This window comes from Cellulosimicrobium cellulans (assembly GCF_007679345.1).
GTDB lineage: Bacteria > Actinomycetota > Actinomycetes > Actinomycetales > Cellulomonadaceae > Cellulomonas > Cellulomonas cellulans_A.
On the sequence record NZ_VEGH01000007.1, the window covers coordinates 57,672 to 172,309 of the forward strand.

Annotated in this window: 102 protein-coding genes and 1 pseudogene (2 of these 103 cut by a window edge); 78 read left to right on the plus strand and 25 right to left on the minus strand. The window is 76.1% G+C overall.

Features of this window, described 5'->3' with window-relative positions; genetic code table 11:
• From ftsY to FS882_RS10880, 6 genes are all read left to right on the plus strand, one after another.
• Window positions 1-538, plus strand: partial view of a signal recognition particle-docking protein FtsY gene (gene ftsY, locus FS882_RS10855; protein ID WP_158373088.1) — the end only. It extends 668 nt beyond the left edge of the window; 538 of the gene's 1,206 nt are visible here — the last part of the coding sequence; the start codon falls outside the window, past its left edge; its stop codon occupies window positions 536-538.
• A gap of 200 nt (window positions 539-738) precedes the next feature.
• Window positions 739-2,046, plus strand: a complete 1,308-nt coding sequence (locus FS882_RS10860) for an ammonium transporter (protein WP_158373089.1) — start codon at window positions 739-741, stop codon at window positions 2,044-2,046.
• Window positions 2,043-2,384, plus strand: coding sequence for a P-II family nitrogen regulator (locus FS882_RS10865; RefSeq protein ID WP_158373090.1), 342 nt, complete (start codon window positions 2,043-2,045; stop codon window positions 2,382-2,384). The genes FS882_RS10860 and FS882_RS10865 overlap by 4 nt, the downstream gene beginning before the upstream one ends.
• Complete coding sequence (locus tag FS882_RS10870; RefSeq protein ID WP_158373091.1) at window positions 2,385-4,151, plus strand: [protein-PII] uridylyltransferase; 1,767 nt, start codon at window positions 2,385-2,387, stop codon at window positions 4,149-4,151.
• A 27-nt stretch (window positions 4,152-4,178) separates the two neighbouring features.
• The gene (gene ffh / locus FS882_RS10875) at window positions 4,179-5,786 is read left to right on the plus strand and encodes a signal recognition particle protein (RefSeq protein WP_158373092.1); all 1,608 of its coding nucleotides are present in this window, start codon (window positions 4,179-4,181) and stop codon (window positions 5,784-5,786) included.
• Window positions 5,787-5,820: 34 nt separating this feature from the next.
• Window positions 5,821-6,909: an amidohydrolase family protein gene (locus FS882_RS10880; protein ID WP_222848193.1), complete on the plus strand. Its 1,089-nt coding sequence runs from the start codon at window positions 5,821-5,823 to the stop codon at window positions 6,907-6,909.
• 42 nt (window positions 6,910-6,951) lie between these two features.
• Here the strand turns inward: FS882_RS10880 and FS882_RS10885 are convergent, their stop codons facing one another.
• Window positions 6,952-7,785, minus strand: coding sequence for an alpha/beta fold hydrolase (locus FS882_RS10885; RefSeq protein ID WP_158373093.1), 834 nt, complete (start codon window positions 7,783-7,785; stop codon window positions 6,952-6,954).
• 244 nt (window positions 7,786-8,029) lie between these two features.
• Between FS882_RS10885 and rpsP the strand changes: the two genes are divergently transcribed.
• The 13 genes from rpsP to whiG all read left to right on the plus strand — a co-directional run bounded on the left by rpsP (window position 8,030) and on the right by whiG (window position 18,886).
• The gene (rpsP, locus tag FS882_RS10890) at window positions 8,030-8,461 is read left to right on the plus strand and encodes a 30S ribosomal protein S16 (RefSeq protein ID WP_158373094.1); all 432 of its coding nucleotides are present in this window, start codon (window positions 8,030-8,032) and stop codon (window positions 8,459-8,461) included.
• Window positions 8,461-8,700: an RNA-binding protein gene (locus tag FS882_RS10895; protein WP_147793876.1), complete on the plus strand. Its 240-nt coding sequence runs from the start codon at window positions 8,461-8,463 to the stop codon at window positions 8,698-8,700. The genes rpsP and FS882_RS10895 overlap by 1 nt, the downstream gene beginning before the upstream one ends.
• A 134-nt stretch (window positions 8,701-8,834) precedes the next feature.
• Window positions 8,835-9,410, plus strand: coding sequence for a ribosome maturation factor RimM (rimM, locus tag FS882_RS10900; RefSeq protein WP_158373095.1), 576 nt, complete (start codon window positions 8,835-8,837; stop codon window positions 9,408-9,410).
• 1 nt (window position 9,411) lies between these two features.
• The gene (trmD, locus tag FS882_RS10905; RefSeq protein WP_158373096.1) at window positions 9,412-10,215 is read left to right on the plus strand and encodes a tRNA (guanosine(37)-N1)-methyltransferase TrmD; all 804 of its coding nucleotides are present in this window, start codon (window positions 9,412-9,414) and stop codon (window positions 10,213-10,215) included.
• Window positions 10,216-10,408: 193 nt separating this feature from the next.
• Window positions 10,409-10,777, plus strand: coding sequence for a 50S ribosomal protein L19 (rplS, locus tag FS882_RS10910; RefSeq protein ID WP_158373097.1), 369 nt, complete (start codon window positions 10,409-10,411; stop codon window positions 10,775-10,777).
• A gap of 131 nt (window positions 10,778-10,908) precedes the next feature.
• Complete coding sequence (gene lepB, locus FS882_RS10915; RefSeq protein ID WP_262348220.1) at window positions 10,909-11,640, plus strand: signal peptidase I; 732 nt, start codon at window positions 10,909-10,911, stop codon at window positions 11,638-11,640.
• On the plus strand, window positions 11,637-12,419 hold the full coding sequence (locus FS882_RS10920) for a ribonuclease HII (RefSeq protein WP_222848194.1): 783 nt from the start codon (window positions 11,637-11,639) through the stop codon (window positions 12,417-12,419). The genes lepB and FS882_RS10920 overlap by 4 nt, the downstream gene beginning before the upstream one ends.
• 91 nt (window positions 12,420-12,510) lie before the next feature.
• Window positions 12,511-12,834, plus strand: a complete 324-nt coding sequence (locus FS882_RS10925) for a DUF2469 domain-containing protein (protein ID WP_147793871.1) — start codon at window positions 12,511-12,513, stop codon at window positions 12,832-12,834.
• A gap of 180 nt (window positions 12,835-13,014) precedes the next feature.
• Window positions 13,015-13,377, plus strand: a complete 363-nt coding sequence (locus FS882_RS10930; RefSeq protein ID WP_158373098.1) for a YraN family protein — start codon at window positions 13,015-13,017, stop codon at window positions 13,375-13,377.
• On the plus strand, window positions 13,377-14,906 hold the full coding sequence (locus tag FS882_RS10935; protein WP_158373099.1) for a YifB family Mg chelatase-like AAA ATPase: 1,530 nt from the start codon (window positions 13,377-13,379) through the stop codon (window positions 14,904-14,906). The genes FS882_RS10930 and FS882_RS10935 overlap by 1 nt, the downstream gene beginning before the upstream one ends.
• Window positions 14,903-16,462: a DNA-processing protein DprA gene (gene dprA, locus FS882_RS10940; RefSeq protein WP_262348221.1), complete on the plus strand. Its 1,560-nt coding sequence runs from the start codon at window positions 14,903-14,905 to the stop codon at window positions 16,460-16,462. The genes FS882_RS10935 and dprA overlap by 4 nt, the downstream gene beginning before the upstream one ends.
• 487 nt (window positions 16,463-16,949) lie before the next feature.
• The gene (locus tag FS882_RS10945; RefSeq protein WP_158373100.1) at window positions 16,950-17,837 is read left to right on the plus strand and encodes a tyrosine recombinase XerC; all 888 of its coding nucleotides are present in this window, start codon (window positions 16,950-16,952) and stop codon (window positions 17,835-17,837) included.
• A gap of 20 nt (window positions 17,838-17,857) precedes the next feature.
• Window positions 17,858-18,886, plus strand: coding sequence for an RNA polymerase sigma factor WhiG (gene whiG / locus FS882_RS10950; protein ID WP_158373101.1), 1,029 nt, complete (start codon window positions 17,858-17,860; stop codon window positions 18,884-18,886).
• 78 nt (window positions 18,887-18,964) lie between these two features.
• On the opposite strand, the pseudogene FS882_RS10955 reads toward whiG, so the two are convergent.
• Window positions 18,965-19,477, minus strand: a pseudogene (locus FS882_RS10955) (M23 family metallopeptidase); the annotation flags it as partial.
• A gap of 446 nt (window positions 19,478-19,923) precedes the next feature.
• Between FS882_RS10955 and rpsB the strand changes: the two are divergent.
• From rpsB to dxr, 8 genes are all read left to right on the plus strand, one after another.
• Window positions 19,924-20,877: a 30S ribosomal protein S2 gene (rpsB, locus tag FS882_RS10960; protein ID WP_158373102.1), complete on the plus strand. Its 954-nt coding sequence runs from the start codon at window positions 19,924-19,926 to the stop codon at window positions 20,875-20,877.
• Between the two features lie 44 nt (window positions 20,878-20,921).
• Window positions 20,922-21,767, plus strand: a complete 846-nt coding sequence (gene tsf, locus FS882_RS10965; RefSeq protein ID WP_158373103.1) for a translation elongation factor Ts — start codon at window positions 20,922-20,924, stop codon at window positions 21,765-21,767.
• Window positions 21,768-21,858: 91 nt separating this feature from the next.
• On the plus strand, window positions 21,859-22,578 hold the full coding sequence (gene pyrH / locus FS882_RS10970; RefSeq protein WP_158373104.1) for a UMP kinase: 720 nt from the start codon (window positions 21,859-21,861) through the stop codon (window positions 22,576-22,578).
• Between the two features lie 61 nt (window positions 22,579-22,639).
• Window positions 22,640-23,197 (plus strand): ribosome recycling factor, encoded by a 558-nt coding sequence (gene frr / locus FS882_RS10975; protein WP_158373105.1) that lies wholly within the window; start codon window positions 22,640-22,642, stop codon window positions 23,195-23,197.
• Window positions 23,197-24,054 (plus strand): phosphatidate cytidylyltransferase, encoded by an 858-nt coding sequence (locus FS882_RS10980; protein WP_158373106.1) that lies wholly within the window; start codon window positions 23,197-23,199, stop codon window positions 24,052-24,054. Before frr ends, FS882_RS10980 begins: the two co-directional genes overlap by 1 nt.
• 76 nt (window positions 24,055-24,130) lie before the next feature.
• A complete protein-coding gene (rlmN, locus tag FS882_RS10985; RefSeq protein ID WP_158373107.1) occupies window positions 24,131-25,255 on the plus strand; it encodes a 23S rRNA (adenine(2503)-C(2))-methyltransferase RlmN in 1,125 nt (374 codons plus the stop codon).
• Entirely contained in the window at window positions 25,255-25,812 is a 558-nt protein-coding gene (locus FS882_RS10990; RefSeq protein ID WP_158373108.1) for a DivIVA domain-containing protein, read from the plus strand. Before rlmN ends, FS882_RS10990 begins: the two co-directional genes overlap by 1 nt.
• Window positions 25,813-25,837: 25 nt before the next feature.
• Entirely contained in the window at window positions 25,838-27,022 is a 1,185-nt protein-coding gene (gene dxr, locus FS882_RS10995) for a 1-deoxy-D-xylulose-5-phosphate reductoisomerase (protein ID WP_158373109.1), read from the plus strand.
• Between the two features lie 29 nt (window positions 27,023-27,051).
• Here dxr and FS882_RS11000 read toward each other — a convergent pair whose 3' ends face one another.
• Window positions 27,052-28,458, minus strand: a complete 1,407-nt coding sequence (locus tag FS882_RS11000) for an NAD(P)/FAD-dependent oxidoreductase (RefSeq protein ID WP_187365260.1) — start codon at window positions 28,456-28,458, stop codon at window positions 27,052-27,054.
• A 200-nt stretch (window positions 28,459-28,658) separates the two neighbouring features.
• Between FS882_RS11000 and FS882_RS11005 the strand changes: the two genes are divergently transcribed.
• From FS882_RS11005 to FS882_RS11020, 4 genes are all read left to right on the plus strand, one after another.
• On the plus strand, window positions 28,659-29,909 hold the full coding sequence (locus FS882_RS11005) for a sensor domain-containing diguanylate cyclase (RefSeq protein ID WP_158373111.1): 1,251 nt from the start codon (window positions 28,659-28,661) through the stop codon (window positions 29,907-29,909).
• 16 nt (window positions 29,910-29,925) lie between these two features.
• Window positions 29,926-31,242, plus strand: a complete 1,317-nt coding sequence (locus tag FS882_RS11010) for a M50 family metallopeptidase (RefSeq protein WP_158373112.1) — start codon at window positions 29,926-29,928, stop codon at window positions 31,240-31,242.
• A 73-nt stretch (window positions 31,243-31,315) separates the two neighbouring features.
• Window positions 31,316-32,452, plus strand: coding sequence for a flavodoxin-dependent (E)-4-hydroxy-3-methylbut-2-enyl-diphosphate synthase (gene ispG / locus FS882_RS11015; RefSeq protein WP_222848198.1), 1,137 nt, complete (start codon window positions 31,316-31,318; stop codon window positions 32,450-32,452).
• 5 nt (window positions 32,453-32,457) lie between these two features.
• Window positions 32,458-33,366, plus strand: coding sequence for a DUF4081 domain-containing GNAT family N-acetyltransferase (locus tag FS882_RS11020; protein ID WP_262348222.1), 909 nt, complete (start codon window positions 32,458-32,460; stop codon window positions 33,364-33,366).
• On the opposite strand, the gene FS882_RS11025 is transcribed toward FS882_RS11020, so the two are convergent.
• Together FS882_RS11025 and FS882_RS11030 are read right to left on the minus strand one after the other, a co-directional pair.
• On the minus strand, window positions 33,363-34,532 hold the full coding sequence (locus FS882_RS11025) for an LCP family protein (RefSeq protein WP_158373114.1): 1,170 nt from the start codon (window positions 34,530-34,532) through the stop codon (window positions 33,363-33,365). The genes FS882_RS11020 and FS882_RS11025 overlap by 4 nt on opposite strands.
• Before the next feature lie 108 nt (window positions 34,533-34,640).
• Window positions 34,641-35,546 (minus strand): Fpg/Nei family DNA glycosylase, encoded by a 906-nt coding sequence (locus FS882_RS11030; RefSeq protein ID WP_158373115.1) that lies wholly within the window; start codon window positions 35,544-35,546, stop codon window positions 34,641-34,643.
• 55 nt (window positions 35,547-35,601) lie between these two features.
• Here FS882_RS11030 and FS882_RS11035 point away from each other — a divergent pair, with 55 nt between their 5' ends.
• Window positions 35,602-37,413: a proline--tRNA ligase gene (locus FS882_RS11035; RefSeq protein ID WP_158373116.1), complete on the plus strand. Its 1,812-nt coding sequence runs from the start codon at window positions 35,602-35,604 to the stop codon at window positions 37,411-37,413.
• A gap of 185 nt (window positions 37,414-37,598) precedes the next feature.
• Here the strand turns inward: FS882_RS11035 and FS882_RS11040 are convergent, their stop codons facing one another.
• On the minus strand, window positions 37,599-38,795 hold the full coding sequence (locus FS882_RS11040) for a DUF4439 domain-containing protein (protein WP_158373117.1): 1,197 nt from the start codon (window positions 38,793-38,795) through the stop codon (window positions 37,599-37,601).
• 260 nt (window positions 38,796-39,055) lie between these two features.
• Here FS882_RS11040 and rimP point away from each other — a divergent pair, with 260 nt between their 5' ends.
• The 5 genes from rimP to rbfA all read left to right on the plus strand — a co-directional run bounded on the left by rimP (window position 39,056) and on the right by rbfA (window position 44,776).
• Window positions 39,056-39,634, plus strand: coding sequence for a ribosome maturation factor RimP (rimP, locus tag FS882_RS11045; protein ID WP_158373118.1), 579 nt, complete (start codon window positions 39,056-39,058; stop codon window positions 39,632-39,634).
• Between the two features lie 2 nt (window positions 39,635-39,636).
• Entirely contained in the window at window positions 39,637-40,767 is a 1,131-nt protein-coding gene (nusA, locus tag FS882_RS11050) for a transcription termination factor NusA (protein ID WP_158373119.1), read from the plus strand.
• 125 nt (window positions 40,768-40,892) lie between these two features.
• Window positions 40,893-41,132, plus strand: coding sequence for a YlxR family protein (locus FS882_RS11055; protein WP_410053276.1), 240 nt, complete (start codon window positions 40,893-40,895; stop codon window positions 41,130-41,132).
• A 177-nt stretch (window positions 41,133-41,309) separates the two neighbouring features.
• Window positions 41,310-44,219, plus strand: coding sequence for a translation initiation factor IF-2 (gene infB, locus FS882_RS11060; protein ID WP_158373121.1), 2,910 nt, complete (start codon window positions 41,310-41,312; stop codon window positions 44,217-44,219).
• A gap of 98 nt (window positions 44,220-44,317) precedes the next feature.
• Entirely contained in the window at window positions 44,318-44,776 is a 459-nt protein-coding gene (gene rbfA, locus FS882_RS11065) for a 30S ribosome-binding factor RbfA (protein ID WP_147793846.1), read from the plus strand.
• Between the two features lie 119 nt (window positions 44,777-44,895).
• Here rbfA and FS882_RS11070 read toward each other — a convergent pair whose 3' ends face one another.
• Complete coding sequence (locus FS882_RS11070; protein ID WP_158373122.1) at window positions 44,896-46,410, minus strand: DHA2 family efflux MFS transporter permease subunit; 1,515 nt, start codon at window positions 46,408-46,410, stop codon at window positions 44,896-44,898.
• A gap of 75 nt (window positions 46,411-46,485) precedes the next feature.
• On the opposite strand from FS882_RS11070, the gene FS882_RS11075 reads away from it, so the two are divergent.
• Together FS882_RS11075 and truB are read left to right on the plus strand one after the other, a co-directional pair.
• On the plus strand, window positions 46,486-47,118 hold the full coding sequence (locus FS882_RS11075; protein ID WP_262348224.1) for a TetR/AcrR family transcriptional regulator: 633 nt from the start codon (window positions 46,486-46,488) through the stop codon (window positions 47,116-47,118).
• Entirely contained in the window at window positions 47,115-48,080 is a 966-nt protein-coding gene (truB, locus tag FS882_RS11080) for a tRNA pseudouridine(55) synthase TruB (protein ID WP_158373123.1), read from the plus strand. Before FS882_RS11075 ends, truB begins: the two co-directional genes overlap by 4 nt.
• Before the next feature lie 96 nt (window positions 48,081-48,176).
• On the opposite strand, the gene FS882_RS11085 is transcribed toward truB, so the two are convergent.
• Window positions 48,177-48,617, minus strand: a complete 441-nt coding sequence (locus tag FS882_RS11085) for a YdeI/OmpD-associated family protein (protein WP_158373124.1) — start codon at window positions 48,615-48,617, stop codon at window positions 48,177-48,179.
• A gap of 155 nt (window positions 48,618-48,772) precedes the next feature.
• Here FS882_RS11085 and FS882_RS11090 point away from each other — a divergent pair, with 155 nt between their 5' ends.
• The 7 genes from FS882_RS11090 (at window position 48,773) to FS882_RS11120 (ending at window position 56,245) form a co-directional block, all read left to right on the plus strand.
• Window positions 48,773-49,774: a bifunctional riboflavin kinase/FAD synthetase gene (locus FS882_RS11090; RefSeq protein WP_158373125.1), complete on the plus strand. Its 1,002-nt coding sequence runs from the start codon at window positions 48,773-48,775 to the stop codon at window positions 49,772-49,774.
• 130 nt (window positions 49,775-49,904) lie between these two features.
• A complete protein-coding gene (rpsO, locus tag FS882_RS11095) occupies window positions 49,905-50,174 on the plus strand; it encodes a 30S ribosomal protein S15 (RefSeq protein ID WP_154730160.1) in 270 nt (89 codons plus the stop codon).
• A gap of 210 nt (window positions 50,175-50,384) precedes the next feature.
• Window positions 50,385-52,619 (plus strand): polyribonucleotide nucleotidyltransferase, encoded by a 2,235-nt coding sequence (locus tag FS882_RS11100; protein ID WP_158373126.1) that lies wholly within the window; start codon window positions 50,385-50,387, stop codon window positions 52,617-52,619.
• Between the two features lies 1 nt (window position 52,620).
• The gene (locus tag FS882_RS11105; RefSeq protein ID WP_158373127.1) at window positions 52,621-53,949 is read left to right on the plus strand and encodes a M16 family metallopeptidase; all 1,329 of its coding nucleotides are present in this window, start codon (window positions 52,621-52,623) and stop codon (window positions 53,947-53,949) included.
• Between the two features lie 140 nt (window positions 53,950-54,089).
• A complete protein-coding gene (locus tag FS882_RS20990; protein WP_187365261.1) occupies window positions 54,090-54,950 on the plus strand; it encodes a hypothetical protein in 861 nt (286 codons plus the stop codon).
• 9 nt (window positions 54,951-54,959) lie between these two features.
• Window positions 54,960-55,715, plus strand: a complete 756-nt coding sequence (gene dapB, locus FS882_RS11115; RefSeq protein WP_158373128.1) for a 4-hydroxy-tetrahydrodipicolinate reductase — start codon at window positions 54,960-54,962, stop codon at window positions 55,713-55,715.
• A gap of 5 nt (window positions 55,716-55,720) precedes the next feature.
• Window positions 55,721-56,245: a hypothetical protein gene (locus FS882_RS11120; RefSeq protein WP_262348225.1), complete on the plus strand. Its 525-nt coding sequence runs from the start codon at window positions 55,721-55,723 to the stop codon at window positions 56,243-56,245.
• A 31-nt stretch (window positions 56,246-56,276) separates the two neighbouring features.
• Here the strand turns inward: FS882_RS11120 and FS882_RS11125 are convergent, their stop codons facing one another.
• From FS882_RS11125 to FS882_RS11135, 3 genes are all read right to left on the minus strand, one after another.
• On the minus strand, window positions 56,277-58,049 hold the full coding sequence (locus FS882_RS11125; protein ID WP_158373129.1) for a putative bifunctional diguanylate cyclase/phosphodiesterase: 1,773 nt from the start codon (window positions 58,047-58,049) through the stop codon (window positions 56,277-56,279).
• 166 nt (window positions 58,050-58,215) lie between these two features.
• Window positions 58,216-58,776, minus strand: coding sequence for a GNAT family N-acetyltransferase (locus FS882_RS11130; protein WP_158373130.1), 561 nt, complete (start codon window positions 58,774-58,776; stop codon window positions 58,216-58,218).
• 5 nt (window positions 58,777-58,781) lie between these two features.
• Complete coding sequence (locus FS882_RS11135) at window positions 58,782-60,251, minus strand: NAD-dependent succinate-semialdehyde dehydrogenase (RefSeq protein ID WP_158373131.1); 1,470 nt, start codon at window positions 60,249-60,251, stop codon at window positions 58,782-58,784.
• A 73-nt stretch (window positions 60,252-60,324) separates the two neighbouring features.
• Here FS882_RS11135 and FS882_RS11140 point away from each other — a divergent pair, with 73 nt between their 5' ends.
• Complete coding sequence (locus tag FS882_RS11140; protein WP_158373132.1) at window positions 60,325-61,140, plus strand: thymidylate synthase; 816 nt, start codon at window positions 60,325-60,327, stop codon at window positions 61,138-61,140.
• Between the two features lie 21 nt (window positions 61,141-61,161).
• Here FS882_RS11140 and FS882_RS11145 read toward each other — a convergent pair whose 3' ends face one another.
• Window positions 61,162-61,482: an AzlD domain-containing protein gene (locus FS882_RS11145; RefSeq protein ID WP_158373133.1), complete on the minus strand. Its 321-nt coding sequence runs from the start codon at window positions 61,480-61,482 to the stop codon at window positions 61,162-61,164.
• Window positions 61,479-62,246, minus strand: coding sequence for an AzlC family ABC transporter permease (locus FS882_RS11150; protein ID WP_158373134.1), 768 nt, complete (start codon window positions 62,244-62,246; stop codon window positions 61,479-61,481). Before FS882_RS11150 ends, FS882_RS11145 begins: the two co-directional genes overlap by 4 nt.
• A gap of 214 nt (window positions 62,247-62,460) precedes the next feature.
• Here FS882_RS11150 and FS882_RS11155 point away from each other — a divergent pair, with 214 nt between their 5' ends.
• The 6 genes from FS882_RS11155 to FS882_RS11180 all read left to right on the plus strand — a co-directional run bounded on the left by FS882_RS11155 (window position 62,461) and on the right by FS882_RS11180 (window position 69,316).
• Window positions 62,461-63,417 carry a carbohydrate ABC transporter permease gene (locus tag FS882_RS11155; protein WP_158373135.1) on the plus strand — a complete coding sequence of 319 codons (957 nt, stop codon included), beginning with the start codon at window positions 62,461-62,463 and terminating at the stop codon, window positions 63,415-63,417.
• The gene (locus FS882_RS11160) at window positions 63,414-64,340 is read left to right on the plus strand and encodes a carbohydrate ABC transporter permease (protein ID WP_158373136.1); all 927 of its coding nucleotides are present in this window, start codon (window positions 63,414-63,416) and stop codon (window positions 64,338-64,340) included. Before FS882_RS11155 ends, FS882_RS11160 begins: the two co-directional genes overlap by 4 nt.
• Before the next feature lie 112 nt (window positions 64,341-64,452).
• Complete coding sequence (locus FS882_RS11165) at window positions 64,453-65,814, plus strand: ABC transporter substrate-binding protein (protein ID WP_262348226.1); 1,362 nt, start codon at window positions 64,453-64,455, stop codon at window positions 65,812-65,814.
• Window positions 65,811-66,623, plus strand: coding sequence for a glycerophosphodiester phosphodiesterase (locus FS882_RS11170; RefSeq protein ID WP_262348227.1), 813 nt, complete (start codon window positions 65,811-65,813; stop codon window positions 66,621-66,623). Before FS882_RS11165 ends, FS882_RS11170 begins: the two co-directional genes overlap by 4 nt.
• Before the next feature lie 80 nt (window positions 66,624-66,703).
• Entirely contained in the window at window positions 66,704-67,618 is a 915-nt protein-coding gene (gene dapA, locus FS882_RS11175; RefSeq protein WP_158373137.1) for a 4-hydroxy-tetrahydrodipicolinate synthase, read from the plus strand.
• Window positions 67,619-67,630: 12 nt separating this feature from the next.
• The gene (locus tag FS882_RS11180; RefSeq protein WP_158373138.1) at window positions 67,631-69,316 is read left to right on the plus strand and encodes a ribonuclease J; all 1,686 of its coding nucleotides are present in this window, start codon (window positions 67,631-67,633) and stop codon (window positions 69,314-69,316) included.
• An 89-nt stretch (window positions 69,317-69,405) separates the two neighbouring features.
• Here FS882_RS11180 and FS882_RS11185 read toward each other — a convergent pair whose 3' ends face one another.
• On the minus strand, window positions 69,406-70,593 hold the full coding sequence (locus FS882_RS11185) for a DNA glycosylase AlkZ-like family protein (RefSeq protein WP_158373139.1): 1,188 nt from the start codon (window positions 70,591-70,593) through the stop codon (window positions 69,406-69,408).
• 288 nt (window positions 70,594-70,881) lie between these two features.
• Between FS882_RS11185 and FS882_RS11190 the strand changes: the two genes are divergently transcribed.
• From FS882_RS11190 to FS882_RS11205, 4 genes are all read left to right on the plus strand, one after another.
• Window positions 70,882-73,620, plus strand: coding sequence for an FtsK/SpoIIIE family DNA translocase (locus FS882_RS11190; RefSeq protein ID WP_158373140.1), 2,739 nt, complete (start codon window positions 70,882-70,884; stop codon window positions 73,618-73,620).
• Between the two features lie 100 nt (window positions 73,621-73,720).
• On the plus strand, window positions 73,721-74,341 hold the full coding sequence (gene pgsA, locus FS882_RS11195) for a CDP-diacylglycerol--glycerol-3-phosphate 3-phosphatidyltransferase (RefSeq protein WP_158373247.1): 621 nt from the start codon (window positions 73,721-73,723) through the stop codon (window positions 74,339-74,341).
• 74 nt (window positions 74,342-74,415) lie between these two features.
• Entirely contained in the window at window positions 74,416-74,877 is a 462-nt protein-coding gene (locus FS882_RS11200; RefSeq protein ID WP_262348247.1) for a CinA family protein, read from the plus strand.
• Between the two features lie 215 nt (window positions 74,878-75,092).
• A complete protein-coding gene (locus FS882_RS11205; protein ID WP_158373248.1) occupies window positions 75,093-75,428 on the plus strand; it encodes a helix-turn-helix domain-containing protein in 336 nt (111 codons plus the stop codon).
• Between the two features lie 432 nt (window positions 75,429-75,860).
• Here the strand turns inward: FS882_RS11205 and FS882_RS11210 are convergent, their stop codons facing one another.
• Window positions 75,861-76,670 carry an Fpg/Nei family DNA glycosylase gene (locus FS882_RS11210; protein WP_158373142.1) on the minus strand — a complete coding sequence of 270 codons (810 nt, stop codon included), beginning with the start codon at window positions 76,668-76,670 and terminating at the stop codon, window positions 75,861-75,863.
• 89 nt (window positions 76,671-76,759) lie between these two features.
• Window positions 76,760-81,841 (minus strand): DEAD/DEAH box helicase, encoded by a 5,082-nt coding sequence (locus tag FS882_RS11215; RefSeq protein ID WP_158373143.1) that lies wholly within the window; start codon window positions 81,839-81,841, stop codon window positions 76,760-76,762.
• Window positions 81,842-81,952: 111 nt separating this feature from the next.
• On the opposite strand from FS882_RS11215, the gene FS882_RS11220 reads away from it, so the two are divergent.
• The 7 genes from FS882_RS11220 (at window position 81,953) to rny (ending at window position 90,371) form a co-directional block, all read left to right on the plus strand.
• Window positions 81,953-82,432, plus strand: a complete 480-nt coding sequence (locus FS882_RS11220) for a hypothetical protein (RefSeq protein WP_158373144.1) — start codon at window positions 81,953-81,955, stop codon at window positions 82,430-82,432.
• A 62-nt stretch (window positions 82,433-82,494) separates the two neighbouring features.
• Window positions 82,495-82,731, plus strand: coding sequence for a DUF3046 domain-containing protein (locus FS882_RS11225; protein WP_158373145.1), 237 nt, complete (start codon window positions 82,495-82,497; stop codon window positions 82,729-82,731).
• A 60-nt stretch (window positions 82,732-82,791) separates the two neighbouring features.
• On the plus strand, window positions 82,792-84,933 hold the full coding sequence (locus tag FS882_RS11230; RefSeq protein WP_158373146.1) for an alkaline phosphatase family protein: 2,142 nt from the start codon (window positions 82,792-82,794) through the stop codon (window positions 84,931-84,933).
• A 43-nt stretch (window positions 84,934-84,976) separates the two neighbouring features.
• On the plus strand, window positions 84,977-85,801 hold the full coding sequence (locus tag FS882_RS11235; RefSeq protein WP_262348228.1) for an MBL fold metallo-hydrolase: 825 nt from the start codon (window positions 84,977-84,979) through the stop codon (window positions 85,799-85,801).
• 298 nt (window positions 85,802-86,099) lie between these two features.
• Window positions 86,100-87,140, plus strand: coding sequence for a recombinase RecA (gene recA, locus FS882_RS11240; protein ID WP_158373147.1), 1,041 nt, complete (start codon window positions 86,100-86,102; stop codon window positions 87,138-87,140).
• The gene (locus FS882_RS21740; RefSeq protein WP_222848195.1) at window positions 87,140-88,429 is read left to right on the plus strand and encodes a regulatory protein RecX; all 1,290 of its coding nucleotides are present in this window, start codon (window positions 87,140-87,142) and stop codon (window positions 88,427-88,429) included. Before recA ends, FS882_RS21740 begins: the two co-directional genes overlap by 1 nt.
• Before the next feature lie 349 nt (window positions 88,430-88,778).
• Window positions 88,779-90,371: a ribonuclease Y gene (gene rny / locus FS882_RS11250; RefSeq protein WP_158373148.1), complete on the plus strand. Its 1,593-nt coding sequence runs from the start codon at window positions 88,779-88,781 to the stop codon at window positions 90,369-90,371.
• A gap of 118 nt (window positions 90,372-90,489) precedes the next feature.
• On the opposite strand, the gene FS882_RS11255 is transcribed toward rny, so the two are convergent.
• The 4 genes from FS882_RS11255 to FS882_RS11270 all read right to left on the minus strand — a co-directional run bounded on the left by FS882_RS11255 (window position 90,490) and on the right by FS882_RS11270 (window position 93,843).
• Window positions 90,490-91,398, minus strand: a complete 909-nt coding sequence (locus FS882_RS11255) for an amino acid ABC transporter permease (protein WP_158373149.1) — start codon at window positions 91,396-91,398, stop codon at window positions 90,490-90,492.
• The gene (locus FS882_RS11260; RefSeq protein ID WP_158373150.1) at window positions 91,395-92,045 is read right to left on the minus strand and encodes an amino acid ABC transporter permease; all 651 of its coding nucleotides are present in this window, start codon (window positions 92,043-92,045) and stop codon (window positions 91,395-91,397) included. The genes FS882_RS11255 and FS882_RS11260 overlap by 4 nt, the downstream gene beginning before the upstream one ends.
• 83 nt (window positions 92,046-92,128) lie before the next feature.
• Window positions 92,129-93,007 (minus strand): glutamate ABC transporter substrate-binding protein, encoded by an 879-nt coding sequence (locus tag FS882_RS11265; protein WP_158373151.1) that lies wholly within the window; start codon window positions 93,005-93,007, stop codon window positions 92,129-92,131.
• Window positions 93,008-93,102: 95 nt separating this feature from the next.
• Entirely contained in the window at window positions 93,103-93,843 is a 741-nt protein-coding gene (locus FS882_RS11270; RefSeq protein ID WP_158373152.1) for an amino acid ABC transporter ATP-binding protein, read from the minus strand.
• A 135-nt stretch (window positions 93,844-93,978) separates the two neighbouring features.
• Between FS882_RS11270 and miaB the strand changes: the two genes are divergently transcribed.
• The gene (gene miaB / locus FS882_RS11275) at window positions 93,979-95,571 is read left to right on the plus strand and encodes a tRNA (N6-isopentenyl adenosine(37)-C2)-methylthiotransferase MiaB (protein ID WP_158373153.1); all 1,593 of its coding nucleotides are present in this window, start codon (window positions 93,979-93,981) and stop codon (window positions 95,569-95,571) included.
• A gap of 37 nt (window positions 95,572-95,608) precedes the next feature.
• Here miaB and FS882_RS11280 read toward each other — a convergent pair whose 3' ends face one another.
• Together FS882_RS11280 and FS882_RS11285 are read right to left on the minus strand one after the other, a co-directional pair.
• Entirely contained in the window at window positions 95,609-96,118 is a 510-nt protein-coding gene (locus tag FS882_RS11280; RefSeq protein ID WP_262348229.1) for a YbjN domain-containing protein, read from the minus strand.
• Window positions 96,115-96,687, minus strand: a complete 573-nt coding sequence (locus tag FS882_RS11285; protein WP_158373154.1) for a YbjN domain-containing protein — start codon at window positions 96,685-96,687, stop codon at window positions 96,115-96,117. The genes FS882_RS11280 and FS882_RS11285 overlap by 4 nt, the downstream gene beginning before the upstream one ends.
• 124 nt (window positions 96,688-96,811) lie before the next feature.
• Between FS882_RS11285 and FS882_RS11290 the strand changes: the two genes are divergently transcribed.
• From FS882_RS11290 to FS882_RS11320, 7 genes are all read left to right on the plus strand, one after another.
• Window positions 96,812-97,378, plus strand: coding sequence for a YbjN domain-containing protein (locus tag FS882_RS11290; RefSeq protein WP_262348230.1), 567 nt, complete (start codon window positions 96,812-96,814; stop codon window positions 97,376-97,378).
• Window positions 97,379-97,388: 10 nt separating this feature from the next.
• Complete coding sequence (locus tag FS882_RS11295) at window positions 97,389-99,380, plus strand: HSP90 family protein (protein WP_158373155.1); 1,992 nt, start codon at window positions 97,389-97,391, stop codon at window positions 99,378-99,380.
• The gene (locus FS882_RS11300) at window positions 99,377-101,377 is read left to right on the plus strand and encodes a hypothetical protein (protein WP_158373156.1); all 2,001 of its coding nucleotides are present in this window, start codon (window positions 99,377-99,379) and stop codon (window positions 101,375-101,377) included. Before FS882_RS11295 ends, FS882_RS11300 begins: the two co-directional genes overlap by 4 nt.
• A gap of 199 nt (window positions 101,378-101,576) precedes the next feature.
• A complete protein-coding gene (locus FS882_RS11305; RefSeq protein ID WP_158373157.1) occupies window positions 101,577-102,365 on the plus strand; it encodes a hypothetical protein in 789 nt (262 codons plus the stop codon).
• Window positions 102,362-103,318: a tRNA (adenosine(37)-N6)-dimethylallyltransferase MiaA gene (gene miaA, locus FS882_RS11310; protein WP_158373158.1), complete on the plus strand. Its 957-nt coding sequence runs from the start codon at window positions 102,362-102,364 to the stop codon at window positions 103,316-103,318. Before FS882_RS11305 ends, miaA begins: the two co-directional genes overlap by 4 nt.
• Window positions 103,315-104,286: a diaminopimelate epimerase gene (gene dapF, locus FS882_RS11315; RefSeq protein WP_158373159.1), complete on the plus strand. Its 972-nt coding sequence runs from the start codon at window positions 103,315-103,317 to the stop codon at window positions 104,284-104,286. The genes miaA and dapF overlap by 4 nt, the downstream gene beginning before the upstream one ends.
• 65 nt (window positions 104,287-104,351) lie before the next feature.
• Window positions 104,352-104,687 carry a thioredoxin family protein gene (locus tag FS882_RS11320; protein WP_158373160.1) on the plus strand — a complete coding sequence of 112 codons (336 nt, stop codon included), beginning with the start codon at window positions 104,352-104,354 and terminating at the stop codon, window positions 104,685-104,687.
• Window positions 104,688-104,753: 66 nt separating this feature from the next.
• Here FS882_RS11320 and FS882_RS11325 read toward each other — a convergent pair whose 3' ends face one another.
• Window positions 104,754-105,368 carry a class I SAM-dependent methyltransferase gene (locus tag FS882_RS11325; RefSeq protein ID WP_158373161.1) on the minus strand — a complete coding sequence of 205 codons (615 nt, stop codon included), beginning with the start codon at window positions 105,366-105,368 and terminating at the stop codon, window positions 104,754-104,756.
• Window positions 105,369-105,522: 154 nt separating this feature from the next.
• Between FS882_RS11325 and hflX the strand changes: the two genes are divergently transcribed.
• From hflX to FS882_RS11340, 3 genes are all read left to right on the plus strand, one after another.
• Window positions 105,523-107,076, plus strand: a complete 1,554-nt coding sequence (hflX, locus tag FS882_RS11330; RefSeq protein ID WP_154730661.1) for a GTPase HflX — start codon at window positions 105,523-105,525, stop codon at window positions 107,074-107,076.
• A 64-nt stretch (window positions 107,077-107,140) separates the two neighbouring features.
• Window positions 107,141-109,285, plus strand: a complete 2,145-nt coding sequence (locus FS882_RS11335) for an ATP-dependent DNA helicase (protein ID WP_262348231.1) — start codon at window positions 107,141-107,143, stop codon at window positions 109,283-109,285.
• A 145-nt stretch (window positions 109,286-109,430) separates the two neighbouring features.
• A complete protein-coding gene (locus tag FS882_RS11340) occupies window positions 109,431-110,432 on the plus strand; it encodes an L-lactate dehydrogenase (RefSeq protein WP_410053277.1) in 1,002 nt (333 codons plus the stop codon).
• On the opposite strand, the gene FS882_RS11345 is transcribed toward FS882_RS11340, so the two are convergent.
• Window positions 110,429-111,382 carry a LysR family transcriptional regulator gene (locus tag FS882_RS11345; protein WP_158373162.1) on the minus strand — a complete coding sequence of 318 codons (954 nt, stop codon included), beginning with the start codon at window positions 111,380-111,382 and terminating at the stop codon, window positions 110,429-110,431. The genes FS882_RS11340 and FS882_RS11345 overlap by 4 nt on opposite strands.
• An 81-nt stretch (window positions 111,383-111,463) precedes the next feature.
• Here FS882_RS11345 and FS882_RS11350 point away from each other — a divergent pair, with 81 nt between their 5' ends.
• Window positions 111,464-112,513 carry an aminotransferase class V-fold PLP-dependent enzyme gene (locus tag FS882_RS11350; RefSeq protein WP_158373163.1) on the plus strand — a complete coding sequence of 350 codons (1,050 nt, stop codon included), beginning with the start codon at window positions 111,464-111,466 and terminating at the stop codon, window positions 112,511-112,513.
• 85 nt (window positions 112,514-112,598) lie between these two features.
• On the opposite strand, the gene lexA is transcribed toward FS882_RS11350, so the two are convergent.
• Window positions 112,599-113,342 (minus strand): transcriptional repressor LexA, encoded by a 744-nt coding sequence (gene lexA, locus FS882_RS11355; protein ID WP_158373164.1) that lies wholly within the window; start codon window positions 113,340-113,342, stop codon window positions 112,599-112,601.
• Window positions 113,343-113,597: 255 nt separating this feature from the next.
• On the opposite strand from lexA, the gene FS882_RS11360 reads away from it, so the two are divergent.
• Window positions 113,598-113,993: a LysM peptidoglycan-binding domain-containing protein gene (locus FS882_RS11360; RefSeq protein WP_158373165.1), complete on the plus strand. Its 396-nt coding sequence runs from the start codon at window positions 113,598-113,600 to the stop codon at window positions 113,991-113,993.
• A 478-nt stretch (window positions 113,994-114,471) separates the two neighbouring features.
• On the plus strand, window positions 114,472-114,638 hold the start of the coding sequence (gene nrdR, locus FS882_RS11365; protein WP_158373166.1) for a transcriptional regulator NrdR. The gene runs 328 nt beyond the window's last position; 167 of the gene's 495 nt are visible here — the first part of the coding sequence; its start codon is at window positions 114,472-114,474; the stop codon falls past the right edge of the window.

Genomic DNA, 114,638 nt, shown 5'->3' on the forward strand with positions numbered 1-114,638 from the left:
CGTCCTGGTCGCCGACGGCCGCACCGTCCTGCTGGGCGCCGCGGACACGTTCCGCGCCGCCGCGGCGGACCAGCTGGAGACCTGGGGCTCGCGCGTCGGCGTGCGGACCGTCCGCTCCGACCGCGACGGCGCCGACCCGGCGTCGGTCGCGTTCGAGGCCGTCCGCGAGGGCGCCGCCGAGGGCGTCGACGTCGTCCTGGTCGACACCGCCGGCCGCCTGCAGAACAAGGCCGGCCTGATGGACGAGCTCGGCAAGATCACCCGGGTCATCACGCGCACCGCGCCGCTGTCCGAGGTGCTGCTGGTCCTCGACGCGACCACCGGCCAGAACGGGATGAACCAGGCCCGCGTGTTCGCGGAGGTCGCCGGGGTCACCGGCATCGTGCTCACCAAGCTCGACGGCACGGCCAAGGGCGGGATCGTCGTGGCCGTGCAGCGCGAGCTCGGCGTGCCGGTGAAGCTCGTCGGCCTCGGCGAGGGCCCGGACGACCTCGCGCCGTTCGACCCGGAGGAGTTCGTGGACGGCATCCTGGGCTGACCGCCCGGCGGCACCCCCGCCGCCCTGCCGACCGGCCCGCGTCCCGCCCCCTGAGACGCGGGCCGTCCCGTAACACGATGTTGACGCGGGCGGACCGCTCGTCACACCGGTGTAACACCGGTGGCGCCGTCGCGAAACCGCCGCGCACGACTCTGGTCCCCGATCCGGCAGACCGGCCGGCGAGGGGAGAGGCGTTCCACATGGATCTGGACACCGGAGCGACAGCCTGGATGCTGATGTCAGCGTCCCTGGTGCTGCTCATGACGCCGGGACTGGCGTTCTTCTACGGCGGCATGGTGCGCGGCAAGTCCGTGCTCAACATGATGATGATGTCGTTCATCAGCATCGCGGTCGTGGTCGTCGTGTACGTGTTCTGGGGCTGGTCGATGTCCTACGGCTCGGACGTCGCGGGGCTCTTCGGCAACCCGTTCGACCAGTTCGGCCTCTCGGGCGCGATCTGGGACGAGAACGGCGAGTACCTGATCGACGGGTTCGGCGTGCCGGTCATCGTCGGCGTGGCGTTCCAGGTGACCTTCGCGATCATCACGGTCGCCCTCGTCTCCGGCGCCATCGCGGACCGCGTCAAGTTCGGCACCTGGGTGGCCTTCACCGCCCTGTTCGCCACCCTCAGCTACTTCCCGCTGGCGCACATGGTCTGGGGCGGCGGCGCGCTGTCGGGCTCGGAGAACGGCATCGCCGCGATGCTCTTCGGCACCACCGACGGGGCGGCCACGGTCGCGCCGATCGACTTCGCCGGCGGCACCGTCGTGCACATCAACGCCGGTATCGCGGGCCTGGTGCTCGCGCTGATCGTCGGGCGGCGCCGGGGCTTCGGCAAGGAGCCGATGCGCCCGCACAACCTGCCGTTCGTGATGCTCGGCGCCGCGCTGCTGTGGTTCGGCTGGTTCGGCTTCAACGCGGGCTCGGCGTTCACCGCCGACGGCACCGCGGGCCTCGCGTGGGTCAACACCACGGCCGCCACCGCGGCCGCCATGATCGGCTGGCTCATCACGGAGAAGATCCGCGACGGCCACGCCACCTCGCTCGGCGCCGCGTCCGGCGTCGTGGCGGGCCTGGTCGCGATCACCCCGGCCGCGGGCGCGCTGCGGCCGGTGACCTCGATCGTCCTGGGTCTCGTCGCGGGCGCGCTCTGCGCCCTCGCGGTCGGCCTGAAGTACCGGTTCGGCTTCGACGACTCGCTGGACGTGGTCGGTGTCCACCTGGTCGGCGGCCTCGTCGGCACCATCGGCATCGGCTTCCTGGCCGCCGAGGGCGGGCTGTTCTTCGGCGACGGCGTGAAGCTGCTGGTGGTGCAGGTGGTCATCGCCCTGCTGGCGCTGATCTTCTCCGGCTCGGTGACCACGGTCATCGGCCTGATCCTCAAGGCCACGATGGGCTGGCGGGTCAGCGAGGAGGCCGAGGTCGGCGGGATCGACCTGGCCGTGCACGGTGAGACGGGTTACGAGACGCTGGGCGGGGCCCGCGTGGTGACGGAGGTGAAGGCATGACGAAGCTCGTGACGGCGGTCATCCAGCCGCATCGGCTCGACGACGTGAAGTCCGCCCTCGAGGCGGCGGGGGTCCGCGGCCTGACGGTGAGCGAGGCCAGCGGCTACGGCCGGCAGCGCGGTCACACCGAGGTCTACCGGGGCGCCGAGTACACGGTCGACCTGGTCCCGAAGGTGAGGATCGACGTCCTGGTCACCGACGAGGACACCCCCGGTGTCGTCGAGGTGGTCGTGAAGGCGGCGCAGACCGGCAAGATCGGCGACGGCAAGGTCTGGGTCGTCCCGGTCGAGGACGTCGCCCGGGTGCGCACGGGCGAGCACGGCCCCGACGCGCTCTGAATGACCGACCTGCCCGAGGTCCCGCACCCCTGCGATCCCGTGGGGGTGCGGGACCTCCGACGTGAGCGGCTCGACCTGGCCGAGCGCCTGTCCGGGCCGGACGCCGACGGCGCCGAGCGGCGCACCGCGGTGTCCGACCTGGTGCTGAGGCGCCTGACCGAGCTGTGGGAGACCGCGACCGAGGGCCGCGAGACCCCGGGCATCGGCCTGGGCGCGGTCGGCAGCGTGGGCCGCGGCGACGCCAGCCCGGCCAGCGACCTCGACCTGCTGCTGGTGCACGACGGGCGGGGCCACTCCGCCGAGGAGCTCGCCCGCCTCGCGGACCGGCTCTGGTACCCGGTGTGGGACGCGGGGCTCGACCTCGACCACTCGGTGCGGTCCCTGGCGCAGTGCCGGCAGGTCGCGTCGAAGGACCTGCCCGCCGCGGTCGGCCTGCTCGACCTGCGCCCCGTCGCCGGCGACCCCGGGATCGTGCACCGCGCCCGCTCCGCGCTCCTCGCCGACTGGCGGTCCGCCGCGCGGCGGCGGCTGCCCGAGCTCCTGGCGTCGACCCGGCAGCGCGCCGAGCGGCACGGCGAGCTCGCCTACCTGATCGAGCCGGACCTCAAGGAGGCCCGCGGCGGCATCCGGGACGCGGTCGTGCTGTCCGCGCTCGCCGCCACCTGGCTCACCGACCGCCCGCACGGCGCGGTCGACCGCGCCCACGCGCACCTGCTCGACGTCCGCGACGCCGTGCAGACCGTCAGCCGCCGGCACACGAACCGGCTGATCCTGGCCGACCAGGACGAGGTCGCCGAGCTGCTGGGCGTGGGGGACCGGGACGACCTGCTGGCGAGCCTGGCCGAGGCCGGTCGCGTCGTCTCCTACGCGCTGGACAGCACCGCCCGCAACGCCCGCCAGGCGCTCGCCCGACCGGCGCGCCGCCCGGTGCTCGTGCGCGGGCGGCGCACCCCGCCGCGGCTGCGCACCGTCGCCGAGGGCCTCGTCGAGCACGACGGCGAGCTGGTGCTCGCGGCCGACGCCCAGCCCGGCAGCGACCCGCTGCTGTCCCTGCGCGCGGCCGCGACCGCCGCGCGCACCGGGCTGACGCTGTCGCCCATCACCGTGACCAGCCTGGAGCGCACCCCCGCGCTGCCCGCGCCGTGGCCGAAGGCCGCGCGGACGCTGCTCGTCCAGCTGCTCGCGAGCGGCCCGGCGCAGGTGCCGGTGTGGGAGGCGCTCGACCTCGCCGGGGTGGTCACCACCTGGATCCCGGAGTGGGCGGGGGTGCGGAACCGGCCGCAGCGGTCGCCGATCCACCGGCACACCGTCGACCGGCACCTCGTCGAGGCCGCGGCCCGTGCCGCAGGGCTGCGCCGGACCGTCGACCGGCCGGAGGTGCTGCTCGTCGCGGCGCTGCTGCACGACATCGGCAAGCGGGCCGGCGCCGGGGACCACTCGGTCGAGGGTGCGCGCCTGGCGGGGCCGATCGTCGCGCGGATGGGGTTCGCGGCCGAGGACGCCGCCGACGTCGCGCGGCTGGTCGCCGAGCACCTGACGCTGTCCGAGCTCGCCACCGGGTCCGACCCCGACGACCCCGCGACCGTGGACGCCCTGCTCGCGGCCGTCGACCACCGGCCGGACCTGCTGGCGCTGCTGCGGGCGCTCACCGAGGCCGACGCGTCGTCCGCCGGGCCGACCGCGTGGACCGCGTGGCGGGCCCAGCTCGTCGACGACCTCGTGGCGCGGGCGTCGGCCCGGCTGGCGGGTACCCTGGGACGTCCCTGACCGCCGAGAGAGCGTGAGGATCGCGCGGTGTTCGCCACCCTGTCCGACCGACTGACGTCGACCTTCAAGAACCTGCGCTCCAAGGGGCGGCTGTCCGAGGCGGACATCGACGCCACCGTGCGCGAGATCCGCCGCGCCCTGCTGGACGCGGACGTCGCCGTGCCCGTCGTGCGCCAGTTCACCGGCGCCGTGCGCGAGCGGGCGCTGTCCGCCGAGGTCTCCGGCGCGCTGAACCCGGCGCAGCAGGTCGTCAAGATCGTCAACGACGAGCTGGTCGCGATCCTCGGCGGCCAGAACCGGCCGCTGCACCTGGCGAAGAACCCGCCGAGCGTCATCCTGCTCGCGGGCCTCCAGGGCGCCGGCAAGACCACGCTCGCCGGCAAGCTCGCGCTGCACCTGAAGTCGCAGGGCCACACGCCGCTGCTGGTCGCCGCCGACCTGCAGCGCCCCAACGCCGTGACCCAGCTGCAGGTCGTCGGCGAGCGCGCCGGCGTCCCGGTGTTCGCGCCGCACCCGGGCAACCAGGGCTCCGAGCTCGACGTCGTCGCCGGCGCCGACCCGGTCGCCGTCGCCCGCGAGGGCCTGGCCACCGCGCGGGCCCGCCAGCACGACGTCCTGATCGTCGACACCGCCGGCCGCCTCGGCGTGGACGCCGAGCTCATGCGGCAGGCCGCCGACATCCGCGACGCCGTGGACCCGGACGAGATCCTGTTCGTCATCGACGCGATGATCGGCCAGGACGCGGTCGCCACCGCGACCGCCTTCCAGGAGGGCGTCGGCTTCACCGGCGTCGTGCTGTCGAAGCTCGACGGCGACGCCCGCGGTGGCGCCGCGCTGTCGGTCGCCTCGGTCACGGGCCGCCCGATCCTGTTCGCCTCCACCGGTGAGAAGCTCACCGACTTCGAGGTGTTCCACCCCGACCGGATGGCCTCGCGCATCCTCGACATGGGTGACGTGCTCACCCTCATCGAGCAGGCGGAGAAGGCGTTCGACGCCGAGCAGGCCGAGGAGATGGCGGGCAAGCTCGCCTCCGGCCAGGGCTTCACGCTCGCGGACTTCCTGCAGCAGATGCAGCAGCTGAAGAACATGGGCTCGATGAAGAAGATGCTCGGCATGCTCCCCGGCATGGGGCAGATGCGCGAGGCCATCGAGAACTTCGACGAGCGCGAGGTCGACCGGGTCGAGGCGATCATCCGCTCCATGACCCCCGCCGAGCGGGACAACCCGAAGATCATCAACGGGTCCCGCCGCTCCCGCATCGCCCGGGGGTCCGGCGTCGAGGTCTCCGACGTCAACGGCCTGCTCGAGCGGTTCGCCGCGGCGCAGAAGATGATGCAGCAGATGGCGAAGGGCGGCGGCATGCCCGTCCCCGGCATGGGCAACCTCCCGGGCATGGGCAAGAAGGGCCGCGGCCGCGTGGCGCCGTCCAAGAAGGCCAAGGGCAAGTCCGGCAACCCGGCCAAGCGCGCGCAGCAGGAGAAGGCCGCCGCCGACCGCGCCGCGGGCATCGCGCCGGCTGCCGCGCCCGCCGCGAAGGGCTCGGCGTTCGGCATCGGCGGGGGCGCCGCGCCGCAGCAGCAGGACCCGTTCGACCCGTCGAGCATCGAGGACCTGCAGAAGTTCCTCGGCCGCTGACGGCCGTGGGCCCGGACCGCGCGAGGGGGCGTGAGTGGGGGACGTGCTGCACCTGACCGGCCCGGTCGTCCTGGACGACGACCGGGTCGTCGGCGAGGCGTGGGTCGTGGGCGGGCGCCTGACGTTCGACCGGCCCGGCGGCGACGCCACCCGGGTCGACGGCTGGGTCGTGCCCGGGCTGGTCGACGTGCACTGCCACATCGGGCTCGCGGCCGAGGGGGCCGTCGACCGGGCCGCCGCCGAGCGGCAGGCGCTCGCCGACCGGGACTCCGGGGTGCTGCTGGTCCGGGACGCGGGCTCACCGGCCGACACCGGGTGGGTGCACCAGCGCGAGGACCTGCCCCGGCTGATCCGCGCAGGGCGGCACCTCGCGCTGCCCAAGCGGTACCTGCGGCACTACGGGCGGGAGCTGGGGGCGCCCGCGGAGCTGCCGGCGGCCGTGGCCGAGGAGGCCGCGCGCGGCGACGGCTGGGTCAAGCTCGTCGCCGACTGGATCGACCGGGACCTCGGGGCCGACGGCGACCTGCGGCCGCTGTGGCCGGACGACGTGCTGGCGGCCGCTGTGCGCGTCGCGCACGAGGCGGGGGCGCGGGTCACGGCGCACACGTTCTCCGGCGAGGCGCTGGACGGGCTGCTCGACGCGGGCGTCGACTGCCTCGAGCACGCGACCGGCGCGGAGGACCGGCACATCGCGCGGATCGCCGCGGCGGGGATCCCGGTGACGGCCACGCTGCTGCAGGTGGCGCAGTTCGGGGAGATCGCCGGGCGTGCCGAGAGGTACCCGGTGTACGCGGCGCGGATGCGCCGCATGCACGCGCGGCGGTACGCGCACGTGCGGGACCTGCACGACGCCGGGGTGCCGATCCTGGTCGGGACCGACGCCGGGGGCACGATCGGGCACGGGCGGATCGCGGACGAGGCGGCCGAGCTGGTCGCCGCGGGGCTGCCGGCGCGCGAGGTCGTCGCCGCGGCGTCGTGGCGGACCCGGGCGTGGCTCGGGGTGCCGGGGCTGGGCGAGGGGGAGAGCGCGGACCTCGTGGTGTACGGCGCGGACCCGCGGGCGGACGTGCGGGTGCTCGCGGCGCCGCGGGCCGTGGTGCTCCGCGGGGCGCGGGTGGTGTGAGGCGCGCGGTGGCCTGAGGCGCGCGCCGGCGTGCGGCTGCGGTCAGACGGGAGCCGCGCCCTGCGCGACCTGCAGCACCCGGGTCCGCGCGTGCGCGGCCGGGTCGTCGGTGATCGCCTCCCCGTCGAGCCAGCACCGCACCGCGTGCGCCAGCTCCTCCGGGTGGCTGTAGTTCATCGCGTGCGCCGCACCGAGGATCACGGCCACCGTCAGGTGCCCCGGTCCGAGGTGCGCCAGCTCGCGGACCCGGTGGGGCGGCGGCATGAGCGGGTCGCGCGACCCGATCACCGCGAGCGTCGGCACCGGCGTGCGCAGCAGCCGCTCCAGCGACGGGAACTGCACCATCTGCCGGAAGGCCGCCAGCGCCGACACCGGGCCGTAGTGCGCGTAGTCCGGCAGGGAGTACCGGCCCATCCGCGGGTCCTCCCGCACCGCGTCCCGGAGCAGCTGGACCACCGCGCGGGCCAGCGGCTGGTTGTGCGCGCCGCCGGCGGGGGAGGCGAGCACGATCCCCGCGACCCGGTCCGGCGCCCGGTGCGCCGCCTCCAGGCTGACCGGCCCGCCCATCGAGTTGCCCACCAGCACCACCCGGTCCAGCCCCAGCGCGTCGAGCGTGCCGAGCAGCGCGTCCGCGAGGTGCGGGATCGACAGCGGCGGACGCGGGCCCGGGCTGGCGCCGTGGCCCGGGAGGTCGGGGACGTAGGTCGAGCCGCGGTCGGCGAGGGCGGCGGCGGTCGGGAGCAGGTACCGGCCGGACACCGCGAAGCCGTGCACGTGCACCAGCGGCGTCGCCCCGGGGACGTCCGGGCCGACCCGCACCGTCACCGGGCGGCCCGCCACGTCCGCCGCGCGCAGCTCCCAGTCGACCCCGACCATGCCGCCGATCGTGGCAGCGTCCGCCCCCGGGCGACGCACCCGGCGCGGGTGACCCTGCGCGTGATCGGTGGCACCCGCGGGCGGGTCGCCCGCACCGGTCCCGGTCTGGCACAATGGCCTGCTGTACTCGGCGCGCGCGGCCCCTCTACCCGCTCGATGCCGTGTCCTCAGGCCCGACCGGACCGCATGCCCCACGTGCGGACCCGACGGCCGCCCCGCAGACATCTCAGGAGAAGACCACACCGTGGCCACCAAGATCCGCCTCAAGCGTCTCGGCAAGATCCGGGCGCCGTACTACCGCGTCGTCGTCGCGGACTCCCGCACCAAGCGTGACGGTCGCGTCATCGAGGAGATCGGCAAGTACCACCCGACCGAGGAGCCGTCGCTCATCGACATCTCCTCGGAGCGCGCGCAGTACTGGCTGTCCGTCGGCGCCCAGCCGACCGAGCAGGTCCTCGCCCTCCTCAAGGTCACCGGCGACTGGCAGAAGTTCAAGGGCCTGCCGGGTGCCGAGGGCACCCTGCGCACGAAGGCCGTCCCGGCCGACGTGAAGGCCGCGGTCGACGCCGTCGCCGCGGACGCCGAGAAGGCCAAGGCCAAGGCGTCGGAGAAGAAGGCCGCCGCCGCCGAGGCCCCGGCCGCCGACGAGGCGCCGGCCGAGGACGAGCAGGCCTGATGCTCGCCGACGCGCTGGAGCACCTGGTCCGGGGCATCGTCGACCACCCGGACGACGTGCGGGTCGACGCCCGCACGCTCCGCCGCGGCGACCTGCTCGAGGTCCGGGTGCACCCGGACGACCTCGGGCGGGTCATCGGCCGCGGCGGCCGGACCGCCCGCGCGCTGCGCACCGTCGTCGGCGCGCTGTCGTCCGAGGGTCCGGTCCGCGTGGACGTCGTGGACGTCGCCCGGCGGTGAGCCGCGCACCCGGTCGGCCTCGCGCCGGCCGGTGAGACACCGGCACAGGCCCGGTCCCGAGCAGGGGCCGGGCCTGCGTCGTCGTCCGCCGTACGCTGGTCCGGCCCGGAGCCGGACACCCCGAGAGGAACCCCATGCTGCTGACGGTCGCCCGGATCGGCCGCGCGCACGGCCTGCGCGGCGAGGTCGCGCTCGACGTGCGCACCGATGACCCCGCGGCGCGCCTCGCGGCCGGCGCGGTGCTCGCGACCGAGCCCGCGGGCCGCGGCCCCCTGACGGTCGCGCGCACCCGCGAGCAGCAGGGACGCTGGTACGTCACGTTCGCGGAGGCGCCCGACCGCACCGCGGCCGAGGCGCTGCGGGGCGTCGACCTGGTCGTGGAGGTCGCGGACGACGCGAGCACCGCCGACGACGACGAGGACGCCTGGTACCCGCACGAGCTCGCCGGGCTGCGCGCCGAGCACGTCGACGGCCGGCTGCTCGGCGAGGTCGTCGGTCTGGAGCACCTGCCGGCGCAGGACGCCCTGGTGCTGCGGGAGCCCGACGGCGCGCGGACGCTGGTGCCGTTCGTGCGCGCGATCGTGCCCGTCGTGGACGTTCCCGGCGGCCGGGTCGTGCTGGACCCGCCCGGCGGGCTGCTGGCGTCGGACGCGGCGAACCTCGTGGTCAGCGACGAGACGCGCGGCGACGCGGCGGGGGACGACGACTGACGTGCGCATCGACATCGTCTCGATCTTCCCGGACTACCTGAGCCCGCTCGGCCTGTCGCTGGTGGGCAAGGCCCGCACGAGCGGCCTGGTCGACCTGCGCGTGCACGACCTGCGCGACTGGACCACCGACCGGCACCGCACCGTCGACGACACCCCGTTCGGCGGCGGCGCCGGCATGGTGATGAAGCCCGACGTCTGGGGCGCGGCCCTGGACGACCTGGTGACCGAGGGCAGCCACCTGCTGCTGCCGACCCCGTCCGGCGCCCCGCTGACCCAGCGGCACGCCGAGGAGTGGGCCGCCGACGACCACCTCGTCGTCGCCTGCGGTCGGTACGAGGGCATCGACGCGCGCGTCGCGGCGCACTACGCCTCCCGGCCCGGCGTCCGCGTGAGCGAGTACTCCATCGGCGACTACGTGCTGAACGGCGGCGAGGTCGCGGCGATGGTGCTGGTCGAGGCCGTCGTGCGCCTGCTGCCCGGGGTCGTCGGCAACCCGCACTCGCTGGTCGAGGAGTCGCACGGCGCCGCCGGGCTCCTGGAGTACCCGGTGTACACCAAGCCGCCGGCCTGGCGGGATCTCGAGGTCCCGGAGGTGCTGCTGTCCGGGCACCACGGGCGCGTCGAGCGCTGGCGCCGCGACCAGGCGCTGGCGCGCACCGCCGAGCGCCGGCCCGACCTCCTCGCGCGCCTGGCGCCCACCGACCTCGACAAGGCCGACCGCGCGGTGCTGGCCGACCTGGGCTGGGTCGTCGACGCGGACGGGCCGGCGCGCGCGGGCGCGGACCCGTCCGGCGCGGGGGAGTAGCCAACGAGTTTCGACCGCGGGGCCCCGGCTGTGGCACACTTGACGGTCGGTGCCCGACGCCCCGTCTCTGCCACAGGGGAGGCGACCACGGCCCGCCGAGCGATCGGCCGCGCACCGCACCTCATGCCATCCGGCGCCCCCGGCGCCGACGACGACGCGCGTGACCTGTGGCACGGCGGGAAAGCGACACACGATGTCCCACATCCTCGACTCGATCGACGCGGCTTCGCTCCGCACCGACGTCCCGGACTTCCGCCCCGGCGACACGCTGAAGGTGAACGTCAAGGTCGTCGAGGGCAACCGCTCCCGCGTCCAGGTCTTCCAGGGCGTCGTGATCGCCCGCCAGGGCGACGGCATCCGCGAGACCTTCACCGTCCGCAAGGTGTCGTTCGGCGTCGGCGTCGAGCGCACCTTCCCGGTGCACTCCCCGACCCTGGAGTCCATCGAGGTCGCCACCCGCGGTGACGTCCGTCGCGCGAAGCTGTACTACCTGCGCAACCTCCGCGGCAAGAAGGCCAAGATCAAGGAGAAGCGCGACGCGGTCCCGGCCAAGCAGGCCTGAGCCACCGCAGCACGCCCGACGGGCGGCCACCCCACGCCGGGGTAGCCGCCCGTCGGCCGTCTCGCGCAGGTCCTGTGCCCACCGGCGCGTGGGTGTGGGCGAGGGCTCGGACGACGTGGGAGAGTGATCCGGTGACGGACCAGGACGCAGCACCCGCCAGCCACGAGGCGCACGCCGGCGGGGTCGCGGGGCGACGGCGCGGGCCGGTCACCTCGTTCCTGCGGGAGACGGCGATCATCCTCGTCAGCGCGATCGTGCTGTCCTGGCTGGTCAAGACCTTCCTCGCGCAGGCCTTCTTCATCCCGAGCGCGTCGATGCACGACACCCTGATCGAGGGCGACCGGGTGCTCGTCAGCAAGCTCGCGCCGGGCCCGCTCGACATCCACCGCGGCGACATCGTCGTGTTCTCCGACCCCGGCGGCTGGCTCGACCAGCAGGTCGTCCCGGAGACCAACGCCTTCCAGGACGCGCTGATCGCGATCGGGCTCATGCCGCAGCAGTCCGAGGACCACCTCATCAAGCGCGTCATCGGCCTGCCCGGCGACCGGGTGGCCGCCACCGGCGACGGCTCGCCGGTCACCGTCAACGGCGTCCCCGTGGACGAGTCCGAGTACCTGGCACCGGGCGCCAGCCCGAGCCACCTCGCGTTCGACGTCGTCGTGCCGTCCGGCTCCATCTGGGTCATGGGCGACAACCGGCAGCAGTCCGCGGACTCGCGCTACCACCTCGGCGACCCGGGCGGTGGCTCCGTGCCGGTCGACGACGTCGTCGGCACCGCGTTCGTCAAGCTCTGGCCCCTCGACCGGATCGGCCTCCTGCGCAACCCCGGGGACGTGTTCGAGGACGTCCCCGACCCGTCGTGACCACCGCCGGCCGCGCGCGCTCCGCGTGGAACCGGGCCGCGCCGACGCTCCGGGTCGAGCGCCAGATCATCCGGGACGGCGTCCCGGCGCTCGCCTGCGCCGACGAGGTCGGGCGAGGCAGCCTCAGCGGTCCCGTGACCGTCGGCGTCGTCGTCGTGACCGCCGAGAGCCGGGCCGTGCCGCAGGGCGTCCGGGACAGCAAGCTGCTCAGCGCACCCGAGCGCGAGCGGCTGGCCCCGCTCATCCGGCGCTGGGCCGCGTGCTGGTCCGTCGGGCACGCCGAGCCCGCGGAGATCGACGCCTACGGCATCATCGCCGCCCTGCGGCTCGCCGCGCACCGGGCCCTCGCGGGCCTCGAGCTCGCGCCGGGCGCGCTGCTGCTCGACGGCAACCACGACTACGTCACCACCCCGGCGCAGGACACGCTGCTCGGGCCGCCGCCCGTGCTCGACGTCGTGCCGCCCGTGCGGACGATCGTCAAGGCGGACCTGCGGTGCGCGGCCGTCGCCGCCGCGAGCATCCTCGCCAAGACCGAGCGCGACGCCATCATGACCCGGCTGCACGACGACCACCCGGAGTACGGCTGGGCGGAGAACAAGGGGTACTCCGCACCCGAGCACCTCGCCGCCCTGCGCCGGCTCGGGCCGACGCCGCACCACCGGACGTCGTGGCGGCTGCCGGGGGTGGGCGGGGCGGGCGCCCCGGATCCCGGCGCGCCCGGGCCCCTCGGGGACGCCGTGCTGCCCGGTGAGCCGCTGACGCTCGACGTCGCGGGCTGACCGCGGGGTCGGTGCGCCCGCACCGGTCGGTCGCGAGGCGCGGGGCGTGCGTCGGTGCGGGTCTCGCGCCCGGATGGGGGATGATGGCCCGGTGAGTGCCGAGGACCTGGAGAACTACGAGACCGAGATGGAGCTCGCGCTCTACCGCGAGTACCGCGACGCCGTGGGCCTGTTCTCGTACGTCGTCGAGACCGAGCGCCGGTTCTACCTGGCGAACCACGTGGACCTGCAGGTCCGCTCCGCCGCGGGCGAGGTCTACTTCGAGCTGACGCTCGCCGACGCGTGGGTGTGGGACGTGTACCGGTCCGCGCGGTTCGTGAAGTCCGTGCGCGTCGTGACGTTCAAGGACGTCAACGTCGAGGAGCTGGTCAAGGCCGACCTGGACCTGGGCTCGGGCGGCGGCTTCGGGCGGTAGGAGCCCGGGAGCGCGGGCGACGTCCCGAGCGGGCCGTCTCCTGCCCGGGTGGCGTGCCGCTCACCGGGCGGGCGCCGAGTCCTCCACAGGGCGTGCGGCGTGCGTCGTCCCCAGGTGCGCCCCGGGCCGGGCGTGCGGCGGCGGCGTGTCCCGGCAGCCTCGGTGCCGGAGGTGGTGCCGATGCGCACGCGGAACGAGACCGGCCGGCTGGGCGAGGACCTGGCGGCGCGGCTCCTGGAGAACGAGGGCTGCACCGTCCTCGACCGGAACTGGTACGGCCCGGGCGGTGAGCTCGACCTCGTGGTGTACGACCCGGTCGAGGACGCCGTCGTCGGCGTCGAGGTCAAGACCCGCCGCACCACGACCTACGGCACCCCGCACGAGGCGGTGACGCCGCGCAAGGTGCGGCGCCTGCGGGCGCTGCTGGCCGCCTGGCTCGCCGCGCACGACGTCCACGCCCGGTCGGTCCGCCTGGACCTCGTGGCGGTCGAGCTGCGCGCGGGGCGGCCCCCGCACGCCGAGCACCTCGCGGAGATCGGCTGATGGCGCTCGGACGGACGCGCGCCGTGGGGCTCGTCGGGCTGTCGGGGCACCTCGTCGAGGTCGAGGCGCACCTCGCGTCCGCCCTGCCCGCCTTCGTGCTCGTCGGGCTGCCCGACGCCTCGCTCGCCGAGGCGCGCGACCGGGTGCGCGCGGCCGTCGGCTCGACCGGCCTCACCTGGCCCAACCGGCGGATCACGGTCAACCTCTCGCCCGCCGCGCTCCCGAAGTCGGGGCCGGGGTTCGACCTCGCCGTCGCCGTCGCCGTGCTGGCCGCGGCGGAGCTCCTGGAGGGCCGGCGGGCCGCGGGGGTGGTCCACCTGGGGGAGCTCGGGCTCGACGGGCGGCTGCGGCCCGTGCGTGGCGTCCTGCCCGCTGTCGCCGCGGCCGTGGCCGCGGGTCACCCGGACGTCGTCGTGCCCGAGGCCGACGCCCCCGAGGCCGCCCTCGTGCCCGGCGCGCGGGTCGTCGGCTGCCGCAGCCTCGCGCAGGTGGTGCACCGCTACGGCGGGTCCGTCGTCGTCACCGACGAGCCCGCCGTCCCGCCCGTGCGCGCCCTCGGCGCCCACCGCACCCCGCCCGGTGACCTCGCCGACGTCCTCGGGCAGGGCGAGGCGCGGGGAGCCGTCGAGGTCGCCGCGGCGGGCGGGCACCACCTGCTGCTCGTGGGGCCGCCCGGCGCGGGCAAGACCATGCTGGCGTCCCGGCTCCCTGGCCTGCTGCCCGACCTCGACGAGGCCGAGGCCGTCGAGGTCACCGCCGTGCACTCCGTCGCCGGCACCTTCGACCCGGCCGGCGGCCTGCTGCGCCGGCCGCCCTACGAGGACCCGCACCACACCGCCACGCCCGCCAGCATCGTCGGCGGGGGCTCGGGGCAGCCCCGGCCCGGCGCGGCATCCCGGGCGCACCGGGGCGTGCTCTTCCTCGACGAGGCGCCCGAGTTCCCGACCGCCGTCCTGCAGACGCTGCGTCAGCCGCTCGAGCACGGCGAGGTCGTGGTGCACCGGTCAGCCGGTGCCGCCCGGTACCCCGCGCGGTTCCAGCTCGTCCTCGCGGCCAACCCGTGCCCGTGCGGGCGCGCCATCGGGGCGGGGCTCGCCTGCACCTGCGGGTCGCTCGCGCGCCGGCGGTACTTCGGCAAGATCTCCGGGCCGCTGCTCGACCGGGTCGACGTCCAGGTCGAGGTGCCCCCCGTCCGCCGAGCCGAGCTGGGCGACCCCGCCGAGAGCACGGCCACCGTCGCCGCACGGGTCGCCGTCGCGCGCGCGGCCCAGGCCGAGCGGTGGGCGGGCACGCCGTGGCGGGTCAACGGCGAGGTCCCGGGACGCGTGCTCCGCGACCGGCTCGGCGCCGACCGGCGGCTGCTGGGCCTGGTCGACGAGGGCGTCGACCGCGGCACGCTCACCCTGCGCGGGGCCGACCGGGTGCTGCGGCTGGCCTGGACCGTCGCCGACCTCGCGGGACGGGGCGGGCCCGTGCCGGACGACGTCGGGCGGGCCGTGGCGCTGCGGACCCGGGGACAGGCGTCGTGAGCGGCACCGGGGACCGGCCGGGCGCCAGGGCCGGCGCCGACGCGTCCGGGGTGTCCCGTGGTGGGGCGTCGGCGGGTGCCGAGCGACGCGGCGGGCCGTGGGCGGCCGGGCGGGGCGGTCGGGCGCGGGCGGCCGAGCGGGGTGGCGAGGCGTGGGCGCGTGCCGCGTGGAGCATCGTCGCCGAGCCGGGCGACACCACGGCTGGTGCCGTCGTGGCGGCGCTGGGTGCGCCCGCCGCCCTCGCCTGGGCCCTGTGGGCGGTGACGGTGACCCCGGCGGACGCGGTGCGTCGGCTACGGGACCTCGCGCGCTCCGACGACCGCGCGGGTGGTCCGGTCGCGGACCCCGCCGCCGTGACCGGGGGACCCGAGGACGGCACCCGCCACCGTGACCCCGACGGCTCTCCGGTCGGCGGCGTCGACCCCTGGCCGGCGAACGTCCTGCGCGTGCTCGCCCGGGCGCTGCCGCGCTGGGCGCCCCGGCTCGCCGACCTGGACCCGCGTCCCGCGCTCGACGCCCTCGGCGAGCACGCCGGCGTCCTGCTGGTCCCGGGGTCCCCGGCGTGGCCTCGCGGGCTCGACGACCTCGGACCCGCTGCGCCGCTCTGCCTCTGGGTCCGGGGCCGGCCGGGCCTGGCGGCGCTGGCGGCCCGGTCGGTCGCCGTGGTCGGCGCGCGGGCGGCCACGGCGTACGGCGAGCGCGTCGCCGGCGATCTCGGCGTCGGCCTCGCGGAGCGGGGTGTCACCGTCGTGTCGGGCGGCGCCTTCGGCGTGGACGTCGCGGCGCACCGCGGCGCCCTGGCGGCGGGCGGACGGACCGTCGCGCTGCTCGCCGGTGGGATCGACCGCCCGACGCCCGCCGGCAACCTCGCGGTGCTCGAGCGGATCGTCGACGACGGGGGAGCGCTGGTCGCCGAGAGCCCGCCCGGCACCCCGCCGAGCCGGGCGCGGTTCCTGCAGCGCAACCGGGTGATCGCCGCCCTCACCGGCGCGACCGTGGTCGTGGAGGCGGCCTGGCGCAGCGGTGCACTCAGCACGGCGGCCCGGGCGGCCGAGCTCTTCCGGCCCGTCGGTGCCGTGCCCGGCCCGATCACCTCGACGGCCTCGGTCGGGTGCCACCGGTTGCTGCGCGACGGTGCCGCCGTCTGCGTGACCGACGCGACGCAGGTGGTGGAGCTCCTCGACCCGCCGGGGGCCCGAGGACCGGGTGACGCGGGACATGCCGCGGCGGGGCCGCTCACCGGGCGTACCGCGGTCGGGCCACCCGCGGCGTCACCGGGGCCCTCGGGGTCACCGCCGCCCGCCGTGGCCGACCGCGCGGACAGCCCGGCCTCGCGCACCCTCGACGCGCTCCACCGCCGGCGCGCCCTGGCCGTTCCGGAGGTCGCCCGGCGCGCGGGGCTGGCCGAGCACGAGGTCGTCGTCGCCCTCGGGCTGCTCGAGCTCGCCGGAGCCGTACGCCTCGTCGACGGGCGTTGGCGACGGGCGGACGACCGCTCCGGGAGAGGCGGACCCGTGGAGCGGGACCCGGAGGGCCAGCGAGCACCACCTCGATGAGGTGGGCGCCGGCGGCGGGAGGGACTCCGGGGCCGGGCGCCCCGCCTGCGATGTGCCGAGTTCCCGGGGAGCGCCGCGAGACGAGGCGGGCGCCGGTGATGCAGGACATTCCCGGACCCGCTGGGACGCAAAGCCGTATCGGCGGTCGGGAATTCGCAGACGAGGGCGCAGCGCCGGCGTTCACCCGTGCGGCCCCTGGTCAAACCGCGCGCAGCCCTGCCTCTGGCAGGATCGCGCCCAGGAAAACGCATTCACCCGCTCGGACGACCCACGACACGACGGGGACGTGTCCGACAGGTGGACGCGGTCACGCCGGAACCGCTGCCGAACGGTAGGAAATCCCGACATGGAATCGGACATATGACCGTGATTCGTACAGGGGTGGGTGAAACGCGCCACAGACCGCTTGTCGCCCGGAGGTGTGACAGGTGACCGTAGTGCCGTGCACACGGGGGCAGCAGTGGACTCGGCTCGGGGGACCTCCCCGATGACCGACGCCTTCGCGCTCCACCTGCGCGCCCAGCGGGGGCTCTCCGAGAACACCGTGCGGGCCTACCTGGGCGACCTGGACGACCTCGCGGCCTACGCGCGCCGGCACGGGGTGCCCGAGCTGACGGGCGTCGACATCGCGGTCCTGCGCGGCTGGCTCGCCTCGATGGCGTCCGCCGAGCGCAGCCGGGCGACGCTCGCCCGGCGTGGTGCGGCGGCGCGCACCTTCTTCGCGTGGGCGGCCCGCACCGGGCGCGTCGCGCAGGACCCGGCGCTGCGTCTGGCGAGCGCCCGGCCCGCGTCGCACCTGCCGACCGTGCTGGACCAGGGCTCGGCCGCCGCGCTCCTGGACACGGCCCGGGTGCGCGCGGACGACGGCGACCCGGTCCACCTCCGGGACTGGGCGGCGCTGGAGCTGCTGTACGCCACCGGCGCGCGCGTCGGCGAGCTGTGCGGCGCCGACGTCGACGACCTGGACCTGGCCACGCGCACGATCCGGCTCACGGGCAAGGGCGACAAGCAGCGCGTCGTCCCGGTCGGGGAGCTCGCGGTCGAGGCCGTCGAGGCCTGGCTGACGCGGGGTCGCCCGGTGCTCGCGACGGAGACCTCGGGGCCGGCGCTGCTGCTCGGCCGGCGCGGCGGACGTGCGGACCAGCGCCAGCTGCGCCAGGCTGTGCACGACGTGTCCGCCGCCGCCGGCGTGAGCGACGTGGCCCCCCACGCGCTCCGGCACTCGGTCGCCACCCACCTCCTCGAGGGCGGGTCCGACCTCCGCAGCGTGCAGGAGGTGCTGGGCCACGCGAGCCTCGCCACCACGCAGCGCTACACCCACGTGACCGCGGACCGCCTCCGCGCGTCCTTCGAGCAGGCCCACCCCCGCGCATGACGTCCGAGATGGAGAGGCCCATGTCAGTTCCGGCTGAGGACACGGTCCCGCTGGCTGCCTCGTCGCGCCGCGGGGCGGGTGCGCCCACCGCGCCCCTCGGCGTCATCCCGCGGCAGCAGTCGCCGGAGGTCGACGACCTCGACCTCGACGCCGCCGGGGCGATCGCCGTCGCCACCGAGGCCGCGGAGGTCGACCTCGACGACGCCGTGCTCGAGGCGGTCGTGACGCTGACCGCGGTCGAGGACCCGGAGCTGGACGAGCTCGACGCGCTCGCGGACCCCGTGGTGGACCCCGTCGCGCAGGACTGGCAGCTGTTCAAGTCGGGCGGCGACCGTCTGGTGCGCGAGCGGCTGATCCTGCACTACGCGCCGCTGGTCACCGCGGTCGCCGGGCGGGTCGGCATGCGCCTGCCGGCGATGGTGGAGCAGGCCGACCTGGTGTCGTACGGCATGTTCGGCCTGATCGACGCGATCGAGAAGTACGAGCCGGGCCGCTCGGTCAAGTTCGAGACGTACGCGAGCGCGCGCATCCGCGGGGCGATCATCGACGAGCTGCGCGCGATGGACTGGATCCCGCGCTCGGTGCGGACGAAGGCCCGCGCGGTCGACCGCGCCTACGCGGAGCTGGAGAGCGCGCTGCACCGCGTGCCGACCGAGTCCGAGGTGGCGGCGCGGCTGCAGATGGACATCCGCGAGCTGCGGGCGCTGTTCACCCAGCTGTCCACCGTGAACGTCGCGGCCCTGGACGAGCTGCTCGGGGCGGGGGAGGACCGCGGCGACCGGCTGTCGCTGCTGGACACCCTCGGCGACGACCGCACCCCGGACCCCGAGAACTCCTTCGAGGCGCAGGAGACCAAGTTCCTGCTGGCGCGGGCGATCGACCAGCTCGGCGAGCGGGAGAAGCTCGTCCTGGTCCTCTACTACTACGAGGGCATGACGCTCGCGGAGATCGGTCGCGTCCTGGGCGTGACGGAGTCCCGCATCTCGCAGATGCACACGGCCGCGATGCTGCGCCTGCGCGCGCGGCTGACCGAGGCCGACCGCGGCTGACCCGGTCCCGGCGGCCCCGGTGCCGTCGGCGAGCAGCACCACCGGGCCGCCGCGGAGCAGCAGCACCGGGTCGAGGTAGGCGTCGCCGTCGCGCACGCCCCAGTGCAGGCACGTCGGGGCGCAGTGGCTGCGGTCGGCGGTCACGCTCCCGACCACCGCCCCGGCCGCGACCCGGTCGCCCACCGCGACCGCCGCGGCGACCGGCTCGACGGAGCTCCGCAGCCCGTCGTCGTGCCGGACGGTGAGCACGGGCCGGTCCACCACGACGCCCGCGAACGTGACGACACCGGCGCGGGGTGCGAGCACGCGCGTGCCGACGGGTGCGTCCAGGTCGACGCCGCGGTGCCCGGCGGCCCACGGGACGTCCGGGCCGTCGAACGGCTCGACGACGACCACCGGCTCGACCGGCGGGCGCCACCCGTCGGCGGCGGCGACGACGGCGAGGGTCGGGGCCGGCCCGAGGACGGCGCGCGCGGTCGGCACCAGGGCCCCGACCAGCGCCAGCAGCAGCGCTCCGGTCAGGACCCGGTGGGGGAGCGGGACGGCGGACATGGCACCGAGGGTGCGCCGGACGCGCGGGCCGGACGGCATCCCAGACGTCCCGCCTGGGGACGCGACGCGTCGGGCGCGCTGTGGAGGACTCGGCGCCCGCCTCCGGACCGGAGGGTCGCGTGAGAGGCTCGGGCGCGTGGGCGGCACGGGCGCCACGTCGGCGTCGCGCACGTCACGCCCGCCCGGGTCCGGCGCCGGTCCGGGCGCTGGCGGCGGTCCGGTAGACTCCTTCCTGCGACCGGTGCGTGCCGGTCGACATCGCGCGTCATCACCGACGCACACACCCCACCGCCCCGGCGGGAGAGGTGCGTGCGGAGGGCCGGCGCCGGCAGCGGTCCGGGACCCCAGGGGCCCGGTGTCGGCAAGGGCGTGGCGCCAGGGGCGCGTCCCGACCGGGAGGCGTCGACAACCGGACGAGCGGGTGCGCCGAGGCGGGCCCGCGATCACTGTGCGCGCCCCCGACGCGGGCGCGCGGAAGGACCACCATGGCCGTCGTGACCATGCGCCAGCTGCTCGAGAGCGGTGTCCACTTCGGGCACCAGACCCGCCGCTGGAACCCCAAGATGAAGCGCTTCATCTTCACCGAGCGCAACGGCATCTACATCGTCGACCTGCAGCAGTCGCTGTCCTACATCGACCGCGCGTACGACTTCGTCAAGGAGACGGTCGCCCACGGCGGCACCATCCTGTTCGTCGGCACGAAGAAGCAGGCCCAGGAGCCGGTGGCCGAGCAGGCCGCCCGCGTCGGGATGCCCTACGTCAACCAGCGCTGGCTGGGCGGCATGCTCACCAACTTCCAGACGGTGAACAAGCGCCTGCAGCGCCTCAAGGAGCTCGAGCTCATCGACTTCGACGACGTCGCGGGGAGCGCGTACACGAAGAAGGAGCTCCTCATCATGCGTCGCGAGAAGGACAAGCTCGCGAAGACGCTGGGCGGCATCCGCGACATGACCCGGACCCCGTCCGCGGTGTGGATCGTGGACACCAACAAGGAGCACCTGGCCGTCGACGAGGCGCGCAAGCTCGGCATCCCGATCGTCGCGATCCTCGACACCAACTGCGACCCGGACGTCGTCGACTACCCGATCCCGGGCAACGACGACGCGATCCGCGCCGTGCAGCTGCTGACCCGCGTGATCGCGGACGCGGCCGCCGAGGGCACGCTGCAGCGCCACTCGGGCCGCCAGGGTGGCGCCGAGGCCGCGTCGGCCGAGTCCGAGCCGCTGGCCGAGTGGGAGCGCGAGCTCCTGGCCGGTGCCGAGGAGTCGCTGGCCGCCACGCAGGCGACCGCCGACGAGGCCCCCGCGGGCGAGCCGACCCCGGCCGAGGGTGCTGCCACCCCGGGCCAGGACGCCGCTCCGGCCGTCGAGGCCGCTGCCGAGGCCGCCGCGACCGAGACCGCCGCCGCCGAGTCCGAGGGCGACGCCGAGTCCGAGTGACCCGGCCCGCTCATCGCACGCACTGACGAGTTAGGACGGAACAGATGGCCAACTACTCCATGGCCGACATCAAGGCGCTCCGCGAGAAGACCGGCGCGGGCATGATGGACGTCAAGAAGGCGCTCGAGGAGGCGGAGGGCGACGCCGACAAGGCGCTCGAGATCATCCGCGTCAAGGGCCTGAAGGGCGTCTCCAAGCGCGAGGGCCGCTCGGCCTCCGACGGCCTGGTCGCGGCCGAGGTCGTCACCGCCGGCGACGGCGAGGACGAGGTCGGTGTGATCGTCGAGGTGAACTCGGAGACGGACTTCGTCGCCAAGAACGCCACGTTCATCACCCTGTCGGAGAAGGTGCTCGCCACGGCGGTCGCCTCCGGCGCCCGCGACGCGGACGCGCTGCTGTCCGCGGACGTCGAGGGCAAGTCCCTGCAGGACGTCGTCGACGAGACGGCCGCCGTGCTCGGCGAGAAGGTCGTCGTGCGCCGCGTGGCCCGCGTCGCCGGCGAGAAGGTCGCCGTCTACCTGCACAAGGTGAACAAGGACCTCCCCCCGCAGGTCGGCGTGCTCGTCGCGACCGACGCCAAGGGCGCCGAGGTGGCGCGCGACATCGCGACGCACGTCGCCGCGTTCTCGCCGACCTACCTGACGCGCGACGAGGTCCCGGCCGAGACGGTCGAGAACGAGCGCCGCATCGCCGAGGAGACCGCCCGCAACGAGGGCAAGCCCGAGGCCGCGCTGCCGAAGATCGTCGAGGGCCGCCTCAACGGGTACTTCAAGGACGTCGTCCTGCTGGACCAGCCGTTCGCGAAGGACCCGAAGAAGTCGATCGCCCAGGTGCTCGCCGAGGTCGGCGGCACGGTGACCGGCTTCGTGCGGTTCCGCGTCGGCGCCTGACGACGCCACACCCGGTGGCCCCGGCCCGTACGGGCCGGGGCCACCGGTGCGAGATCCCCGCAGCCACCCGCCGACGACCTGGAGGAACCCCATGACCGAGACCCAGCCGCGACGGGTGCTCCTGAAGCTGTCGGGCGAGGCGTTCGGAGGCGGGGCGATCGGCCTGGACGCCGGCGTCGTGCGCCGGGTGGCCGCCGAGATCGGGGCCGCGGTCGCCGACGGCGTGCAGGTCGCGATCGTCTGCGGGGGCGGCAACTTCTTCCGCGGCGCCGAGCTGGCCCAGAACGGGCTCGACCGGGCGCGCGCGGACTACATGGGCATGCTGGGCACGGTCATGAACTGCCTGGCGCTGCAGGACTTCCTGGAGCAGGCCGGCGTGGACACGCGCGTGCAGACCGCCATCACGATGGGCCAGGTCGCCGAGCCGTACATCCCGCTGCGCGCCATCCGGCACCTGGAGAAGGGCCGGGTCGTGATCTTCGGCGCCGGCGCCGGCATGCCGTACTTCTCGACGGACACGGTCTGCGTGCAGCGCGCCCTCGAGACGCACTGCGACGAGGTGCTGATGGGCAAGAACGGCGTGGACGGCGTCTACACCGCGGACCCGCGCACCGACCCCACGGCGACGAAGCTCGACCACCTCACCTACACCGAGGCGATCGTCCAGGAGCTCGGCGTGATGGACTCGACCGCCCTGTCCATGTGCCGCGACAACGGCGTGCGCATGCGGGTGTTCGGGCTCGAGGAGGCGGGCAACGTCACCCGGGTGCTCCGGGGTGAGAAGATCGGGACGCTGGTCACCGAGGACTGACCGCCCGGCGACCCGCCCGGCCGCACGCCACCACGCTGGACCAGAACGACAAGGAGCAACCGTGATCGACGAGATCCTCCTCGAGGCCGAGGAGAAGATGGACAAGGCCGTCGAGGTCGCCAAGGAGGACTTCGCCGCGATCCGCACGGGCCGTGCGAACGCGGCGATGTTCAACAAGATCACGGTCGACTACTACGGCAGCCCGACGCCGCTGCAGCAGCTGGCGTCGTTCAACGTCACCGAGGCGCGCACGATCCTGATCTCCCCGTTCGACAAGTCGTCGATGCAGGGGATCGAGAAGGCGCTGCGCGACTCGGACCTGGGTGTGAACCCGACGAACGACGGCAACGTCATCCGCGTGACCCTGCCCGCGCTGACCACCGAGCGCCGCAAGGAGTTCGTGAAGCTGGCGAAGACCAAGGCCGAGGACGCGCGCATCTCGGTGCGCAACGTGCGCCGCCGCGCCAAGGACGAGCTGGACCGCCTGGTCAAGGACGGGGAGGCCGGCGAGGACGAGGTCGTGCGCGCGGAGAAGGAGCTCGAGGCCGTCACCAAGCGGCACGTCGACCTGGTCGACCAGCTCCTGTCCTCCAAGGAGACCGAGCTGCTCGAGGTCTGATGTCGTCCCAGCCCGCTGTCGCCCCGGCGCCCGGCACCTCGCGTGCCGGGCGTGATCTGCCCGTCGCCGTCGCCGTCGGCCTCGGGCTCCTGGTCCTCGTCGCCGCGTCGCTGTTCATCCGCAGGGAGGTCTTCGGCCTCATCGCGGTCGCGGCGGTGGGGGCCGGGCTGTGGGAGCTGGCGCAGGCGTTCGCCCGCAGGGGCGTGCACATCCCGGTGCTGCCGCTGCTCGTCGGCGACGTGGGCATCCTCGTCTCGGCGTACGTGGCGGGGATGGAGGCGCTGTTCGTCGCCTTCGTGCTGACCGTCGGGGGCATCGTCGTCTGGCGGGTGCTCGACGGCAGCGGCCCGCGGGCGGTGCGTGACGCCACCTCGGGGGTGTTCGCGGCGGCGTACCTGCCGCTCATGGCCGGGTTCGTCATGCTGATGCTGGCGGCCGAGGACGGCGCGATGCGGGTGGCGCTGTTCATCCTGCTGTGCGTCGCGAACGACACCGGCGGCTACGTCGTCGGCGTCCTGATCGGCCGGCACCCGCTGGCGCCGTCGGTCAGCCCCAAGAAGACCTGGGAGGGCCTGCTCGGCTCGGTCGTGCTGGCCTCCGTGGTCGGCGTGCTGGGCGTGCACCTCATGTTCGACGGGGACCCCGCCGTGGGTGCGCTGCTGGGCGTCGCCACCGTCGTGGTCGCGACGCTGGGCGACCTGGGGGAGTCGCTCATCAAGCGCGACCTCGAGCTCAAGGACATGGGCACCCTGCTGCCGGGGCACGGCGGCATCCTGGACCGGATCGACTCGATGCTGCTGGCCGCCCCGGTGGTCTACCTGCTGCTCGAGGCGCTCCAGCCCGTCGTCGGCGCCTGACGTCGCACCGGTCGGCTCCCAGCCGGCACCCAGCCCCACCCGACACGATCACCACCACGCCCCCGAGGAGGACCGCGTGAGCGCCACGCCCGTCGCACTCAACCTGTCGGCCCCGACCCGCGGGGCCCGCGGCAAGCCGCCGAAGCACTTCGTCGACCTCACGCCCTCCGAGCGCGTCGAGGCCGTGACCGCGCTCGGCGAGAAGCCGCTGCGCGCGAAGCAGCTCGCGACGCACTACTTCAGCCACCTGACGGTCGACCCCGCGGCGATGACGGACCTGCCCGCGGCGAGCCGCGACAAGCTGGTCGAGGCGCTGTTCCCGCCGCTGCTCACCGCCGCGCGCACGCTGCAGGCGGACGGCGGCACCACGGTCAAGACGCTCTGGCACCTGTTCGACGGCGCCAAGGTCGAGTCGGTGCTCATGCGGTACGCGCACCGGTCCACGCTCTGCGTGTCCAGCCAGGCGGGCTGCGGCATGGCCTGCCCGTTCTGCGCCACCGGCCAGCTCGGGCTCACCCGCAACCTGTCGACGGCGGAGGTCGTCGAGCAGGTGCGTGCCGCGGCCGCCGCGCTGGAGGCCGGCGAGGTGCCCGGTGGGCCGACCCGGCTGTCGAACGTCGTGTTCATGGGCATGGGCGAGCCGCTCGCGAACTACAAGACCGTCATGGAGACGGTGCGCCGCATGGTCGCGCCGGTCCCCGACGGCCTGGGCATGTCGGCCCGCAACATCACCGTCTCGACGGTCGGCCTGGTGCCCGCGATGCGCAAGCTCGCGAAGGAGGGCATCCCGGTGACGCTCGCGCTGTCGCTGCACGCGCCGGACGACGAGCTGCGCAACGAGCTGGTGCCGATCAACACCCGGTGGAGCGTCGCCGAGACGATCGACGCCGCCTACGAGTACTTCCAGGCGACCGGGCGCCGGGTGTCCATCGAGTACGCGCTGATGCGCGACATCAACGACCAGGCGTGGCGCGCCGACCTGCTGGGCACCGAGCTCAACCGGCGGGGCCGCGGCTGGGTGCACTGCAACCCCATCCCGCTGAACCCCACGCCCGGGTCGAAGTGGACGGCGAGCGATCCCGCGGTGGAGCAGGAGTTCGTGGCACGCTTGCGCGCACACGGCATCCCGACCACCGTCCGGGACACCCGTGGGTCCGACATCGACGGTGCGTGCGGCCAGCTGGCGGCTGAGGAGGACTGATGAGCGGCGGCGCCATGTTCCGGCGGGTCACCGGGATGCGGACGGGGTACCACCCCGAGGAGGTCGACGACTTCTTCACCCACGCCCGGACGGTCTACGAGCAGGGCCCCGCCGGTGCGCTGTCCAGCCGTGACGTGCGGACCGTCGCGTTCGACCTCGTCCGGCACGGGTACTCCACCACGGCGGTCGACGCCGCGCTCGACCGCCTGGAGGCGGCGTTCGTGGCCCGGTCCCGCGCCGACTTCATCGCCGACCGCGGCCGCCAGGCGTGGATGGAGACGCTCGCCGAGCAGGCCCGGAGCCTGTACGGCCGGCTGACGCGTCCCGCCGGCGAGCGGTTCGCCCACCCGAAGGGCCGCCAGGCGGGCTACGACGTCGCCGAGGTGGACGCCCTGTGCGACCGGCTCGTCGCGTACTTCGACACCAACGCGCCCCTCAGCGCCCAGGAGGTGCGCTCCGCGGTGTTCGCGCGCCGCAAGGGCGCCCGCGCCTACGCCGAGGGGCCGGTCGACGCGTTCCTCGAGCGCGCCGTGGACGTGCTGCTCGCCGCGGAGTGACCTCCGCTCGGGCAGGATGGGGCGGATGAACGCGCGCACCGTCGTCCTGCTCGGCTCCACCGGATCGATCGGCACCCAGGCCGTCGACGTGATCACGCGGAACCCCGACCGGTTCCGGGTGACCGGGATCAGCGCGGGCGGGTCCGACCCGGTCGGGCTGGCGCGGCAGGCCGTGGCGCTCGGCGCGCAGACGGTGGCCGTGGCCGACCCGGACGCCGCCGGCACCGTGTTCGCCGAGGTCGTGCGCGCCTGCGCCGAGGCGGGGCTGCGCCAGGTCGGCGTCGAGGTGCTCACGGGGCCCGACGCGGCGTCGCAGCTCGCCGCCCGCGGGGCGGACGTCGTGCTCAACGGCATCACCGGGTCGGTCGGGCTCGGGCCGACGCTCGCCGCGCTCGGCTCGGGCAGCGTGCTGGCGCTGGCCAACAAGGAGTCGCTGGTGGCCGGCGGCCCGCTGGTGCGGGCCGCGGTGCAGCGCCCCGGGCAGGTCGTCCCGGTGGACTCGGAGCACTCGGCGATCGCCCAGTGCCTGCGCGGCGGCCGGCGCGCCGAGGTCCGCCGGCTGGTGCTCACCGCGTCGGGCGGGCCGTTCCGCGGCCGGACCCGCGCCGAGCTCGCGGACGTGACGCCCGAGCAGGCGCTCGCGCACCCGACCTGGTCGATGGGGCCGGTCGTGACGATCAACTCGGCGACGCTCGTGAACAAGGGGCTCGAGCTGATCGAGGCGCACCTGCTGTTCGACGTGCCGGTGGCCGACATCCAGGTGGTCGTGCACCCGCAGTCCGTCGTGCACTCGATGGTCGAGTTCGCCGACGGGTCGACGATCGCCCAGGCGTCCCCGCCCGACATGCGGCTGCCGATCGCCCTCGGGCTGTCCTGGCCCGACCGGCTGCCCGGGGCCGCCGCGCCGGTGGACTGGACGCGCGCGGGGGCGTGGGAGTTCGAGCCGCTGGACGAGGACACGTTCGGCGCCGTCGGCCTGGCCCGGGCGGCCGTCGCCGCCTCCGCCACGCACCCGGCGGTGTACAACGCCGCCAACGAGGAGGCCGTGGCGGCGTTCCTCGCCGGACGGATCGGGTTCCTCGGGATCGTGGAGACCGTCGAGGAGGTGCTGGCCGCGCACGACGGCGGCCCCGTGCGGGACGTCGCGGACGTGCAGGCGGCCGAGGACTGGGCCCGCGCCCGCGCCCGGGAGCGCGTCGCCGCGGCCTGAGACGGGGCCGCCGGGTCGCGCGTGCCGGGTCAGTCCTCGCCCGCGAGACCGGTGAGCAGGCTCGGGCGGCCCGTGGCGCGCTCCTCCCGGTCGGCCAGGGCGGCCGCGCCGTCCCGGAGCGCCCCCGCGAGCCGGTCCGTGAGCCGCCGCGTGGCCGCGCCGTCCAGGCCGCCCGACCCGGGGCCCGCCGGACCGCGCACCACCCACGGCAGCCGCGTCAGCGCCCCGTCACCCCCGGTCAGCAGGTCCGCGAGGGTCCGCCCGGCGAGGTTCCCCGCCGCGACGCCGTCGTCCCCGCTGCCGTCCGCCCACGCGAGCCCCGCACCGGCGTCGAACCCGAGCGCGGGCAGCGGGCCCCCGGCGAGCGCGACGCCCCACGCGTGGGTGGTCCGCGCCTCCGCACCGGGGGGCAGCAGGCCGCCCAGCGCCCGGTGCAGGCGCAGACCGGCGGCGAGGTCCTGGCCGGACGGTGCGGGGGGCTGCCGGGCGGTCCGCAGGCTGAGGACGAGCCGGTCGTCGGCGGTGCGCAGGGCCCGGACGGGGCGGTGGCCGGCGTCCGCGAGGACGACCCCGCGCCGCAGGCCGAGCGCCGCCCAGACGTCCTCGCCCAGCGGCGCGGTGGCGACGGCGTGCCGGCCGCCCGCGGGGCGCCCGCCGCCCGTGGCGCGCACGACGAGGGGTGCGCGCACGGTGCCCTGGTCGGTGACGACGGCGCCGGGGGAGAGCCGCAGGGCGCGGGTGCCCTCGGCCACGCGGGCGCCGTGCGCGGTCAGCACGTCGACGAGGCCCCGGACGAGCGCGACGGGCTGCAGCCGACCGACGTCGGGGGCGAGGGTGCCGCCGAGCGCGCCGGGCACCCGCGCCGACCCGGCCACGTCGTCCGGCCCGAGCAGCTCCACCTCGTCGCCCCACGCCCGCGCGGCCTCCGCCTCGGCGGCGAGGCGGGCGAGCTGGGCCGGGGTGCGGGCGACGGTGAGCAGGCCGCCGACCGCCACGTCGCCGTCGATCTGCTCGGCCGCGGCGACGCCGCCCACCTCGACGACGGCGTCGCGCAGGGCGGCGCGCGCGGTCCGGGCGGCGTCCGGGCCGTGCGCCGCGGCGACCCGGGCCGCGGCGGACGCGGGCCCGGCGCCGAACCAGCCGCCGGTCCGCCCGCTCGCCCCGGCCCCGGCGACGTCCCGCTCGACCACGAGCACGTCGAGGGCGGGGTCCGCCTCGAGGAGGTAGTACGCGGTCCACAGGCCGGTGAGGCCCGCGCCCACGACGACGACGTCCGCGGTGGTGTCCCCGTCGAGCGGGTCGCGCGCCGGGCGCGGGTCCGCGGCCTCCGCCTGGTCGAACCACAGGGACCGCGACGACGGGTCGCCCCCGGTGCTCCACCGCAGCGCGAGGGCGGAGCGGTCGGTGCCGGGCCCCACCTCGTGCACGTCGTCCACGTCGCCTCCCGGGGGTCGTCGGCCGTCGCACCGATCGTAGGGTCCGTCCCCGGAGGTGCAAGGTCGTCGCCGGACGGGTGATCCCGCGCGCGACCGGGGTCCGCACCCCTCCGGCGCGGGGCGGCGCGGGGTACCGTGCCACGACCAGCCCACCCCGCCAGCAGCGCCCCCGCCGCCCGGACCGCCCGGAACGAGCCGCCATGTCCGCACCCGCACCACCGCCGCGGGACCTGCCGGTCGCCCGCAGGTCCGGCGACCCCACGCTGGGCCTGATCCGGCGCGTGCTGCTGGTGTGCCTGCTGTTCGGGGCGGTGTCCGTCGCCGCGGTGGCCGTCCTGCGCCGGGACGACGCGCTGCTGCGGGCGGCGTCCCCGGTGCTCCTGGTCGTGGTCCTGCTGTTCGCCTGGCTGGTGCTGCGGCGCCCGGCGGCGACCGTGCCGGTCTCCCGGGTCGTGCTGACCGGGCTGGACGTGCTCTGGCTGGTGACGATGGGCAGCCGGCTGGCGACCGCGACCGGCGGCGGCTGGGACGCGCTGTTCCCGACGACGTTCATGGGCCTGGCCCTGTTCGTGGTGATCGGCTACCTGGTGTTCCCGACCCGGTTCGCGGCGCTGCACGCGGGTGCGGTGGTGCTCGCGACGCTCGGCGTGGGCTGGGCGGGGCTCGCACTGGGGCCGTCCGGTCCCGAGACCCGCCAGCACGCGGTCGACCTGGCGCGGTACGCGGTGTACCTGGCGGTGCTCGCGGCGATGGTCTGGGTGCTGTCCCGCACGAAGGAGCACGCGGCCCGCGCGTTCCAGGTCGCCGAGCGGGCGAGCGCGGAGGCGGCGTCGATGCGCGAGATGGCCTACCGCGACCCGCTGACCGGCGCCGCGAACCGCCGCCGGCTGGAGGACGAGCTCGCCTACCAGGCGCGGGTCGTCGGCTCCGGCCTGGACGTCGCGCTCGTGTACCTCGATCTCGACCGGTTCAAGGCCGTCAACGACGTGCACGGGCACACCGTCGGTGACCGCGTGCTGGTGGCGGTCGCCCGGGCGCTGGAGCAGCACGTGCGGTCCGGCGACCTGGTGGCCCGGCTCGGCGGGGAGGAGTTCCTGGTGGTCGCCCCGGGGACGGGTGCGGGGGACGCCCGGGCGCTGGCCGAGCGGCTGCGGGCCGCGGTCCCGGGGGCGGTGCGCGCGCAGGCGCCGGTGGACGTGACGGCGAGCCTCGGCGTGACCGCGCTGCGGGCGGGGGAGGAGCCGGCGGCGGCGATCGGGCGGGTGGACGCGCTGATGTACCGGGCGAAGCGAGCGGGCCGGGACCGGGTGGCGGTCGACGACGACGAGGACCCGCCGAACCCCGCGCCCCCCGACCTGGCCGACGTCCAGCGCGTCCCCAGGAATCCGGGGCAGGATGGGGGGTCGTCCCACCCCCGCCGGGCCGACCCGCTCGGCGGGCAGCCGCACTGAAACGGAGACCTCCCGCATGGCCTACGCGATCGGCGTCGTGGTGTTCGTCGTGGGCATCCTCGTGTCCATCGCGCTGCACGAGGTCGGCCACATGGTGCCCGCCAAGAAGTTCGGCGTGCGGGTCAGCCAGTACATGGTCGGCTTCGGCCCGACGCTGTGGTCCCGCACGAAGGGCGAGACCGAGTACGGCGTGAAGGCGATCCCGCTCGGCGGCTACGTCCGGCTGATCGGCATGTACCCGACGCCCGAGGCGGTCGGGAACCCGCCGGTGCGCGGGTTCTTCAGCCGGATCGCCGCGGACGCCCGCGAGGCGAGCGCGGAGGAGATCCGCCCGGGGGAGGACCACCGGGCGTTCTACCGGCTGTCGACGCCGAAGAAGCTGGTCGTCATGCTCGGCGGCCCGGTGATGAACCTGGTCATCGCGGTGGTGCTGCTGGCCGTGGTGCTGGTCGGCATCGGCGTGCAGGGCGCGAGCACGACCCTGTCCTCGGTCAGCCAGTGCGTGCTGCCGGCGAGCTCCACCGCGACCGAGTGCGCCGCGGACGACCCGGCCGCCCCGGGCGCGGAGGCGGGCCTGCGGCCGGGCGACACCGTGGTGTCGTACGACGGCGTGGCGATCACGTCCTGGGAGCAGCTCAGCGGGCTGATCCGGGGAACAGGAGCGGAGCCGGTGCCGGTCGTCGTGGAGCGGGACGGCGCGCGCGTGGAGCTGACGGTGACCCCCGTGGTCGCCGAGCGCCCCGTGACCGACGACGCCGGGCAGGTCGTCCTCGACGACGCGGGCGACCCGGTGACCCGCGAGGTCGGGTTCCTCGGCGTCAGCCCCGGGACCGAGCTGCAGCGCCAGCCGCTGTCCGAGGTCGTGACGCTGACCGGCGACGCGGTGGTGCAGACGATGAAGGCCGTCGTCACCCTGCCCGCGAACCTGGTGGGCATCGCCGAGAGCGCCTTCGGCGACGGGGAGCGCAGCGCCGAGGGCGTGCTCGGTCCGGTCGGTGTGGCCCGGCTGGCCGGTGAGGTGGCCTCCTCGGACGCCACGGGCGTCGGGGTCGCGGAGCGGGTGTCGGGGATGCTCAGCCTGCTCGCGTCGCTGAACATCGCGCTGTTCGTCTTCAACCTGATCCCGCTGGTGCCGCTGGACGGCGGTCACGTCGCGGCGGCGCTCTGGGAGGGCCTCAAGCGGCAGGTCGCGCGGCTGCGGAAGCTGCCCCGCCCGCGGCCCGCGGACGCGGCGCGGCTGCAGCCGGTGGCGCTCGCGGTGTTCGTCGTGCTCGGCGGGATGGGCCTGCTGCTGGCCTACGCGGACATCGTCGCGCCGGTCACGTTCGGCTGAGCCGCGCCGTGTCGGGCGCGCAGCGGCCGTCCGGTGCGATGATGAGCCGGTGAGCACCCCCATCAGCCTGGGCATGCCGGAGGCTCCTCCGCCGGTGCTGGCCCCCCGCCGGCCGACCCGGAAGATCCGCGTGGGCAAGGTCGAGGTCGGGGGTGACGCCCCGGTCAGCGTGCAGTCCATGACCACCACGCTGACCGCCGACGTCAACGCGACCCTCCAGCAGATCGCCGAGCTGACCGCGGCCGGCTGCGACATCGTCCGCGTGGCGGTGCCCAGCCAGGACGACGCGGACGCGCTGCCCGCGATCGCGCGCAAGTCGCAGATCCCGGTGGTCGCCGACATCCACTTCCAGCCCCGGTACGTGTTCGCGGCCATCGACGCCGGCTGCGCCGCGGTGCGGGTGAACCCGGGCAACATCCGGAAGTTCGACGACCAGGTCAAGGAGATCGCCCGCGCCGCGTCCGACGCCGGGGTCTCGCTGCGGATCGGCGTCAACGCCGGCTCGCTCGACCCGCGGCTGCTGGCGAAGTACGGCAAGGCCACGCCGGAGGCGCTGGTCGAGTCGGCCGTGTGGGAGGCGTCGCTGTTCGAGGAGCACGACTTCCACGACTTCAAGATCTCGGTGAAGCACAACGACCCGGTCGTGATGGTGCGCGCCTACGAGCTGCTGTCCGAGCGCGGCGACTGGCCGCTGCACCTCGGCGTCACCGAGGCGGGCCCGGCGTTCCAGGGCACCATCAAGTCGGCGACCGCGTTCGGGGCGCTGCTCAGCAAGGGCATCGGCGACACGATCCGGGTGTCCCTCTCGGCGCCGCCGGTCGAGGAGGTCAAGGTCGGCATCAGCATCCTGCAGTCGCTCAACCTCCGGCCGCGCAAGCTCGAGATCGTGTCCTGCCCGTCGTGCGGGCGCGCGCAGGTCGACGTGTACTCGCTCGCCGAGCGGGTCACCGCCGGGCTCGAGGGCCTGGAGGTGCCGCTGCGCGTCGCCGTGATGGGCTGCGTCGTCAACGGGCCGGGCGAGGCGCGCGAGGCCGATCTCGGCGTCGCGTCCGGCAACGGCAAGGGGCAGATCTTCGTGCGCGGCGAGGTCGTGCGCACCGTGCCGGAGTCGGCCATCGTCGAGACGCTGATCGACGAGGCGATGCGGATCGCCGAGAGCATGGAGCCGGCCGAGGGCGGCGCCGGCGGCCCCGTGGTGACGGTGGGCTGACGCCGGTGCGCGGGCTCTGGGAGGACCTGGCGGCGGGGCGGCCGCCGGCCGGCACGGGCGGCGCCCGGGTGCTGTCCGACGCCGACCTGCCGCGCGCGCTCGCGCTGTGCGCGCAGGACCCGGTCGCCGCGGTGCTCGCCACCACCCGGCTGGAGCAGGCGGCGGCCGTCGGGCTGCGGCGCTCCGGCGGTCAGCTGTGGGGCTACGAGGTCGACGGGACGCTCGTCGCGCTGGCGTGGGCGGGCGCGAACCTGGTCCCCGTCGCCCCGGACGCCCGGGAGCGTGCGGCGGCGCTGGACGCGTTCGCGGCGATGGGCCGGGCGCAGGGGCGGCGGTGCTCGTCCGTCGTCGGCGACGCCGACGCGGTGCTGCCGCTGTGGGAGCGACTGGCGCCCGCCTGGGGCGCCGTGCGGGAGGTGCGCGCCGAGCAGCCCTCGATGGTGATCGACGGCGACCCGGCCGTGGCCCCCGACCCCGCGGTCCGCCGGTCGGTGCCCGAGGAGTACGAGCTGGTGCTGCCGGCCTGCGTGCGCATGTTCACCGAGGAGGTCGGCTACTCGCCGATCGGCGGCACCGGCGGGGCGTACGAGGCGCGGGTGCGCTCGCTGGTCCGCGAGGGCCGGTCGTTCGTCCGGGTCGACCCCGGCGACGACGGGTCGCCCCAGGTGGTGTTCAAGGCCGAGCTGGGGGCCGTCGCCGGCGGCGTGGCGCAGGTGCAGGGCGTGTGGGTCGAGCCGACGCGCCGCGGCGAGCGGCTCTCCGAGGCCGGGATGGCGGCCGTGGTCGCCCTCACCCGCCGCGACGTGGCGCCGACGGTGTCCCTGTACGCGAACCACTACAACGAGCGGGCGCTCGCGGCGTACCGCGCCGTGGGCTTCCGCCGGGTCGGGACGTACGCGACGGTGCTGTTCTAGGCGCCGGCGGTCGCGCCGGCCGTCGTCGCGGTGGCGTCCGCCAGCGGCTGGTCGGCCGCCAGGCGGTCCCACAGGTCCTGCGCCTGCGACGTCCACACGACGCGGTCGCGGTCCTGCGGCGCCGCGGCCACCGGCACGGTCACCGGCTGCAGCGTCGCCGGGTCGACGTCGCGCAGGGTGAGCGCGAGGCCGGCCAGGTCGCGCACGTCCGCGAGGCCCTCGCTGATGGACAGCGAGCGCGTGACGGACGACAGCACCGGCATCAGGGTGCCGGGGTCGGTCAGCAGCCCGGCACCCTGGACCTGGGCCGCCAGCGCGTCGACCAGCTGCTGCTGCCGCTCGATGCGCGCGAGGTCGGACCCCATCTCGAGCCCGTTGCCGGTGCCCGTGCGGGCCCGGAGGAACTGCAGCGCGGTGGTGCCGTCGAAGGTCTGCGGGCCGGCGGGGACGTGCAGCCCGGCCTTGGGGGAGTCCATCGCCTCGGGCAGGTCCATCGGGACCCCGCCCAGGGCGTCGATGACGTCCCGGACGCCGTCCATCTTCACGACGACGCTCTCGTCGGTGCGCAGGCCGCTGGCCTGCTCGAAGGTCCGTCGCGTGCACGCGGCCGCGGCGGCGAGGTTGCCGGTGTCGCCCGCGCCGATCGAGAACGCCTCGTTGAACATCTGGTCGGAGCGCGGCTCCGTGGTGCTGCCGTCCTCGAGGATGCACGACGGGATGTCGACCAGCGAGTCGCGCGGGATCGAGACGACGTCGACCCGGCTGCGGTCGGCCGACAGGTGCACGAGCATCGTGGTGTCGGACCGCATGCCGTCGACCTCGCCCGCGAGGGCGGCGTTCTCGCCGTCGCGGACGTCGGTGCCCATCACCAGGATGTTCAGCGGCCGGCCCGCGTAGCCGTCGACGGGGTCCGGCTCGACCGCGGTGGGGCGGTCGTCGCCGAGGAACTGGTCGACGTCGGCCGCGTCGATCCCGCCCTGCACCTGCGCGTAGAGCGCCACGGCGCCGGAGGTGCCGCCGAGCGCGAGGACGCCGACGGTCGCGGCGGCGACGCGGGCGACGCGGCGGCCCGCGGCGCTGCGGGCGGGGCGGACGTGCCGGGCGGGCCGCTGCACGGCGCGGCTGTGCCGGACGGCGCGGTCGCCGCTGCGGGGGGTCTCGGGCATGCCACCCACGGTAGGGAGGACCCCGCGGGGGGCGCTCGGCGAGGGCGGAGAGTCCTCGCAGGGATCCTGTGCGGGAGGTGTGAAGCCCGGGGCGCCGCCGCGGCGGCGTCAGCGCAGCAGCCGCGACATGCGGCGGTCGGCGAGCGGCTTGCCGCCGGTCTGGCAGGTCGGGCAGTACTGCAGGGAGGAGTCGGCGAACGACACCTCGTGCACGGTGTCGCCGCACGGGACCCCGTCCCAGCCCGGGCACGGCTCGCCGGTGCGGCCGTGCACCCGCATCCCGCGGCGCTTGGCGTCCTTGAGCTCCGCGGCGGGCCGGCCCGCGGCGGTGGCGACGGCCTCGCGCAGCACCCCGACCGTGGCGGCGTGCAGCCGCGCGACGGCGTCGGCGTCGAAGGACCGGGTGAGGGCGAACGGGCTCGTGCGCGCGACGAGCAGGATCTCGTCGGAGTAGGCGTTGCCGATGCCGGCGATCGTGCCCTGGTCGCGCAGCAGGCCCTTGATCTGCTGGTTGCGCGCCGCCATGAGCGCGCCGAGCCGCTCCGGGGTGAACTCCTCGGACAGCGGCTCGACCCCCAGCGTCGCGATCTGCGGCACGTCCGCCGGGTCGGCCACGACGTGCACCGCGAGCCGCTTGCGGGTGCCCGCCTCGGTCAGGTCGAAGCCGGACCCGTCGTCCAGCCGCACGCGCAGCGCGAGCGGCGACTTCCCCGGCCGCACCGGGGTCGCGGGCAGCTGCTCGGACCAGCGCAGCCAGCCCGCGCGCGCCAGGTGGAACACGAGGTGCAGCGGCTCGCCCGACCCGCCGCCGGCGGCCGGGGGCGCGACGCCCAGGTCCAGCCACTTGCCGTGCCGGCCCGCGGACACGACGGTGCCGCCGGTCAGGTCCGTGGGCGCGGGGCGGAACGTCTTGAGCGCGCTGATCGCCCCGACCTCGACCCCTGCGACGGTGCGCCCCACGGCGCGCTCGCGCAGGAAGGCGGCCAGCGACTCGACCTCGGGCAGCTCGGGCATGCCCCCATGGTGGCCCAGGCGTCCGACACCTGGCACGCCCACTAGGCTGCGGCCCATGCTGCTACGCCTGTCCACGCTCTTCGTCCGCACCCTGCGCGAGGACCCGGCCGACGCGGAGGTGGCCAGCCACAAGCTGCTCGTCCGCGCCGGCTACATCCGCCGCGCCGCCCCCGGCATCTACACCTGGCTGCCGCTGGGCCTGCGGGTGCTGGGCAAGGTCGAGCAGGTCGTGCGCGAGGAGATGGCCGCCGCCGGCGCGCAGGAGGTGCACTTCCCGGCGCTGCTGCCGCGCGAGCCGTACGAGGCGACCGGGCGGTGGACCGAGTACGGCCCGAACCTGTTCCGGCTGCGGGACCGCCGGGAGAACGACTACCTGCTCGCGCCGACGCACGAGGAGATGTTCACGCTCCTGGTCAAGGACCTGTACTCGTCGTACAAGGACCTGCCGCTGACGCTGTTCCAGATCCAGACCAAGTACCGCGACGAGGCCCGGCCGCGCGCCGGCCTGATCCGCGGCCGCGAGTTCATCATGAAGGACGCCTACTCCTTCGACGTGGACGACGCCGGCCTGGACGCGTCCTACGCCGCGCAGCGGGCCGCGTACCAGCGGGTGTTCGAGCGCCTCGGCCTCGAGTACGTGATCGTGGCCGCGACGTCCGGCGCGATGGGCGGCTCGCGCTCGGAGGAGTTCCTCAACCCGACGGCGATCGGCGAGGACACGTTCGTGCGCTCGCCGGGCGGCTACGCCGCCAACGTCGAGGCCGTCACGACCCCGGTGCCGCCGGCGCTGCCGTACGACGACGCGCCCGCCGCGCACGTCGAGGACACCCCGGACACCCCGACGATCGAGTCGCTGGTCGCGGTCGCCAACGAGCGGTTCGCCCGCCCGGACCGCGCGTGGACCGCGGCCGACACGCTGAAGAACGTCGTGCTGGCGCTGGTCCAGCCGACCGGCGTGCGCGAGCTGCTCGTCGTCGGCCTGCCCGGCGACCGCGAGGTCGACCTCAAGCGCCTGGAGGCCGCCGTGGCCCCGGCCGAGGTCGAGCCGGCCGTCGAGGCCGACTTCGCCGCGCACCCCGAGCTGGTCAAGGGCTACATCGGCCCGCTCGCGCTCGGCCCGAACCCCGAGGGCCTGGCCGCCGACGCCGAGGGTCGCACCGCGGCGCGCTACCTGCTCGACCCACGCGTGGTCTCCGGCACCCGGTGGATCACCGGCGCGAACGAGCCCGGCAAGCACGTGTTCGACCTCGTGGCCGGCCGCGACTTCACCGCGGACGGCACCGTGGAGGCCGCCGAGGTGCGCGCCGGCGACGAGGCCCCCGACGGCTCGGGCCCGCTGGAGCTCGCGCGCGGCATCGAGATCGGCCACATCTTCCAGCTGGGCCGCAAGTACGCCCAGGCGCTGGGCCTGACCGTGCTCGACCAGAACGGCAAGTCCCAGGTCGTCACGATGGGCTCGTACGGCATCGGCGTGTCCCGCGTGCTGGCGGCGCTGGCCGAGGCGAACCACGACGACCGCGGCCTCGCCTGGCCCGCGGGCGTGGCCCCGGCGCACGTGCAGATCGTCGCGACCGGCAAGGACGCCACGGTGTTCGAGGCCGCCGAGTCCCTGGCGCAGACCCTGGACGCGCGGGGCATCGAGGTGCTGTACGACGACCGGTTCAAGGTCTCGCCCGGCGTGAAGTTCGCCGACGCCGAGCTGTTGGGCGTGCCGCTGACCGTCGTCGTGGGCCGCGGGCTCGCGGACGGGCTGGTCGAGGTGCGGCCGCGCGTGGTCGTCGAGGGCGGGCCGCAGGCCGAGCAGGTCCCGGTCGCCGAGGCCGCGGACCGCGTGGCGGAGCTGGTGGACGCGCTCCTGGCGCGCTGACGGCGCCCGGCGCTCGCCAGGCCTACGGCTTCCGGCCCGGCCTCCCGTGACTGCGGGAGGCCGGGCCGGAACGCGTAGGCGGAACGGACCCGCCCGCCACCCTCCCCGCGACCCTGCACTTCTGGCGGGGTTCAAGCCCCTCGAACCCCGCGACGAGTGCGACCTCGGCGGTCGGGGGGCGGGCGTCAGCCCGCGGTGGCGGTCGGCGTCGGGGAAGCCGTCGACTGCCCCGCCGGGAGGCCCGGCAGGGCCGTCGGGGTCGCGCCCCAGGACAGCGACTCGACCGCGGACGTCCGCAGCCCGTCGACGGCGGCGGTGCGGTCGGCGGTCGACGCGCCGGTGTCGAGCACCGCGTCGGCGTGCACCGCGGCGAGGTCGGTGAGCAGCCCGGCCGCGAACGCCCGCACGGCCTCGGCCGACGACAGGTCGGCGTCGAGCTCGTAGGCCACCCGGCGGGGGTCCTCGGCGGTGCCGGCGACCCCGACGGCCTCCGCCCAGGCCGACGCGGTGGCGCGGTGCGCGGCGGCGGCGGTGCGGGCGCGGGACCGGGCGTCGTCCGAGAGCCGGGCCGCGGCCACCTCGAACCCGTAGCCCGCCTGGTCCTCCGCGAGCACCAGGGCGAGGGCGTCGGTCCGGTCGAGGTCCGCGCCGAGCGCGTCCGCCGGGCCGGTGGCCGCGGGCGACGGGGACACCGGCCCCGTGGCGGACGCGGACGGCGCCGTCGCGGAGCCGTCGCCCGACCCCGAGCCGTCCGCGGACCCGCCCGCGGTGAACCCGTCGTCGGGCTCGGCGTCGACGGCGGGCGCCTCGGTGCCCAGCGCCGCGGCGAGCCGGTCGGTCAGCTGGGCGCGGGACGCGGCCACGGCGGCGAGCAGCCGGGCCAGGCCGGGGTCCTCGGCGTCGCGGGCGTCGGCGCGCGCCGCCGAGGCGGTCTCGCCGAGGAGCGTCAGCACGTCGGCGGGCGTGGCGGCGGGGGCGGTGTCCGAGGGGGTGGGGGAGGGCGTCGCGCCGTCCGGGTCCGCGAGGCCGGAGTCGTACACGCCGCCGAGCGCCTCGACCTGGTCCGCGGCGGTCGAGGACACCAGGCCGAGCACGGCCGCCGCGCCCTGGTCCGCCCCGGCGAGCGCGTCGTCCGCGGCGTCGGCGAGGGCGAGCGCGTCCGACACGGTGTCGCGCCGGACCTGCTCGGCGGCGTCGGGCACCGGCTCGGCGGGCGGGTCGGTCTCCAGGCGGAGGCCGCAGCCCGCCAGCAGGGCGGCGGTGCCGAGCACCAGCAGCCCCGCCAGGGCGCGGGCGCGCCGGGTCCGGACGGGGCGCGGAGCCGCGGCGGTGCGCGGGCCCGCGGCGGGGCGCGGCGACGAGGGCGGGGCGGTGCGGGGCATCGCGGGCGATCCTGCCACGACCGCCCCGCCGCCGGCCGGACCGAGGTCCCCGGCGCCGGGCGGTGTCGCGCACGTCGCACCCGGTCCGGGCCCCGTCCGGCGGGTGCCGCGCGCGGGAGTCAGTACGCTGGTCGCAGCACGCGGTCCGCCGCGCGCCGCTCCACCGTGCAGGACCGACAACCACACAGCGTCGACGTCCCCGGTGTCGGCGTGCGCGCGACGAGGCCGCACCCCGCCGAGGACCGACACAGGAGGTCAACATGCCCGCGCCCGCCAGCGCGCAGCGCATCCGGGAGACCATCGAGCCGGTGGTGACCGCCGCCGGCCTGTGGCTGGAGGACGTCGAGCTGGGCCGCGAGGGCGGCCAGGCCGTCGTGCGCGTCGTGCTCGACGCACCCGAGGACGCCGAGGAGCAGGTCGACCTGGACGGCGTCGCCGACGTGTCCCGCGCCGTCTCCGCCGCCCTCGACGACCTGGACGGCCTGCCCGACCGGTACACCCTCGAGGTGTCCAGCCGCGGCGCCACCGCCCCGCTCGTCGCCCGCCGGCACTACGCGCGGGCCATCGGCCGCCTGGTCGTGCTCCGGCTCGCCGACGGCGGGTCGCTCACCGGCCGCCTGGTCGACGTCGAGCGCGGCGCGACCGACGCCGAGGACGCGGTGGTGGTGACGCCCGAGACGCCGGGGGTCAAGGGCCGGCCCGCCAAGATCGGCGACCCCGTCCGCCTGGCGCTGGCGCAGGTCCGCGAGGGCCGCGTCGAGGTCGAGCTGGTCCGGGACAAGGACGACGCACGGGGCGGCGACTCCGCCCCCGACGGGCCGCAGGGCCGGGAGGACTGATCGTGGACATCGACATGCAGGCGCTGCGGCTCATCGAGCGGGAGCGCGAGATCAGCCTGGACGTGCTCGTCTCGGCCATCGAGCAGGCGCTCCTGTCCGCCTACCACCGGACGCCGGACGCGCACCCGGACGCGCGGGTGGAGCTGGACCGCCGCTCCGGCCACGTCACCGTGTGGGCGCGCGAGCGCACCGTGGTGCCCGCGCCGGACGCCCCGGAGCCGGCCGAGGACGAGGACGGCACGGTCACCGCCGTGCCGCCGACGACGACCACCCTGGGCCCGGAGTTCGACGACACCCCCGCGGGCTTCGGCCGCATCGCGACGGCGACCGCGCGCCAGGTGATCGTGCAGCGGCTGCGCGACGCCGAGGACGACCAGGTGCTCGGGCAGTTCCGCGGCAAGGAGGGCGAGGTCCTCGGCGGCGTCATCCAGCAGGGCCGCGACCCGCGGGTGGTGCTGGTGGACGTCGGCGGCACCGAGGCGGTGCTGCCGGCGCACGAGCAGGTGGCGACCGAGAAGTACGTGCACGGCGAGCGGATCCGCGCGCTGGTGCTGGACGTGTCGCGCGGGTCGAAGGGCCCGCAGATCACGCTGTCCCGGTCGCACCCGAACCTCGTGCGCAAGCTGTTCGAGCTCGAGGTCCCGGAGATCGCGGAGGGGCACGTCGAGATCACCGCGCTGGCCCGGGAGGCGGGGCACCGCACCAAGATGGCCGTGCGCTCGCGCGTGCAGGGTCTCGGCGCGAAGGGTGCCTGCATCGGCCCGCTCGGCGCGCGGGTGCGGGCCGTGATGGCGGAGCTGCACGGCGAGAAGATCGACATCGTCGACCACTCGGACGACCCGGCGGAGATGGTGGCGCACGCGCTGTCGCCCGCCCGGGTGCTGTCCGTCACGGTCGTGGACCCGGCCGCCCGCGCCGCGCGCGTCGTCGTGCCGGACTACCAGCTGTCGCTCGCGATCGGCAAGGAGGGCCAGAACGCCCGCCTCGCCGCGAAGCTGACCGGCTGGCGCATCGACATCCGGTCCGACGCGCAGGGCGCGGACGGCGGCCACGAGGGCGCGCGCGAGGCCGCGGAGGGCGCCGGTTCGCCCGCGGCGGAGGCCGATGCCGGCGGCGCCGGTCGAGTCGGGTGACGTCGCGCGCTAGACTGGTCGCGGCTGGGCCGGACGCCCGGCTCTCCTCGCCGAGCAGGCGCCACCCCGACACCCACGCAGCGGATCCCGCGGCGGAGGTCGTCGTGGGCCCGGTGCGCACGTGCGTGGGGTGCCGGAACGCCGGTCCGAGGTCGGTCCTGCTGCGCGTGGTCGCGGCGACGACGGACGCGGGAGATCCCGCGGTCGTGGTCGACGTGCGCCGGGCGCTGCCGGGCCGGGGGGCGTGGCTGCACCCCGATCCTCGCTGCCTCGAGCTCGCCGAGCGCCGTCGTGCGTTCCCGCGTGCCCTGCGTCTCGCGGGGCCGCTGGACACGTCCGCGGTCCGGGAGCACCTCGGGGGATGAGGAAGACCGTCGCCGCCCGGGCGTCCCGCCGGGGTGGCATGTGCACCGTCGAACAGGGAAAGCGGGTCGAAGAGCCGATGGCTGCCCGATGAGCACGCACCGATGAGTACCCAGCGATGAGTACCCAGCACTAACGACGGTCCGACCCTGTCCGGGCGGGCCGAGACAGGGAGAGATGTGGCCAAGGTCCGCGTCTACGAGCTCGCCAAGGAGCTCGGAGTCGACAGCAAGTCCCTCATGACCAAGCTGAACGAGCTCGGAGAGTTCGTGCGCTCGGCGTCCTCGACGATCGAGCCCCCGGTGGTCCGCAAGCTGCGGGACACCTACCCCGCCGGTGGCGGCGCGAAGCCCGCCGCGAGCCGGCCCGCCAACGCCCCGGCCGCCGCGCCGGCTCCGTCGGCGACCCCTGCCGCCCCCGCGCCGTCGGCCCCGGCCGCCGCCGCGCCGGCTGCTCCTGCTCCGGCGGCGCGCCCCTCGGCGCCGGCCCCGTCCGCGCCCGCCCCGGCGGCGCGCCCGGCCGCTGCGGCCCCGTCCGCTCCGGCCCCGGCCGCCCCCGCGGCCCCGGCTGCGGCTGCGTCCGCCCCGTCGGCCCCGGCCGCGCGTCCCGGCCCGGCCCGTCCGGCCGCCCCGGCGCCGCGTCCGGCCCAGCCGGCGCGCTCCTCCGAGGGTCAGGGCGGCGGTGACCGCGGCCCGCGCCCCGGTGGCGCCCCCCGTCCCGGCGGTCCCCGCCCGGGCAACAACCCGTTCGCGCCCTCCCAGGGCATGCCCCGCTCCGGCGGGCCGCGCCCCGGTGGCCCGCGCCCCGGCAACAACCCGTTCGCGTCCTCGCAGGGCATGCCCCGCCCGGGCGAGCGCCGCTCCGACGCCCCGGCCGCCTCGGCCGGCGCGCAGGCCGGCGACCGTCCCGGCGGGCCCCGTCCCGCGGCGCCGCGTCCGGGCGGCCCGCGCCCGAACCCCGGCATGATGCCGGGCCGCAGCACCAGCGGCGTCGGCCGTCCCGGCGACCGTCCGGCCCGTGCCGGCGGCGGCGGTGGCCGTCCCGGCGGTGGCGGCGGCTACGGCGGCGGCGGTGGCCGTCCCGGCGGCGGTGGCGGCTTCGCCGGCCGTCCCGGTGGCGGCGGTGGCCGTCCGGGTGCCGGTGGCCGTGGCTCGACCCAGGGCGCGTTCGGTCGCGCCGGCGGTCGTCCGGTCCGCGGGCGGAAGTCGAAGCGCGCGAAGCGCCAGGAGTTCGAGCAGATGCAGGCGCCGTCGCTCGGCGGCGTGCAGGTGCCCCGCGGGAACGGCTCGACCGTCATCCGCCTGCGCCACGGCTCGTCGCTGAACGACTTCGCCGACAAGATCGACGCCAACCCGGCCTCGCTGGTCACGGTGCTGTTCCACCTCGGTGAGATGGCGACCGCGACCCAGTCCCTCGACGAGGACACCTTCGGCACGCTGGCCACCGAGCTCGGCTACGTCGTGGAGATGGTCTCGGCCGAGGAGGAGGACCGCGAGCTGCTCGGGGCCTTCGACATCGACCTGGACGCCGAGCTCGAGGGCGAGGGCGACGAGGACCTGTTCCCGCGCCCGCCGGTCGTCACCGTCATGGGTCACGTCGACCACGGAAAGACCAAGCTCCTCGACGCCATCCGGTCCACGGACGTCGTCGCGGGCGAGGCCGGCGGCATCACGCAGCACATCGGCGCGTACCAGGTGCGCACCGAGCACGAGGGCCAGGACCGGGCCATCACGTTCATCGACACCCCGGGTCACGAGGCGTTCACCGCCATGCGTGCCCGTGGTGCGCAGGTGACGGACATCGCGATCCTCGTGGTCGCGGCGGACGACGGCGTGATGCCCCAGACCATCGAGGCGCTCAACCACGCCCAGGCGGCGAACGTGCCGATCGTGGTCGCGGTCAACAAGGTGGACAAGGAGGGGGCCAACCCCGCCAAGATCCGCCAGCAGCTCACCGAGTACAACCTGGTGGCCGAGGAGTACGGCGGCGACACCATGTTCGTCGACGTCTCCGCCAAGCAGCGGATGGGCATCGACGACCTGCTCGAGGCCGTGCTGCTGACCGCGGACGCCGCGCTCGACCTGCGGGCCAACCCCGACAAGGACGCCCGCGGTGTCGCCATCGAGGCGAACCTGGACAAGGGCCGCGGCGCCGTCGCGACCGTCCTGGTCCAGTCCGGCACGCTGCACGTCGGCGACGCGATCGTCGCGGGCACGGCCCACGGCCGCGTCCGGGCGATGTTCGACGAGCACGGCGCGAACGTCACCGAGGCGGGCCCGGCACGTCCGGTGCTGGTCCTCGGCCTGGCGTCGGTGCCGAGCGCCGGCGACACCTTCCTGGTGGCGCCGGACGAGCGCACCGCCCGGCAGATCGCCGAGAAGCGCGAGGCCGCCGAGCGCGCCGCCCTCCTGGCCAAGCGCCGCAAGCGCATCAGCCTCGAGGACTTCACGCAGGCGCTGCAGCAGGGCAAGGTCGAGACCCTCAACCTGGTCCTCAAGGGCGACGTGTCCGGTGCCGTCGAGGCGCTGGAGGACGCGCTGCTCAAGATCGACGTGGGCGACGAGGTCGACCTGCGGGTCATCCACCGCGGTGTCGGTGCGATCACGCAGAACGACGTCAACCTCGCCACGGTCGACAACGCCATCATCATCGGCTTCAACGTCAAGTACGCGGAGCGGGTGGAGGACCTCGCCGAGCGCGAGGGCGTGGACGTCCGGTTCTACTCGGTCATCTACCAGGCGATCGACGACGTCGAGGCGGCCCTCAAGGGCATGCTCAAGCCGGAGTACGAGGAGGTGCAGCTCGGTTCCGCCGAGGTGCGCGAGGTGTTCCGCTCCTCCAAGTTCGGCAACATCGCCGGCTCGATCGTCCGGTCCGGGGAGATCCGTCGCAACACCAAGGCGCGGGTGCTCCGGAACGGCGCGGTCATCGGCGACAACCTCACCGTCGAGTCGCTCAAGCGGTTCAAGGACGACGCCACGGAGGTCCGCGAGGGCTTCGAGTGCGGTATCGGCCTCGGGTCGTACAACGACATCACGGTGGGCGACATCATCGAGACCTGGGAGATGCGCGAGAAGCCGCGCTCCTGACCGGTCCCACTTGCGGGTCTGCCCCCACGCGCCGAGCGTGGGGGCAGGCCCGCGGCCGTTCGTCCGCCCGCCGACGCGGGCGCTGAGAGGAGATCGACATGGTGGACCACCCCCGGGCCCGCAAGCTCGCGGACCGCATCCAGCAGATCGTCGCGCAGATGCTCGACACCCGGATCAAGGACCCGCGGCTCGGCTTCGTGACCGTCACCGACGTGCGCGTGACCGGCGACCTGCAGCACGCCAGCGTGTTCTACACGGTGCTCGGCGACGAGGAGGCCCGCACGGGGACGGCCCAGGCGCTGGAGAGCGCGAAGGGCCTGATCCGGTCCGAGGTCGGCAAGCAGACCGGCGTCCGGCTCACCCCGACGCTGGAGTTCCACCTGGACGCCGTGCCCGAGACCGCCGCCCACCTGGACGCGGCGCTGCTCGAGGCCGCGCGCCGGGACCGCGAGGTCTCGGCCCTGGCGACGGGCGCGCAGTACGCCGGCGAGGCGGACCCGTACCGCAAGCCCGCGGACGAGGACGAGGACGCCGACGAGGCGGACGCGGCGCGCTGAGCCTCCCTGCCCCCGGGCGGCCGTGAGGTCGTCACAACGCCACGAGGTCGTCGCTCCTGAGTGACGACCTCGTGGCGTTGTGACGTCCTCGGCGCGCTGTCCCGCGCGCCTCCGCGGGGTCAGGCGTCCGCGCGGGCGTCCTCGCGGCCGGTCGTGCGCGGCATCGCCAGCGACGCGGCCGCGGCGAGCGCGATGACCGCCGCGCCGGTCAGCACCGCAGGGCGCAGGCCGGCGTCGAACCCGTCGGGGCTGATCGTGCCGCCCGCCGCGGTGAACACCGCGGTCAGCACCGCGACGCCCAGCGCCACGCCGACCTCGCGCAGCGTCGAGTTGGTCGACGACGCGGTGCCGTGGTCGTCCGGCGCCATGCCGTGCAGCACCGCGGTCGCGCTCGGGGCGAAGGTCAGGCCCATCCCGACGCCGGCGAGCACCAGGCCCGGGACCAGCGCGGCGTACCCGCCGTCCGCGACGGCGAACCCGAGCCACGCGAGCCCGGCCGCCTGCGCGACGAGCCCGCCGGTGAGCAGCACCCGCACCCCGACGCGCGGCGCGAGCATCCCCGCGAGCGGCGCGACGACCATCGGCGCCGCGGTCCAGGGCAGCGTGCGCAGGCCGGCCTCCAGCGGGGAGTACCCCTGGACCACCTGCAGGTACTGGGCGAGCAGGAACACCGCGCCGAACGCCCCGAGCGAGAACGCGAAGCCCGAGACGTTCGCGACGGAGAAGCTGCGCGACCGGAACAGCCGCAGCGGGACGAGCGCGTGCGGGGTGCGGGCCTCGTGCCGGAGGAACAGCGCGAGCGCCAGGACCCCGCCGACGATCGGGGCGAGCACGCCCGCCGAGGTCCAGCCGTCCTCGTTGCCGTGCACGACCCCCCACACGATCCCGAGGACGCCCGCGGCTGCGAGCACGAGCCCGGGCACGTCGAGGCGCTGCGCGCGCCCGCGGCCCTCGGGCAGCGCGCGCAGCACCAGCGGGACCGCGACGAGGGCCACCGGCACGTTGATCCAGAACATGGCCTGCCAGGAGATGCCCTCGACCACCGCGCCGCCGACGACCGGGCCGAGCGCCACGCCGAGGCCGGAGACGCCGCCCCAGATGCCGATGGCCATGGCGCGTCGCGACGCGGGGACCGCGGCGGCGAGCAGGGTGAGCGACAGCGGCATGACGGCCGCGGCCCCGACGCCCTGCACGGCGCGGGCGGCGATCAGGGCGCCGGGGGAGCCGGCGAGGGCCGCGGCGATCGACCCGAGGGTGAACACCGCGATCCCGCCGAGGAACGTGCGGCGCCGGCCCCAGCGGTCGCCGAGCGTCGCGGCGGCGATCATCAGCGTCGCGAACGCCAGGGTGTAGGCGTTCACCACCCACTGCAGGTCGGTGAGCGTGGCGCCGAGCTCGGCCTGCAGGACGGGCAGCGCGCTGGTGACGACGAGGTTGTCGAGCGTCGCCATGAACATGGGCAGCGAGGCGGCCAGCAGCGCCACCGCGACCGGGACGGCGCGGATCGCGGTGCGGGCGGGGCCGGGCACGGGGGCCCCGGCGCCGGGCGAGCCCGGGGCGGCGGCGGGCGGCGGGTCCGCCGGGGCGCCGGCGGCGCCGGCACCCGGGGCGGTGGTGCGGGTCTGCGTCGACATCGGAGGCTCCTGTAAGCATCGGCTGATTACTTCGACAGGGACGGACGTTAGTTATCGACTGATAACATGTCAACCATGGACTTCGAGCACGCCACCCGGCCCGCCCCGCGCGCCCCCCGCATGTCGGGGGACCAGCGGCGCGAGCAGATCCTCGCGGCCGCGATCGAGGTGTTCGCCGAGGGGGGGTACGCGGGGACGACGACCGACCAGGTCGCGCGCGCCGCGGGGGTGTCGCAGCCCTACGTCGTGCGGCTGTTCGGGTCGAAGCAGCGCCTGTTCCTGGAGGCCTACCGCCACACGACGCAGCGGGTGCTCGCGGCGATGGCCGCGGTCGAGCCCGGGCCGGGCGCGGTCGAGCGGACGGGGCGCGCCTACGTCGAGCTCATGGCCGACCGCGACCTGCTGCGCGTCCTCATGCACGGCTTCACCGCGGAGGACCCGGAGGTCACCGCGCTCGCCCGGCACACGCTCGGCGAGGTCTTCCGGCTGTTCCGGGACCGCGTCGAGCCGGACGACCCCGACGGCGACGAGACCGCCCGGCGGTTCGTGGCCGACGGCATGCTGATCAACGTGCTGCTCAGCTCGGACGGCTTCGGGCACGCCGGGCAGGACGCCGGCTTCGACGCGCTCCTGCGCTGCTTCGCGCCCGAGGTCGTCGCCGCCGGGTCCGCCGCCACGGCGGGCGACCGCGCCGGGGCGACCGCGTGACCGCCGCGCGCGACCAGCGCCGCCCCGACCGGCCGCGCCGTCCCACGGCCGCCGACGGCCTGCTCGTGGTCGACAAGCCGCAGGGCTGGACCAGCCACGACGTCGTCGCGAAGGCCCGCGGCCTGGCCGGCACCCGCAAGGTCGGGCACGCCGGCACGCTCGACCCGATGGCGACGGGCGTGCTCGTGCTCGGCGTCGGGCGGGCCACCCGGCTGCTGACCTACGTCGTGGGCGCGGACAAGGAGTACACCGCGACGATCCGCCTCGGCGTGGCGACCACCACCGACGACGCCGAGGGCGAGCTCGTGGCGCGCACCGACGCCGCCGGCGTGGCGCGGGCCGCGCTGGACGCCGCCGTCGCTGGCCTCACCGGCCCGATCCAGCAGGTGCCGAGCGCGGTCAGCGCGATCAAGGTCGACGGGCAGCGCGCCTACGCGCGGGTCCGGGCGGGCGAGGACGTCGAGCTCGCGGCGCGTCCTGTCACCGTCTCCCGGTTCGACGTGCACGAGGTGCGCCAGGTGCCGGACGCGGACGGCTCGGGCGTCGCGGCGCTCGACGCCGACGTCACGGTGGTGTGCTCGTCGGGCACGTACATCCGGGCGCTCGCGCGGGACGTCGGCCGGGCCCTCGGCGTCGGGGGTCACCTGACCGCGCTGCGCCGCACCCGGGTCGGCGGGTACGGGATCGACGGGGCGCGGTCGCTCGAGGACCTGGAGGCGTGGCCGGCCGACCTGCCGCTCGACACCCTGCCGCTCGCCGAGGCCGCGCGGGCGACGTTCCCGGTGCGCGAGCTGACCGAGCCCGAGGCCCGGGCGCTGTCCTACGGGCAGCGGATCCCGGCGACCGGGACGGGCGCCGGCGTGACGGTCGCCGCGCTGACCCCGGACGGCGCGCTCGCGGCGCTGCTGGAGGACCGCGGCCCGCACGCCCGCCCGGCCCTGGTGTTCGCCGCCGCCTCCTGAGCAGGACGCCGAGAGAGGGCTCCCGGGTCGAGAGAGGAGCGCCCGCGGCCCTGTCTCGGCGGGTGGGCCCGCTCTCGACGCCAGGAACGACCCCGGTCAGCCCAGCGTCGCGACCACCGACGCGACCCGGCGCTCCCGGGTCGCACCGGTCTTCGCGCCCTCGACCGCCAGGACGTGGGCGCGCTGCTTCGAGTACGACAGCGCCGCCCACGCCTCGGCGACCACGGGGCCGCCGGCGGCGAGCGCGGCCGCCAGGTCCGCCGGCACCTCGACGGTGCGGGGCGCGTCGTCCACCGCGAGGTCGACCTCGACCGGCTCGCCGGCCTCGATGCCGGCGGCGGCCCGGTTCGCCGCCGAGACGCCCACCCAGTACCCGCCCGAGTACGGGGCGATCGACCCGCGGTAGGCGTGCCCGTTGATCGTGACGACGACGGGCACCCGCTTCCCGCGGCCGAGCCCGGCGACGACGTCCTCGGGCACCTCGATGCCGGTGGTCGTGCCGCCCGTGGCGACGAGGGTGGTGCGCAGGGTGACCATGCGGGACCTCCGGGGTCGTGGGCCGCGGCGCGGCTGCGCGCCGAGCGTAGCGCCGCGGCGCGCGAGGCACCCCGTGCGCCGTGGCAGGCTTGTCCCCGCGCCGCGACCCCGCCGGCGCCGACCGCGCCGCGAGGCGCCGACCGACGGGAGAGCTGGTGCAGCGCTGGACGGACCTCGCGCAGGTCCCGGCGGACTTCGGGCCGTCGGTCGTCACGGTCGGCAACTTCGACGGCGTGCACCGCGGCCACGTCGGCGTGCTGACCCGGATGGTCGCCGACGCCCGCGCGGTGGGCGCCCGCTCGGTCGCCGTGACGTTCACGCCGCACCCGCAGCAGGTGCACCGCCCCGACACCGCCCCGCCGCTGCTCACCGGCGACGCCGACCGGCTGGAGCTCCTCGAGCAGACCGGCCTCGACGCCGTGCTGCTGCTCACGTACACCCTCGACTTCGCGCAGCAGACCGCCGAGGAGTTCGTCCGCCGTTACCTCGTCGACGGGCTGCACGCGCGCACCGTGGTCGTCGGCCGCGACGTGCGGTTCGGGCGCGGCAACGCCGGGGACCTGGCGACGATGGTCGAGCTGGGGGAGCGGTTCGGCTTCGCGGTCGAGGTGATCGAGGACGTCGCGCCGGACCCGGCCGACGACGACCCCGCCGCCGCCCTCGCCGACCCGCTGCGCCGCCGCTGGTCCTCCACCTGGGTCCGCGAGCTGCTGGTCGCCGGCGACGTCCGCCAGGCCGCCCGCGTGCTCGGCCGCCCGCACCGGATGCGCGGCACCGTCGTGCACGGCGACAAGCGCGGCCGCGACCTCGGGTTCCCGACGGCCAACCTGTCCCAGGACGCGACCGGGATGGTGCCCGCGGACGGCGTGTACGCCGGGTGGCTGCGGCGGCCGGCCGTGCCCGCCGGGTCGCCGGACGCCGTGCTGCCCGCGGCGGTGTCGGTCGGCACGAACCCGACGTTCGCCGGCCTGCAGCGCCGGGTCGAGGCGTACGTGCTCGACCGCACCGACCTCGACCTGTACGGCGAGGAGGTCGTGCTGGAGTTCGTCGAGCGGCTGCGGCCGACGCTGCGGTTCGAGTCGGTGGACGAGCTGATCACGCGCATGCACCAGGACGTGGCGGGCGTGCGCGAGGTCCTGGCCGGCGCCGCCGGCTGAGGGCCCGGCGGGCCCCGGGTCCGGCACCCGCACCTGGTAGACTCGCACAGCCGTCAGAACGGCCGCGGAACGAGAGCGCCCGGGTGGACCTGCCCCGGAGCACCGCGCAACGAGACAATCCAGGAGAGTCGTGCCCCTCGACAGCGCCACCAAGAAGTCCATCATGGCCGAGTACGCCACCCACGAGGGTGACACCGGCTCGCCGGAGGTCCAGATCGCCCTGCTGACGCAGCGCATCAACGACCTGAACGAGCACCTCAAGACGCACAAGCACGACCACCACAGCCGCCGCGGCCTGCTGCTGCTGGTCGGCCAGCGTCGTCGCCTCCAGGGCTACCTGCAGAAGGTCGACATCGACCGCTACCGCAGCCTGATCCAGCGGCTCGGCCTGCGCCGGTGACCGCCTGACCGGCCCGGACCCCGATCGGGGTCCGGGCTGGTCCTGCGTCGGCCCCGGGAGGGGCCGGCGTGCACCACCTCAGCACCACTCTCACTCCGCGCCGGTCGACGCGTCCGGTCCTCGGTAGTGGTTCCCGGAACGCGTGTCCGGGTGCCTCGATCGAAGACCGCCGTGACCGGTCCGGCGCCTTCGAGACAAAGGAGGGCACCCGTGGAGGGTCCCGAGATCCAGTTCGCCGAGGCCGTGATCGACAACGGTCGCTTCGGCACCCGCACCGTCCGCTTCGAGACGGGCCGCCTGGCCAAGCAGGCCGCCGGCGCCGCGATGGCGTACCTCGACGGCGAGACCGCGCTGCTGTCCGCCACGACGGCGGGCAAGCACCCCAAGGACCAGTTCGACTTCTTCCCGCTGACGGTGGACGTCGAGGAGCGGCAGTACGCCGCCGGCAAGATCCCCGGCTCGTTCTTCCGCCGCGAGGGCCGCCCGTCGACCGAGGCGATCCTGGCCTGCCGGCTGATCGACCGCCCGCTGCGCCCCCTGTTCGTCAAGGGCCTGCGCAACGAGGTCCAGGTCGTCGTCACCGTCCTGGCGATCCACCCGGACGACGCGTACGACGTGCTGGCGATCAACGCCGCGTCCATCTCCACCCAGATCTCCGGCCTGCCGTTCTCCGGCCCGGTCGGCGCCGTGCGGATCGCGCTGATCGACGGCCAGTGGGTCGCGTTCCCGCGGTACACCGAGCGCGAGCGCGCGACGTTCGAGATCGTCGTGGCCGGCCGCGTGGTCGAGGGCGGCGACGTCGCGATCGCGATGATCGAGGCCGAGGCCCCGGAGAAGTCCTGGAACCTCATCAAGGACGAGGGCGGCACCGCCCCGACCGAGGCCGTCGTGGCCGAGGGCCTCGAGGCGGCCAAGCCGTTCATCAAGGTCCTGGTCGAGGCGCAGCAGCAGCTCGCCGCGCAGGCCGCCAAGGAGACCCGCGACTTCCCGACGTTCCCGGACTACCAGCCGGACGCGTACGAGGCCGTCGAGGGCGCCGCCGAGGCGAAGATCCGCGAGGCCATGCAGATCGCCGACAAGCAGACCCGCGAGGGCCGCCTGGACGAGATCAAGGCCGAGGTCCTGGACCAGCTCGCCGCGTCCTTCGAGGGCCGCGAGAAGGAGCTGTCCGCGGCGGTGCGCTCGGTGACCAAGAAGGTCATCCGCCAGCGCATCCTCACCGACGGCTTCCGCATCGACGGCCGCGGCCTGCGGGACATCCGCACGCTGTCCGCCGAGGTCGAGGTCCTGCCCCGCGTGCACGGCTCGGCGCTGTTCGAGCGCGGCGAGACCCAGATCATGGGTGTCACCACGCTGAACATGCTCCGCATGGAGCAGCAGCTCGACACGCTGTCGCCCGAGACGCGCAAGCGCTACATGCACAACTACAACTTCCCGCCCTACTCGACCGGTGAGACCGGCCGCGTGGGCTCGCCGAAGCGGCGCGAGATCGGGCACGGCGCCCTCGCCGAGCGCGCGCTCATGCCGGTGCTGCCGTCGCGCGAGGAGTTCCCCTACGCGATCCGCCAGGTGTCCGAGGCCCTCGGCTCCAACGGCTCGACCTCGATGGGCTCCGTCTGCGCCTCGACCCTGTCGCTGCTGAACGCGGGTGTGCCGCTGCGCGCCCCCGTCGCCGGCATCGCCATGGGCCTCGTGTCCGACACGGTGGACGGCGAGACCCGCTACGCGGCGCTCACCGACATCCTGGGCGCCGAGGACGCGTTCGGCGACATGGACTTCAAGGTCGCCGGCACCCGCGAGTTCGTCACGGCCATCCAGCTCGACACCAAGCTCGACGGCATCCCCGCCTCCGTGCTGGCCGACGCGCTGACCCAGGCCAAGGAGGCGCGCCTCGCGATCCTCGACGTCATCAACGAGGCGATCGACACGCCCGACGAGATGTCGCCGAACGCCCCGCGCGTCATCACGGTGAAGGTCCCGGTCGACAAGATCGGCGAGGTCATCGGCCCGAAGGGCAAGATGATCAACCAGATCCAGGAGGAGACCGGCGCCGACATCTCGATCGAGGACGACGGCACGGTCTACATCGGCGCCACCGACGGTCCGTCGGCGGAGGCCGCGCGGGCGGCGATCAACGCGATCGCGAACCCGCACATGCCGGAGATCGGCGAGCGCTTCGTCGGCACGGTCGTCAAGACGACCACCTTCGGCGCGTTCATCTCGCTCTCGCCGGGCAAGGACGGTCTGCTGCACATCTCGCAGATCCGTCGCCTCGTGGGCGGCAAGCGGGTCGAGAAGGTCGAGGACGTCCTCGGCGTGGGCCAGAAGGTCCAGGTCGAGATCGGCGAGATCGACCCGCGCGGCAAGCTGTCGCTGCACGCGGTGGTCGAGGAGTCGGCGGAGGGCTCGGACGAGTCCGCCGCTGCTGAGCCGGCCGACGCCTGACGTGCCGCTGGACCTCCCGCTCGTCGCGCCCGGCACCCCGGGCAGCGACGTGACCGCCGGGCAGGCGGGTGACGGATCCGTCCGTCGCTCCGTCCTGCCCGGCGGGGTCCGCCTGCTCACCGAGCACGTCCCCGGCGTGCGGTCCGCGTCCGTCGGGGCGTGGGTCGGCGTCGGCTCCCGGGACGAGTCGGACGGGCACCACGGCTCGACGCACTTCCTCGAGCACCTGCTGTTCAAGGGCACCGCGCGGCGCACCGCGATGGACATCGCCGAGGCGTTCGACGAGGTCGGCGGCGAGGCGAACGCCGCCACGGGCAAGGAGCACACCTGCTACTACGCCCGGGTGCTCGACGAGGACCTGCCGATGGCGGTCGACGTCATCGCGGACATGGTGACCTCCGCACGCCTGGACCGCGACGAGCTCGAGACCGAGCGCGGCGTGATCCTCGAGGAGCTCGCCATGAACGACGACGACCCGAGCGACGTCGTGCACGAGCGGTTCGCCACCGTCGTGCTGGGCGACCACCCGCTCGGCCGGCCGATCGGCGGCACGCCGGACACCATCCGCGCCGTGCCCCGGGACGCCGTCTGGGAGCACTACCGGCAGCACTACCGCCCGGACACGCTGGTCGTGACCGCGGCGGGCAACGTCGACCACGACGTCCTGGCCGAGCAGGTCGCCCGGGCGCTGCGCGACGGCGGCTGGGACCTCGCGGAGGGCGCGGCACCCGCCGCGCGCCGCGGCGCGTCCGCGGCGCTGCCGGTGACCGCCGGCGCCTCCGAGCTGACGGTGCGCCGCACCACCGAGCAGGGCAACGTCATCGTCGGGGGCACGGGGCTCACCGCCACCGACCCGCGCCGGTTCACGCTGTCCGTGCTGAACGCGGCGCTCGGCGGCGGGATGTCGTCCCGGCTGTTCCAGGAGATCCGCGAGAAGCGGGGCCTGGCGTACTCGACGTACTCGTTCGCGTCCGGGCACGCCGACACCGGCGTGTTCGGGCTCTACGCGGGCTGCGCGCCGGCGAAGATCGACGAGGTCACCGAGCTGCTGGTCGCCGAGCTGGAGCGGCTCGCGGACGGCGGCATCACCGACGCCGAGCTGCGCCGGTCGGTCGGGCAGCTGTCCGGCAGCCTGGTGCTCGGCCTGGAGGACTCCGGGTCGCGGATGAGCCGGCTCGGCAAGTCCGAGCTGGTGCACGGCGAGCTGCTGTCCACGCAGGAGTCGCTCGACCGGGTCCGCGCGGTCACGGCCCGCGAGGTGCAGGAGCTGGCCGCCGACCTGGCGTCGCGCCCCCGGTCCGTGGTCCGGGTCGGGCCGTTCGGCGACTGACGCCGGCGCACGTCCGCCCAGGAGCCGGGTCCCCTCGCGGGGGCCCGGCTCCTGCCGTTCCCGGGGGTGCGCCCCGGCGACGGGGGTGCCGGGCCGGAGGTCCCGTTCCGCCGCGCGTCGCGCGGGACGATGATGAGGGCATGGCCGCCGTCACCTCCACCCGCCGCTCCGTCGCCGTCGCCCCCCGGTCGCCGGGGCTGGTCGAGGCGTTCTGGGTCGCCCGTGCGGCGCACGCCGCCCCGCCGCGGGTCGCGCTGCCGGACGGCCGCCCGTCCGCCGTCGTCCGGCTCGGCGCGCCGGTGCGCTGGGTCGACCCGCTGACCCGCGAGGCGGAGACCGTCGGCAGCGTGCTGCGCGGGCCGCGCGTCGTGCCCGGGGTGGTGCTGCCCGCCGGGGACGCCGAGTCCTGGGAGGTGGGTGCCCGCCTGGCGCCGTGGGCGCTGTCCGCGCTGCACCCCGCGGGGTTCCTGGTGGACGAGCACCGCCCGCTGGGCACGGCGCTCGGCCTGGACGAGCCCGCGCTGGCCGCGGGCATGCGCGCGGCCTGGGACGCGGCCGCGGCCGTCGGCGAGGCCGCCGCGGCCGCCGCCTGCGTGGCGGTGCTGGAGGACGCGCTGGCCGCGGCCGTCCGGCGCCCCGTGCCGCCCGCCGAGCGGGACGCCGTCGACCGGGTCGCCCGGTACGCCGACGCCGAGCGCGGGCTGGTCCGGTCGGTCGACCTGGCGCGGGAGGTCGACCGCTCGCTCGCCGGCCTGCACGCGCTGCTCGCCGCGCACGTCGGCCTCAGCCCGTCGGCGTTCCTGTCGACGGTCCGGCTGTCTTGCGCGGTGCGGGAGCTCGGGGTGGACGACCGCGGCGACGCCGTCGGGGTGGTGCGCGTGCTGCGCGCCTACGTGGACGCCGGCTACCCCCAGCGCGAGGTGGAGCGGTTCACCGGCCTCGGCGCGCTGGACCTGCGCCGGGCCGTGCGCGGCATGGAGGACGTGCTCGCGACCGCATAGGGTGCAGCGGTGACTGAAGCGATCACGGTGGCCGTGCTGGGCGCGGCCGGCCGCATGGGACGGACCGTCGTCGACGCCGTGGAGGCGGCACCCGACCTCGAGCTGGTCGCCGCCCTGGAGCACGGCGACGACGTCGGCGCCGTGGCCGCGACGGGTGCTCAGGTCGCCGTCGACTTCACGGTCCCCGCGGTCGCCGAGGCCAACGTCCGGTCGCTGATCGCGCAGGGCGTGCACGCCGTCGTCGGCACCACCGGCTGGACCGCCGAGTCGCTGGGCCGGGTCGAGGCCGACCTCGCCGGCCGCCCGGGCGTCGGCGTGCTCGTCGCCCCGAACTTCGCGCTCGGCGCGGTGCTGGCCATGGCGTTCGCCGCCCGGGCCGCGCGGTGGTTCGAGTCGGTCGAGGTGGTGGAGCTGCACCACCCGGACAAGGTCGACGCCCCGTCGGGCACGGCGCGGCACACCGCCGCCGCGATCGCGGCCGCCCGGCGGGAGGCGGGGCTCGGACCGGTGCCCGACGCCACCACGACGTCGATCGACGGCGCCCGCGGCGCGGACGTGGACGGCGTGCGGGTGCACGCGGTGCGGCTGCGCGGGCTCGTCGCGCACGAGGAGATCCTGCTGGGCAACGCGGGCGAGCAGCTGACGATCCGGCACGACTCGTTCGACCGGGTGTCCTTCATGCCGGGCGTGCTGCACGCGGTGCGCCAGGTCGGGTCGCGGCCGGGGCTGACGGTCGGGCTCGAGCACTACCTGGACCTGGGCTGACCGCCGTGGGGGAGCCCCGGGACACCGCGCCCGCCTCGTCCGCGCGCCGGCGCACCGGGCTGGTCGCCGCGATCGCCCTCACCGCCCTGCTCGGCCTCTACCTGTGGCTGGTCGCGGGCCGCGCGGTGGCGCTGATCCGCACCGGCGAGCCGGTCGGCGTCGGGCTGGGCGCCGCGTTCGCGCTGCTGCCGCTGCTGGTGCTGGGCCTGGTCGCCCGGGAGTGGCTGCTGGCCGTCGACGTGCAGCGCATGGCCGACACCCTCGCCGCGCGCGGCGAGCTGCCCGTGGACGACCTGCCGCGCAGCCCCGGCGGGCGGATCGACCGCGCCGCCGCGGCCGAGCAGTTCACGGCGGCCCGGGCGGAGGCGGAGGCGGCCCCGCCCGGCGACTGGGGGACCTGGTACCGGCTCGCCTTCGCCTACGACGCGGCCGGCGACCGGCGTCGGGCCCGCGCGGCCCTGCGGCACGCGTCGCGGGTCCACCGCGGCCGCACCCCCGCGGCGGGCGAGACCCCCCGCGGCCTGTCCTGACCCCCCGGGCGCTGCGCTCCCGACCCACGGGTCAGGCGGCGCCCGCCAGGTAGGCGTGCAGGGCGTCCGCCGGCATGGGGCGCGCCACCAGGAAGCCCTGCACCAGCGGCACCCCCGCGGCCCGCAGCGCGTCCAGCTGCGCCTGCGACTCCACGCCCTCGGCGACGACCGTCATGCCCTGCTCGACGGCTATCCGGTGCACCAGCTCGACCAGCAGCGCGTCCAGCGGGTCGTCGAGCATCCCGGCCACCACCGACCGGTCGATCTTGAGCACGTCGACCGGCAGCCGCGAGACCTGCCGCAGCCCGGACATCGCGCCGCCCAGGTCGTCGAGCGCGATCAGTACCCCGGCGGCCCGCAGCGCGTCGAGCGCCCGGAGCGCGCCCGCGACCTGCGCCTCGGAGGCGGCCTCGGACAGCTCCAGGCGGACGGCGCCGTGCGGCGTGCCGGTGGCGTCGAGCACCCGGAGCACCCGCTCGGCCAGGAAGGGCTCCTCCAGCGCGGCGGGGGAGAGGTTCACGTTCACCACCGCCGGGGCACCCTCACCGAGCTCCGCCCGCCACGCCGCCCGGTCGACGCACGCCCGCTCGAGGACCCAGAGGTCGAGCTCGACGGCGAGCCCGGCGCGCGCCGCGCGGTCCAGGGGCGCGACCGGGCCCGCGAGCCGCCCCTCGGCGTCCCGGGAGCGCAGCAGCGCCTCCACCTCGTGCACCGACCCGTCCGCGGTGCCGGCGATCGGCTGGTAGTGGACCTCCAGCGCGTCCAGCTCCAGCCCGGGCAGGGCGGCCAGGCCCGCGAGGCCGACGGGGCCCGGGTCCGCACCGGCCCGCCGGGCCGCGTCCGCCCCCGCCAGCCGGACCCGGTCCCCGCCGGCCTTCTTCGCGCCGTACATCGCGAGGTCGGCCTCGCGCAGCAGCCGGTCGTGGTCCACGAGCGCGCCCGCGCCCAGCGCCAGGCCGACGGACACCCGGGAGTGGGCGGGCACCGGCAGCCCCGGGTCGTGCGCGGCGATCGCGGCCCGCAGCACCTCGCCGAGGTCCAGCGCGCGCACCCGCCAGGAGTCGTCGGGCGTCTGCGGCGGCAGCAGCCGGGCGACCGCGAACTCGTCGCCACCGAGCCGCCCGACCACGTCGCCGGGCTGCGCGCACGCCGCGAGCCGGGTCGCGACCGAGTGCAGCAGCGCGTCGCCGAACGAGTGCCCGAGGGTGTCGTTGACCTCCTTGAGCCGGTCGAGGTCGAGGAACGCCAGCACGACCGCCCCGCCGTCCGCGCGCGCGGCCGCGCACAGCTCCCGGAGGCCCTCGACGAACCGCGCCCGCGAGGTGACGCCGGTCAGGTGGTCGTGCGACGCCTCGTGGGCGAGCTCGGCCGCCAGCGCCTCCATCAGCGTCGTCGGGTCGAGGATGCCGACCGGCCCGCCGTCCGCGCCGGTGACCAGCATGTCCTGGTAGCCGTCGCCGGTGACCAGCCGCTGGGCGGCCTCGGTCAGCGAGGCGCGCACGTCGACCCACGGCACGTCCCACCGGGCCACGTCCGCGACCGGTCGCCGCCCCCACAGCGACCGCCCGAACCCGTACCGGCCGGTCATGGTGGTGAGGAAGTCCTTGCGGGCCACCATCCCGTACGCGCCGCCGGGGTCGCGCGGGGCGACGAGGACCGAGGAGCCGGTCCACCGGGTGCGGAAGCCGACGTCCACCGCCTCGCAGGGGTCGGTCGGGGCGACGACGACGGGGGCGGAGACCAGGTCGGCGAGGGCGCGGCCGCGGTCGGCGCGCCGCCAGGGCGCGCGGGTCTGGGGGGACACGCCCGCACGATCGCCCGCGGCGCGGCCGGCCTGAGCGGTCGGCGCGCGCCGTCGTCGGCTGTTCGCGCCCCGTTCACCGGGGCCGACCCGTCCGGGTGACGGCGTCACCCGCGCGGTCGCGCCCGTCCGGGGCGGAGGTGGCGCGGGCGGTCGGGACCGCCCGCGTCTAGATGCTCGCGCCCCAGAGGTGCTCGGTGATCTCCCGCGGGTCGTCCTGCTCGCCCAGCACGCGGGTCGCGCCGACGTCACCGAGCCCGGCCGAGCCGAGGAACTGCTCGCGCGCGGTGTCGCCCTGCACGACCCAGGTCTGCACGCTGGTCGCCCGGTCCTCGTCGCGCAGCAGGTCGACGACGGCCGCCAGGAGCCGGGAGCCGTGGCCCAGCCGGCGCTCGGCCGGGTCGACCTCGAGCGCGAGGATCTCGCCGCCCGGGGTGTCGTCGCCGGACCCGGGCGGGGCGGTGACGGGCGCGACGGAGACGAACCCGACCAGCCGGGGGCCGTGCATCGCGACCAGCACCCGGTACCCGCGGCCGGGCGGGGAGGCGATGGCGGCGGCCCACTGGTCGGTGACCCGCGCCGGGTCCACCCGGTCCAGGACCTCCGCGCCGACCAGGTCGCCGAGCGTCGCGCGCCAGGCGGCGAGCTGCACCGCCGCGACGGCCCCCTCGTCCCCGGGGACGGCGGGCCGGACGGAGACGTCGGAGGTGGCGGCGAGCAGGGGGTCCATGCTGCTCACAATGCCACGTACAGCGGCTCCAGATACTCCTCGATCCCGGCCTCGCCGCCCTCGCGGCCGATGCCGGAGGCCTTGACGCCGCCGAACGGCGCGCTCGCGTCGGACACCATCCCGCGGTTGATCCCGAGCATCCCGGTCTCGACGCCCTCGGCCAGCCGCATGACCCGGTCGACGTCCCTCGTGTAGGCGTAGGCGACCAGGCCGAACTCCGTCGCGTTCGCGAGCCGGACGGCGTCGGCCTCGTCCCCGAAGGTCACGACCGGCGCGACGGGCCCGAAGACCTCCTCCCGCACCGCGCGGGCGTCCTCGGGTACGCGGTCCAGCACGGTCGGCGGGTAGAAGTACCCCCGCCGGCCGGGTCGCTCGCCGCCGGTCCGCACCCGGGCGCCGTCGTCCGCTGCCTCGGTGACCAGCTCCTCGACCCGGTCGACGGCCGCCTTCTCGATGAGCGGGCCGACGGCGACGTCGGGCGCCGTGCCGGGCCCCATGACGAGCCGCTCGAAGGCCGCGGTCAGCCGGTCGGCGAACTCCGCGGCGACCTCCTCCTGCACGAGGAACCGGTTGGCCGCGACGCAGGTCTGCCCGGCGTTGCGCATCTTGGCGGCGACGGCGCCCTCGACGGCGGCGTCCAGGTCGGCGTCGGCGAACACCAGGAACGGGGCGTTGCCGCCGAGCTCCATCGAGGTGCGCAGGACGTTGTCCGCGGCCTGCTTGAGCAGCGAGCGCCCGACCTCGGTCGACCCGGTGAACGACAGCTTGCGCAGCCGCGGGTCGGCGATCACCGGCTCGGTCAGCGCGCGGGACGACGAGGTGGGCAGGACGTTGACGATCCCGGTGGGCAGGTCGCGCGCGTCGAGCTCCGCCCGCACGATCTCGGCGAAGTACGCGGTGGTCAGCGGGGTGAGCTGCGCCGGCTTGATGACGACGGGGCAGCCGGCGGCCAGGGCGGGGGCGACCTTCCGGGTGATCATCGCGATCGGGAAGTTCCACGGCGTGATGAGCAGCGCGGGACCGACGGGGCGGCGCAGCACGAGCTGGTGGTGCGTGCCCGCGGGCGCCCGCCGGGTCAGGCCGCCGAGGCGCACCGCCTCCTCGGAGTACCAGCGCACGAACTCGGCCGCGTACTGCACCTCCGCGCGGGCCTCGGCCAGCGGCTTGCCGCCCTCGGCGGTGATGAGCGCCGCCAGGTCCTCGGCGCGGGCCACCATCGCGTCGAACACCGCGCGCAGCACGTCGGACCGGGTCCGCGGGGCGACCTCGCGCCACGCCGGGAAGGCGCGGTGGGCCGCGTCGAGCGCCGCGAGGCCGTCCTCGGGCGTGGCGTCGGCCACCTCGAACAGCACGTCGGTGGTCGCGGGGTCGGCCACGGCGAACGTGCCCCGGCCGGTGGCGTGCCGCCACTCGCCGTCGATCAGCAGGCCGGTGGGCGTGTGGGCGGCGACGTACGGCGGCAGCGGCGAGGTCATGGGGCCCAGTGTCGACCCGGACCTCGCCGGGCGGCACCCCGAGATCGGCGGGCGGGAACCCTACGATGGCCCCATGACGACGCCCGCCGGACCGATCGAGACGCCGTACGAGGACCTGCTCCGCCTGGTGCTGGAGACCGGCACCCCCAAGGCGGACCGCACCGGCACCGGGACCCGCAGCGTGTTCGGGCACCAGATGCGGTTCGACCTGCAGCAGGGGTTCCCGCTCGTCACCACGAAGCGCGTCTTCCTGCGCGGCCTGACCGAGGAGCTGCTCTGGTTCCTGCGCGGCGAGCGCAACGCCCGCACGCTGCAGGAGAAGGGCGTGCACATCTGGGACGAGTGGGCGGCCGAGGACGGTGACCTGGGCCCGGTGTACGGGGTGCAGTGGCGGTCCTGGCCGACCCCCGACGGCGGCACGATCGACCAGCTCGCGCAGGTGCTGGACGGCCTGCGCCGCGACCCCGACTCGCGGCGGCACATCGTCTCCGCGTGGAACGTCGCGGACATCCCGTCCATGGCGCTCGCGCCGTGCCACGCGTTCTTCCAGTTCTACGTGGCCGACGGCAAGCTCTCCTGCCAGCTCTACCAGCGGTCCGCCGACCTGTTCCTGGGCGTGCCGTTCAACATCGCGTCCTACGCGCTGCTCACGCACATGGTGGCGCAGCAGGTCGACCTGGAGGTCGGCGACTTCGTCTGGACCGGCGGCGACTGCCACATCTACGACAACCACGTCGAGCAGGTGCGCGAGCAGCTGACCCGGGACCCGTTCCCGGCCCCGCGCCTGGTGCTGCGCAGGGCCCCGAGCCTGTTCGAGTACACCTACGAGGACGTCACGATCGAGAACTACCAGCACCACCCGGCGATCAAGGCCCCCGTCGCTGTCTGACGGCACCGCCCGGCGCCCGCGTCAGGGCAGGCCCAGCCAGCGGAGCAGGGCGGCGGTCGCGGCGGCGAGCAGCACCACGAGGACGAAGGGCGCGCGCAGCAGCAGGGCGACGGCGGCGACCGCCAGCGCCGCCACCCGCGCGTCGAGCACCAGGGCGCCGTCGGTCGTCGCCGTCTGCACCGCGACCAGCGCGGCCAGCAGCGCCGCGGTCACCAGCGCGGCGGTGCGGACGACCCGGGGTCGCTCGAGGAGCGCGCGGGGGACCAGGTGCCCGGCGACCTTCGTGGCGAGCACGACGACCGAGGCGGCCAGCACGGCCCACCACACCGCGAGCCGGCTCACGGGGTCACCACCGGCGCCGCGTCGCGCCCGTCGTCGCCCGGCTCGCCCGCGCCCCGGGGGCCGCCGTCCAGCGCGCCCACGACCACGGCGAGCGCGGCCGCCGCGAGCACCGGCACCCCCGGCGGGGCCACGGGGGTGAGCGCGAGCGCCAGCACGGCGGCCGCCGCGGCCACGACGCGCACGATCCGCGTCGCCCGCGGGTCGTCCCCGGACAGCCGCGGCCACAGCAGCGCGAGGAACGCCGCCCCGGCCGCCGCGTCCAGCCCGTACCGGCGCGGGTCGCCCAGCGCGTCGCCGAGCAGCGCACCCAGGAGCGAGAAGGCGTTCCACAGCACGAAGACGCCCACCCCGGTCCACCAGAACCCGGCGCGGGTCGCGGCGCGGGTCGGCTGCGCGGTCGCCACGGCGGTCGACTCGTCGATCGTCAGGTGCGCCGCGAGCAGCCGCCGCCAGCCGGACGCGCCCAGCAGGGGGGCCACCTGCACCCCGTAGAGGCCGTTGCGCGCCCCGAGCAGCCCCGCGGTCGCCGCGACCGCCCCGATCCCGCCGCCGGCGCCCACGACGCCCACCGCGGCGAACTGCGAGCCGCCGCTGAACATCAGCAGGCTCAGCGCCATCGTCTGCGGGACGTCCAGGCCGGCGGCGACGGACAGCGCGCCGAACGACACGCCGTACAGCCCGGTGGCCACGGAGACGGACACGGCGGTGCGGACGGCCGACCGGACGGCGGGGTCGGACCGGTCCGCGGGGGAGCGGGCAAGCACGCGACGAGGGTAGGACGTCCGGGTCGGGCGGTCGCCCGGGCGTCCACCCGCTGACCGCCCGGTGACGCCGCGGAACCCCAGGTGAACGACCCGGGAAGCCTTGCGGAACGCACCCCGGGAGGGGTCGTCCCCGGTGGCGCGGCCGGGGCAGGGTGTCCAGGGCCGGCGACGGAGCGGGCCAGCACCTGCCCCCTCGTGAAGCGGACTCCTCCCCGTGACCTCTGCCGACGTCCTCGCCCCGCCACCGGCGGCCGCCCTCTCGGGCGCCCCCCGGCGGCGCGGGGCGCTCCAGTCGCACAAGCGCCGGTCGGCGCTGCTGTGGTTCCTCCTGCTGGCCGGGCCCAACGTGGCCCTGCTGCTGGTGTTCGTCTACCGGCCGCTGATCCAGTCGTTCTACCTGTCCACGCTGCAGTGGAACCTCGGCTCGCCCGTCGCCCGCAGCATCGGGCTGGGCAACTACGTCGAGCTGTTCACCTCGCGGAACTTCACGCAGGTCGTGACGACCACGGTGGTGTTCACCGTCGCCACGGTGGGCGGCGCGATGCTGCTGGGCCTCGGCCTGGCGGTGCTGCTCAACCAGAAGCTCCGCGGCCGCGGCTTCGCCCGGACCGTGGCGTTCGCGCCCTACGTGCTCTCGGGCTTCGCGGTCGGCATCCTCTGGCTGTTCATCTTCGACCCGCGGTACGGCCTGATGCGCGAGGTGCTGAGCTGGATCGGGGCCTCCTCGCCCCAGTGGTACACCCAGCGCCCCTGGCCGCTGGTGATGGTGATCGTCGTCTACCTCTGGAAGAACCTCGGGTACGTCGCGCTGATCTACCTGGCCGGCCTGCAGTCGGTCCCGCAGGACCTCAAGGACGCGGCGGCCCTGGACGGCGCCTCGTCGTTCCGGACGCTGCGGTCGATCATCCTGCCGCTGCTCACCCCGACGTCGTTCTTCCTGCTGGTCACGATGATGCTGGCCTCGCTGCAGTCGTTCGACATCATCAAGGCGATGACCCAGGGCGGGCCGCTCGGGTCGACCACGACGCTCATGTACTCCGTGTACCAGGAGAGCTTCGTCAACGGCCGCGCGGGCTACGCCTCCGCCGTTGCCACCGTCCTGTTCCTCGTGCTGCTGGCGGTCACCGCGGTGCAGATGCGGTTCGTCCAGCGGAAGGTCCACTACGCATGAGCGTCCTGACGCCCCGTCGCCCGGCCGCCGAGGCCGCGACCCCGCCCGCGGCGCCCACCCGGCGCGACGTCCGGCCCACCGCCGCGTCGTCCCGCCCGGGCCGCCGGCAGCGCCCGCACGTCGCCAGCTACCTCACGATGGTCCTCGCGACGATCGTGCTCGGCGCCCCGCTGATCTGGATGCTGCTCGCCAGCCTCAAGACCTCCCAGGAGCTGTACCAGTTCCCGGTGCAGTGGCTGCCGGGCGCGCCGAGCCTAGACAACTACGCCCAGGCCGCGGACACCGTGCCTCTCGGCAGGCTGCTGCTGAACAGCGTCGGCCTGACCGTCGTCGGTGCCGGCCTCAAGGTGGTCCTCGGCCTCACCTGCGCCTACGCGCTGGTGTTCCTGGAGCTCCCGTTCAAGCGGGTCGTGTTCGGGCTGGTCATCGCCACGCTGATGATCCCGCCGCAGGTCACGATCATCCCGAACTACACCCTGGTCGCCGACCTCGGCTGGCTGAACACCTACCAGGGCATCCTCGTCCCGGGCCTGGCCAGCGCGTTCGGCACCTTCCTGTTCCGCCAGCACTTCCTGACGCTGCCCGCCTCGATCCTGGAGGCCGCGGAGCTGGACGGCGCCGGCCACTGGCGCAAGCTGTGGCGGTTCGTGGTCCCGATGAGCACGCCGACCATCGCGGCGGTCACCCTCGTGTCCGTCGTCACCGAGTGGAACGACTACCTCTGGCCGTTCCTGGTCATCGACCGCGCCGACAAGATGACGCTGCCGATCGGCCTCACCCTGCTGCAGAACATCGACGGCCTGACCAACTGGGGCGTGCTGCTGGCCGCCACGGTCGTCGTGACCCTGCCGATCCTCGTCGTCTTCCTGGTCCTGCAGCGCCGGCTCGTCGCCGGCCTCACCGCGGGCGCCGTCACCGGCTGACCCGCCCGGAACGTGGCCGGTCCGCCGGCCGCCTGAGACGGCCGCGCCCCCGCGCGACCGTCAGCCCCCGAGCGCCGCGACGCGGCGCGCGAACCCCCGAAGGAGCACCACCGTGTCCCACCCCCGCAGGCGCCGCCGCAGCACCATGGCCATCGCCGCTGCCGTCGCCGGCACGACGCTCGCGCTCACGGCGTGCGGCGGCCCGTCGACCGCCGCCTCGTCCGACGAGTCCGCGGCCGCCGAGGCGACCGACTGGTCGCAGGTCGAGCCCGCGTCCGAGATCACCTGGTGGAGCAACCACCCCGGCCAGTCCCAGGCCGTGGAGGAGCAGCTCATCGCCGACTTCGAGGCCGAGAACCCGGACATCAAGGTCAACCTCGTGACCGCCGGCGCCAACTACGACGAGGTCGCCCAGCGCTTCCAGGCCGCCTCGCAGACGGACGAGAAGCCCGACCTCGTCATCGCGTCCGACGTCTGGTGGTTCCGGTACCACCTGAACGACCAGATCATGCCGCTCGACGACGTGTTCGAGGCGCTCGACGCCGACGCGGACGACTTCCAGCAGGGGCTGTACGGCGACTACGAGTACGACGGCCAGCACTGGGCCGCGCCGTACGCGCGCTCCACGCCGCTCTTCTACTACAACAAGGACATGTGGGCCGCCGCGGGCCTGCCCGACGAGGGCCCGGAGTCCTGGGAGCAGCTCCAGGAGTGGAGCACCGCCCTCGAGGCCCAGGTCCCGGCGGAGGGCTCGCCGTTCGGCCTGTCGCTCGGCACCTCCTGGTCCGCGTGGTGGTTCGAGAACATGATCTGGGGCCAGGGCGGCGAGTACTCCGACGAGTTCGACGTCACGCTCGACTCCGAGGAGGCGCTGGCCGGCGGCGAGTTCCTCCGCGGCCTGTTCCACGGCGACGACGCGATCGCCACGGTCTCGGCGGACGACTCGATGGCGGACTTCGCGTCCGGCCTCATCGCGTCGACCATCGGCTCGACGGGCTCGCTGAAGGGCGCGCTGGACGCGGCCTCGTTCGAGGTCGGCACGGCGTACCTGCCGGACGGCCCGGCCGGCGGCGGCACGCCGACCGGCGGCACCGGCCTGGCGATCTCGTCCTCCAGCACCCCGGAGAAGCAGCTCGCCGCGGCGATGTTCCTCGAGTTCCTCACGAACACCGAGAACACCGCGACGTTCTCCCAGGCGACCGGCTACATGCCCGTGCGCACCTCGGCCGTCGAGTCCGACACGATGAAGGCCGTGTACGAGCAGTACCCGCAGTTCCGCACCGCGGTCGACCAGCTGGCGGAGAAGGCGCGCCCGCAGGACTACATCCGCGTGTTCGTGCCGGGCGCCGACGCGCTGCTCACCGACGCGCTCGAGCAGATCGTCCTCGAGGGCACCGACCCGGCCGAGGCGTTCGGGTCCGTGACGCCGCAGATCGAGACGGCGTACACCGAGAACGTCGAGCCGTACCTGTGACCGGACCCGTCACCGGTCCGGTCGCCGGGGCCGCCCACCTGGGCGGCCCCGGCGCCGGGGCGCCGGCGATCGTCGCGCACCGCGGCAACTCGGCCGTCGCGCCGCAGAACACCCTCGCGGCGTTCGAGGCGGCGTGGCGCGCCGGCGCGCACAGCATCGAGATCGACATCCAGCCGACGGCCGACGGCGAGGTCGTGGTCATCCACGACGACACCGTCGACGCCACCACGGACGGGCAGGGCGTCGTCACCGAGATGACGCTCGACGCGGTGCGCGCGCTGGACGCGGGCTCCTGGTTCGCGGCCGCCTACGCCGGGCAGCGGGTCCCGACGTTCGCCGAGGTGCTGGACCTGATGGTCCGCCGCCCGGGCATCGACCTCCTGCTCGAGCTCAAGGGCGCCTTCACGGTCGAGCAGGTCCGGCCGGTCACCGACGCGATCCGCGCCGCCGGGCTCGCCGACCGGGTGATCGGGCAGTCGTTCTGGCCGGAGTCCGTGCGGGCGCTCGCGGCGGCGGACCCCGACCTGCGCCGGGGCCTGCTGATCTTCCAGGTGCCCGAGGACGGCGGGGTCGACGAGGTGGTCCGCGTCGCGGGCGAGCTCGGCGTCATGACCGTCAACCCGTACGGCCCGCTGCTGGTCGAGCACCCGGACCTGGTCGCGCGGCTGCACGCCGCCGGCCTGCAGGTCCAGGTCTGGACGCTCAACGAGCCCGAGCACTGGGCGGCCGCGGTCGCCCTGGGCGTCGACGCGGTCATCACCGACCGCCCGGACCGCCTGGCCGGCTGGCTCGCGGCCCGCGCGTCCTGAGGACACCTCCGCCCCGCGCCGGGGCCGGTCACCCCGGACGGGTGCGACCGGCCCCGGCGCGGGGCGGTACCGTGGAGGCCATGCTCCCCGCCACCCCGTCGCGTCCCTTCGGCGCGGTGCTCACCGCGATGGTGACGCCCATGCGGGAGGACGGCTCGGTCGACCTCGACGCCGCCGTCTCCCTCGCCACGCACCTCGTGGACCACGGGCACGACGGCCTGGTGCTCAACGGCACCACCGGGGAGTCGCCGACCACGCACGCGCCCGAGAAGGCCGACCTCGTGCGGGCCGTCGTCGACGCCGTGGGGGACCGGGCGACGGTCGTCGCCGGCGCCGGGTCGAACGACACGCTGCACGCCGTCCGGATGGCCGAGCAGGCCGCCGAGGCCGGCGCGGACGGCCTGCTGGTCGTCGCGCCCTACTACTCGCGCCCGTCGCAGCCCGGCCTGGTCGCGCACGTGACCGCCGTCGCCGACGCGACCCCGCTGCCGGTGATGCTCTACGACGTGCCCGGCCGCACCGGCGTCCGGTTCGCGCACGAGACGCTGGTCGAGCTCGCGCAGCACGACCGCGTCGTCGCGATGAAGGACGCCACCGGCGACCTGTACGGCGCCGCGAAGGCCGCCGCCGCGACCGGGCTCGCCTGGTACTCCGGCGACGACTCGCTCTACCTGCCGTTCCTGGCGCACGGCGCCGCCGGCATCGTGAGCGTGGTCGGCCACGTCGCCGGCCCGCAGCTCGCCGCGCTCACCGCGGCCCACGACGCGGGCGACCACACCCGCGCGCTCGAGATCTTCCTGTCGATCGCACCGGCGATCGACGCGCTCAACGGCCGGGGTTTCCAGGCGGTCGCGGCCAAGGCCGCCGTCTGGTCCCTCGGTCTGGTCCCGTCCCGACACCTGCGGCTGCCCAACGTCGCCGCGTCGGACGAGGACGTCGAGGCGGTGCGCGCGGGCCTTGCTGCCGCGGGCATCGCCGGCGTCCTGTCCGCCTGATCCAGGAGAAGCATGTCCCACCCGCACCCCGACCTCGCCCTGCCGCCCGCCCTGCCCGACGGGGGCCTGCGCATCGTCGCCCTCGGCGGCCTCGGCGAGGTCGGCCGCAACATGGCCGTCCTCGAGTACGGCGGCCGCCTGCTCATCATCGACTGCGGCGTCCTGTTCCCCGAGGACCACCAGCCCGGCGTCGACCTGATCCTGCCGGACTTCAGCTACATCGCCGACCGCATGGACGACGTCGACGGCATCGTGCTCACCCACGGGCACGAGGACCACATCGGCGCCGTGCCGTACCTGCTGCGCCTGCGCCAGGACATCCCGCTGATCGGCTCGCAGCTGACCCTCGCGTTCGTCGAGGCCAAGCTCAAGGAGCACCGGATCACCCCGCTGACCCACGCGGTCAAGGAGGGGCAGACCGAGCAGGTCGGCGCGTTCTCCTGCGAGTTCGTCGCCGTCAACCACTCGATCCCGGACGCGCTGGCCGTCGCGGTCACCACCGGCGCCGGCACCGTGCTGCACACCGGCGACTTCAAGATGGACCAGCTCCCGCTCGACGGCCGGATCACCGACCTGCGCGCGTTCGCGCGGCTGGGGGAGAAGGGCGTCGACCTGTTCATGGTCGACTCCACCAACGCCGAGGTGCCGGGCTTCGTCAGCCCCGAGCGCGAGATCGGCCCGGTGCTGGACAACGTGTTCGCCACCTCCGCGCGCAAGATCGTCGTCGCGTCGTTCTCCTCCCACGTGCACCGCGTGCAGCAGGTGCTCGACGCCGCCGCCGCGCACGAGCGCAAGGTCGCCCTGGTCGGCCGCTCGATGATCCGCAACATGACGATCGCCGCCGAGCTCGGCTACCTCAAGGTGCCGGACGGCGTGCTGGTCGACGCCAAGCGCCTGGACGACGTGCGGGACGACGAGCTCGTGCTCATGTGCACCGGGTCCCAGGGCGAGCCCATGGCCGCGCTGTCCCGGATCGCCAACAACGACCACAAGATCTCGGTCGGCCCCGGCGACACCGTCATCCTCGCGTCGTCGCTGATCCCCGGGAACGAGAACGCGGTGTACCGCGTCATCAACGGCCTGACCCGGCTCGGGGCGCGCGTGGTGCACGGCGGCAACGCCAAGGTGCACGTCTCCGGCCACGCCAGCGCCGGCGAGCTCCTGTACTGCTACAACATCCTCCGGCCGCGCAACGTCATGCCGGTGCACGGCGAGGTCCGGCACCTGGTCGCGAACGGTGCGCTCGCCGTGAAGTCGGGTGTGCCCGCCGACCGCGTGGTGCTCGCCGAGGACGGCGTGGTCGTGGACCTGGTGGACGGCCGCGCGTCGGTCGTCGGCGCGGTGCCGTGCGGGTACGTGTTCGTCGACGGCTCGTCGGTCGGCGGCATCACCGAGGCCGACCTCAAGGACCGCCGGATCCTCGGCGACGAGGGCTTCATCTCGATCTTCGCCGTCATCAGCTCCACCGACGGCAAGGTGCTCGGCAAGCCGCAGATCCTCGCCCGCGGCGTGGCCGAGGACGACAAGGTGTTCGACGCGATCCTGCCGGACGTCACCGCGGCCCTCGAGGAAGCGTCGCGCGGCGGGGCGGTCGACACCCAGCAGCTGCAGCAGGTGGTGCGGCGCGTGGTCGGGCGCTGGGCGTCCAACCGGCTGCGCCGCCGGCCGATGATCATCCCGGTGGTCGTGGAGGCCTGACCGGTCGCCGCTCCACCCCGGACGGCCCGGGTGCGCACCCCGCGAGGTGCGTGCCCGGGCCGTGCTGCGTGCCGGGGCGCGTGGCGTGGTCAGGCCGGGTCGGCGCCGCGGAAGGCGGCCAGGCGCTCGTGCTGCGCGGCGACCGCGCGTCGGAGCCGCGCGTCCCACGGCACCCACGGGTCCAGCTCCAGCGCCAGCCGCCTGCCCCGGGACCGCGGGCGCCACGTGCCGACGACCTCCCCGCCCGCGAGCACCGCGCCCGGGCGGCCCAGCACGGGCCACAGCGCCTTCGCGCGGGCCGGGTCGGGGACGAGGACGTGCCGGTCGCGGGCCTGGAGGAACAGGTCGTAGGGGCCGAGCAGCCGCACGACGGGGCCGTCGTCGTCGCCGGGAGGGTCGGCCGCCGCGGGCAGCGCGGGCAGGTCCCCGGCGAGCACCGACGCCGGCGCCCCGTCGACCTCCACCGGGACGGCGTCGGCGGGCCACCGCCGCGTGACGTCGGCCACCGGCGCGTCGAGGAACGCCGCCACGTCCTTCGGGGTCGTGGGGCCGAGCAGGTGCAGCACGCCGCGGACGAGGTCGTGCGGTCCGTCGTCGTCGGTGGCGTCGCCGTCGTCCCCGCGGCCGCCCCGCGGCCCGGCCGTGCCCTCGTCCCGGTCCACCGCGCCGACCTGGCCGGCCGGGAAGCCCGGCGACCGGCGGAGCACCGGGGGAGAGGTGCCCGGCTCGAGCTCCAGCCCGGCGTGCAGCGCGCCGAGCCGGAACGGCATCTCGAACATGTGGGTCGCCCCGCACGGCCGGCACCAGCGGAGGTAGGGCTCGTCCAGCTCGGCGGTCATCCGGGTGGACAGCGCCCCCTTGCCCGTGGGCTCCACGACGACCTCGCGCATCGTGCGCGCGACCCGCGCGAGCCCGTCGACCGGCCGGATGCCGGCGGCGCGCAGCGGCTTGGCCGCGTCGTAGATCCGCCTGCCCGCGTCCGCGTCCGAGTACGGCCGCAGGGCGCGCTGCACGGCGGGCAGGTCCGCGCGCCGGTACGCGTGCGGGGCGCCGCGGACGCTCCACGCCATCGCGAGGTCGTCCGGCCACGCGCCGGCCGACACCGGCACGCCGCGCAGGGCGAGCGCCCACAGCGCCCCGTCCGGCCCGGTGTCCTGCGCGCCCGCGTCGAGCACGGCGGCATCGGTCACGGCGCGCGCGGCGTCGGGCACCCGGTCGAGCTGCTGCGCGCGGACGCGGTACCGGCGGACCTGGTCGGCGGTGACGCGGTCGGACATGGCCCGAGCGTCCCACCCCGCACCCACACGCGGCACCCCTGGGCGCCTCGCCGCCACCCGCCGAGCGTGCACTCGTCGTGGGGTTCGTGAGCCCGGAACCCCGCAACAGCTGCAGGCTCGTGGGCGCCGTGGGCGCCGTGGGCGCCGTGGGGGTCGCCGGGGCGGGCCGGCGGGCCCGGCGGGATCGGTGCTGTGCGGCGCCGGGTGGCTGTGCCGCGCGTCACCGACACGCACCGCACCGGCGCGGGCTCCCGGCCCAGGTCGAGCGTGCCCGCTACCGTGAGGATCATGGCCGCCCGTCCGTCCTCCACCGCCACCCGTGCGGCTGCGCCGTCGTCGCGCGCCCGCACCGCGGCACCGGCGGCGCGCGCGTCCGGCTCCGGCTCCCGCGGCTCCGCCAAGACGCCGCCGCCCCCGCCGCGCCCCGCCCTGCCGATCCGCATCGTGCGCGGCATCTGGATGGGCTGCGCGCACGTCGTCGGCGGCGCGGCCCGCCGCGTCGGCCACGGCGCGCGGGACCTCGACCCGGCGCTGCGCCGCGACGGCGCCGCGTTCTTCCTGATCGCGCTGGCGATCGTCGTCGCCGCCCGCGAGTGGTGGGGCCTGGAGGGCATGGCGGGCGACGCCGTGCACGTCGTCGTCGCCGGCACGTTCGGCCGGGTCGCCGCGGCGGTCCCGGTGGCGCTGGTCGGCATCGCCGTCCGCCTCATGCGGCACCCCGACCGGAACCAGGCGAACTCCCGCATCGGCATCGGCGTCACCGCGATCACGCTCGCCGCCTGCGGGCTCGTGCACGTGCAGCAGGACCTGCCCGCCCCGTCCGGCGGCTTCGAGGCGGTCCGCGACGCGGGCGGCATCGTCGGCTACCTGGTCGGCACGCCGCTGGTCAGCCTGGTGACCGTCTGGGCGACCGTGCCGCTGCTGGTGCTGCTGGCGTTCTTCGGCGTGCTGGTCGTCACCGCCACGCCGGTGAACCAGATCGGGCCCCGGCTGCGCGCGCTGTACGACCGGCTCACGGGCAACCACCGCACGGACGAGGTGGAGGACGACGACGCCCCGCTGGTCATCAACGCCGGGCACACGGCGGTCGACGAGCCCCCGGCCAAGCCGTCCCGCCGCACCCTCATGGACCGCCTGAAGAAGCGCGCCGCGGCCGACCCGGACACCGACCCCGCCCTGGACGGGTACGCCGGCGACGAGGCCTTCGAGCGCGCCGCGTACGTCGAGCGGATGCGCCGCGAGGAGGAGGACGCCACCGCGCTGCTCGACGCGGCCGACGCCGAGGACGAGGTCCCGCCGAGCACCGCCCCGACGCAGGCCGTCACCGCGGTCGGTGCCGTGCCCGCGGCCGCCGAGGCCCCCGCGGCCCGGCCGGAGCCCGTCGCCCCGCCCACCACCGGGGTGCCGCGCGGCGAGCAGCCGATGCTCGGCGGCGACGTGCTGTACACGCTGCCGGACGAGAACGCGCTCGCGAAGGGCCAGCCGCACAAGGTCCGCTCCGCCGCCAACGACCGCGTGGTCGAGGCGCTGACGAGCGTGCTGGAGAACTTCGAGATCGACGCCCAGGTCACCGGGTTCACGCGCGGTCCGACCGTGACGCGCTACGAGGTCGAGCTCGGCAAGGGCGTCAAGGTCGAGCGCGTGACCGCGCTGTCCAAGAACATCGCCTACGCCGTGGCGTCGGCGGACGTGCGCATCCTGTCGCCGATCCCCGGCAAGTCCGCCATCGGCATCGAGATCCCGAACACCGACCGCGAGACCGTGTCGCTGGGCGACGTGCTCCGGTCCAGCGCGGCGCGCCGCTCCGAGCACCCGATGGTGATCGGCGTCGGCAAGGACGTCGAGGGCGGCTACGTCACGGCGAACCTCGCCAAGATGCCGCACATGCTGGTCGCGGGCGCCACCGGCGCCGGCAAGTCGTCGTTCGTGAACTCGATGATCGTGTCGATCCTCATGCGCGCCACGCCCGACCAGGTCCGCATGGTGCTCGTCGACCCCAAGCGCGTCGAGCTGACGATCTACGAGGGCATCCCGCACCTCATCACCCCGATCATCACGAACCCGAAGAAGGCCGCGGAGGCCCTCGAGTGGGTGGTGCGGGAGATGGAGGCGCGGTACGACGACCTCGCCATGTTCGGGTTCAAGCACATCGACGACTTCAACGTCGCGGTCAAGGCGGGCAAGGTCAAGCCGCTGCCCGGGTCCGAGCGCAAGATCGCGCCGTACCCGTACCTGCTGGTGATCGTCGACGAGCTCGCCGACCTCATGATGGTCGCGCCGCGCGACGTCGAGGCGTCGATCCAGCGCATCACCCAGCTCGCGCGCGCCGCCGGCATCCACCTGGTCCTCGCGACGCAGCGCCCGTCGGTCGACGTCGTCACGGGCCTGATCAAGGCCAACGTGCCGTCCCGCCTGGCGTTCGCGACCTCCTCGCTCACCGACTCCCGCGTCGTGCTGGACCAGCCCGGTGCCGAGAAGCTGATCGGCCAGGGCGACGCCCTGTTCCTGCCGATGGGTGCCGCGAAGCCGATGCGCACCCAGGGCGCCTGGGTGTCCGAGTCGGAGATCCACGCCGTCGTCGCGCACGTGAAGCAGCAGCTGAAGCCGGTCTACCGCGAGGACGTGGCCGTCACGGCGGCCAAGAAGCAGGTGGACGAGGACATCGGCGACGACCTCGACCTGCTGCTGCAGGCCGCCGAGCTCGTGGTCACCTCGCAGTTCGGCTCGACGTCGATGCTGCAGCGCAAGCTGCGGGTCGGGTTCGCCAAGGCCGGGCGCCTGATGGACCTGCTGGAGTCCCGCGAGATCGTCGGGCCCTCCGAGGGGTCGAAGGCGCGCGAGGTGCTCGTGCAGCCGGACGACCTCCCGGGGACGCTGGCGATGCTGCGCGGCGAGCCGGAGCCCGGCGGGTCCGCGGGCGGCGCACCTGCGGCGGCCGACGACCGGTACGCCGCGCCCGAGGGCCGGATGCCCGGCGAGCCGCCCGAGGCCGTCGACTACTTCGACGACGCGGACGACCTGCGCTGACACCCCCCGGCGGCCCGGTGGGTGCCGGGCCGGGCCCGCGCCGCGGGCCGTGGTCCGCGCCCGCTGCCCGTAGGCTGTCCGGGTGAGCCGCCCTTCGCCGATGAACGTCGCCAACGTCGTGACGGTGCTGCGCATCGCCGTCGTGCCGTTCTTCGCCTGGGCCCTGCTGGTCGACGGCGGGGAGGACCCGCGCTGGCGCTGGGTGGCCGCGGGTATCTTCGCGCTCGCCGCCGCCACCGACCGGCTCGACGGCTACCTGGCCCGGCGGCTCGGCCTGGTCACGGACCTCGGCAAGCTGCTGGACCCGATCGCCGACAAGGCGCTCATCGGCACGGCGCTGGTCGGGCTGTCCTGGATCGGCGACCTCAGCTGGTGGGTCACCGGGGCGATCCTGGTGCGGGAGATCGGCATCACCGTGATGCGGTTCTTCCTGCTGCGGTACCTGGTCCTGCCCGCCTCGCGCGGGGGCAAGATCAAGACCGTGCTGCAGTCGGTCGCCGTCGGGCTGTTCCTGCTGCCGCTGTCCGAGCTGCCGACCGCGGTGCTCGTGGTCGCGAGCGTCCTGATGGGGGCCGCGGTCGTGGTGACGCTGGTGACCGGCGCCGACTACGTCCGCACGGCGGTGCGGGTGCACCGGGAGCACGCCTCCGGCGCGACGCCCGAGGCCACCCGGCACGCCGCGGCCACCGGGACGACGTCCCCGCACGGCGACCCGGCGTGACCGCGGGCACGGACCCGGCTGACCCGGCCGCCCGGGCCCCGGGGAGCCCGGGCGCGGGGGAGCCCGCCGCGGCCCTGCTGGCCGCCCTGCGCGAGCGCGGCTGGACCGTCGCCACCGCGGAGTCCCTGACCGGTGGCCAGGTCGCCGCCACCCTCGTCGACGTGCCCGGGGCGTCCCGGTCGCTGCGCGGCGGCGTCGTCGCCTACGCCACCGACGTCAAGGGCTCGGTGCTGGGCGTGGACGCCGACCTGCTCGCCGCGCACGGGGCGGTGCACCCCGACGTCGCCCGGCAGATGGCCGAGCGCGTGCGCGGCCTGCTCGGGGCCGACGTCGGCCTGGGGACCACCGGGGTGGCCGGTCCCGACCCCCAGGACGGGTTCGCGCCCGGGACGGTGCACGTGGCCGTCGCGACCCCGGAGAGCACGGTCGTCCGCACGCTGTCGCTGCCGGGCGACCGCGCCGCCGTCCGCGCCGCGACCTGCACCGCCGTGCTCGTCGAGGCGCTGTCCGCGGTGCGCACCGTCGGCGCCGCCTGACCCCCGGGAACACGCGGGGGCGTGCAGGCGTTGTGGAGATCGTGATGAACACCAGGCCCACCAGCCGTCCCGCCGCTGCCCGTCGTGGCGGCGACATGTACGGTGGGAGCCTCCCCACGCGGGGCCACAAGGGTGCCGCGCTCGTCCGGACCGCCCCGCAGGGCGCGCCGGCCGCGCGGCAGGAGCAGGATCGGGACATGAGAGGGGGACGCCAGATGGTCGTTTTGCGCCGAGAGATCGGTGACGTGCTGCGGGATGCCCGCCAGCGGCAGGGACGCACCCTGCGCGAGGTGTCCTCCGCCGCCCGGGTGTCGCTGGGCTACCTCAGCGAGGTCGAGCGGGGTCAGAAGGAGGCGTCGTCGGAGCTGCTCGCGAGCATCTGCGAGGCGCTCGACGTGCCCATGTCGCTCGTGCTGCGCGAGGTGAGCGACCGCATCGCCGTCGCCGAGGGTCTGCTGATCCCCGACACCGTCCCCGTCGACCTGGCCTCGGCGCTGGGCGGCCAGGACAGCACCTGGCGTCGACGCCCGGAGCTCACCCCGGTCGGCTGACCGCGGGGAACACCCACCCTGACACCGACGACGCCCGGTCGTCCCGCCCTCGCTCGGCGGCGACGACCGGGCGTCGTCGCGTCCGGGGCCCGGCTCCGCGGTGCGCACGTCCGGCGACGGTCGCGAATGGACCCGTGCGCACGGACACGCCGGGGAGTGTCGGTGCGCACGGATCCATCCGCGCGCGTCCGGCACCGGGGGCGTGCGCGCGAATGGATCCGGACGGACGAACACGCGCGAGCGTGTCGGTGCCGAAGGATCCACTCGCGAGCGGCGGAGCCCCGAGAGGGGCGGGCGGCGGGCGACCCGGGGGCGTCGACCGGTCGGGTCCCGCGAGGCGGGTGACCCCGGGCGTCGACCGGTCGGGTCCCGCGAGGCGGGCGACACGCGTCGACCGGCCGTGGCCCCGGGGCGGGCGGCAGGGCGTACGGGTCAGGCCGCGGAGGCCGGCGGGCGCTGGCAGACGCCGCAGAAGTACGCGGGCCGCTCCGTCGGCGGGTGACCCGCCAGGCCGCGGCGCACCGGCGCGCCGCACCGCCGGCACGGCTCCTTGAGCCGCCCGTGCACCCAGGTCTCCCGGCCGCGGTACACCTCGCCGGTGGTCGACGGCGACGACGACCCGACCGAGCGCTGCATGATCGCCCGCGCCACGCGGAGCAGCCGGGCGGGGTCGGCGACCTCGTCGGCGGGGGTCCACGGCCAGATCTTCTCGAGGAACAGCGAGTCGGCCATGTAGATCGTGCCGATGCCGGCGACGACGGTCTGGTCGAGCAGCACCTCGCAGACGGGCGTGGACCCGCGCGCGGCCCACCGGCGCAGCGCCTCGGGCAGCCCGGCGGTCTCGAAGTCGTCGGCGAGCAGGTTCGGGCCCAGGTGCCCGATGAGGGTGTGCTCGTCGCGGGTGGGCACCACGTCGAGCATCCCGATGAGCTCGCCGACCGCGGTCCAGGTCGCGTTGGCGAGCACGGCGCGGACGTGCGGCGCGCCGGCCCGGGCGCCGGGGGAGCCGGTCCGGGCGATCCGCCAGGACCCGTCCATCCGCAGGTGGGTGTGCAGCGTGCGGCCGTCGTCGAACCGGGTGAGCAGGTGCTTGCCGTACGACGCCGTGCCGAGGACCGTGCGGCCGACCAGGTCGACCGTGGCGGCGGTGGGCCAGCGCAGGTCGCCGCGCACGAGGACGCGGCCGGCCAGGGCCTCGTCGAGCCGCCGCGCGGTGCGGGCCAGGATGTCGCCCTCAGGCACGGGCCGTCACCCCCGGTCCTCCCGCGTCCGCAGGCCGGTCGCACCGCGTCGACGGCACCCGGCCCGCGGTCCCGGTCCGTGTCCCCGGGTCACCGGGCGCTCCGCAGCCGGATGCCGCGCGGCGTCGGCGCGAAGTCCGCCAGCGCCAGCGCCCGCCCCAGCGCGGTGGAGTCGAGCCCGCCGGACAGCAGCTCCTCGCCGTCGGCCCGCACCAGCGTGATCCGGCCCAGCCGCCCCTCGCGGACCGTCTCGGCCAGGCGCGCGGTCGCCAGCCGGAGCACCGTCTCGTCCTCGGAGAAGGTCAGGACCGTGCGCCCGCCGCGCTCCAGGTAGAGCGCGAGCACGCCGTCCACCAGCACCACCACCGCGCCCGCCTTCCGGCCCGGCCGGTGGCCGGTCGGGGCGTCGGCGCGGGTCGGCCACGCGAGGGCGGCGCCGTACGGGTTCGCCGGGTCCGTCGCCGCGAGCAGCACCACGGCGCGGTCGGCGTCCGCGGGCACCGACTGCTCGGCGATCCGCTCGATCTGCCGGGCCTCGGCGCGGATCTGGTCGACGGCCCCGGGCAGGGCGAACTGGGAACCGCCCAGGTGCTCGACGAAGTAGCCGCGCCGGACCTGCCCCTGCTGCTCGAGCGCGGCGAGCACCCGGTACACCGGCGCGAACTGCCCGGCGACGCCCTCGGCCGGGGCGACGGCGCGGGTCAGGACGCCGTGCCGGTCGAGCAGCTGGGCGGCCAGGGCGTGCGCGCGGCGGGTCGGGTCCTGCTCGCGGGACGGCAGCATCGACCACCGCCCGCCCGCCTCGCCCGCGGTGGTCGCGAGGCCGCCGCCGAGCCCGCCCAGGCCGCCGCCGGCGAGCCCCGCGCCGCGCAGGCCGAGCCCGCTGCCGCGCAGGCTCGGCCGCCCGCCGAACCGGCCGCCGCCCATGGTGAGCTGCCGGGCCCGGGACGGCGGCGCGGACGCCGTCGTCCGGTGGGTCGTCCTCCCGCCGGCCAGCCGGGCGCGCAGCGGCGCGAGCCCGTCGTTCGTGACGAGCCCCGCCCACACCAGGTCCCAGAGCGCGTCGACCAGCGCGGCCTGCGACGGCGGCGACTCGGGCAGCGCCTCGGCCACCCGGGACCCGAGCGCGCCCACGAAGTACGCCCCGCCGCCCCGCAGCGCCTCGACCAGCGCGCGGTGCAGCGGCGTGTCCAGGTGCTCCGGCGCGGGCGACGGCTCGGACCCCGGTGCGGTCAGCAGCGGCAGCGTGAGGTCGGCGGTCGCCGCCAGGTGCAGGCTGACCAGCCCGTCCTTGCCGGGGAGCGTGCCGTGCCCGGCCCACAGCACCTCGCCGGACGCGGTGAGCTCGTCCAGCAGCGCCGGGCTGTAGTCGGGCACCCGCGCGGGCAGCACCAGGGACTCCAGGGCGGAGGCGGGCACGACGGACCCCGCGAGCTGCTCGACCGCGCGCGCCAGCCCGTCCACGCCCCGCAGCGCGCCCGGCGCGGACCGGCCGATCGCGTGCTGCCACGCGGGCAGGAACCGGCCCAGCGCCACCTGCGGCACCGGCTCGACCTCGGACCGCAGCGCCGCGAGCGACCGGCGGCGGAGCGTCCGCAGCACGTCGGCGTCGCAGTACTCGTCGCCGACGCCGCCCAGCGCGTCGGGCCGCAGCCGCCCCTGCACGACGACGCCCGCCCGCTCCAGCGGCCGCAGCGCCGCCTGCACCACCGCGGTGCCGAGGCCGAACCGCGCCGCGACCTGCGCGGCGGTGAACGGGCCGTGGGTGCGCGCGTGCCGGCGCATCAGGTCGCCGAGCGGGTCGGGCAGCACCTCGGTGAACACCTCGGGCACGCCGACGGGGAGCGCCACGCCGAGCGCGTCGCGCAGCCGGCCGGCGTCCTCGACCGCCGCCCACTGCTCCGCGTCGGCGGGCGCGACGCCCGAGATCCGCACCCGGATGATCCGGCGCGCGTGCTCCAGGTCGGCGAGCCAGCCGGCGACGTCGTCCCGCACGTCCTCGCGGGTGCGGGCCTCGACGCCCGCGAGCGGCAGCGGCCCGTGCCGGCGGAGCACGTCGGCGACCTGCTCGGCGGTGCGGGCCTGCCGGTCGGGGTCGGTGGCGGTGAGCTCGGCCTCGGTGCGCACGACGGCGTCGGGGTCGAGCAGGTCCGCGATCTGGGACCCGCCACCACCGCCCAGCAGCTCGTCGAGCAGCGTCGGGTCGAGCGTGAGCGCCGCGGCCCGGCGCTCGGCGAGCGGGGCGTCGCCGTCGTACAGGAACTGCGCGGTGTAGCCGAACAGCAGCGACTGGGCGAACGGCGACGGCCGGGTGGTGGTCACCTCGACCACCCGCACCCGGCCGGCGGAGACGTCCCGCATGAGCTCGACGAGCGCGTCGATGTCGAAGTCGTCCTGCAGGCACTCCCGCACGGCCTCGAGCAGGATCGGGAAGTCCGGGTACCGGGCCGCGACGCTCAGCAGCTGCGCCGAGCGCTGCCGCTGCTGCCACAGCGGCTGCCGGCGGTCGGGCCGGCGGCGGGGGAGCAGCAGCGCGCGGGCGGCGGCCTCGCGGAACCGGGCGCCGAACATCGCGGAGCCGCCGAGCTCCTCGCGCACGGCGTCGGCCACCTCGTCGGGCTCGATGAGCAGGTCCGCGGCGTCGACCGGGGCGGCGTCGGTGAGGCCGCCGGGGCTCTCCGGCGAGCCGTCGGCCGACCACGCGTCGGGCGCGGTCCAGCCCAGCAGGTCGCCCACGGGGTCGGCGGTCGCGGCGAGCATGTCGGGCAGCCGCAGCACGATGCCGTCGTCGGCGTGCATGGCGGCCGCGTCGACGCCGAACCGCTCGCGCAGCCGTGCGCCGAGCACCAGCGCCCACGGGGCGTGCACCCGCGCGCCGTACGGCGAGTGCACGACGACACGCCAGTCGCCGAGCTCGTCGCGGAACCGCTCCACCACGACGGTGACGTCGCTGGGCAGCACCCCGGTGGCGTCGCGCTGCTCGCGCAGGTAGCCGAGCAGGTTGTCGGCGGCCCACGGGTCGAGCCCGGCGGCGCCGACCCGCTCGCGCGCGTCGGCGTCGGGCAGGTCGGCGACCTCGCGCGCCCAGGCGCCCATCGCACGCCCCAGCGAGGCGGGCCGGCCCTGCGAGTCGCCCTTCCAGAACGGCAGCCGCCCGGGCACGCCGGGTGCCGGGGTCACCAGGACGCGGTCGGGGGTGATGTCCTCGATCCGCCAGGTGCTGGACCCGAGGGTGAACGTGTCGCCCACCCGCGACTCGTAGACCATCTCCTCGTCGAGCTCGCCGACCCGCTTGCCGCCGCGGGTGCGGCCGCCGGACCGCTCGGGGTCGACCGGCACGTCCGCCGTCTCCGAGCCCGACGCCAGGAACACGCCGTACAGGCCCCGGTCGGGGATCGTGCCGCCGCTGGTCACGGCGAGGCGCAGGGCGCCGGGCCGGGCGCTGAGCACGTCGGTCGCCCGGTCCCACAGGATGCGGGGCCGCAGCTCGGCGAACTCCTCGCTCGGGTACCGGCCGGCGAGCATGTCGAGGACCGCGCGCAGCGTCGCGTCGCCGAGCGTCGCGAACGGGGCGGACCGCCGCACCACCGCGGCGAGGTCGGCGACCGTCCAGTCCTCCTGCGCGACCATCGCGACGACCTGCTGGGCCAGCACGTCGAGCGGGTTCGTCAGCACGTGCAGCGGCTCGATCTGGCCCGCGCGCATCCGCAGCGCGGTGACGGCCGCGGGGACGAGGTCGCCGCGGAAGGTCGGGAACACGACGCCGTGCGACACCGCGCCGACCTGGTGCCCGGCGCGGCCGATGCGCTGCAGCCCGCTGGCCGCCGACGGGGGCGCGCCCACCTGGACGACCAGGTCCACCGCGCCCATGTCGATGCCGAGCTCGAGCGAGCTGGTCGCGACGACGGCCGGCAGCCGGCCGGCCTTCAGCTCGGACTCGGTGCGGGTGCGCTCCGCGCGGCTCATCGACCCGTGGTGCGCGCGGGCGATGATCGTCTCCGCGTCCCGGGCGTCCACCCCGACCGCGGTGCCCGACTGGGCGTTCGCCTGCGCCGCCCACAGCGTCCCGGGGTCGGGGACGTCCTCGCCCTGGCGCTCGGCCCAGACCTCGTTCATCCGGGCCGTGAGCCGCTCGGCGCCGCGGCGCGAGTTGGTGAACACCAGCGTCGACCGGTGGTCGGCGACCAGGTCGACGACGCGCTCCTCCACGTGCGGCCAGATGGACGGACGCGGCGCGCCGGACCCGGCGGCCTGACCGGTGAGGTCGGCCTCGCCCGGGGCGAGCGGCGGCAGCTCGTCGTCGACGACGGGCTTCGGGCCGCGGGACGTCCTCCCGTCGTCGGGCAGCGGGGCACCCAGATCGGTGAGGTCCGGCACGGGGACGACGACGTCGACCCGGATCTCCTTGGTCGACGGCGGCTGCACGACGACCACCTCGCGGCCGCCGTCCGCCGGGGCCCGGCTCCCGCTGAGGAACGCCGCGACCCGGTCGACGGGCGTGACGGTGGCGGACAGCCCGATCCGCTGCGCGGGGCCCGGACCACCGGGCCGGTCGAGCAGCGCGTCGAGGCGCTCCAGCGACACCGCCAGGTGCGCGCCGCGCTTGGTGCCGGCGACCGCGTGGATCTCGTCCAGGATCACCGTCCGCACGCCCGACAGCCCGGCGCGGGCGCCCGAGGTGAGCACGAGGAACAGCGACTCGGGCGTCGTGATGAGGATGTCCGGCGGCTTGGTCGCGAACTGGCGCCGCTCGTTGGGCGGGGTGTCGCCGGTGCGGACGCCCACCTGGACGTCCGGCAGGGTCAGCCCGCGGCGGGTGGCGGCCTGCCGGACGCCGACCAGCGGGGAGCGCAGGTTCCGCTCGACGTCGGTCGCGAGGGCCTTGAGCGGCGACACGTACAGCACCCGGCACCGCTGCAGCGGGTCCGCCTCGGCGTCGACCGGCTCGGCGGTGATGCGGTCGAGCGCCCACAGGAACGCCGCGAGCGTCTTGCCGGACCCGGTCGGGGCCACGACCAGCGCGTGCCGCCCGGTGGACACCGCGTCCCACGCGCCGGCCTGCGCGGCGGTCGGCTCGGCGAAGGCGCCGCGGAACCAGTCCTGCGTCGGCTCGGAGAACCGCCCGAGGACGTCGGCGCCGGTGGGGCCGCCGGCGGTCGGGGGAGGTGTCACCGCGCCATTCTGTCGCGCGGCACCGACACGCGCGCCCCCGCCTGCGGGTCCGCGGCTGCGCGCTCGGCGAACGGCTGCGGCACCCGCGTCCGGCAGGGCAGGATCGAGGACATGCCGATCGACGATGCGACGCAGGCCGCGGTCCGGGCGCTGTGGGAGGCGGGGTCGCGCCACGGCCGCGCGCCCGCGCCGGTGCCCGAGGCGGACCCGTGGGAGGACGACGTCCAGGGGGCCGAGCGGTCGCCGGTGGTCGTCGTGCTCGCGGGGACGCCCGACCTGCAGGTGCGGCTGCACCGGGACGGCCAGGACGAGGTGCACGTCGAGGACGTCGTGACCCTCGAGGTGCCGCGCCGGGACACCGCGGCCGTGGTGGACGCGCTGCTCGACGCCGCCGGTGGCCGTGCGCGGCGGCGTCCCCGGGTGCGCGGCGTGCTCGGGAACGTGCTCGCCGCGCTCGTCGGGAGCCCGGCGCCGTCGGACCTGGAGGTGCGGGTCGGCGACGGCGGGGCGGCGCGCGTGTACCGGGCGCAGGTGGTGGTCCGGCACCCCGTCTCGGGGTGGCTGCTGGCGCTGCCGACGACGGCGGAGTGACCGCCCCCGCCCCGGCACGCGTACGCTCGCAGGTCCACGACGCGGACGGGAGGGAGCGCACCGTGCGGTACCGCGAGTTCTGGCAGCTGGTCGACGAGGTGCTCGGCAGCGCCCACGGCCGGGTGCTCGTGCACGAGCTCGTCCTGCAGCGGCTCGGCGACCGCACCGCGGAGCAGGCCCTCGACGCCGGCACCGACCCGCGCGACGTGTGGCACGCGCTGTGCGACGAGCTGGACATCCCCGACGCGCAGCGCTGGGGCTCGGACAGGTACCGCCAGGCGCCGCCCGCGCGCTCCTGACCTCCCGCACCACCCGCAGCGGGTCGCCCCGCGCGCGTCCGGGCGTGGCAGGCTGAGAGCGTGTCGCCCGCCGACCCGCACCGCCCACCGCCCGGCCGGTGGTCGGTCACGCTCAGCGACGTCGGCGACGCCCTCCTCGGCCTGGTCACGACGGCGCTGGGCCTGGGCGTCGCGATCGCGCTCGTCGACGGCGTCAGCGCCACGAACCCGGGGTCGGTGCTGCTCGCGGCGCTCGCGGTCGGGGTCGGCGACCTGGTGCTGCGGCCGCCGCTGCGGGTGCTCGCCCGGGTCGGCGGCGCGATGGGCGCCCTGCTCGCCGGCCTCGGCGCGCAGGTGCTCGTCGTCTGGCTGTCGCTGACCCTGCTGCCCGGCCTGCACGTGACGAACGCGTGGGCCGCCGTGCAGGTGCTGGTGATCGCCGCGGTCGTCATGGCCGTGGGCCGCTGGGTGTGGGGCGCCTCGGACTCCGACTACGTGGTGGGTGACGTGCTGCGGCGCGCCCGCGCGCACGCCCGCCGCGCCGGGGAGGGCGGCGGGGCGGTGCCCGACGACCGCCCGCCGGGTCTGCTGGTGGTGCAGCTCGACGGCGTCGCCGCGCCGGTGCTGACCCAGGCGCTGGACGCGGGGCTGGCCCCCACGATGGCCCGCTGGCTGGCCGACGGCACGCACGTCCTGCAGCCGTGGTGGGCCCAGGCGCCGTCGACCACGCCGGCGAGCCAGGCCGGGCTGCTGCACGGGGCCGCGGACGGGATCTGCTCGTTCCGGTGGTGGGACCGCGAGGCCGGGCGGCTGGTCGTCACGAACCACCCGGACGACGCCGCGCTGGTCGAGCGGCGGCTGTCGGACGGCCGCGGGCTGCTCGCGGACGGGGGAGCGGCGGTCGCGACGATGTTCTCCGGCGACGCCGAGCGCCAGCACCTGGTCATGAGCCAGGCCCGGAGGGGGATCGGCCCCGGGACGTCGTACCTGCGGTTCTTCGCCAGCCCGTTCGTGCTGGCCCGCGCCGTCACGCTGACGATCGGCGAGATCGTCAAGGAGCTGTACCAGGGGCGGCGGCAGCGGGTGCGCGATGTGCGCCCCCGGGTGCCGCGGCGGGGCTGGTACGTCGTGCTCCGCGGGGTGACGAACGTGCTGCTGCGGGACCTCGCGACGTCGGTGGTCGCCGAGCAGCTGGTGCGCGGGACGCCGGTCGTCTTCGTCGACCTGGTCGACTACGACGAGATCGCGCACCACGCGGGCCCCACCCGGCCGGAGTCGCTGCGCGCGCTCGAAGGGCTGGACCGGGTGCTGGACACGCTGGTCCGGGTCACCGCCGCCGCGCCGCGCGACTACCGGGTCGTGGTGCTGTCCGACCACGGGCAGTCGCTCGGCGCGACGTTCGAGCAGGTGGCAGGCCGTCCGCTGGTCGACGTGGTGCGCGCCCTGATGGCGCAGCCGGGCGTGGCCGCCGTGGAGGCCGGGACCGACGAGGAGTGGGGCCCGCTGAACGCGTTCCTCTCCTCGACCGCGGCGCGGCGCGGCGGGGACCGCTCGCCGGTCCTCGGTCCGCAGGGTCGCGAGCGGCGCGCCGACGCCCCGTCGCCGGCGGCCGACGGCGCCGCCGCGCCCGACGTGGCCGTCACCGGGTCCGGCAACCTCGGGATGGTGTGGTTCCCGCGGGCGGGCCGCCGGCTCGTGCTGGAGGAGGTCGAGGAGCGCTGGCCGGGGCTCGTCCGCGGCCTGGCGGGCACGCCGGGCGTGGGGCTCGTCGTGGTCGACACCGCGGCGCGCGGCCTGGTGGCGGTGGGGCCGGGGGGCGTCGCCTGGCTGGAGGCGGCCGACGGCGGACCGGTGGTGGACGGCGTCGACCCGGTCGCGCGGTACGGCGGCCGGGCGGCGGACGACCTGCGCCGGCTCGGCCGGCTCGGCCACGTCGGCGACCTGGTCCTGCTCTCCGACGTGACCGCCGACGGACAGGTGCACGCGTTCGAGGGGCAGGTCGGCTCGCACGGCGGGCTCGGAGGTGCGCAGAATCGGGCCGTGCTGCTGCACCCCGCCGACCTCGCGGTCGACGACGACCTGCTGGCCGACGTCGACGCCGAGCGCATGCCCGTCGGGGCGGACCGGGTGCACGAGCAGCTGGTGCGGTGGGCGACGCGGCTCGGGCTGCGGCGCACGGCCGCGGACCGGGCGGCGGACGTCGCGGGGGAGCCGGCGCCGTGACGGGCGGCGCGCTGGTGGTCGGTCCCCGTCGCGCGGCCCGGCGGTGACCGCGGGGGACCCGAGCGGCGCGGGTGCGGTGCTGCGCTGGCTCGGGCACGCCACCGTGGTGCTCGACGTCGGTGGCGCGCGGCTCGTGACCGACCCGCTGCTGCGTCCGCACGCCGGCCTGCTCCGCCGCAGCGGCCCGGTCCCGCACCCCGAGGACTGGGCGGGCACCAGCGCTGTCCTCGTCTCGCACCTGCACCACGACCACGCCGAGGTCGGCTCGCTGCGCCTGCTCGGGGACGTGCCGGTGCTCTCCGCGCGCGCGAACGCCCACTGGCTCGACCGGCAGGGCCTGCGCGCGGTCGGCCTCGGGGCGGACGACTGGTGGACGGTGCCGGGGACGTCGGTGCGGGTCCGCCCGGTGCCGGCCGACCACGGCCACCGGCCGATGCCGCACCGGCCGAACGCCACCCACGGCTTCCTCGTCGTGGCGCCCGGCCTGCGGGTGTGGTTCGCCGGCGACACCGCGCCCTACCCCCAGATGCGCCGGCTGCCCGACCTCGCCGGCGGGCCGATCGACCTGGCCCTGGTCCCGGTCGGCGGCTGGGGGCCGCGGCTGTCCGGCGGGCACATGGACCCGCACCAGGCGGCGGAGGTGTGCGAGGCGGTCGGCGTGCGGTGGGCCGTCCCGGTGCACTGGGGGACGCTGCACGCGCCGGCGTCCCGGCGGCTGCCGCCCGGGTGGATGGACCGGGCGGGGCCGGCGTTCGCGCGGGCGCTGGCGCGACGGGCGCGCGTGGAGCCGGTCCTGCTGGCGCCGGGGGAGGCGGTGCGGCTCGGGGAGCCGGGCGCGTCCGGCCCGGTGCCCGCCACGCCACGGTAGGGCCGGGGCGCCGTCCCTCCGGGCGGGACCGGGACGCGCGGCGCGCGCCCCGCGGCACGCGACGCGCCGGGCGTGTCGGTGCGGTGCCGGTCGAACATGTGTTCGGTAGAGTGGTCGGCGTTGGCGCGCCCCGGGTCCGGGCGGTCCGGCGGTCGTCCCCAGGCGGGGCGGGTCGCGCGGGCTGTGGACGGGACCGGGATCCATGTCGGTGGTCGGGCATAGCGTCAGCGCACGACACGAGAAGACCAGCCCTGCCGGCGCAGCGCGAGGCTGCACGAGACGCACGAGGTGGAACACCATGCCCGCACCCCAGGACCGCGAGAAGGCTCTCGAGGCCGCCCTCAGCCAGATCGACCGCCAGTTCGGCAAGGGCTCGATCATGCGTCTCGGCGACGACGGCCGCGCCCCGGTCGAGGTCATCCCGACCGGCTCCGTCGCGCTCGACGTCGCGCTCGGCATCGGCGGTCTGCCCAAGGGCCGCATCGTCGAGATCTACGGCCCCGAGTCCTCCGGAAAGACCACCGTCGCGCTGCACGCCGTGGCCAACGCCCAGCGCCAGGGCGGCATCGCCGCGTTCATCGACGCGGAGCACGCGCTGGACCCGGACTACGCCAAGAAGCTCGGCGTCGACACCGACGCGCTGCTCGTCTCCCAGCCGGACACCGGCGAGCAGGCGCTCGAGATCATGGACATGCTGATCCGCTCGGGCGCGATCGACATCATCGTCATCGACTCCGTCGCGGCGCTCGTGCCGAAGGCCGAGATCGAGGGCGAGATGGGCGACAGCCACGTCGGTCTGCAGGCCCGCCTCATGTCCCAGGCGCTCCGCAAGATCACCGGTGCCCTCAACGCGTCCGGCACCACGGCGATCTTCATCAACCAGCTGCGCGAGAAGATCGGCGTGTTCTTCGGCTCGCCCGAGACCACGACCGGTGGCAAGGCGCTCAAGTTCTACGCGTCGGTGCGCATGGACATCCGCCGCATCGAGACCCTCAAGGAGGGCACGGACGCCGTCGGCAACCGGACCCGGGTCAAGGTCGTGAAGAACAAGATGGCCCCGCCGTTCAAGCAGGCCGAGTTCGACATCCTCTACGGCGTCGGCATCTCCCGCGAGGGCGGCCTCATCGACATGGGCGTCGAGCACGGGTTCATCCGGAAGTCCGGCTCCTGGTTCACCTACGAGGGCGACCAGCTCGGCCAGGGCAAGGAGAACGCGCGCGGGTTCCTGCGCGACAACCCGGACCTCGCCGCGGAGATCGAGAAGAAGATCCTCGAGAAGCTCGGCATCGGTGCCAAGGTCGACGCGCCCGCCGGCGCGGAGGTGAAGGTCGACTTCTGATGTCGACCCGGCACGACCCGGCCGCCGCCGGCACCGATCCCGCGGCGGCCGGCGAGGCGTGGCTCGACGTCGCCCCGGCGGGCGCCGCGGCGTGGGACGACCGGTCCGACGGCGACGCGTCCGCCTGGGCGGGGTCCGCGGAGTCGGCGGGGTCCGTCTGGGACGAGGACGCGCCGGCGTCTGCGTCGGCGTGGGACGGCGAGGCGCCTGAGCCCGCGTCGGTGTGGGACGACGACGCACCAGCGCCCGCGTCGGTGTGGGACGACGACCCGCACCCGCCCGCGTCGGCGTGGGACGACGACTCGCCCTCGCCCGCGTCGGTGCCGGACGGCCCCGCGCAGCAGGACGGAACCGACGCGCCGTCACCGGCGCGGGGCGGCCGTGCTCGCGGGACCGCACCCGATCGGACGGGCCGCACCGCCACGGGGCGGCGCGCCCGGGCGGGCGTCGACGGAGCCGGTTCCGCCGAGCCCTCGCCCGAGGTCGCGGCCGTCGCGGCGAGGCTGGCGGAGATCGTGGCGCGCTCGGGCGGCGGTCGGATCGCCGCCACCGCCGACAGCACCACCACCGCGACGACCGCCACCACCCGCACGACCCCAGCCACCGCCGCCGCCCGCACGACGGCCGCCGCCCCGGGTGCCACGGACACGGTGGACGTCGCGGACCCCGACGGCCCGCCCGTCGTCCGCCGCGGCGTGGCCGGCGGTGGTCCCCGGGACGCGGGGCGTCGAAGGACGTCCGGCCGGCGCCGCGCGCCCGCGACCGAGCCGCCGGAGACCGGCACCGCCGCGACCGACGCGGAGCCCGACCCCGAGTCGGTCGCCCGGGCGATCGCCCTGCGCCAGCTCACCGCCGCCCCCCGCAGCCGGGCCCAGCTCGCGGAGGCGATGGCCCGGCGCGACGTGCCGGAGGTCGTCGCGGACCGCGTGCTCGACCGGTTCACCGAGGTCGGCCTGGTGGACGACGCCGCGTACGCCGAGATCCTGGTCCGCAGCCGGCACGCCGAGCGCGGCATGTCCCGGCGCGCGCTCGCGATGGAGCTGCGCCGCAAGGGCGTCGACGACGAGGTGGCGCGCGAGGCCCTGGAGCAGGTGGACGACGCCGACGAGGAGCAGGCGGCCCGCGCGCTCGCCCGCAAGAAGCTCCGGGCCACCCGGGGCCTCGACCGCGAGGTCCGGCTGCGGCGCGCGTACGGCGCGCTCGGCCGACGCGGGTACGGCGGCTCCCTGGTGTCCCGGGTCGTCCGGGAGGAGCTGGCGGCCGAGGGCGCGGACGCCGGGGACGACTGACCGCACCGGCGCCGGGTCTCGTCCTGCCGCTCGTCCGCGCACGCCCGGGCGGAGCGTGCCGCCCGGTACGCATCGGTGCCCGGGGGGAGGCGGATCCGCTCGACGCCGCTCCGCACCCGGGCGACCGCCCGGGTCGCCGCGCCACTCGCGCCAGGTCGGCGGCCGGACCGCCCGGATGGGGAACAATGGCCCCACCTCGCGCCGCCGCCTCACCGCCGCGCCGCCCGCGCGACCCGCACCCCAGCGGGCCGGCGGCGGCAGCACCGGTCGCGGCAGGCGCGGGTCCCCCCGGGGGGCACGGATCCGCCGCGCGCCCCGACCCAGCCGAGCACCCCGGGAGCGTGGACGCATGCAGGACGTGGCGATCATCGTGGGACTGCTCGCCGCCTGCCTGGTCGCGCTCGTCCTCGTGCTGCTCGCCCGCCGGGAGGCCGCCGCCGTGCGCCGGCAGGCGCAGGAGGACGTGCAGTCGATCCGGGACGAGGCCCGGTCCGCCCTCGCTGACGCACAGCGGCGCGAGGCCCGCGCCGCTGAGCGGGAGGAGAGCGCCGCGGCCGCCGAGCGCTCGGCGACCGAGCAGGAGCGCGCCGCCCGGGCCGCGAACGACGCCGCCGCCGACCTGCGCCGGGAGGCCGCCGAGCAGGCCGCGACCGCCGCCGTGACCGCCGGCGAGCAGCGCGCCGCTGCCGAGCGGGACGCCGCCCGGGTCGTCGACGAGGCAGAGCGCGCCGCCGCCGAGCGGCTCGCCGCTGCCGAGCGCGAGGCAGCCGACCGGCTCGCCGCCGCCGGCCAGGAGGCCACCGAGCGGCTCGAGGCGACGTCCGGGCTGACCGCGGCGGAGGCGCGCGCCGAGCTGCTGCGGCAGCTGACCGCCGAGGCGCAGACCGCCGCGGCGGCGACGGTCCGTCGGGTGGAGGCGCAGGCGCGCCGCACCGCCGACGCACGGGTCCGCCGGGTCCTCGCGACCGCCGCCCAGCGCGCGGCGGTCCCGACGAGCAGCCAGGCGGCCGTCACGCTGCTGCCCCTGCCGTCGGACGAGATGAAGGGCCGGATCATCGGCAAGGAGGGCCGGAACATCCGGCTGTTCGAGGCGCTGACCGGCGTGAACGTCCTCGTCGACGAGACCCCGGGCACGGTGGTGCTGTCGTGCTTCGACGCCGACCGGCGCGAGGTCGCGCAGGTCGCGCTCGAGGCGCTGATGGCGGACGGCCGGATCAACCCGCAGCGGATCGAGACGGCCTACGCCGAGGCACTCGCCGGTGCGGACGACCGCGCCGACGAGGCCGGGCACGCGGCCGCCGAGCGCGCCGGCGTGCGCGGGCTGGACCAGGAGCTCGTGCGGGTCCTCGGCCGGCTGCGGCTGCGGACGTCGTTCGGCCAGAACGTGCTGGAGCACCTGGTGGAGTCGGCGCTGATCGCGGCGCAGGTCGCGGGGGAGATCGGCGCGGACGTCGACGTCGCCCGCCGCTCCGCGCTGCTGCACGACCTCGGCAAGGCGATGACCGGCGAGGTACCGGGCACGCACGCGCAGGTCGGGGCGGCGCTGGCCGCCCGGCACGGGGAGTCCGAGGCGGTCGTGAACGGCATCGCCGCGCACCACGACGAGGTCCCGGCGGAGACCGTGGAGGCGGTGCTCGTGCAGGTGGCGGACGCGATGTCCGCGGCCCGCCCCGGCGCGCGCCGCGAGGACACCGACCAGCACGTGGAGCGGCTGGAGCAGCTGGAGGAGCTCGTCGCGAGCCACGCCGGCGTCCGCCGGGCGCTCGCCATGGCGGCGGGTCGCGAGATGCGGGTGGTCGTCGAGCCGAGCGAGGTGCCGGACACGGAGATCGGCCGGCTCGCGGTGGAGATCGCCCGGCACATCGAGCAGGACCTGTCCTACCCGGGCGAGATCAAGGTGACGGTCGTCCGCGAGGTCCGCGCCAGCGCCACGGCGGGCTGACGGCCCGCGCATCCCGCCGAGCGACAACCCCCGCGCCGAGATAGGACACCCGAGCCGAGATAGGACCCAGGACGGCCCTACCTCGGCGGAACGGTCCTATCTCGGCGGGACCACGCGGTCAGACCGTGCCGCCCGCTCCGGAGGCGAACCCGCCCGGGCCGCCCGGGCCGCCGACGCCGGCGGGCGCGATCGTCACGTCCCGGGCGACCTTGCCGGACGTCTTCGCGCCGCCCCGGCGCTGCAGCCACACCGCCAGCCGGGTCAGCGTGATGTTCACGACCAGGTAGATCCCGGCCCCCACGACGAACAGCGCCACGTAGTACTTCTGCCCGAAGTACTGCGCGTTGTTCTGCATCGCCTTGAGCAGCTCCGGGTACCCGACGATGAACCCGAGCGAGGAGTCCTTGAGCAGCACCACGAGCTGCGCGATCAGGCTCGGCAGCATCGTCCGCACCGCCTGCGGCAGCTGCACGAGGAGCAGCGTCTGCCACCGGGACAGCCCGATCGCGTACGCGGCCTCCGTCTGCCCCTTCGGCAGCGACGCGAGCCCGGCGCGCAGGATCTCCGCGATGATCGCCATGTTGTAGACCGTGAGCCCGAACACCACCGCGGCGAAGGCGTCCCAGCCGAACCCGAGCAGCCCGAACAGCATCATGAGCAGCACCGGCAGGCCCCGGAACAGCTCGATCACGACGGTGGCGGGCGCGCGGAGCCAGGCGACCCGGGCGGTGCGCCACATCGCCAGCAGCAGCCCGAGCACGAGCGCGAGCGGCGCGGCGACCACGGCGGCGCGCAGGGTGGCGCCGAGGCCGCGGACCACCATCGACGTCCAGACCGCCTCGGCGGACTGGTTCTTGGGCGGGTCGTACAGCACGTCCCACCGGTCGGCGCCGAACAGGCCGCGGTCGTCGGCGTACCGGAACGCCAGCACGAGCAGGGCGACGACCAGCAGGCCGCCGATGACGGAGCCGATCCGCTCCCGCCGGCGGGCGACGGGACCGGGCTCGTCGTACAGGACGGAGCTCATCGCGCGAACGCCACCTTCCGCTCGAGGACCCCGGCCAGGTAGCCGGCGGGGATCGTGATGACCAGGTAGAACAGGCCCACGCCGGCCAGCGCGAGCACCGCCTCGGACGGGTTCGCCAGCGCGATCCGCCGGCCGGAGGCGAGCAGCTCGACCACCGCGAACCCGGCGGCCACCGAGGTGTTCTTGGTCAGGGCGATCAGGACGTTGATCAGCGGCGGGATCACGGAGCGCACCGCCTGCGGCAGCACCACCAGGTTGAGCGTCTGCCCGAAGGTCAGCCCGATCGCGCGCGCCGCCTCCGCCTGCCCGACGGGCACGCCGTTGATGCCGGACCGGACCGCCTCGCACACGAACGCCGACGTGTACGCGGACAGCGCGATCACCGCGGTCCAGAAGCCGAGCGGCGGCAGGACGCCGAACTGCGGCGCCACGAAGACCAGGAAGAAGAACACCAGGGTGAGCGGGGTGTTGCGCAGCAGCTCGACGTAGGTCACCGCCAGGCCGCGGAGCGTCGCCACGGGGGAGACGCGCATGGCGGCGAGCACGGTGCCCCAGACCAGGGCGACAGCCCCGGACAGGACGGTGAGCTGCAGCGTGACGCGGAAGCCGCTCAGGTAGGCCGGCAGGTTGTCGGCGATCAGGTCCACGCGGGGGTCCTTGCCTTCGGGGGACGAGGGAGGTCGACGGGTCGAGCGGTCGCGGCGCCCGGGACCCCGGGCGCCGCGACGCGTCAGTACCGGTCGACGGCGGGCGGCTCGGGCGTCGGCAGCACGCTGCCGGCCGTCGCCTCCCACGCCTCGGTCCAGGTGCCGTCCTCGAACGACTGCTCGAGGACGTCGTTGATCCACATCCGGAAGTCGGTGTCGTCGAGCGCGAGGCCGATGCCGTACGGCTCCTCGGTGAACGGGTCGCCGCGGACCTCGAACGCCGGGTCGTCGGCCGCGAAGCCGGCGAGGATGACGTTGTCGGTGCTCATCGCGTCGACCTGGCCGTTGCGCAGCGGCTCGAGGCAGTCGGAGTAGGCGCCGAACGGCACGACCTCCGTGTCGGGGAAGTTCTCCAGCAGGTTCGCCTCCGGCGTCGACCCGGCGACGGTGCAGACCTTCTTGCCCGCGAGGTCGTCGGGGCCCTGGATGTCCTCGTTGTCGGCGAGCGTGAGGATCGACTGCCCGGCCTGGTAGTACGGACCGGCGAACGACACCTTCTGCTTGCGCTCGTCGTTGATGGTGTACGTCGCGACGACGATGTCGACCTGGCCGGACTCGATGAACGACTCGCGGTTGGCGGACACCGTCTCCTTCCACTCGATGCCGTCCTCGGGGATCCCGAGCGCCCCGGCGATGATCTTGCCGATCTCGACGTCGAAGCCCTCGGGCGTGCCGTCGGGGCCGACGAGGCCGAACAGCGGCTGGTCGAACTTGGTGCCGATGGTGATCGAGCCCGCCTCGGCGAGCTCGGCCATCGTCGAGCCCTCGGGGAAGTCGGCGGCCTCGACGTCCGACACCTCGGGGGTCGAGCCCCCGTCGGTGTCGTCGGATCCGCCGCAGGCGGCCAGCGTCAGGACGGCGGCGGCGGCGAGGGCGATCGGGCCAGCGGTACGGGTTCTCATGTCGGGCTCCTGGGGTCGCGTCGGGGTGCGTGCGTCTCGGTCGGTGCCGGTCGGGGTTCGTGCGGGTGGTGCTGCGGGCGCGGGGGCGCCCGGGCTCAGTGGGTGAGGATCTTCGACAGGAAGTCGCGCGCCCGCTCGCTGCGGGGGGCGGTGAAGAACGTCTCGGGGTCGGCCTCCTCGACGATCGCCCCGCCGTCCATGAACACGACGCGGTCGGCGGCACGGCGGGCGAAGCCCATCTCGTGCGTGACGACGACCATCGTCATGCCCTCCGCCGCGAGGGACGTCATGACGTCGAGGACCTCGTTGATCATCTCGGGGTCGAGCGCGGAGGTCGGCTCGTCGAACAGCATGACCTTGGGCTCCATCGCGAGCGCGCGGGCGATCGCGACGCGCTGCTGCTGTCCGCCGGACAGCTGGGCGGGCAGCTTGTCCGCCTGGCTCGCCACGCCGACGCGCTCGAGCAGGGTCATCGCCCGCTCCTTGGCCTCGCGGCTGCCGAGGCGGCGGACCTTGCGCAGCCCGAGGGTGACGTTCTGCAGCACGGTGCGGTGGGCGAACAGGTTGAACGACTGGAACACCATGCCGACGTCGGCGCGCAGCCGGGCGAGGGCACGGCCCTCCGCGGGCAGCGGCTCGCCGTCGACCGTGATCGTGCCGGACTCGATCGTCTCGAGCCGGTTGATCGTCCGGCACAGCGTGGACTTGCCGCTGCCGGACGGGCCGATGACGACGACGACCTCGCCGCGCCGGACGGTGAGGTTGACGTCCTGGAGCACGTGCAGCGCGCCGAAGTGCTTCTCCACGTGCTCGAGGACGACCAGGGGCTGTGTCATCCCTGGAACCTATGAGGCTCGTGTTACCTGCGCCACCTTTTGAGGTCACAGATCGGAAACAGCCCGGTCATGTGGACACCTCAGGCAAGTCATCGCTGCGGAGGGCGGAGACCGGCGGACGTACCCTGGTCCGCGATGAGCACGACGACCCCGCCCCCCGTCCTCGTGGCCCCCGACGCCCCCACGTCGCCGGCCGGCGAGCCCGCGCGCACGTACCTGGTCAAGACCCTCGGCTGCCAGATGAACGTGCACGACTCCGAGCACATGGCCGGCATGCTCGAGCAGGCCGGCTACGTCGCCGCGTCGCCCGAGGCCGCGGCGGCGGAGGAGGCCGACGTCATCGTCATCAACACGTGCGCGGTGCGGGAGAACGCGGCCGACAAGCTGTACGGCAACCTCGGCCGGCTCGCCGGTGCCAAGCGCGCCCGCCCCGGCATGCAGATCGCCGTCGGCGGCTGCCTCGCCCAGAAGGACCGCACCGGGATCGTCGAGCGCGCGCCGTGGGTCGACGTCGTGTTCGGCACGCACAACCTCGACGTGCTGCCGGTGCTGCTGGAGCGCGCCCGGCACAACGAGGCGGCGCAGGTCGAGATCGAGGAGTCCCTCAAGGTCTTCCCGTCGACGCTGCCGACCCGCCGCGAGTCCGCCTACGCCGGCTGGGTGTCCATCAGCGTCGGGTGCAACAACACCTGCACGTTCTGCATCGTGCCGCACCTGCGCGGCAAGGAGCGCGACCGCCGGCCGGGCGACGTGCTCGCCGAGGTGGCCGCGCTGGTGGACCAGGGCGCGATCGAGGTCACCCTGCTCGGCCAGAACGTGAACTCCTACGGCGTCGAGTTCGGCGACCGGGGCGCGTTCGCCAAGCTGCTGCGCGCCGCGGGCGCGATCGACGGCCTGGAGCGGCTGCGGTTCACCTCCCCGCACCCGGCCGCGTTCACGGACGACGTCATCGCCGCGATGGCCGAGACGCCCGCCGTGATGCCCAGCCTGCACATGCCGCTGCAGTCCGGCTCGGACCGGGTCCTGCGCGCGATGCGCCGGTCCTACCGGTCGGAGAAGTTTCTCGGCATCCTCGACCGGGTCCGGGCGCAGCTGCCGGACGCCGCGATCACCACGGACATCATCGTGGGCTTCCCGGGGGAGACCGAGGAGGACTTCGTCGAGACGCTGCGCGTGGTCGAGGCCTCGCGGTTCTCCTCGGCGTTCACCTTCCAGTACTCGCCGCGCCCCGGCACGCCGGCCGCCGACCTGCCCGACCAGCTGCCCAAGGCGGTCGTGCAGGAGCGGTACGAGCGGCTGATCGCGCTGCAGGACCGGATCGGCCTGGAGGAGGCGCAGCGGCAGGTCGGCCGCACCGTCGAGGTGCTGCTCGCCGAGGGCGAGGGCCGCAAGGACGGCGAGACCCGCCGGCTGTCGGGCCGCGCCGCGGACAACCGGCTGGTGCACCTCGCGCTGCCCGCCGGGCTCGCAGCGGCCGACGCGCCCCGCCCCGGGGACCTCGTCACGGTCGACGTCACGCACGCCGCGCCGCACCACCTGGTCGCGGACTCCGCGGTCCACGGCGGCACGTTCGCCGTGCGCCGGACCCGGGCGGGCGACGCCTGGGAGCGGCGCCAGGCGGGCGAGGACGACCACGCGCACGGCGGCGCGGGCGACGCGTGCGGGACGGGCGGCGCGGGTCCGGCCGCGCCGGTCCTGCTGGGGCTGCCGACGCTCGGGCGGCGCTGAGCCCGACGGGGAGCGGGCCCCGGCGCGGCGGCGCCGCTCAGACCTGCGGCGGCAGCAGCTGGTCGAACGACGCGAAGCTCTGCACGCCGGTGCCCAGCCCGCAGGACACGAGCTGGTCCAGCTGCTCGGCGGTCACGCCGTGCTCCAGGTCGGTCGACACCTCGCTGTACACGGCGAGCTGGCCCTCCTCCTCGCGGAGGTAGAGCTTCGGCCAGATGCGCTCGCGGTTCCAGTCGTTGAGCGCCAGCGTCACCGCGCGGCGGCTGTCGACGGGGAGCTGCCGGTGCCACCGGCCGCGCACCTGCAGGATCTCCCGCTGCTCGCCGAGCAGCAGGAACCAGAACCGGGAGTCGTTCCACACGCCCGTGAGGTCGCCGTCCTCGTCCACCCGGTAGTGGTAGCCGCGCGCGGCCAGCGTCGCCGCGACCCGGTCGCGGGTCAGCGGCGTCGGCCGGGCCTGCAGCGGCACCCGGCGCTGCGGGGCGGGGGCGGCGCCGCGCTCGCCGAGCACCCGGGACAGCCAGCCCGGCGTGCGGGGCGCGGTCACGGGGCCACCGCCGCGGGGTCGGGGTAGAGCTCGTCGATGGCGTCGAAGAACGTGCTCGACGTGGACAGGCCGCAGAACAGGATCTGGCTGAGCTGCTCGTCGGTCGCGCCGTGCTCCAGGTCGGTGGAGACCTCGGCGACGACGTGCACCATGCCGTTGTCCCGCACCCGGACGTACGCCTTGGGCCAGATGCGCTCGGCGTTCCACTCGGTGCAGGCGTCGAGCACCTCCTCGAGCCGCTCGATCGCGATCTCGCGGTTCCACTGCCCGCGCACCTGCACGATCTCCTGGTGCTCGCCGAACAGGAAGAAGTAGAACAGCCGGCCGCGCCACAGCCCGCCGAGGTCGCCGTCGTCGTCGGTGAAGTAGTGGAAGTCGTTGCGCTCGAACCACCGCACGATCCGCTCGGTGCTCAGCGGGGTGGGGCGGCCGTCGTCCACGGCCACGCCGCCGGGTTCCGACCCGCGCGCGCCACCCCGACCCGGGTTGGCGGGGACCGGCGCGGCCTCGCGGCCGCTCGCCGGGCGGCCCGGTCCGCGGCGGGGGCGGCGGTTCCCGAACAGACCCATGCGCACACCATACGCGCGGGCGCCGACGCCGCCAGCGTGGTCACCCCCCGTTCACCGGATCGGACATCTCGGGCGGCAGTGCGTCCGCGCGATCGGGTTAGGCTCGTGCGGGACGGGCCGTCGCGTGCCCGCCACCAGCACCGACGCAGCCCGCGGGGTCGACACGGCCCCGCACGACACCCACGAGGACGCCATGGGTTTCTTCACCAAGCCGGACGCCGCGGCGTCCGTCCCCGGACCGCAGCCCCTGTCGCACCAGCGCGTCATCGACGTGCTCGACGCGCGCGAGATGAACTACGGCGTCGACGACGACGGCGACATCGGCGGCTACTGGGACGGCCACCTGTTCTACTTCTTCCGCCTCGGTGGTCAGCAGGAGTACCTGCAGACCCGCGGCCGGTGGAACCGCCGGGTCGGCATCGACCAGTACGCGCGCGTCGTGGACCTGGTGAACACCTGGAACTCGGAGAAGCTGTGGCCGAAGGGCTACGTGCGGGCCGAGGACGACGTCGTCGGCGTGTACGCCGAGCACACGGTCGACTACGAGCACGGCGCGACCGACGAGCAGATCGACCTGCACCTCGCCTGCGGCATCACCACCGCGCTCAGCCTGTTCGAGCACCTGGACGAGCAGTTCCCGGCCGAGGCCGCCGCGGCGAAGGCCGCCGAGGCCGCCGCGCAGGGGGAGTGACGCACCGCCGATGACGGACCCCGCGGCGCGGGCGTTCCAGGTCGACCTGCACGGCGTGGTCGACCTGCTCGCCCGGCACCTGTACTCCGGCCCCCGGGTCTACCTGCGCGAGCTGCTGCAGAACGGCGTCGACGCGATCACCGCGCGCCGCGCCGAGGACCCGGGCTGCCCGGCCACCGTCCGGCTGCGGCCGCAGCCGGACGGGTCGCTGCTCGTCACCGACTCCGGGGTCGGCCTGACCCGCGCCGAGGCGGAGGAGCTGCTGGCGACCGTCGGACGGTCGTCCAAGCGCGACCTCGACCTCGGGGTCGGGCGCGAGGAGTTCCTCGGGCAGTTCGGCATCGGCCTGCTGTCGGGGTTCATGGTGGCCGACTCCATCGAGCTGGTCTCCCGGTCCGCGCGCGACCCGCAGGCGCCGGCCGTGCGCTGGCGCGGGCACGCCGACGGCTCGTACGACCTGGTGGAGCTGCCGGACGCCGGGCTGCCGCCCGGCAGCACCGTGCGGCTGCGGCCGCGGCGGGACCTGGAGCACTGGCTGGCCGGCGAGACGGTCGCGGCGCTCGCGGCCGAGTTCGGCTCGCTGCTGCCGGTCGACGTGGCGGTGGAGGTACCGCTGGGCACCGCCCCGACGGCGGACCCGGCCCCCGCACCCGGTGCCCGGGACCCGGTCCTCGACCTGCCCGCCGACGGCGCCGCTCGCCCCGGCCACTCCTGGCGGCGGGTCTCGGCACCCGAGGCGCCCTGGGCCCGCACGTACCCCGACGAGGCCGCCCGCGCGCAGGCGCTGGCCCGGTACTGCGAGCAGACCCTCGGCTTCACGCCGCTGGCGCACATCGACCTGTCCGTGCCGCTGGCCGGCGTGCAGGGGGTCGCGTTCGTGCTGCCCGCCGCGGTGCCCCCGGGCGGTGGCGGGTCGCACCGGGTCTACCTCAAGCGGATGCTCCTCGGCGCACGCGTCGACGGGCTGCTGCCCGAGTGGGCGTTCTTCGTCCGCTGCGTCATCGACGCCTCGGGCCTGCGCCCGACCGCGTCGCGCGAGGCGCTGTACACGGACGAGGTGCTGCTCGCGACGCAGGAGGCGCTCGCGGACGCCGTCCGGTCCTGGACGCTGCGCACCCTCGAGTCGTCGACGGCCCTCGCGCGGGAGTTCGTGAGCACGCACCACCTCGCGGTGCGCTCGCTCGCGCTGACCGACGACACGATGCTCGACCTCGCGGCGCGGATCCTGCCGTACGAGACGACCGACGGGACGCTGACGCTCGCCGAGGTCGCGGCGGAGCACGGGCAGGTGGTGTTTGCGCCCACGCTCGAGGAGTACAAGCGGATCGCGCCGGTCGCCCGGGCGCAGGGGCTCGCCGTGGTGAACGCGGGTTACGTGTACGACGCCGACCTGCTGGCGCGGCTCGCCGCCCGGGGCCCCGGGCGCGGTCTCGGCGAGGTGCGGCCGCTCGGCGCCGGTGACATCGCGCAGGTGCTGGCCCCCGTGGCCCCCGAGCGCGAGCTCGCCACCCTGGACGCGGTGCGGGCGGGCGGCGACGTGCTGCGTCCGCTCGACACCGAGCTGGTGCTGCGGGCCTTCGAGCCCGCGGAGCTGCCCGCCGTCCTGCTGCACGACCGGGACGGCGACCACCAGCGCGACCTGCAGGCGGCGATGGCCGAGGCCGACGACGTGTGGAGCGACGTGCTGGCCGGGTTCGCCGCGCCCGCCGCCGCGCGGCGGCTGGTGCTCAACGACGCCAGCCCGCTGGTGCGGGACCTGCTCGACGCCCCGCCCGGGGAGGTGTTCGCCGCGGGCCTGCGGTCGCTGTACGTGTCGGCGCTGCTGCTGTCCGGCGAGCCGCTGCGCGCGCGGGAGTCGGAGCTGATGACCGGGTCGATGTCGGTGCTGCTGCGCGCGGGCCTGCGCGGGACCGGCGCCGGGCACGACGAGGGGGTGCCGGGCGCGCTGCCCGGCGCCGACGACGAGGCGGCCGGGGGACCGGCCGGGGAGGAGCGCGCGTGACGCGCACGCTGGACGACGCCAACCGCGAGATCACCCGGGTGCGGCAGATGCCGTACGGGCTCGCGCGCACCCAGGCGGCGGAGCGCCAGGTGCGGCTGGTCGACGCCGAGGGGCCCGACGCCGCGCGCGCCTACGCGCTGAGCACGCTGGTCGAGGCGTACCAGTGGGGCGGGGAGGTCGACCGCTCCTTCGTCGCGTTCGCGCGGCTGCTGCGCTGGTGGGACGAGCACCCCGAGCACTTCGACGCCCAGGACCGGCACGGGCTGTTCTGGTCCTTCAAGTGGATGATCTCCGGGCTCGCCGACTTCCCGACCGTGCCCGCCGAGCAGATCGACCGCACGCTCGCCGACATGGAGCGCCGGTACGCGCTGGCCGGGAACGGCATGGACGCCGTCGCCTACGAGCGGTTCGCGTGGGCGCGCCAGCGGGGCGCCGCCGACGTCGAGGCGGCGTACCAGGCGTGGGTCGCCACCCCGCGGGACGACTTCTCCCAGTGCGAGGCGTGCGACCCGGGCGACCGCGCCGCGTGGCTGCTCGCCACCGACCGCCCGGAGGAGGGCATCCGGCTCATCGAGCAGACGCTCGCCGAGGACCCGTCCTGCGCGTCCGAGCCCGCCGACATGCTGTCGTACCTCGCGGAGGCCTACCTGGACCAGGGCCGGCCCCGCGACGCCGCCCGCACCCACCGGCGCGCCGTCGCCGCGCTGGCCGAGGCCGAGTCCGACATGGTCGGCGCCCGTGGCCGCCGGGTGCGGCTGCTGGCGCGGGGCGGGCAGGCCGAGCGGGCCGTGCGCGCCATCGAGGCGGACCAGCAGTACCTCACGGGCGGGGACACGCCGTACTCGCGGCTGGCGTTCGCGCGGCTGGTCGGCGCGGCCACGCACGTGCTGCGCGGGGCCGGGCGGGGCGACCTGCCGGTCCGGCTGACGGCCGTGCCCGCGACGACGGTGGCCGAGCTCGACGACTGGCTGCGGGTCGAGGCGACCGCGCTGGCGACGCAGTTCGACGCGCGGAACGGCACGACCGCGGAGAGCGAGTCGGTCGCGCGGGCCTGGGAGACGGAGCCGGCGGCGGACGTGCTGGACCTCGACGTGCTGCCGCGCGGGCTGGCGGCGGGCGCGGGGCGCACCGGCGCGTCCGTCCGCCCGGCGGGTCCCCCGGCGCGGGTGCCCGGCGACGCCGCCGACGCGGGTGCGGGCGGCGACGCGGGGACCGGCGACGCCCGGCGTGCGGCCCCGGCCGACCCGGCGGAGCTCGTCGCCGAGGCGGAGCGCCTCGCGGCGGCCGGCGACCTGGAGCCCGCCGCGGGCGCCTACCTCGACGCGGCCGTGGCGTTCGAGAGCGCGGGGCTGCTGACCGAGTCCGGCTTCGGCTACGCGGAGGCCGCCCACTGCGCCCAGGTGCTCGGCGACGACGACGGCGCGGCCTCCGGGTACGCCGCGGCGGTGGCCCGGCTGCGCGCCGCGGACGTCCCGCCGACCGTGGTGACGCCGGTCGTCGTCGCGTGGGCCGGTGCCGCCGCGGTGACCGGCCAGGCCGAGGCCGTGCTCGCCGAGGTGGACGGGCTGCTGACCCGGCTGGGGGCCGACGCGCCCGCCGACGACGACCGCGCCCCGGAGCTCGTGGCCCGCGAGCAGGCCGAGCACCGCCGCGCCGCCGCGGACCTGGACGACGCCGCCGCGCGCCTCCTGGCGACCCTGGGTGGCCCGGAGCGCAGCGCGGCCGCGGCCGGTCGGGCGCAGGCGGCCGCCGAGGCGTACGCCGGGCTCGGGGCGCTCGCGGACGCCGCGCACGCGTTCTGGCTCGCGGGCCGCCTGCACGACGGGCTCGGCCACGTCGAGGACGCGGTGTGGCACCTGGAGTCCGCGATGGAGGGCTTCGCCGCCGCGCGGCAGCGCGCCCCGCACGGCGAGGTGGCGAACGCGCTGGTGGACGTCCTGCGGCGCTCCGGCCAGGACGCCCGCGCCGACGACCTGGCCCGCACCCTGACGACCTAGCGCGGCGCCGCCCGCGGGCGGGGCCGCCGCGCCCCACGCGCCGCGCCCGCGCGGGCTCGCCCGCGCGGGCTCGCCCTAGCGGGTCAGCCGAGAACGCGGACGACGTGGGTTCGCGGGGGTGGAACCCCGCGGGGGGTGCAGGGTCGGCGGAGGTGGCGCCGGGGCGGGGAGCGGGTGCCGGGCGGGATACGGTCGGGGGGTGAGCCTGGCCGTGGTGTTCCTGCCCGACACCGCCCTGCTCGTCCCCGGGGCCGCCGGGCGGGCCGACCCGGCCTCCGGGCTGCGGGACGCGGCGGCGGCGGCGCTCGCGGACCTCGCCGACCCGGAGGCGACGGGCGGCCGGGTGCTCGTCGTCGCCCCGGCCCGCCGGGACCGGTTCCTGCCGCACCCCGTCGCGCCGGGTCTCGGCGCCGCCGGTCTCGACCTGCCGGGCGCGGCGCCCGCCGGGGACGGGGCGGTGCTCGCGGACACGCCCGCCTCGGTCGCGCTCATGCTGCTCCGGGCCGCCGGGGTGTCCGCGCCGGTCGACGTGCTCGAGATCGACCGGGCCGCCGCCGACGCCCCGGCCACCGCCGCTGTCGCCGCCCCGGGTCCACTGCGCGCCGTGGTGGTCGTCGGGTCGCTGAGCGCCCGGCACGGGCCCGACGCCCCGCTCGCCGACGACCCGCGCGCCCCGGGGGCCGACGACGCCCTGCTCGCGGCGCTCGCCGGCGGTCCGGTCGCGCTGGCCCGGGCGCTGGACGACCTCGGCGCCGACCGCGCACGCGACCTGGCCGTCTCCGGCTGGGCGCCGTGGCGGGCCGCGCTCGCGCTGCTGGCCGCCCACCTCGGCCCGGAGCCCGCGCGCGCGGGGTCCGCGACCCCGTACGCGGAGGTCGTCGCGGGCGCCCAGCACGTCGTCGCCGCCTGGCGGCCCGACCCGGCGCGGCCCGCCGACCCGGCCTCGCCCGGCCACCCCGCCCCGCACCACCCCGAGGAGCCCCGTTGACCGTCGTCGTCGCCGTGGTCGGCCCGACCGCGACCGGCAAGTCCGACCTGGGCGTGGCCCTCGCGGAGCACCTGGGCGGCGAGGTGGTCAACGCCGACGCCCTGCAGCTCTACCGCGGCCTCGACATCGGCACCGCCAAGCTCACCGTCGCCGAGCGCCGCGGCGTCCCGCACCACCTGCTGGACGTGCTCGACCCGCACGAGGACGCCACAGTCGCCGCCTACCAGCGCGACGCGCGCGCGGCCCTGGCGGACATCGCCGCGCGCGGCCGGCGCCCGGTCGTCGTCGGGGGGTCGGGGCTGTACGTGCGGTCGCTGCTGGACCGGATGGAGTTCCCCGGCACCGACCCCGAGGTGCGGGCGGCCCTGGAGGCGCGCGCGGAGGCCGAGGGCGCCCGTGCCCTGCACGCGGAGCTCGCCGCGGCCGACCCGGTCGCCGCCGAGAACATCGGCCCCCGCAACGCCCGCCGGATCGTGCGGGCGCTCGAGGTCATCGCGCTCACCGGGAAGCCGTACTCCGCCAACCTGCCGGGGCACGACTACGAGGTCCCCGCCGTCCAGATCGGCCTGGACTGCGACCGTGCCGTGCTGGACGAGCGCGTGCAGGCGCGGGTCGACCGGATGTGGGCCGCCGGGCTGGTCGACGAGGTGCGTGGCCTGGTCGAGCGGGGCATCGGCCGCACGGCCTCCCGCGCCGTCGGCTACGCCGAGGTGCTGGCCGCCCTGCGCGGCGAGCTCACCGAGGACGAGGCCCGCGCCCAGGTGGTCGCCGGCACCCGCCGGCTCGCCCGCAAGCAGATGGGGTGGTTCGGCCGGGACCCGCGCGTGCACTGGCTCGACGCCCGCGACCCGGAGCTGGTCGACCGGGCCCTCGCTCTCGTGGCCGCGGCCGACTCCGGGCAGCTCGGGCTCGCCACGGACGACCCGGCCCCGCGCCGTAGTCTGGGCTCATGACCGCTCCCGCCGCGTCCCCGGCCGCCCGCGCCCTCCCCGGCTCCGTCGCGGCGCTGCGCGTGACCAAGGGCCACGGCACCCAGAACGACTTCGTGCTGCTCGACGGCCGGACCGGCGTCGCGCTCGACGCGGACCTGGTGCGGGCGCTCGCCGACCGGCGCGCCGGCATCGGCGGGGACGGCGTGATCCGGCTGGTCGCCAGCGCCGAGCTGCCCGAGGGCGGCGCGGTGCTCGCGGAGGACCCGGCCGCGACCTGGTTCATGGACTACCGCAACGCGGACGGCTCGATCGCGGAGATGTGCGGCAACGGCGTGCGCGTCGTGGCCGAGTACGCCCGCGCCCTCGGCCTCTGGGACCCCGCGGCGGGCGAGCTCGTGCTCGGCACCCGCGCCGGCGTCCGCCGCGTCCGCGAGGCCGCCGGCCCCGCGGGTGAGACCTGGTACGCCGTGGACATGGGGGAGTGGCGCCTGCCCGGCGGGCCCGAGGCCGCGGCCGCCGGGTCGGACGCGCAGGTCGAGGTGGCCGGGCTCGCGGTGCCGCGCCCGGCGCTGAGCGTCGACCTGGGGAACCCGCACACGGTCCTGGCGCTCGCCGACGACGCCGAGCTGGCCGCCGCCGACCTGACCCGCGCCCCGGCCGTCGACCCGGTCCCGCCGCACGGCACCAACGTCGAGCTCGTCGTCCCGCTCGGCGAGCAGCGGCTCGACGACGGCACCGTCGTCGGCCGCGTGCGCATGCGGGTGCACGAGCGGGGCGTCGGGGAGACGCGGTCCTGCGGCACGGGCGCGTGCGCCGCGGCGCTCGCGGTCCGGGCGTGGGCGGGCCCGCAGGCTCCCGACGTGTGGCTGGTGGACGTCCCCGGGGGCACCGTGCGCGTCGCGACGCTGCCGGACGGGCACGTCGAGCTCGCCGGGCCGGCCGTGCTGGTCGCGGACCTCGACGTCGACCCGGACGCCCTGCGCCGCTGACCCCGCGGGCGGGCATCGCGGGCGCCCCGCGGAACACCGCGCCCCGGGCGGGCGTTGCACACGGCGTGACCGACCCGACCGCTGCGCCCGCCCTGACGGCGGAGGACCTGCGCCGCCCGCTGGGCCGGGACGCGACGTTCCTCCAGCTGTCCTCGGGCTTCTGCGCGCCGTGCCGGGCCACCCGCAGGGTGCTCGAGCGGGTCGTCGCGACCCAGGACGGCGTCGCCCACGTCGAGGTCGACGTGGCGCACCGGGCCGACCTGGCCGAGCGGTTCGCCGTCACCGAGACACCGACCGTGGTGGTGCTCGACGCCGCCGGCGTCCCCGCGCTGCGGGTCACGGGAGTGCCGTCGCTCGCGCGGGCGCGCGCCGCCGTGTCGGCCGTCCGCGCCGAGGGCTGATCGCGCCGAGGCCTGACCGGACGACGCCGAGGCGGCGGCCCCCTGGGAGCGGCCCGTGCGTCGCGCTCAGCCGGCCGCGACCACGCGCAGCACCCGGAACCCCCGCGTCGTCGCCACCCGGTCCACGGCGGCGACCCCGTCGAGCTCCGTCGCCAGCCAGCGCAGCAGCGAGTCCGACCCGAGGTTCTTGGCCACCACGAGGTACGCCTCGCCGCCCGGCACCAGCCGGCGCAGCCACTGCCGCAGCATCGCGTGCAGCGTCTCCTTGCCGACCCGGATCGGCGGGTTCGACCAGATCGCCGCGAACCGCACGTCGTCCGGCACGTCCTCGGGCCGCGCGGCCCGCAGCCCCTCGATCCCCAGCCGCGACGCGTTCCGCCGCGTCAGGTCGAGCGCCCGCTCGTTCACGTCGACCGCCCACACCCGCGCGTGCGGGGCCAGCAGCCCGAGGCTCAGCGCGACCGGTCCCCAGCCGCAGCCGAGGTCGAGCAGGTCGCCGTCGCGGGGCGGGTCGGGCACATGCTGCAGCAGCACCTCGGTCCCGCCGTCCAGGTGGTCGGGGGAGAACACGCCGCCGGCGGTCTCGACCTCGACGTCCCGGCCGGCGAGGTGCACGGTGCGGGCCCGGCGCTCGTCGGGGGAGGCGGGCTCGGCGGTGAAGTAGTACTCGGTGCCGGTCACGCCGCGACCCTACCGGTCGTGCCGTGGCCCGCCCCGCCCGGCCGGGGCGCCCGTCCGCCGGTGGCGAATAGCCTCGCGCCCGCCGTCGCGGCGCGCGACACTGGTACCCGGGCCGCCGACGACGGCCGCCCGCCGCCGACAGCGAAGGAACCGCGTGAACGACCCCCAGAACCCCACGACTCGCGAGCAGGACGTCCCGGAGACCGGGGTCGACGCGCAGCAGGCCGCGCGCGACGCCCAGCGGGTCGCCGACGACGTCGTGGCACGCGTGCTCGCGCGGGCGGGCACGGCGGTCCACGACGGCGCGACCGTCCACACCACGCACGACGGCGAGCAGCTGGACCTGGAGGAGCGCACGTCGCTGCGCCGGGTCGCCGGGCTGTCCACCGAGCTCCAGGACGTCACCGAGGTCGAGTACCGGCAGCTGCGCCTCGAGCGCGTCGTGCTGGTCGGCATCTGGGGCGCCGCGGGCACCACCCAGGAGCAGGCCGAGATCTCGCTGCGCGAGCTCGCCGCGCTGGCCGAGACCGCGGGCTCCACGGTGCTGGACGGGCTGCTGCAGCGCCGGCAGAACCCGGACCCGGGCACCTACCTCGGCTCCGGCAAGGCCGCGGAGCTCGCGGGCGTCGTGCTGGCGGCGGGCGCTGACACGGTGGTCGTGGACGGCGAGCTCGCCCCGTCCCAGCGCCGCGCGCTGGAGGACGTGGTGAAGGTCAAGGTCGTCGACCGGACGGCCCTGATCCTCGACATCTTCGCCCAGCACGCGAAGTCCCGTGAGGGCAAGGCGCAGGTCGAGCTCGCGCAGCTCGAGTACCTGCTCCCGCGCCTGCGCGGCTGGGGCGAGTCGATGTCCCGGCAGGCCGGCGGCCAGGTCGGCGGCGCCGGCGCGGGCATGGGCTCCCGCGGGCCCGGTGAGACCAAGATCGAGCTGGACCGCCGGCGCATCCGCAACCGGATGGCCAAGCTGCGCCGCGAGATCGCCGCGATGGAGCCGGCCCGGCAGACCAAGCGCGCGTCCCGGAAGAAGAACGCGATCCCGTCGGTCGCGATCGCCGGGTACACCAACGCGGGCAAGTCCTCGCTGCTGAACCGGCTCACCGACGCGGGTGTGCTGGTGGAGAACGCCCTGTTCGCCACGCTGGACCCGACGGTCCGGCGCGCGCAGGCCGCGGACGGCCGGGTGTACACGCTGGCCGACACCGTGGGCTTCGTGCGGAACCTGCCGCACCAGCTGGTGGAGGCGTTCCGGTCGACGCTGGAGGAGGTCGCGGACGCGGACCTGGTGCTGCACGTCGTCGACGCGTCGCACCCGGACCCGGAGGGGCAGATCGCCGCGGTGCGGCACGTGTTCGCGGACATCCCGGGCGCGATGGACGTCCCCGAGATCATCGTGCTGAACAAGGCCGACCTGGCGGAGCCCGAGGCGCTGGCGCGGCTGCGGTCGCGCGAGCACGGCGCCGTCGTCGTGTCCGCCCACACCGGCGAGGGCATCGACGCGCTGCAGGAGGTCGTCGCCGACCAGCTGCCGCGGCCCGGCGTGACGGTCGACCTGGTGATCCCGTACGACCGGGGCGACCTCGTGCACCGCGTGCACGAGACCGGCGAGATCGACGCCGAGGAGCACACGCCGCAGGGCACCGCGCTCCGCGGCCGGGTCGACCAGGCGCTGGCGACCGAGCTCGCCGCGGCGGCGGTCGAGCGCGGCTGACGCGTCCGGGTGCGGGGCACCTCCGGTTGTCGGAGGTGTCCCCGCACCCGACTACCCTGTCCGGGTGCCTGATCCCGTAGACGTCGACCACCTGCTCGACGTGGCGGTCGCGGCGCTCGGCGGCTCGCCCCGCGAGGGGCAGCGCCGGATGGCCCGCGAGGTGGCGGACGCCGTCGAGAAGGGCGACCACCTGCTCGTCCAGGCCGGCACCGGCACCGGGAAGTCGCTGGGCTACCTCGTGCCCTCCGTGCGGCACGCCGTGCTCGCCGACGAGCGCGTGGTCGTGTCGACCGCGACCCTCGCGCTCCAGCGCCAGGTGATGACCCGCGACCTGCCGCTGGTCGCCGACGCCCTGGCCCCCGAGCTGCCGCGCAAGCCCCGGATCGCGCTGCTCAAGGGCTGGCACAACTACGTCTGCGTGCACAAGACGTCGGGTGGGTACCCGCCCGACGACCAGGGCATGCTGTTCGACCTCGGGGACCGCGGCGCGGCAGAGCACCCGTCGACGCCCGACCCCGCCGACGGCGAGGACGCGGGCAAGGAGTCGCTCGGCGCGCAGGTGGTCCGGCTGCGGGAGTGGGCCGAGGCGACCGAGACCGGCGACCGCGACGACCTCGTGCCCGGCGTGACCGACCGGGCGTGGCGTCAGGTGTCCGTCACGTCGCTGGAGTGCCTCGGGCAGCGCTGCCCGCTGCTGGAGGAGTGCTTCCCCGAGCGCGCCCGCGCGGCGGCCCGGACGGCGGACGTGGTCGTGACGAACCACGCGATGCTCGGCGTCGCCGCGTCCGGCTCGCCGCACGTGCTGCCCGAGCACCAGGTGCTCGTGGTCGACGAGGCGCACGAGCTGGCCGACCGGGTCACGGCGCAGTCGACCGCGGAGCTGTCGGTCGGCAGCGTCGAGCACGCCGGCCGGATGGCCCGCCGGCACGGCGGCGTCGCGACCACCGAGCTCGACTCGGCCGCCACGGCGCTCGGGGCCGCGCTCATCCACCTGCCCGAGGGCCGGTTCACCCAGGGGCTCCCGGAGGGCACCCGGCAGGCGGTGGCGATGGTCCGGGACGCCGCCCGCGGGCTGCTCAGCGCCCTGCGCCCGGAGAAGCCCGCCGCGGGCGAGGCGGCGGCCCCGGCGGACAGCGGGCTCAAGATCGCGTCGTCCGCGGTGCTCGCCCTGTTCGAGGTCGCCGAGCGGATGGCGGCCGACGCCGACGACCAGCGGTACACCGTGCTGTGGTGCTCGCGGGCCGAGCGGGACGGGGCGACCCGGCTGTACGCCGCGCCGCTCGCCGTCAACGGGCTGATCCGCACGCACCTGCTCGCGGGCCGGGCGTCCGTGCTCACCTCGGCGACGCTCAGCCTCGGCGGCGAGTTCCGGTCCATGGCCCGGAGCATCGGGTTGGAGGGTGCCGGGGAGGCCGCGGCGGCGACGGCGACGGCCGCGACCGTGGCGGTGTCCGCGCCGGGCGGGAGCGAGGGCACGACCCTCGACGTGCCGAAGCCGGCCGCGACCCCGGCCCCCGCGTCGCTGCCGTGGCACGGCAGCGACGTCGGGAGCCCGTTCGACTACCCGAAGCAGGGCATCCTCTACATCGCGCGCCGGCTCCCGCCGCCCGGGCGCGAACCCGCCACCGACGCCCAGCTCGACGAGATCGAGGCGCTGATCACCGCCGCGGGCGGCCGGACGCTCGGTCTGTTCTCCTCCCGGCGCGCCGCGGTCGCGGTCGGCGAGGCGATGCGCGAGCGGCTCGACGTCCCGGTGCTGGTGCAGGGCGAGGACCAGCTCCCGACGCTCGTGCAGCGGTTCGCCGCGGACGAACCGACCTGCCTGTTCGGCACCCTGTCGCTGTGGCAGGGCGTCGACGTGCCGGGGCGGTCGAACCAGCTCGTGATCATCGACCGCATCCCGTTCCCGCGGCCCGACGACCCGGTGAAGTCGGCCCGGTCGGAGGCGGTGGCGGCGTCCGGCGGCAACGGCTTCATGTCCGTGGCGGCCACGCATGCCGCGCTGCTGCTCGCCCAGGGCGCGGGACGCCTGATCCGGTCGACGGACGACCGGGGCGTCGTGGCGGTGCTCGACCCGCGGCTCTCGACGGCCCGGTACGGGGAGTTCCTCACCCGGTCGCTGCCGGCGTTCTGGCGGACGACGGACCGCGAGGTGGCGCTGGGTGCCCTGCGCCGGCTCGCGGAGGCCCCGATCGCGCCGACGGCCTGACCAGCGGTCCCGTGGCCCGCGACGCGCCCGGGGGCCCGGGCCGGCGCGCGCCCGCACGCGTCCGCCCGCTAGCCTCGTGACCAGCGCGCCGGCCGGTGCGCGTGCACGGAGCAGCAGGTACGGGAGGATCGCCGTGAGCGAGCAGATCGACGACGTCGAGAGCGACGAGCTGGGTCTGGCGAACGCCCCGCTGCCGCCCCGCCGCACCACCAAGCTGGCGGTCGTCGGCGCCGGAGCGGTCGGGTCGACGATGGCGTACGCGGCGCTCATGCGCGGCGCCGCCCGCAGCGTCGTGCTCTACGACATCAACAAGGCGAAGGTCGAGGCCGAGGCGCTGGACCTGGGCCACGGCATCCAGTTCATGCCGATGGCCGAGGTGATCGGCTCGGACGACATCGCCGCCTGCGCGGACGCCGACGTCGTCATGATCACGGCCGGCGCGAAGCAGAAGCCGGGCCAGACCCGGATCGACCTGGCCGAGGCGACCATCTCGCTGGTCAAGAAGATCCTGCCCTCGCTGGTCGAGGTCGCCCCGAACGCCGTGTACGTCATGGTGACCAACCCGGTCGACATCGTCACCTACGCCGCGCTGAAGTTCTCCGGGCTGCCGCCGACCCAGCTGTTCGGCTCCGGCACCGTGCTCGACTCCTCGCGGCTGCGGTACCTCATCGCCCAGTACACCGGCGTGGCCGTGCAGAACGTGCACGCGTACATCGCGGGCGAGCACGGCGACACCGAGCTGCCGCTGTGGTCCTCGGCCACGATCGGCGGCGTGCCGATCCTCGACTGGAACGCCATCGAGGGCCACGTGCCGCTGACCCACGAGGTGCGCGAGTCGATCGCCCGGGAGGTCGTCGAGTCGGCGTACCGGATCATCGCCGGCAAGGGCGCGACCAACTACGCGGTGGCGCTCGCGGGCTCGCGGATCATCGAGGCGATCGTCAAGGACGAGCACCGGATCCTGCCGGTGTCGTCGCTGCTCGACGGGTACCACGGCATCAGCGACGTCTGCCTGTCGGTCCCGACGGTCGTCGGGCGCTCCGGCGTCGGCGAGCGGCTGCAGGTCCCGATGTCGACCGACGAGCTCGCGGGCCTGCGTCGCTCGGGCGAGCAGCTGCGGGCGGTCGCCCGCCGGTTCGGGCTCTAGGCCGTGCGCGGGCGCGGCACCCGCACGTGCGGGTGCCGCACCGCGGCGGCGGCCTCGCGCAGCGCCGCCACCGCGGCGACCACGGCGGGCACCCGCGCGGTGCCCGCCTCGCCGACGGCCTCCACGAGGCGCGCGGCACCGGGCCGGGCGGGGTGCACGGTGACGCCCGGGTGCGGCAGCGCGGCCAGCGCGAGGCCGGGCAGCGTCGTCACGCCGAGGCCGGCCCGCACGAGCCCGAGCACCGCCAGGTAGTCGTCCGTCGCGAAGTCCACCCGCGGGGCGAACCCGGCCCGGGCGCAGGTGCCCACCAGCTGGGCGCGGCACTGCGGGCAGCCGGCGATCCACGGGCGGTCGGCCAGCCCGGCGAGGTCGACCGGCTCCCCGGGCGCGCGCCCGTCGGACCCGGGCAGCACGACCACCACGTCGTCCCGCAGCAGGGGGACGCGCCGCAGCCGGTCGTCGTCCGCCGGGAGCGGGTGCGGTCCTGCGTCGCGGAACGTCACGGCGACGTCCACCCGGCCCGCGGCGAGCTCGGCCAGCGCCTCCGGCGGCTCCGCCTCCACGAGCGTGACGCCCACCCCCGGGTGGGCGGCCCGCAGCGCGGCGAGCGCGGTCGGGAGCAGCGTGGCCGCGGCCGAGGGGAACGCGGCGACCCGGACGCGTCCGGCGCGCAGGCTGGCCACCGCGGCGACCTCCTCCAGGGTCGCGTCCAGCGCGGACTGCACGGCCGGGGCGTTGCGGGCGAGCACCTGACCGGCCTCGGTCAGCCGCACCCCGCGACCGGCGCGCACGACGACCGGCGTGCCGACCAGCCGCTCGACGGCGCGCAGCTGCTGGCTCGCCGCGGGCTGGGTCAGCCCGAGCTCCCGCGCGGCGGCGGTGACGCTCCCGGTGTCCTGGACGGCGCGGACGAGGCGCAGCGCCGCGGCGTCGAGGCTCCGGGAGACCATGCGGCAAGCATAAGCGCACGGCATGCATCGATGAGAAACACGCCGTTGCGCGCATGGGTGCCGATCGGTGAGCCTGGAGTCATGCGCACGCTCGCCGACCTCCGATCCGACTTCGACGCCGTGCCGGGCCACCTCGACGCGGCCACGGCGGGCGTCGCACCCCGCCGCACCGCCCGCGCGCTGCGCGAGGACGTGGACCGGTGGTCGTCGGGCGGTCTCGACGTGGCGCGGTACGAGCGGGCGGTGGCGACCGCGCGCGAGCGGTTCGCGGCGCTGGTCGACGTGCCCGCCGACCGCGTGGCGATCGGGTCCCAGGTCTCCGCGATGGCCGCGGTGGTCGCCGCGTCGCTGCCCGACGGGGCGCGCGTGGTGTGCGTCGACGGCGACTTCAGCTCGGTCGTCTTTCCGTTCCTGGCGCAGGGCCCGCGGCTCCGGGTGGAGCACGTGCCGGCCGAGCGGCTGCCCGACGCCGTGCTGCCGGGCGTCGACCTGGTCGCCTACTCGCTGGTGCAGTCGGCGACCGGTGCCGTGCTCGACGACGACGCGGTGCTCGCGGCGGCGCGGGCCGCGGGCAGCCGGACGCTGTGCGACCTCACCCAGGCCGCGGGGTGGCGGCGCGTCGACGCGTCCCGGTACGACGTCAGCGTGACCGCGGCCTACAAGTGGCTGTGCGCGCCCCGAGGGACGGGCTTCCTCACCGTGCGGGCGGAGGCGCAGGACGCCCTGCGCCCGCTGCAGGCCGGCTGGTACGCCGGGGACGACCCCTGGGCGTCCTGCTACGGCCCGCAGATGCGCCTGGCGGCGGACGCGCGGCGGTTCGACGTGTCCCCGGCCTGGCAGGCGTGGCTCGGCGCCGCCGAGTCCCTCGACGTCTTCGCGAGCACGGACCGGGACGCGGTCCAGGCGCACGCGGTGGGGCTCGCGGACGCGTTCCGGGCCGGCCTGGGGCTGGGGCCCGGCGGCAGCGCGATCGTGACGCTGCCCGACCCGGAGGGCCGGCGGCGGGGGGCGCTGACCGCGGCCGGCTGCCGGGTCGCCGGCCGTGCCGGGCGGGTGCGCCTCGCGTTCCACGTCTGGAACGACGGGGCGGACGTGGAGCGCGCGCTCGCCGCCCTGCGCGCGGCGGCCTGACAGCCCGGGCCCGGACGCCGCCGGGCGGCCGTGACGGCGCGACCGGGTGGCCGGTGGCCGCGCCGGTGCGGTCCGGCCCCCGGGATCAGAGCGAGCGCAGCACGGAGACGACGCGGCCGAGCACCTGGGCGTGGTCGCCGTCGATCGGGGAGTACGCCGGGTTCTGCGGCAGCAGCCACACGTGCCCGTCCGCGCGCTTGAGCGTCTTCACCGTCGCCTCGCCGTCGAGCATCGCGGCGACGATCTCCCCGTTCTCGGCGACGGGCTGCCGGCGGACCACGACCCAGTCGCCGTCGCAGATCGCGGCGTCGATCATCGAGTCGCCGACGACCTTGAGCAGGAACAGCTCGCCCGCCCCCACCAGCTGGCGGGGCAGCGGGAACACGTCCTCGACGAGCTGCTCGGCGAGGATCGGGCCGCCGGCGGCGATCCGGCCGACCACGGGCACGTAGGCCGCCTCCGGGGCGCCCTCCCGGGCGGCCGAGTCGGCGTCGCCGATGCCGGAGATGCCCGCGACGCCCGGCAGGGTCGCCACGCCGCGCGAGTCGTCGGGCTGGACGACCTCGATCGCGCGCGGCCGGTTCGGGTCGCGGCGCAGGTACCCCTTGCGCTCGAGCGCGGTGAGCTGGTGCTTGACGCTCGACGGGCTGGTGAGCCCGACGGCGTCGCCGATCTCGCGCATGCTCGGCGGGTAGCCGCGGGACTCCACCGACGCGCGCACCGTCTCGAGGACCAGCCGCTGCCGCGGCGTGAGGCCGTCGCCGCCCCCGAGCTCGGCCACGGCCGCCTCGCCGAGGCCCGCCGCGGTGCCCGTCCCGTCGCTCGCCATGTCCGCTCCCGTCCCGTCCGCCCTGGTCAGGCCGCCCGTCGGTGGGTCCGGGGCGGTCCGTCGGGCGGGCGTGTCAGTGCCTCGTGGTGCGCTGTACCCGACGTCACCGAGCGTAGGGGGACGGACGGGCGGGATCAAACACCTGTTCGATCGTGTCTCGACATCGTCGGTGGGGTGTGGTTCCATCGTACAAGCGTTCGAACGAACAGGTGTTCGACTCGGGTCGCCCGGCGGCCCAGGAGGGAAGTGGTGGGGATGAGCGCGATCGCAGCACACCCGGGGATCGCTCGTCCGGCGCGCCGCGAGGTGCCCGCCCGGCGCGACGGGGATGCGCGCCGGCCGGGTACCGCGGGCGGCGAGGGCCGGCTCCACCTGACCCGGCGCGGTCGCGTCGTCGTCGCCCTCCTGGGCCTGGCGGTCGTGCTCGGCGGCCTCGTCGGCGGCCGCGCGGTCGCCGACGGCCCCGAGCAGGCCACCGAGGTCACGACGCACGCGGTGCAGTCGGGGGAGACGCTCTGGCAGATCGCCGCGAGCGTGGCCGGCCCCGGTGAGGACGTGCGCGACGTGATCCTGAGCCTGCAGCAGCTCAACGGCCTCGCGGACGCCTCGCTCCAGGCGGGGCAGGTCCTGCTGCTCCCCGCCGACTCCTGAGGGCGACCGCCGGCCCCCGGGATGCGCTGGTCAGGCCGCCGCAGGGGCGCGGAGACGCCGCGAGTGGATTACGACACTCGGTGCTTGCGTAATTGACCGGGCCGCCTCTAGGGTGGTGCCACCTCGAACGGCTGGCTGGGGGGCTCGCCGCGAGGGACGCATCGTCGTCGTGGCCCTCGGGCCGGACGCAGAGGCGTGCAGCAACCGTCCGGACGAGGCGAGTCGTCCGGACGAGACGGGACGGGGGCGTCCCCACGAGGGTGGCCGCAGCAGCGGCCACCCTCGTCGTCTTCCCGGGCGGTCCCCCTCGTGCGCGCGACCCGGTCGAGCGACGTCGTGACCTGCGGGTTCACCCCGTCGCGGATCGGCCTTGCACCGTCGGCGCCCGCGGCCCTACCGTGTCCCGGTCGTCTGGGCGGGCGCGCGTGGTCGCGGTCGCCGGCCCCGGCGCGTGCACCACATCCCGGAGGAGGCGTCCATGCACTGCCCGTTCTGCCGTCACGCCGACTCCCGCGTCGTCGACTCCCGCACGTCCGACGACGGTCTCTCCATCCGCCGCCGCCGGCAGTGCCCCCAGTGCAACCGCCGGTTCACCACGATCGAGACGGCCAGCCTGTCCGTCGTGAAGCGGTCCGGCGCGACGGA

Bases quoted from the DNA above. Each gene is read 5' to 3' on its own strand.
- FS882_RS10860 (WP_158373089.1), top strand. From the start codon at position 739: ATGGATCTGGACACCGGAGCGACAGCCTGGATGCTGATGTCAGCGTCC.
- FS882_RS10865 (WP_158373090.1), top strand. From the start codon at position 2,043: ATGACGAAGCTCGTGACGGCGGTCATCCAGCCGCATCGGCTCGACGAC.
- FS882_RS10870 (WP_158373091.1), top strand. From the start codon at position 2,385: ATGACCGACCTGCCCGAGGTCCCGCACCCCTGCGATCCCGTGGGGGTG.
- FS882_RS10885 (WP_158373093.1), bottom strand. From the start codon at position 7,785: ATGGTCGGGGTCGACTGGGAGCTGCGCGCGGCGGACGTGGCGGGCCGC.
- FS882_RS10895 (WP_147793876.1), top strand. From the start codon at position 8,461: ATGCTCGCCGACGCGCTGGAGCACCTGGTCCGGGGCATCGTCGACCAC.
- rimM (WP_158373095.1), top strand. From the start codon at position 8,835: ATGCTGCTGACGGTCGCCCGGATCGGCCGCGCGCACGGCCTGCGCGGC.
- rplS (WP_158373097.1), top strand. From the start codon at position 10,409: ATGTCCCACATCCTCGACTCGATCGACGCGGCTTCGCTCCGCACCGAC.
- FS882_RS10930 (WP_158373098.1), top strand. From the start codon at position 13,015: ATGCGCACGCGGAACGAGACCGGCCGGCTGGGCGAGGACCTGGCGGCG.
- FS882_RS10935 (WP_158373099.1), top strand. From the start codon at position 13,377: ATGGCGCTCGGACGGACGCGCGCCGTGGGGCTCGTCGGGCTGTCGGGG.
- FS882_RS10945 (WP_158373100.1), top strand. From the start codon at position 16,950: ATGACCGACGCCTTCGCGCTCCACCTGCGCGCCCAGCGGGGGCTCTCC.
- whiG (WP_158373101.1), top strand. From the start codon at position 17,858: ATGTCAGTTCCGGCTGAGGACACGGTCCCGCTGGCTGCCTCGTCGCGC.
- rpsB (WP_158373102.1), top strand. From the start codon at position 19,924: ATGGCCGTCGTGACCATGCGCCAGCTGCTCGAGAGCGGTGTCCACTTC.
- tsf (WP_158373103.1), top strand. From the start codon at position 20,922: ATGGCCAACTACTCCATGGCCGACATCAAGGCGCTCCGCGAGAAGACC.
- pyrH (WP_158373104.1), top strand. From the start codon at position 21,859: ATGACCGAGACCCAGCCGCGACGGGTGCTCCTGAAGCTGTCGGGCGAG.
- FS882_RS10980 (WP_158373106.1), top strand. From the start codon at position 23,197: ATGTCGTCCCAGCCCGCTGTCGCCCCGGCGCCCGGCACCTCGCGTGCC.
- FS882_RS10990 (WP_158373108.1), top strand. From the start codon at position 25,255: ATGAGCGGCGGCGCCATGTTCCGGCGGGTCACCGGGATGCGGACGGGG.
- dxr (WP_158373109.1), top strand. From the start codon at position 25,838: ATGAACGCGCGCACCGTCGTCCTGCTCGGCTCCACCGGATCGATCGGC.
- FS882_RS11005 (WP_158373111.1), top strand. From the start codon at position 28,659: ATGTCCGCACCCGCACCACCGCCGCGGGACCTGCCGGTCGCCCGCAGG.
- FS882_RS11010 (WP_158373112.1), top strand. From the start codon at position 29,926: ATGGCCTACGCGATCGGCGTCGTGGTGTTCGTCGTGGGCATCCTCGTG.
- ispG (WP_222848198.1), top strand. From the start codon at position 31,316: ATGCCGGAGGCTCCTCCGCCGGTGCTGGCCCCCCGCCGGCCGACCCGG.
- FS882_RS11025 (WP_158373114.1), bottom strand. From the start codon at position 34,532: ATGCCCGAGACCCCCCGCAGCGGCGACCGCGCCGTCCGGCACAGCCGC.
- FS882_RS11030 (WP_158373115.1), bottom strand. From the start codon at position 35,546: ATGCCCGAGCTGCCCGAGGTCGAGTCGCTGGCCGCCTTCCTGCGCGAG.
- FS882_RS11035 (WP_158373116.1), top strand. From the start codon at position 35,602: ATGCTGCTACGCCTGTCCACGCTCTTCGTCCGCACCCTGCGCGAGGAC.
- FS882_RS11040 (WP_158373117.1), bottom strand. From the start codon at position 38,795: ATGCCCCGCACCGCCCCGCCCTCGTCGCCGCGCCCCGCCGCGGGCCCG.
- rimP (WP_158373118.1), top strand. From the start codon at position 39,056: ATGCCCGCGCCCGCCAGCGCGCAGCGCATCCGGGAGACCATCGAGCCG.
- rbfA (WP_147793846.1), top strand. From the start codon at position 44,318: ATGGTGGACCACCCCCGGGCCCGCAAGCTCGCGGACCGCATCCAGCAG.
- FS882_RS11070 (WP_158373122.1), bottom strand. From the start codon at position 46,410: ATGTCGACGCAGACCCGCACCACCGCCCCGGGTGCCGGCGCCGCCGGC.
- FS882_RS11075 (WP_262348224.1), top strand. From the start codon at position 46,486: ATGGACTTCGAGCACGCCACCCGGCCCGCCCCGCGCGCCCCCCGCATG.
- FS882_RS11085 (WP_158373124.1), bottom strand. From the start codon at position 48,617: ATGGTCACCCTGCGCACCACCCTCGTCGCCACGGGCGGCACGACCACC.
- FS882_RS20990 (WP_187365261.1), top strand. From the start codon at position 54,090: ATGGCCGCCGTCACCTCCACCCGCCGCTCCGTCGCCGTCGCCCCCCGG.
- FS882_RS11130 (WP_158373130.1), bottom strand. From the start codon at position 58,776: ATGGACCCCCTGCTCGCCGCCACCTCCGACGTCTCCGTCCGGCCCGCC.
- FS882_RS11135 (WP_158373131.1), bottom strand. From the start codon at position 60,251: ATGACCTCGCCGCTGCCGCCGTACGTCGCCGCCCACACGCCCACCGGC.
- FS882_RS11140 (WP_158373132.1), top strand. From the start codon at position 60,325: ATGACGACGCCCGCCGGACCGATCGAGACGCCGTACGAGGACCTGCTC.
- FS882_RS11160 (WP_158373136.1), top strand. From the start codon at position 63,414: ATGAGCGTCCTGACGCCCCGTCGCCCGGCCGCCGAGGCCGCGACCCCG.
- dapA (WP_158373137.1), top strand. From the start codon at position 66,704: ATGCTCCCCGCCACCCCGTCGCGTCCCTTCGGCGCGGTGCTCACCGCG.
- FS882_RS11180 (WP_158373138.1), top strand. From the start codon at position 67,631: ATGTCCCACCCGCACCCCGACCTCGCCCTGCCGCCCGCCCTGCCCGAC.
- FS882_RS11185 (WP_158373139.1), bottom strand. From the start codon at position 70,593: ATGTCCGACCGCGTCACCGCCGACCAGGTCCGCCGGTACCGCGTCCGC.
- FS882_RS11190 (WP_158373140.1), top strand. From the start codon at position 70,882: ATGGCCGCCCGTCCGTCCTCCACCGCCACCCGTGCGGCTGCGCCGTCG.
- pgsA (WP_158373247.1), top strand. From the start codon at position 73,721: ATGAACGTCGCCAACGTCGTGACGGTGCTGCGCATCGCCGTCGTGCCG.
- FS882_RS11205 (WP_158373248.1), top strand. From the start codon at position 75,093: ATGGTCGTTTTGCGCCGAGAGATCGGTGACGTGCTGCGGGATGCCCGC.
- FS882_RS11220 (WP_158373144.1), top strand. From the start codon at position 81,953: ATGCCGATCGACGATGCGACGCAGGCCGCGGTCCGGGCGCTGTGGGAG.
- recA (WP_158373147.1), top strand. From the start codon at position 86,100: ATGCCCGCACCCCAGGACCGCGAGAAGGCTCTCGAGGCCGCCCTCAGC.
- FS882_RS21740 (WP_222848195.1), top strand. From the start codon at position 87,140: ATGTCGACCCGGCACGACCCGGCCGCCGCCGGCACCGATCCCGCGGCG.
- rny (WP_158373148.1), top strand. From the start codon at position 88,779: ATGCAGGACGTGGCGATCATCGTGGGACTGCTCGCCGCCTGCCTGGTC.
- FS882_RS11255 (WP_158373149.1), bottom strand. From the start codon at position 91,398: ATGAGCTCCGTCCTGTACGACGAGCCCGGTCCCGTCGCCCGCCGGCGG.
- FS882_RS11265 (WP_158373151.1), bottom strand. From the start codon at position 93,007: ATGAGAACCCGTACCGCTGGCCCGATCGCCCTCGCCGCCGCCGCCGTC.
- FS882_RS11270 (WP_158373152.1), bottom strand. From the start codon at position 93,843: ATGACACAGCCCCTGGTCGTCCTCGAGCACGTGGAGAAGCACTTCGGC.
- miaB (WP_158373153.1), top strand. From the start codon at position 93,979: ATGAGCACGACGACCCCGCCCCCCGTCCTCGTGGCCCCCGACGCCCCC.
- FS882_RS11285 (WP_158373154.1), bottom strand. From the start codon at position 96,687: ATGGGTCTGTTCGGGAACCGCCGCCCCCGCCGCGGACCGGGCCGCCCG.
- FS882_RS11295 (WP_158373155.1), top strand. From the start codon at position 97,389: ATGACGGACCCCGCGGCGCGGGCGTTCCAGGTCGACCTGCACGGCGTG.
- dapF (WP_158373159.1), top strand. From the start codon at position 103,315: ATGACCGCTCCCGCCGCGTCCCCGGCCGCCCGCGCCCTCCCCGGCTCC.
- FS882_RS11345 (WP_158373162.1), bottom strand. From the start codon at position 111,382: ATGGTCTCCCGGAGCCTCGACGCCGCGGCGCTGCGCCTCGTCCGCGCC.
- FS882_RS11350 (WP_158373163.1), top strand. From the start codon at position 111,464: ATGCGCACGCTCGCCGACCTCCGATCCGACTTCGACGCCGTGCCGGGC.
- lexA (WP_158373164.1), bottom strand. From the start codon at position 113,342: ATGGCGAGCGACGGGACGGGCACCGCGGCGGGCCTCGGCGAGGCGGCC.
- FS882_RS11360 (WP_158373165.1), top strand. From the start codon at position 113,598: ATGAGCGCGATCGCAGCACACCCGGGGATCGCTCGTCCGGCGCGCCGC.